The 112,428-nt window shown below is 66.6% G+C and carries 108 protein-coding genes and 1 pseudogene (2 of these 109 only partly in view); 63 read left to right on the forward strand and 46 right to left on the reverse strand.

The annotated features are described in order from the left end of the window. From MJO58_RS06065 to MJO58_RS06090, 6 genes are all read right to left on the reverse strand, one after another. Positions 1–882, reverse strand: the 5' end (the start) of a protein-coding gene (locus MJO58_RS06065; protein WP_090600698.1) for an acetyl-CoA carboxylase biotin carboxylase subunit. The gene continues 921 nt to the left of window position 1, outside the view; only the first 882 of its 1,803 coding nucleotides appear in the window; its start codon is at positions 880–882; its stop codon lies off the left edge, out of view. A gap of 131 nt (positions 883–1,013) precedes the next feature. Then, entirely contained in the window at positions 1,014–1,436 is a 423-nt protein-coding gene (locus MJO58_RS06070) for a SufE family protein (protein ID WP_090600699.1), read from the reverse strand. Then, the gene (locus tag MJO58_RS06075) at positions 1,433–2,362 is read right to left on the reverse strand and encodes a sulfurtransferase (RefSeq protein ID WP_239722289.1); all 930 of its coding nucleotides are present in this window, start codon (positions 2,360–2,362) and stop codon (positions 1,433–1,435) included. Before MJO58_RS06075 ends, MJO58_RS06070 begins: the two co-directional genes overlap by 4 nt. 14 nt (positions 2,363–2,376) lie before the next feature. Then, positions 2,377–3,024 carry a Maf family protein gene (locus MJO58_RS06080; protein ID WP_090600701.1) on the reverse strand — a complete coding sequence of 216 codons (648 nt, stop codon included), beginning with the start codon at positions 3,022–3,024 and terminating at the stop codon, positions 2,377–2,379. Further along, positions 3,021–3,290: an acyl-CoA carboxylase subunit epsilon gene (locus MJO58_RS06085; protein ID WP_239722290.1), complete on the reverse strand. Its 270-nt coding sequence runs from the start codon at positions 3,288–3,290 to the stop codon at positions 3,021–3,023. Before MJO58_RS06085 ends, MJO58_RS06080 begins: the two co-directional genes overlap by 4 nt. Beyond that, positions 3,287–4,927, reverse strand: a complete 1,641-nt coding sequence (locus MJO58_RS06090; protein WP_090600703.1) for an acyl-CoA carboxylase subunit beta — start codon at positions 4,925–4,927, stop codon at positions 3,287–3,289. Before MJO58_RS06090 ends, MJO58_RS06085 begins: the two co-directional genes overlap by 4 nt. A 39-nt stretch (positions 4,928–4,966) precedes the next feature. Here MJO58_RS06090 and MJO58_RS06095 point away from each other — a divergent pair, with 39 nt between their 5' ends. The 3 genes from MJO58_RS06095 to MJO58_RS06105 are packed head-to-tail and all read left to right on the forward strand — an operon-like array spanning position 4,967 to position 7,885. Continuing rightward, a complete protein-coding gene (locus MJO58_RS06095; RefSeq protein WP_239722291.1) occupies positions 4,967–6,523 on the forward strand; it encodes an FAD-binding protein in 1,557 nt (518 codons plus the stop codon). A gap of 26 nt (positions 6,524–6,549) precedes the next feature. Next, positions 6,550–7,356: a biotin--[acetyl-CoA-carboxylase] ligase gene (locus tag MJO58_RS06100; protein WP_239722292.1), complete on the forward strand. Its 807-nt coding sequence runs from the start codon at positions 6,550–6,552 to the stop codon at positions 7,354–7,356. Between the two features lie 10 nt (positions 7,357–7,366). Beyond that, complete coding sequence (locus tag MJO58_RS06105) at positions 7,367–7,885, forward strand: PH domain-containing protein (RefSeq protein ID WP_239722293.1); 519 nt, start codon at positions 7,367–7,369, stop codon at positions 7,883–7,885. On the opposite strand, the gene MJO58_RS06110 is transcribed toward MJO58_RS06105, so the two are convergent. Then, on the reverse strand, positions 7,840–8,499 hold the full coding sequence (locus MJO58_RS06110) for a GtrA family protein (RefSeq protein WP_175364363.1): 660 nt from the start codon (positions 8,497–8,499) through the stop codon (positions 7,840–7,842). The genes MJO58_RS06105 and MJO58_RS06110 overlap by 46 nt on opposite strands. 114 nt (positions 8,500–8,613) lie before the next feature. Here MJO58_RS06110 and MJO58_RS06115 point away from each other — a divergent pair, with 114 nt between their 5' ends. The 6 genes from MJO58_RS06115 (at position 8,614) to MJO58_RS06140 (ending at position 14,865) form a co-directional block, all read left to right on the forward strand. Next, positions 8,614–9,819, forward strand: a complete 1,206-nt coding sequence (locus MJO58_RS06115) for a 5-(carboxyamino)imidazole ribonucleotide synthase (protein ID WP_090600707.1) — start codon at positions 8,614–8,616, stop codon at positions 9,817–9,819. Next, the gene (gene purE / locus MJO58_RS06120) at positions 9,812–10,324 is read left to right on the forward strand and encodes a 5-(carboxyamino)imidazole ribonucleotide mutase (protein WP_239722294.1); all 513 of its coding nucleotides are present in this window, start codon (positions 9,812–9,814) and stop codon (positions 10,322–10,324) included. Before MJO58_RS06115 ends, purE begins: the two co-directional genes overlap by 8 nt. Before the next feature lie 22 nt (positions 10,325–10,346). After that, positions 10,347–11,516, forward strand: a complete 1,170-nt coding sequence (locus tag MJO58_RS06125; protein WP_090600709.1) for an acyl-CoA dehydrogenase — start codon at positions 10,347–10,349, stop codon at positions 11,514–11,516. Between the two features lie 144 nt (positions 11,517–11,660). Further along, the gene (locus MJO58_RS06130; protein WP_090600710.1) at positions 11,661–12,845 is read left to right on the forward strand and encodes a PP2C family protein-serine/threonine phosphatase; all 1,185 of its coding nucleotides are present in this window, start codon (positions 11,661–11,663) and stop codon (positions 12,843–12,845) included. Beyond that, positions 12,842–14,428, forward strand: a complete 1,587-nt coding sequence (locus tag MJO58_RS06135) for a sensor histidine kinase (RefSeq protein ID WP_239722295.1) — start codon at positions 12,842–12,844, stop codon at positions 14,426–14,428. The genes MJO58_RS06130 and MJO58_RS06135 overlap by 4 nt, the downstream gene beginning before the upstream one ends. Further along, positions 14,425–14,865, forward strand: coding sequence for a response regulator (locus MJO58_RS06140; protein WP_090600712.1), 441 nt, complete (start codon positions 14,425–14,427; stop codon positions 14,863–14,865). Before MJO58_RS06135 ends, MJO58_RS06140 begins: the two co-directional genes overlap by 4 nt. On the opposite strand, the gene MJO58_RS06145 is transcribed toward MJO58_RS06140, so the two are convergent. The 3 genes from MJO58_RS06145 to MJO58_RS06155 all read right to left on the reverse strand — a co-directional run bounded on the left by MJO58_RS06145 (position 14,804) and on the right by MJO58_RS06155 (position 19,523). Then, positions 14,804–17,086, reverse strand: a complete 2,283-nt coding sequence (locus tag MJO58_RS06145; RefSeq protein ID WP_239722296.1) for a SulP family inorganic anion transporter — start codon at positions 17,084–17,086, stop codon at positions 14,804–14,806. The genes MJO58_RS06140 and MJO58_RS06145 overlap by 62 nt on opposite strands. 310 nt (positions 17,087–17,396) lie before the next feature. Next, a complete protein-coding gene (locus tag MJO58_RS06150) occupies positions 17,397–18,584 on the reverse strand; it encodes a CaiB/BaiF CoA transferase family protein (RefSeq protein ID WP_239722297.1) in 1,188 nt (395 codons plus the stop codon). 15 nt (positions 18,585–18,599) lie between these two features. Beyond that, positions 18,600–19,523, reverse strand: a complete 924-nt coding sequence (locus tag MJO58_RS06155; protein WP_090600715.1) for a class I SAM-dependent methyltransferase — start codon at positions 19,521–19,523, stop codon at positions 18,600–18,602. Positions 19,524–19,627: 104 nt separating this feature from the next. Here MJO58_RS06155 and MJO58_RS06160 point away from each other — a divergent pair, with 104 nt between their 5' ends. After that, on the forward strand, positions 19,628–21,286 hold the full coding sequence (locus MJO58_RS06160) for an AMP-binding protein (RefSeq protein ID WP_239722298.1): 1,659 nt from the start codon (positions 19,628–19,630) through the stop codon (positions 21,284–21,286). On the opposite strand, the gene MJO58_RS06165 is transcribed toward MJO58_RS06160, so the two are convergent. The 5 genes from MJO58_RS06165 to MJO58_RS06185 form a co-directional block, all read right to left on the reverse strand. Next, positions 21,237–22,379 carry a PPE family protein gene (locus tag MJO58_RS06165; protein ID WP_239722299.1) on the reverse strand — a complete coding sequence of 381 codons (1,143 nt, stop codon included), beginning with the start codon at positions 22,377–22,379 and terminating at the stop codon, positions 21,237–21,239. The genes MJO58_RS06160 and MJO58_RS06165 overlap by 50 nt on opposite strands. A 119-nt stretch (positions 22,380–22,498) precedes the next feature. Continuing rightward, complete coding sequence (ctpC, locus tag MJO58_RS06170; RefSeq protein ID WP_239722300.1) at positions 22,499–24,694, reverse strand: manganese-exporting P-type ATPase CtpC; 2,196 nt, start codon at positions 24,692–24,694, stop codon at positions 22,499–22,501. A gap of 9 nt (positions 24,695–24,703) precedes the next feature. Continuing rightward, a complete protein-coding gene (locus tag MJO58_RS06175; RefSeq protein ID WP_090600719.1) occupies positions 24,704–24,985 on the reverse strand; it encodes a DUF1490 family protein in 282 nt (93 codons plus the stop codon). A gap of 147 nt (positions 24,986–25,132) precedes the next feature. Next, the gene (locus tag MJO58_RS06180; RefSeq protein WP_217493105.1) at positions 25,133–25,852 is read right to left on the reverse strand and encodes a TIGR03089 family protein; all 720 of its coding nucleotides are present in this window, start codon (positions 25,850–25,852) and stop codon (positions 25,133–25,135) included. Next, entirely contained in the window at positions 25,840–27,306 is a 1,467-nt protein-coding gene (locus tag MJO58_RS06185; RefSeq protein WP_434086310.1) for an LCP family protein, read from the reverse strand. Before MJO58_RS06185 ends, MJO58_RS06180 begins: the two co-directional genes overlap by 13 nt. Positions 27,307–27,390: 84 nt before the next feature. Here MJO58_RS06185 and rfbD point away from each other — a divergent pair, with 84 nt between their 5' ends. From rfbD to manB, 3 genes are read left to right on the forward strand one after another with little or no spacing between them, the layout of a single operon-like run. Continuing rightward, a complete protein-coding gene (rfbD, locus tag MJO58_RS06190) occupies positions 27,391–28,308 on the forward strand; it encodes a dTDP-4-dehydrorhamnose reductase (RefSeq protein WP_239722302.1) in 918 nt (305 codons plus the stop codon). Beyond that, positions 28,301–29,197, forward strand: a complete 897-nt coding sequence (locus MJO58_RS06195) for a glycosyltransferase family 2 protein (RefSeq protein WP_090600722.1) — start codon at positions 28,301–28,303, stop codon at positions 29,195–29,197. The genes rfbD and MJO58_RS06195 overlap by 8 nt, the downstream gene beginning before the upstream one ends. Before the next feature lies 1 nt (position 29,198). Beyond that, a complete protein-coding gene (gene manB / locus MJO58_RS06200; RefSeq protein ID WP_090600723.1) occupies positions 29,199–30,278 on the forward strand; it encodes a mannose-1-phosphate guanylyltransferase in 1,080 nt (359 codons plus the stop codon). A gap of 5 nt (positions 30,279–30,283) precedes the next feature. Here manB and MJO58_RS06205 read toward each other — a convergent pair whose 3' ends face one another. Genes MJO58_RS06205 through cofD form a run of 4 tightly spaced genes read right to left on the reverse strand, consistent with a single transcriptional unit; the run spans position 30,284 to position 34,779 of the window. Beyond that, a complete protein-coding gene (locus tag MJO58_RS06205) occupies positions 30,284–30,823 on the reverse strand; it encodes an NUDIX hydrolase (RefSeq protein WP_090608523.1) in 540 nt (179 codons plus the stop codon). Beyond that, positions 30,820–32,409, reverse strand: a complete 1,590-nt coding sequence (locus MJO58_RS06210) for a class I SAM-dependent methyltransferase (protein WP_239722303.1) — start codon at positions 32,407–32,409, stop codon at positions 30,820–30,822. The genes MJO58_RS06205 and MJO58_RS06210 overlap by 4 nt, the downstream gene beginning before the upstream one ends. Before the next feature lie 10 nt (positions 32,410–32,419). Next, positions 32,420–33,781: a coenzyme F420-0:L-glutamate ligase gene (locus tag MJO58_RS06215; protein ID WP_239722304.1), complete on the reverse strand. Its 1,362-nt coding sequence runs from the start codon at positions 33,779–33,781 to the stop codon at positions 32,420–32,422. After that, positions 33,778–34,779 (reverse strand): 2-phospho-L-lactate transferase, encoded by a 1,002-nt coding sequence (gene cofD, locus MJO58_RS06220; RefSeq protein WP_239722305.1) that lies wholly within the window; start codon positions 34,777–34,779, stop codon positions 33,778–33,780. The genes MJO58_RS06215 and cofD overlap by 4 nt, the downstream gene beginning before the upstream one ends. A gap of 291 nt (positions 34,780–35,070) precedes the next feature. On the opposite strand from cofD, the gene MJO58_RS06225 reads away from it, so the two are divergent. After that, a complete protein-coding gene (locus tag MJO58_RS06225) occupies positions 35,071–35,442 on the forward strand; it encodes a WhiB family transcriptional regulator (protein WP_338048756.1) in 372 nt (123 codons plus the stop codon). A 20-nt stretch (positions 35,443–35,462) separates the two neighbouring features. On the opposite strand, the gene MJO58_RS06230 is transcribed toward MJO58_RS06225, so the two are convergent. Next, the gene (locus tag MJO58_RS06230; protein WP_025737691.1) at positions 35,463–35,885 is read right to left on the reverse strand and encodes a metallopeptidase family protein; all 423 of its coding nucleotides are present in this window, start codon (positions 35,883–35,885) and stop codon (positions 35,463–35,465) included. A 173-nt stretch (positions 35,886–36,058) separates the two neighbouring features. On the opposite strand from MJO58_RS06230, the gene MJO58_RS06235 reads away from it, so the two are divergent. The 4 genes from MJO58_RS06235 (at position 36,059) to manA (ending at position 40,350) form a co-directional block, all read left to right on the forward strand. Continuing rightward, positions 36,059–36,541, forward strand: a complete 483-nt coding sequence (locus MJO58_RS06235) for a DUF3499 domain-containing protein (protein WP_217493106.1) — start codon at positions 36,059–36,061, stop codon at positions 36,539–36,541. 67 nt (positions 36,542–36,608) lie between these two features. After that, positions 36,609–38,006 carry a phosphomannomutase/phosphoglucomutase gene (locus tag MJO58_RS06240; protein ID WP_239722306.1) on the forward strand — a complete coding sequence of 466 codons (1,398 nt, stop codon included), beginning with the start codon at positions 36,609–36,611 and terminating at the stop codon, positions 38,004–38,006. Further along, a complete protein-coding gene (locus MJO58_RS06245; protein ID WP_239722307.1) occupies positions 38,003–39,115 on the forward strand; it encodes a TobH protein in 1,113 nt (370 codons plus the stop codon). Before MJO58_RS06240 ends, MJO58_RS06245 begins: the two co-directional genes overlap by 4 nt. An 8-nt stretch (positions 39,116–39,123) precedes the next feature. Further along, complete coding sequence (gene manA / locus MJO58_RS06250) at positions 39,124–40,350, forward strand: mannose-6-phosphate isomerase, class I (RefSeq protein WP_239722308.1); 1,227 nt, start codon at positions 39,124–39,126, stop codon at positions 40,348–40,350. On the opposite strand, the gene MJO58_RS06255 is transcribed toward manA, so the two are convergent. Continuing rightward, complete coding sequence (locus tag MJO58_RS06255) at positions 40,328–41,716, reverse strand: FAD-dependent oxidoreductase (RefSeq protein WP_239723178.1); 1,389 nt, start codon at positions 41,714–41,716, stop codon at positions 40,328–40,330. The two genes, manA and MJO58_RS06255, sit on opposite strands and share 23 nt — an antisense overlap. Positions 41,717–41,811: 95 nt before the next feature. Here MJO58_RS06255 and MJO58_RS06260 point away from each other — a divergent pair, with 95 nt between their 5' ends. From MJO58_RS06260 to mddA, 16 genes and pseudogenes are all read left to right on the forward strand, one after another. Next, on the forward strand, positions 41,812–43,293 hold the full coding sequence (locus MJO58_RS06260; protein WP_239722309.1) for an amino acid permease: 1,482 nt from the start codon (positions 41,812–41,814) through the stop codon (positions 43,291–43,293). Positions 43,294–43,399: 106 nt separating this feature from the next. Next, entirely contained in the window at positions 43,400–44,647 is a 1,248-nt protein-coding gene (locus MJO58_RS06265; protein ID WP_239722310.1) for an alkane 1-monooxygenase, read from the forward strand. Further along, positions 44,644–44,811, forward strand: coding sequence for a rubredoxin (locus MJO58_RS06270; RefSeq protein WP_239722311.1), 168 nt, complete (start codon positions 44,644–44,646; stop codon positions 44,809–44,811). Before MJO58_RS06265 ends, MJO58_RS06270 begins: the two co-directional genes overlap by 4 nt. A gap of 10 nt (positions 44,812–44,821) precedes the next feature. Then, complete coding sequence (locus tag MJO58_RS06275; protein WP_090600735.1) at positions 44,822–45,004, forward strand: rubredoxin; 183 nt, start codon at positions 44,822–44,824, stop codon at positions 45,002–45,004. A 29-nt stretch (positions 45,005–45,033) separates the two neighbouring features. After that, entirely contained in the window at positions 45,034–45,639 is a 606-nt protein-coding gene (alkX, locus tag MJO58_RS06280) for a TetR family transcriptional regulator AlkX (RefSeq protein ID WP_239722312.1), read from the forward strand. 124 nt (positions 45,640–45,763) lie between these two features. Next, positions 45,764–47,221: an adenosylhomocysteinase gene (gene ahcY, locus MJO58_RS06285; RefSeq protein ID WP_090600737.1), complete on the forward strand. Its 1,458-nt coding sequence runs from the start codon at positions 45,764–45,766 to the stop codon at positions 47,219–47,221. 28 nt (positions 47,222–47,249) lie between these two features. Continuing rightward, positions 47,250–47,882: a dTMP kinase gene (locus tag MJO58_RS06290; RefSeq protein ID WP_090600738.1), complete on the forward strand. Its 633-nt coding sequence runs from the start codon at positions 47,250–47,252 to the stop codon at positions 47,880–47,882. A 102-nt stretch (positions 47,883–47,984) separates the two neighbouring features. Beyond that, positions 47,985–48,671 carry a two-component system response regulator MtrA gene (mtrA, locus tag MJO58_RS06295; protein WP_007168097.1) on the forward strand — a complete coding sequence of 229 codons (687 nt, stop codon included), beginning with the start codon at positions 47,985–47,987 and terminating at the stop codon, positions 48,669–48,671. Positions 48,672–48,720: 49 nt separating this feature from the next. Continuing rightward, positions 48,721–50,412 carry an MtrAB system histidine kinase MtrB gene (gene mtrB, locus MJO58_RS06300; RefSeq protein ID WP_239722313.1) on the forward strand — a complete coding sequence of 564 codons (1,692 nt, stop codon included), beginning with the start codon at positions 48,721–48,723 and terminating at the stop codon, positions 50,410–50,412. Continuing rightward, positions 50,412–52,226, forward strand: coding sequence for an MtrAB system accessory lipoprotein LpqB (gene lpqB, locus MJO58_RS06305; RefSeq protein ID WP_239722314.1), 1,815 nt, complete (start codon positions 50,412–50,414; stop codon positions 52,224–52,226). Before mtrB ends, lpqB begins: the two co-directional genes overlap by 1 nt. A gap of 90 nt (positions 52,227–52,316) precedes the next feature. Continuing rightward, positions 52,317–52,949 (forward strand): ComF family protein, encoded by a 633-nt coding sequence (locus MJO58_RS06310; RefSeq protein WP_239722315.1) that lies wholly within the window; start codon positions 52,317–52,319, stop codon positions 52,947–52,949. Positions 52,950–53,296: 347 nt separating this feature from the next. Next, positions 53,297–53,977: a ribosome hibernation-promoting factor, HPF/YfiA family gene (gene hpf, locus MJO58_RS06315; protein WP_434086356.1), complete on the forward strand. Its 681-nt coding sequence runs from the start codon at positions 53,297–53,299 to the stop codon at positions 53,975–53,977. A 79-nt stretch (positions 53,978–54,056) separates the two neighbouring features. Further along, a complete protein-coding gene (secA, locus tag MJO58_RS06320) occupies positions 54,057–56,915 on the forward strand; it encodes a preprotein translocase subunit SecA (protein WP_239722317.1) in 2,859 nt (952 codons plus the stop codon). Between the two features lie 151 nt (positions 56,916–57,066). Next, positions 57,067–57,813 carry a hypothetical protein gene (locus MJO58_RS06325; protein WP_239722318.1) on the forward strand — a complete coding sequence of 249 codons (747 nt, stop codon included), beginning with the start codon at positions 57,067–57,069 and terminating at the stop codon, positions 57,811–57,813. A gap of 31 nt (positions 57,814–57,844) precedes the next feature. Then, positions 57,845–59,428, forward strand: a pseudogene (locus MJO58_RS06330) (HD domain-containing phosphohydrolase). A gap of 47 nt (positions 59,429–59,475) precedes the next feature. Further along, a complete protein-coding gene (gene mddA / locus MJO58_RS06335; protein ID WP_239722319.1) occupies positions 59,476–60,231 on the forward strand; it encodes a methanethiol S-methyltransferase in 756 nt (251 codons plus the stop codon). Here the strand turns inward: mddA and MJO58_RS06340 are convergent. After that, positions 60,228–60,701, reverse strand: coding sequence for an SRPBCC family protein (locus MJO58_RS06340; protein WP_239722320.1), 474 nt, complete (start codon positions 60,699–60,701; stop codon positions 60,228–60,230). The two genes, mddA and MJO58_RS06340, sit on opposite strands and share 4 nt — an antisense overlap. Before the next feature lie 99 nt (positions 60,702–60,800). Continuing rightward, positions 60,801–61,301: an Rv3235 family protein gene (locus MJO58_RS06345; RefSeq protein WP_239722321.1), complete on the reverse strand. Its 501-nt coding sequence runs from the start codon at positions 61,299–61,301 to the stop codon at positions 60,801–60,803. A gap of 239 nt (positions 61,302–61,540) precedes the next feature. On the opposite strand from MJO58_RS06345, the gene MJO58_RS06350 reads away from it, so the two are divergent. From MJO58_RS06350 to MJO58_RS06370, 5 genes are all read left to right on the forward strand, one after another. After that, positions 61,541–62,950, forward strand: coding sequence for a WS/DGAT/MGAT family O-acyltransferase (locus MJO58_RS06350; RefSeq protein WP_239722322.1), 1,410 nt, complete (start codon positions 61,541–61,543; stop codon positions 62,948–62,950). A gap of 44 nt (positions 62,951–62,994) precedes the next feature. Continuing rightward, complete coding sequence (gene ppk2, locus MJO58_RS06355) at positions 62,995–63,858, forward strand: polyphosphate kinase 2 (protein WP_217493107.1); 864 nt, start codon at positions 62,995–62,997, stop codon at positions 63,856–63,858. Positions 63,859–63,860: 2 nt separating this feature from the next. Further along, positions 63,861–64,379 (forward strand): DUF6912 family protein, encoded by a 519-nt coding sequence (locus tag MJO58_RS06360; protein ID WP_239722323.1) that lies wholly within the window; start codon positions 63,861–63,863, stop codon positions 64,377–64,379. Positions 64,380–64,465: 86 nt separating this feature from the next. Beyond that, the gene (locus MJO58_RS06365) at positions 64,466–65,617 is read left to right on the forward strand and encodes a ferredoxin reductase (RefSeq protein WP_239722324.1); all 1,152 of its coding nucleotides are present in this window, start codon (positions 64,466–64,468) and stop codon (positions 65,615–65,617) included. Between the two features lie 85 nt (positions 65,618–65,702). After that, positions 65,703–66,998, forward strand: a complete 1,296-nt coding sequence (locus MJO58_RS06370; RefSeq protein WP_090600753.1) for a fatty acid desaturase family protein — start codon at positions 65,703–65,705, stop codon at positions 66,996–66,998. Here MJO58_RS06370 and MJO58_RS06375 read toward each other — a convergent pair. After that, positions 66,995–67,195 (reverse strand): DUF5134 domain-containing protein, encoded by a 201-nt coding sequence (locus MJO58_RS06375; RefSeq protein ID WP_239722325.1) that lies wholly within the window; start codon positions 67,193–67,195, stop codon positions 66,995–66,997. The two genes, MJO58_RS06370 and MJO58_RS06375, sit on opposite strands and share 4 nt — an antisense overlap. A gap of 336 nt (positions 67,196–67,531) precedes the next feature. On the opposite strand from MJO58_RS06375, the gene MJO58_RS06380 reads away from it, so the two are divergent. The 3 genes from MJO58_RS06380 to MJO58_RS06390 are packed head-to-tail and all read left to right on the forward strand — an operon-like array spanning position 67,532 to position 71,679. Beyond that, positions 67,532–69,082, forward strand: coding sequence for a PPE domain-containing protein (locus MJO58_RS06380; protein ID WP_239722326.1), 1,551 nt, complete (start codon positions 67,532–67,534; stop codon positions 69,080–69,082). 39 nt (positions 69,083–69,121) lie between these two features. Then, positions 69,122–71,104: an EspK C-terminal domain-containing protein gene (locus MJO58_RS06385; protein ID WP_239722327.1), complete on the forward strand. Its 1,983-nt coding sequence runs from the start codon at positions 69,122–69,124 to the stop codon at positions 71,102–71,104. Positions 71,105–71,142: 38 nt separating this feature from the next. Beyond that, entirely contained in the window at positions 71,143–71,679 is a 537-nt protein-coding gene (locus tag MJO58_RS06390; RefSeq protein ID WP_090600756.1) for a hypothetical protein, read from the forward strand. 50 nt (positions 71,680–71,729) lie between these two features. Here MJO58_RS06390 and MJO58_RS06395 read toward each other — a convergent pair whose 3' ends face one another. Further along, complete coding sequence (locus MJO58_RS06395) at positions 71,730–72,485, reverse strand: ANTAR domain-containing protein (RefSeq protein ID WP_239722328.1); 756 nt, start codon at positions 72,483–72,485, stop codon at positions 71,730–71,732. Positions 72,486–72,629: 144 nt separating this feature from the next. On the opposite strand from MJO58_RS06395, the gene MJO58_RS06400 reads away from it, so the two are divergent. After that, complete coding sequence (locus MJO58_RS06400) at positions 72,630–74,777, forward strand: molybdopterin-containing oxidoreductase family protein (RefSeq protein ID WP_434086357.1); 2,148 nt, start codon at positions 72,630–72,632, stop codon at positions 74,775–74,777. Positions 74,778–74,826: 49 nt separating this feature from the next. On the opposite strand, the gene MJO58_RS06405 is transcribed toward MJO58_RS06400, so the two are convergent. Next, on the reverse strand, positions 74,827–75,564 hold the full coding sequence (locus MJO58_RS06405) for a VIT1/CCC1 transporter family protein (protein ID WP_239722330.1): 738 nt from the start codon (positions 75,562–75,564) through the stop codon (positions 74,827–74,829). A gap of 212 nt (positions 75,565–75,776) precedes the next feature. On the opposite strand from MJO58_RS06405, the gene MJO58_RS06410 reads away from it, so the two are divergent. Beyond that, entirely contained in the window at positions 75,777–76,268 is a 492-nt protein-coding gene (locus tag MJO58_RS06410; protein ID WP_239722331.1) for a DUF2231 domain-containing protein, read from the forward strand. Positions 76,269–76,302: 34 nt separating this feature from the next. Here MJO58_RS06410 and MJO58_RS06415 read toward each other — a convergent pair whose 3' ends face one another. Next, positions 76,303–77,427 carry an N-acetylmuramoyl-L-alanine amidase gene (locus MJO58_RS06415; RefSeq protein WP_090600760.1) on the reverse strand — a complete coding sequence of 375 codons (1,125 nt, stop codon included), beginning with the start codon at positions 77,425–77,427 and terminating at the stop codon, positions 76,303–76,305. Positions 77,428–77,632: 205 nt separating this feature from the next. After that, positions 77,633–78,832, reverse strand: coding sequence for a thiolase family protein (locus tag MJO58_RS06420; RefSeq protein WP_239722332.1), 1,200 nt, complete (start codon positions 78,830–78,832; stop codon positions 77,633–77,635). Positions 78,833–78,920: 88 nt separating this feature from the next. On the opposite strand from MJO58_RS06420, the gene MJO58_RS06425 reads away from it, so the two are divergent. Then, entirely contained in the window at positions 78,921–79,394 is a 474-nt protein-coding gene (locus MJO58_RS06425) for a winged helix-turn-helix transcriptional regulator (protein WP_239722333.1), read from the forward strand. On the opposite strand, the gene rsgA is transcribed toward MJO58_RS06425, so the two are convergent. Together rsgA and aroA are read right to left on the reverse strand one after the other, a co-directional pair. Then, positions 79,381–80,373: a ribosome small subunit-dependent GTPase A gene (gene rsgA, locus MJO58_RS06430; protein ID WP_239722334.1), complete on the reverse strand. Its 993-nt coding sequence runs from the start codon at positions 80,371–80,373 to the stop codon at positions 79,381–79,383. The two genes, MJO58_RS06425 and rsgA, sit on opposite strands and share 14 nt — an antisense overlap. Then, a complete protein-coding gene (aroA, locus tag MJO58_RS06435; protein WP_239722335.1) occupies positions 80,370–81,671 on the reverse strand; it encodes a 3-phosphoshikimate 1-carboxyvinyltransferase in 1,302 nt (433 codons plus the stop codon). Before aroA ends, rsgA begins: the two co-directional genes overlap by 4 nt. A 54-nt stretch (positions 81,672–81,725) precedes the next feature. Here aroA and MJO58_RS06440 point away from each other — a divergent pair, with 54 nt between their 5' ends. After that, entirely contained in the window at positions 81,726–82,490 is a 765-nt protein-coding gene (locus tag MJO58_RS06440) for an SOS response-associated peptidase (protein ID WP_239722336.1), read from the forward strand. On the opposite strand, the gene MJO58_RS06445 is transcribed toward MJO58_RS06440, so the two are convergent. Then, positions 82,485–83,855, reverse strand: coding sequence for an HNH endonuclease signature motif containing protein (locus MJO58_RS06445; protein WP_239722337.1), 1,371 nt, complete (start codon positions 83,853–83,855; stop codon positions 82,485–82,487). The genes MJO58_RS06440 and MJO58_RS06445 overlap by 6 nt on opposite strands. Positions 83,856–84,115: 260 nt before the next feature. On the opposite strand from MJO58_RS06445, the gene MJO58_RS06450 reads away from it, so the two are divergent. After that, positions 84,116–84,982 (forward strand): 3-hydroxyacyl-CoA dehydrogenase family protein, encoded by an 867-nt coding sequence (locus MJO58_RS06450; protein WP_239722338.1) that lies wholly within the window; start codon positions 84,116–84,118, stop codon positions 84,980–84,982. Here MJO58_RS06450 and MJO58_RS06455 read toward each other — a convergent pair. The 3 genes from MJO58_RS06455 to MJO58_RS06465 form a co-directional block, all read right to left on the reverse strand. Further along, complete coding sequence (locus MJO58_RS06455) at positions 84,979–85,215, reverse strand: hypothetical protein (RefSeq protein WP_090600764.1); 237 nt, start codon at positions 85,213–85,215, stop codon at positions 84,979–84,981. The genes MJO58_RS06450 and MJO58_RS06455 overlap by 4 nt on opposite strands. A 73-nt stretch (positions 85,216–85,288) precedes the next feature. Continuing rightward, on the reverse strand, positions 85,289–85,906 hold the full coding sequence (locus MJO58_RS06460; RefSeq protein ID WP_239722339.1) for a TetR/AcrR family transcriptional regulator: 618 nt from the start codon (positions 85,904–85,906) through the stop codon (positions 85,289–85,291). A gap of 3 nt (positions 85,907–85,909) precedes the next feature. Then, the gene (locus tag MJO58_RS06465) at positions 85,910–86,680 is read right to left on the reverse strand and encodes an SDR family NAD(P)-dependent oxidoreductase (protein WP_090600766.1); all 771 of its coding nucleotides are present in this window, start codon (positions 86,678–86,680) and stop codon (positions 85,910–85,912) included. 42 nt (positions 86,681–86,722) lie between these two features. Between MJO58_RS06465 and MJO58_RS06470 the strand changes: the two genes are divergently transcribed. The 4 genes from MJO58_RS06470 to MJO58_RS06485 are packed head-to-tail and all read left to right on the forward strand — an operon-like array spanning position 86,723 to position 90,932. Beyond that, entirely contained in the window at positions 86,723–87,976 is a 1,254-nt protein-coding gene (locus MJO58_RS06470) for an alkyl sulfatase dimerization domain-containing protein (protein ID WP_239722340.1), read from the forward strand. Then, the gene (locus tag MJO58_RS06475) at positions 87,973–88,722 is read left to right on the forward strand and encodes an SDR family NAD(P)-dependent oxidoreductase (RefSeq protein ID WP_239722341.1); all 750 of its coding nucleotides are present in this window, start codon (positions 87,973–87,975) and stop codon (positions 88,720–88,722) included. Before MJO58_RS06470 ends, MJO58_RS06475 begins: the two co-directional genes overlap by 4 nt. A 3-nt stretch (positions 88,723–88,725) precedes the next feature. Beyond that, the gene (locus tag MJO58_RS06480) at positions 88,726–89,919 is read left to right on the forward strand and encodes a sulfotransferase family protein (protein WP_239722342.1); all 1,194 of its coding nucleotides are present in this window, start codon (positions 88,726–88,728) and stop codon (positions 89,917–89,919) included. Further along, positions 89,916–90,932 carry a zinc-dependent alcohol dehydrogenase gene (locus MJO58_RS06485; RefSeq protein ID WP_239722343.1) on the forward strand — a complete coding sequence of 339 codons (1,017 nt, stop codon included), beginning with the start codon at positions 89,916–89,918 and terminating at the stop codon, positions 90,930–90,932. Before MJO58_RS06480 ends, MJO58_RS06485 begins: the two co-directional genes overlap by 4 nt. Here MJO58_RS06485 and MJO58_RS06490 read toward each other — a convergent pair. Further along, positions 90,929–92,350, reverse strand: a complete 1,422-nt coding sequence (locus tag MJO58_RS06490) for a phytoene desaturase family protein (RefSeq protein WP_239722344.1) — start codon at positions 92,348–92,350, stop codon at positions 90,929–90,931. The two genes, MJO58_RS06485 and MJO58_RS06490, sit on opposite strands and share 4 nt — an antisense overlap. Then, positions 92,347–94,122, reverse strand: a complete 1,776-nt coding sequence (locus MJO58_RS06495) for a DUF3556 domain-containing protein (protein WP_239722345.1) — start codon at positions 94,120–94,122, stop codon at positions 92,347–92,349. The genes MJO58_RS06490 and MJO58_RS06495 overlap by 4 nt, the downstream gene beginning before the upstream one ends. Before the next feature lie 138 nt (positions 94,123–94,260). On the opposite strand from MJO58_RS06495, the gene MJO58_RS06500 reads away from it, so the two are divergent. After that, a complete protein-coding gene (locus tag MJO58_RS06500) occupies positions 94,261–95,538 on the forward strand; it encodes a PucR family transcriptional regulator (RefSeq protein ID WP_239722346.1) in 1,278 nt (425 codons plus the stop codon). A 15-nt stretch (positions 95,539–95,553) separates the two neighbouring features. Here the strand turns inward: MJO58_RS06500 and MJO58_RS06505 are convergent, their stop codons facing one another. Then, positions 95,554–95,718 (reverse strand): hypothetical protein, encoded by a 165-nt coding sequence (locus MJO58_RS06505; RefSeq protein ID WP_239722347.1) that lies wholly within the window; start codon positions 95,716–95,718, stop codon positions 95,554–95,556. Between the two features lie 342 nt (positions 95,719–96,060). On the opposite strand from MJO58_RS06505, the gene MJO58_RS06510 reads away from it, so the two are divergent. After that, a complete protein-coding gene (locus MJO58_RS06510; RefSeq protein WP_090600774.1) occupies positions 96,061–96,636 on the forward strand; it encodes an HdeD family acid-resistance protein in 576 nt (191 codons plus the stop codon). On the opposite strand, the gene MJO58_RS06515 is transcribed toward MJO58_RS06510, so the two are convergent. Further along, positions 96,633–97,853 (reverse strand): PucR family transcriptional regulator, encoded by a 1,221-nt coding sequence (locus MJO58_RS06515; protein WP_239722348.1) that lies wholly within the window; start codon positions 97,851–97,853, stop codon positions 96,633–96,635. The genes MJO58_RS06510 and MJO58_RS06515 overlap by 4 nt on opposite strands. Positions 97,854–97,993: 140 nt before the next feature. Between MJO58_RS06515 and MJO58_RS06520 the strand changes: the two genes are divergently transcribed. From MJO58_RS06520 to MJO58_RS06535, 4 genes are all read left to right on the forward strand, one after another. After that, positions 97,994–99,514, forward strand: coding sequence for a long-chain-fatty-acid--CoA ligase (locus MJO58_RS06520; RefSeq protein ID WP_239722349.1), 1,521 nt, complete (start codon positions 97,994–97,996; stop codon positions 99,512–99,514). After that, a complete protein-coding gene (locus tag MJO58_RS06525; protein WP_239722350.1) occupies positions 99,507–101,210 on the forward strand; it encodes a PHA/PHB synthase family protein in 1,704 nt (567 codons plus the stop codon). The genes MJO58_RS06520 and MJO58_RS06525 overlap by 8 nt, the downstream gene beginning before the upstream one ends. Next, positions 101,207–102,052 carry a poly(3-hydroxyalkanoate) depolymerase gene (gene phaZ / locus MJO58_RS06530; protein ID WP_090600778.1) on the forward strand — a complete coding sequence of 282 codons (846 nt, stop codon included), beginning with the start codon at positions 101,207–101,209 and terminating at the stop codon, positions 102,050–102,052. The genes MJO58_RS06525 and phaZ overlap by 4 nt, the downstream gene beginning before the upstream one ends. A 186-nt stretch (positions 102,053–102,238) precedes the next feature. Then, positions 102,239–103,123: a cyclopropane mycolic acid synthase family methyltransferase gene (locus tag MJO58_RS06535; RefSeq protein WP_239722352.1), complete on the forward strand. Its 885-nt coding sequence runs from the start codon at positions 102,239–102,241 to the stop codon at positions 103,121–103,123. Here MJO58_RS06535 and MJO58_RS06540 read toward each other — a convergent pair. Continuing rightward, entirely contained in the window at positions 103,120–103,599 is a 480-nt protein-coding gene (locus MJO58_RS06540; RefSeq protein ID WP_090600780.1) for an aminoacyl-tRNA deacylase, read from the reverse strand. The two genes, MJO58_RS06535 and MJO58_RS06540, sit on opposite strands and share 4 nt — an antisense overlap. Before the next feature lie 67 nt (positions 103,600–103,666). Beyond that, on the reverse strand, positions 103,667–104,527 hold the full coding sequence (locus tag MJO58_RS06545) for an SDR family oxidoreductase (RefSeq protein WP_090600781.1): 861 nt from the start codon (positions 104,525–104,527) through the stop codon (positions 103,667–103,669). A gap of 292 nt (positions 104,528–104,819) precedes the next feature. Here MJO58_RS06545 and MJO58_RS06550 point away from each other — a divergent pair, with 292 nt between their 5' ends. Both MJO58_RS06550 and rsrA read left to right on the forward strand, forming a co-directional pair. Continuing rightward, positions 104,820–105,476, forward strand: coding sequence for a sigma-70 family RNA polymerase sigma factor (locus MJO58_RS06550; RefSeq protein ID WP_175364602.1), 657 nt, complete (start codon positions 104,820–104,822; stop codon positions 105,474–105,476). Further along, positions 105,473–105,769, forward strand: coding sequence for a mycothiol system anti-sigma-R factor (rsrA, locus tag MJO58_RS06555; RefSeq protein ID WP_350355908.1), 297 nt, complete (start codon positions 105,473–105,475; stop codon positions 105,767–105,769). Before MJO58_RS06550 ends, rsrA begins: the two co-directional genes overlap by 4 nt. A 31-nt stretch (positions 105,770–105,800) precedes the next feature. Here the strand turns inward: rsrA and MJO58_RS28900 are convergent, their stop codons facing one another. Further along, complete coding sequence (locus MJO58_RS28900) at positions 105,801–105,875, reverse strand: 50S ribosomal protein bL37 (protein ID WP_085976028.1); 75 nt, start codon at positions 105,873–105,875, stop codon at positions 105,801–105,803. A gap of 216 nt (positions 105,876–106,091) precedes the next feature. Between MJO58_RS28900 and MJO58_RS06560 the strand changes: the two genes are divergently transcribed. Further along, positions 106,092–106,307, forward strand: a complete 216-nt coding sequence (locus MJO58_RS06560; protein WP_025735747.1) for a biotin/lipoyl-binding carrier protein — start codon at positions 106,092–106,094, stop codon at positions 106,305–106,307. A gap of 49 nt (positions 106,308–106,356) precedes the next feature. Then, on the forward strand, positions 106,357–107,859 hold the full coding sequence (locus MJO58_RS06565; protein WP_090600784.1) for a sensor histidine kinase: 1,503 nt from the start codon (positions 106,357–106,359) through the stop codon (positions 107,857–107,859). 61 nt (positions 107,860–107,920) lie between these two features. On the opposite strand, the gene whiB1 is transcribed toward MJO58_RS06565, so the two are convergent. Together whiB1 and MJO58_RS06575 are read right to left on the reverse strand one after the other, a co-directional pair. After that, positions 107,921–108,175 (reverse strand): transcriptional regulator WhiB1, encoded by a 255-nt coding sequence (whiB1, locus tag MJO58_RS06570; protein WP_036467351.1) that lies wholly within the window; start codon positions 108,173–108,175, stop codon positions 107,921–107,923. A gap of 283 nt (positions 108,176–108,458) precedes the next feature. Further along, a complete protein-coding gene (locus tag MJO58_RS06575; RefSeq protein ID WP_090600785.1) occupies positions 108,459–109,424 on the reverse strand; it encodes a diacylglycerol/lipid kinase family protein in 966 nt (321 codons plus the stop codon). A gap of 120 nt (positions 109,425–109,544) precedes the next feature. On the opposite strand from MJO58_RS06575, the gene MJO58_RS06580 reads away from it, so the two are divergent. Beyond that, positions 109,545–109,973 (forward strand): hypothetical protein, encoded by a 429-nt coding sequence (locus tag MJO58_RS06580; RefSeq protein ID WP_090608535.1) that lies wholly within the window; start codon positions 109,545–109,547, stop codon positions 109,971–109,973. Here the strand turns inward: MJO58_RS06580 and MJO58_RS06585 are convergent. The 3 genes from MJO58_RS06585 to MJO58_RS06595 are packed head-to-tail and all read right to left on the reverse strand — an operon-like array spanning position 109,925 to position 112,112. After that, positions 109,925–110,407: a GNAT family N-acetyltransferase gene (locus MJO58_RS06585; RefSeq protein WP_239722353.1), complete on the reverse strand. Its 483-nt coding sequence runs from the start codon at positions 110,405–110,407 to the stop codon at positions 109,925–109,927. The genes MJO58_RS06580 and MJO58_RS06585 overlap by 49 nt on opposite strands. Further along, complete coding sequence (locus MJO58_RS06590; RefSeq protein WP_239722354.1) at positions 110,404–111,504, reverse strand: isochorismate synthase; 1,101 nt, start codon at positions 111,502–111,504, stop codon at positions 110,404–110,406. Before MJO58_RS06590 ends, MJO58_RS06585 begins: the two co-directional genes overlap by 4 nt. After that, positions 111,501–112,112 carry an acid phosphatase gene (locus tag MJO58_RS06595; RefSeq protein ID WP_090600788.1) on the reverse strand — a complete coding sequence of 204 codons (612 nt, stop codon included), beginning with the start codon at positions 112,110–112,112 and terminating at the stop codon, positions 111,501–111,503. Before MJO58_RS06595 ends, MJO58_RS06590 begins: the two co-directional genes overlap by 4 nt. Positions 112,113–112,274: 162 nt before the next feature. On the opposite strand from MJO58_RS06595, the gene MJO58_RS06600 reads away from it, so the two are divergent. Further along, on the forward strand, positions 112,275–112,428 hold the beginning of the coding sequence (locus MJO58_RS06600) for a ParA family protein (RefSeq protein ID WP_090600789.1). Its footprint extends 647 nt past the window's final position; only the first 154 of its 801 coding nucleotides appear in the window; it begins with the start codon at positions 112,275–112,277; the stop codon falls past the right edge of the window.

Below are 112,428 nucleotides of genomic sequence, written 5' to 3' on the forward strand. Positions count from 1 at the left end.
AAGGAACGAGATCAGGCCGTCCTGGCCCACCAGGTACTCGACGGTTCCCGCACCGTAGTAGTGCGCCTCTTTGCAGATCCGCTTGGCCGATTCGTGGATCTCCTTGCGCTGCGCGTCGGTGAGGAACGGCGCCGGGGCCTCCTCGACCAGCTTCTGGAAGCGGCGCTGCAGCGAGCAGTCGCGGGTGCCGGCGACGATGACGTTGCCGTGCTGGTCGGCGATCACCTGGGCCTCGACGTGGCGCGGCTTGTCCAGGTAGCGCTCGACGAAGCACTCACCGCGGCCGAACGCCGCGACGGCCTCACGGGTGGCCGACTCGAACAGCTCGGGGATCTCCTCGATGCTGCGGGCCACCTTCATGCCGCGGCCGCCACCACCGAAGGCCGCCTTGATGGCGACCGGCACGCCGTACTCCTGGGCGAAGGCCACCACCTCGTCGGCATCCTTGACCGGGTCGGGGGTGCCGGGCACCAGCGGCGCCTGGGCGCGGGCGGCGATGTGGCGGGCGGTGACCTTGTCGCCGAGATCGCGGATCGACTGCGGGCTGGGCCCGATCCAGATCAGGTTGGCGTCCAGGACCGCCTGGGCGAAATCGGCGTTCTCCGACAGGAAGCCGTAGCCCGGGTGGATGGCGTTGGCGCCGGACTTGGCCGCCGCGTCGAGAATCTTGCCGAAGTCCAGGTAGGACTCGGCGGAAGTCTGACCGCCCAGGGCGAACGCCTCGTCGGCCAGACGCACGTGCGGCGCCTCGGCGTCGGGCTCGGCGTACACCGCCACGCTGGACAGGCCCGCGTCGCGGGCCGCCCGGATCACCCGGACAGCGATTTCGCCGCGGTTGGCGACGAGCACCTTGGAGATCCTTGAGCTGGCGTGACTGGCCACTGCGCCTCCTGTTTTGGCCTATCGGCAGAGATTGTTCTGCGTGCGTCTCTAAGAGAATTTCTTACAACGATTTCGGGGGAAGTCTAAGCGCCGCGCCGTCGGGACGAAGAGGCGGTGTCGGTATTCGGGGGTTACTCGGCGGTATCTCGCAGCCGCCTTTTGATACGGGCCAGCATCGCCGACATGCCCCGCAGCCGCAGCGGGCTGATCAGAGCGGCCAGCCCCAGCTCGCTGTAGAAATCCTCGGGCACCGCCAGGATCTCGGTTGCTGGTTGCTCGTCGAGGCCGGCGGCCAGGATCGAAGCGAATCCACGGGTGGTGGGTGCTTCGGCGGGAGCGCTGAAATACAGCCGCACCCGGTTCGGGTCGTGCGCGTCGACATGCAAGAACAGCGGCGACTGGCACTCGGGAACCGGTTCCATCGCCGCTTCGGCCAAAAAGGGCGGCAGGGCTGGAAGTTCATCGGCATATTCCAGCAAGAGCTTCAGCTTGTCCTGACCCTGCACTGCGGCGAAGTCGGACACCACCTCGGCTAGCGGAGCGGGCAGGGTCATCGGGCCGGTACGGCTCCCGGTGCCTGGCCTGGTGCCTGGCCCGGTGCCTGGCCTGGTTCCGAGCCCGCGACGATCGGCACCCGCACGGTGTTGCCCCACTCGGTCCAGGACCCGTCGTAATTGCGGACGCCGGGCTTGCCCAGCAAGTGGGTGAGTACGAACCAGGTGTGGCTGGACCGCTCGCCGATGCGGCAGTAGACGACCGTCTTGTCGTCGGGTTGCAGGAATCCATACAGCTCTTCGAGCTCTTCGCGGCTGCGGAACCGGCCGCTCTCGTCGACCGCCTTGCCCCACGGGATCGATCGGGCAGTGGGAATGTGGCCGGCACGCAGCGCGCCCTCTTCCGGGTAGTCGGGCATGTGCGTGCGTTTGCCGGTGTATTCGTCGGGTGAGCGCACGTCGATCAGCGGCTGGCTGCCCAGGATGTCGAGCACGTCGTCCTTGTAGGCGCGGATCGGCGCGTCGTTGCGGGCCACGACGGGGTAGCCGGTCGAAGTCTTGGTCGGCACCTCGAGGCTGGTGTCGCGTCGCTCGGACAGCCACAGGTCGCGTCCACCGTTGAGCAACCGCACATCGGGATGGCCGAACAACGTGAAGACCCACAGCGCGTAGGCGGCCCACCAGTTGCTCTTGTCGCCGTAGATCACCACGGTGTCGTCGCGCGAGATGCCCTTGCGGTCCATCAATTCCGCGAATTGCTCACCGGAGATGTAGTCGCGGACCCGCGGGTCGTTGAGGTCGGTGTGCCAGTCGATCTTGACCGCGCCGGGGATGTGCCCGACGTCGTAGAGCAACACGTCTTCGTCGGATTCGACGATCGCCAGGCCGGGCGAGCCCAGGTGGCCGGACAGCCAGTCGGCGGTGACGAGGCGTTCGGGGTGGGCGTAGGCCGACAGCGTGGGGCTTGAATCGGGAGGTAGCGGCACACGGCAAAGCCTACTCAGCGCCGAGGTTCGGCGTTGTCCGCCCACAGTGCCGCGATGGATAGGCCCGCGCGGCGCAGCAGCACCCGGGTCAGCGGCAGTCCGATGCCCACTACGGCCGACGGATCGCCGTCGACGCCGTCGATGAACCAGCCGCCCAGGCCGTCCAGGGTGAAGCCGCCCGCGACCCGCAGTGATTCGCCGTCGGCGAGGTAGGCCTCCAGGTCGTCGGGCTCCGGTGTTCCGAAATGCACTGTGGTGATTGATGTTTGCGCTTCGCAATGGACAATGTTGTTGTCCTGCAGACGGATAACGCAGTGACCGGTATAGAGCTGGCCGGAACGCCCGGCCATCGACTGCCAGAGTTGGCGCGCGGCCTCGACGGATTCCGGCTTGCCGCACAGCCCGCCGTCGAGGTGCAGCATCGAATCACAGCCGATCACAACACAATCGGTCGCGACGGCGGCATCGAGTTCACCGGCCACCTGCTCGGCCTTTGCCTGGGCCAGCGCACAGACCACGTCGCCGGGCGAGGCGTCGGGTCCCAGATTGTCGATCAGGCGATCCTCGTCGACGCCGGAGACGACGACCAGGGGATCGATGCCCGCCTGGCGCAGCACCTTGAGGCGGCCGCTGGAGGCCGACCCGAGTACGACCCGGGTCATCGCTGCATGTGGATGCGTTCCTGCAGGGTGATGCGCTGGTAGTTGCTGATCGCATAGCGCAGCTTGTCGACCGGAAGGCCCCAGCGGGTCTTTTCCGGTTGCTCGGGCGCCGCGCCACCCCCGGCACTGCCCAGCACGGTGATCAGCGCGGCCACCTCCGCGGCGGTGGGATGACCCCGCAGAATCTGGATGTGCGGCGCGTGCGCGGAGTTAGCCGCCCCGGTGGCCTCGTCGCCCGCGGGGGCTGAACCGTTCGTCTCGCTCATAGCGGAATATTCCCGTGCTTCTTCGGCGGTAGGTGGGAGATCTTGCGTTCCAGCAGCCGCAGCGCCGTGGCGATATACCCGCGGGTGTGCGACGGCGGGATCACCGAGTCGACGTAACCGCGCTCGGCGGCGACGTACGGGTTGACCAGGGTGTCCTCGTACTCCTGCTGCAACTGCAGCCGCAGCTCGTCGACGTCGCGGCCCTCGGCGGCGGCCTGCTTGAGCTGCTGGCGGTAGACGAAGCCGACCGCGCCCGAGGCGCCCATCACCGCGATCTGCGCGGTCGGCCAGGCCAGGTTGACGTCGCAGCCCATGTCCTTGGACCCCATCACGCAGTACGCGCCGCCGTAGGCCTTGCGGGTGATGACGGTGATCTTGGGGACGGTGGCCTCGCCGTAGGCGTACAGCAGCTTGGCGCCGCGCCGGATGATGCCGTTGTATTCCTGGCCGGTGCCCGGCAGGAAGCCCGGCACGTCCACCAGCATGATGATCGGGATGTTGAAGCAGTCGCAGGTCCGCACGAACCGCGCCGCCTTCTCGGAGGCGTTGATGTCCAGACAGCCCGCGAACTGAGTGGGCTGGTTGGCGACGATGCCGACCGGCCGGCCGTCGACCCGGCCGAATCCGACGACGATGTTCTGCGCGTAACCGCCCTGAATTTCCAGGAATTCGTCGTCGTCGAGGATGCGGGTGATCACCTCGTGCATGTCGTAGGGCTGGTTGGGCGAGTCCGGGATCAGTGTGTCCAGCTCGAGGTCCTCTTCGGTGAGGTTCTCCTCGATCGGACCCTCCGGGGCCGGCACCGCGTAGCGGGGTGGGTCGGTGAAGTTGTTGGGCGGCAGATACCCCAGCAGGTCGCGGACCCAGTCGAAGGCATCCTGCTCGCCGGAGGCGACGTAGTGCAGCGTGCCCGACTTGGCCATGTGGGTGTGGGCGCCGCCGAGTTCCTCCATCGTGACGTCCTCGCCGGTGACGGTCTTGATGACGTCGGGCCCGGTGATGAACATCTGGCTGGTCTGGTCGACCATCACGACGAAGTCGGTCAGGGCGGGGGAGTACACGTGCCCACCGGCCGCCGCACCCATGATCAGCGAGATCTGCGGGATGACGCCCGACGCCAGGATGTTGTTGCGGAAGATGCGGCTGTACAGGCCCAGCGAGACGACGCCTTCCTGGATCCGCGCGCCGGCGCCGTCGTTGATACCGATCAGCGGGCGGCCGGTCTTGATGGCCAGCTCCTGGACCTTGACGATCTTCTCGCCGTAGACCTCGCCCAAGCTGCCGCCGAACACCGTGGCGTCCTGGCTGAAGATACAGACGTCGCGGCCGTCGATGGTGCCGTAGCCGGTGATCACACCGTCGCCGAGCGGGCGGTTGGCTTCCAGGCCGAAGTTGGTGCTGCGGTGCTTGGCCAGCGCGTCGAGCTCGACGAACGAGTCCTCGTCGAGCAGGGCGAGGATGCGCTCGCGGGCGGTCAGCTTGCCCTTGGCGTGCACCTTCTCGACGGCCTCTTCACCGACGGGGTGCAGCGACTCCTCCCGGCGCTTGTGCAGTTCGGCCAGCTTGCCCGCGGTGGTGTGGATGTCGATGGTGTGCTCGGCAGCGGGTTCTGCAGTGTGGTCGGTAACGCTCGTCATGGGAGTCGAGCTTAGCGGCGGGGATAGGCTGCGCTGACTATGGGCACGGTGCAGTGGAGCAAAGAGTGCGACGTGCTGGTCGCGGGGTCCGGCGGCGGCGGGGTCACGGGTGCCTACACCGCGGCGCGCGAAGGACTCGAGGTGGTGCTGGTCGAGGCGACCGACAAATTCGGTGGCACGACGGCATACTCCGGGGGCGGCGGCGTCTGGTTTCCCTGCAACCCGGTGCTCGTCCGGGCCGGTATGGACGACGACACCATCGAGGACGCCCTCACCTACTACCGGGCCGTGGTCGGCGACCGCACCCCGCGCGACCTCCAGGAGACGTTCGTTCGTGGTGGCGCGCCGCTGATCGAGTACCTGGAAGAAGACCCGAACCTCAAGTTCGTGCCGTTGCCCTGGCCCGACTACTACGGCAAGGCGCCGAAGGCGCGCCTGGACGGGCAGCGCCACATCGCCGCCAAGCCGTTGAAGGTGGCCGCCGCTCCCGAATTGCGCGACGCGATTCGCGGGCCGCTGGACACCGACCGGCTCGGCGCCGAAACCCCGCCCGACTACTACCTCGGCGGCCGCGCGCTGATCGCGCGTTTCCTCAAGGCCATCGAGCAGTACCCCCGCGCGTCGCTGCAACGCGACACCGCGCTGGTCGAGCTGGTGATGTCCGACGGGCGGGTTACGGGAGCGATCGTCGAGACCGCCGGCGAGCGCCGCGCCATCCGCACCCGGCTGGGCGTGCTGCTGGCCGCCGGCGGTTTCGAAGCCAACGAGGAGTTGCGCCGCGAATACGGCGTGCCGGGCGTGGCGCGAGACACCATGGGCGGCCCGGGAAGTCGCGGTCTGGCGCTGCAGGCCGGCATCGCCGCGGGCGCCGACACCGACCTGCTTGACCAGGCGTGGTGGTCACCGGGCATGACCCATCCCGACGGCCGCTCGGCGTTCGCGCTGTGGTTCACCGGCGGCATCTTCGTCAACCAGCACGGCGATCGGTTCGTCAACGAGTCGAGGGCCTACGACCGGGCCGGGCGCGAGATCATCGCGCAGCTGCAAGACGGCTCGATGTCGTTGCCGTACTGGATGATCTACGACGACAAGGAAGGCGAGGTGCCGCCGGTCAAGGCCGCCAACGTGTCCATCGTCGAGACCGAGAAGTACGTCGCCGCCGGGCTGTGGCACACCGCCGACACCCTCGAGGAGCTGGCCGCCAAGATCGGGGTCCCGGGGGATCGGCTGGCCGCAACGGTGGCCCGGTTCAACGGTTTTGCCGCATCCGGCGTCGACGAGGACTTCGGCCGCGGCGACGAGGCCTTCGATCGCGCGTTCTCCGGAGGCGCCTCGCCGCTGGTCGCCATCGACTCACCGCCGTATCACGCCGCGCAGTTCGGGCTGTCCGATCTGGGCACCAAGGGCGGCCTGCGCACCGACACCGCGGCGCGGGTGCTCGACACCTCCGGCAAGCCCATCCCCGGTCTGTACGCGGCGGGCAACACGATGGCCGCGCCCAGCGGGCTGGCCTATCCCGGCGGTGGCAACCCGATCGGGACCAGCATGCTGTTCAGCCACCTGGCGGCACTGGACATGCGAGATCGCCGCCACTGAGCTCCGGCCCTCTAGGCTGGACGTCGATGGATCGCGACTCACTGAGGCCACCACTGGATGCGGCCGCGCTGCGCGCCGAACTCGTCGGGAGCGGATTGGGTTGGCGGCGACTCGATGTCGTCGAGCAGACCGGTTCCACCAACGCCGACCTGCTGGCTCGCGCGGCCGACGGCACCGACATCGCCGGAGCGGTGCTGATCGCCGAACACCAGACCGCCGGTCGCGGACGGCACGGCCGCGGCTGGTCGGCTTCGCCGCGGGCACAGGTCACGATGTCGGTGGCGGTGAGCGTCGTCGACGTTCCGGTCACCGGGTGGGGCTGGCTGCCGCTGGCCACCGGAGTAGCGGTGGTCGACGCCGTGACCCCGCTGCTGGCCGGGGTGGAGGTCGGCCTCAAGTGGCCCAACGACGTGCTGGCCGGGGGTGGCAAGCTGGCCGGCATCCTCGCCGAGGTCGCCCGGCCGGTCGTGGTGATTGGATTGGGGCTCAACGTGACTCAGGCACCCGAGGAGGTCGACGGGCCGGGCGCGACCTCCTTGTTCGACCTGGGCGTGGCCGCCCCCGACCGCGGTCAGCTGGTCCGCGCGGTGCTGCGCGAGCTCGGCGGGCGGATCGTCGCGTGGCAGGCCGCTCGCGGGGCCGACTGGCAGTTAGCCGCCGACTACCGGGCACGCAGCCGGACCATCGGCACCCGGGTGCGCGCACAACTGCCCGGCGGCAAGGAAATCGTCGGGACTGCCAGCGGAATCGACGATCACGGCCGGCTGTGTCTGGAGGCCGGGACCGAGACCGTCGTCGTTTCTGCCGGTGACGTCGTGCATTTGCGGGGCTAGTGTCACCCGCATGAGCTATCCCGATAACGCCCTGGCCGCCGGCGAACAGGTTGTCATTCATCGCCATCCGCACTGGAAGCGATTGATCTGGCCGGTGGTGATCTTCATCCTGGTGACCGGGCTGGCGGCGTTCGGGTCGGGCTACGTCAACTCAACGCACTGGGAGCAGATGGCCAAGAACATCGTCCACGGCGTCATCTGGGGGATCTGGTTGGTGATCGTCGGCTGGCTGACGCTGTGGCCCTTCTTGACTTGGCTCACCACACATTTCGTCGTCACCAATCGCCGGGTGATGTATCGGCACGGATTGCTGACCCGCAACGGGATCGATATCCCGCTGGCGCGGATTAACAGCGTGGAATTCCGGGACAAGATTTGGGAGCGACCGTTTCGCACCGGGACGCTGATTATCGAGTCGGCGTCACAGGATCCGTTGGAGTTCTACAACATTCCGCGGCTGCGCGAGGTACACGCGCTGCTGTATCACGAAGTCTTCGACACCCTGGGTTCCGAGGAGTCACCGAGCTGATTGATCCGGTTACGCCGGTTGCGCCAGGAGCGCAGCAGCGTGACGTTGCCGTCCTCGATCTCGTCCTCGAGCATTTCGGCGATGCCGCCCGCGGTGAGGGCCGATTCCAGCGCCTTGTCGGGGTTGCGCGCGAACTCGTCGGGGAACACCCAGCGCCGGAACGCCCAGAAGCGGAACGCCATCTGCAGCAGGTTGCCGATGATGTAGGCCGAGATGAAGTCCGCGATGTTCTCCACGGTCAGCGACACCATCGGTTCCCGTAGCTGCAGGACGTAGCTGGAAATCCACAGCGGCGCCATGCTCAGCAGCACCCCCACGCCGCTGAACGCGAAGAACAGCAGCGCCTCGTGATGACGCTCGCGGCCGCCTCGGTCGCGGAAGCTCCACTCCCGGTTCAGCACGTAGGACGCGATGACCGCGACGATGCCCGCGATCACCTTCGCCGTCACCGGCTTGGTGTCGAGAATCGTCAGCTTGAGCGTGTAGAAAATTGCCGAGTCGATGATGAAGGTGGTGCCCCCGACGATGGCAAATTTGATGAATTCATGATGGCGCTGTGCATAGGGCTGAAAGGCCTGGGGCAAGCGCGCGATTGTGGCATCGGCAAAGGACACAACACGTGAGTGTACGGACGGACTCGAAAACGGCGCAAAATGGTACCTAACAATTTCGCGTCACAGCCGGTCAACACGCGTTCAACGAAGCAACCAGCGTCCCGTGACACGATAATGGCCGTGCCGAGTACACCCAAACCGTCGGTCGCCATGGTCGGCGGCGGTCAACTAGCCCGGATGACGCACCAGGCCGCGATCGCGCTGGGGCAGAGCCTGCGAGTGCTGGCTCTGTCCGCCGACGACCCCGCCGCCCAGGTCACCCCCGATGTGGTGATCGGTTCGCACACCGATCTGGAAGACCTGCGCCGGGTCGCCGCCGGCGCCGACGTGCTGACTTTCGACCACGAGCACGTCCCGACGGAGCTGCTGGAGAAGCTGGTCGCCGACGGCGTCAACGTGGCACCCCCACCGCGGGCTTTGGTCCACGCCCAGGACAAGCTGGTGATGCGCCACCGGCTGGCGGCCCTGGGTGCCGCGGTGCCGCGCTACGCGGGCATCGCGAACCTCGCGGAGCTGGACGCCTTCGCGCGGCGCATAGATGGTCCGGTGGTCGTGAAGGCCGTCCGTGGCGGTTACGACGGGCGCGGGGTGCGGATGGCGCGCGACCCATTGCACGCCCGCGAAATCGCGGCCAGCTTTCTGGCCGATGGGGTGCCGGTGCTGGCCGAGGAGCAGGTGGACCTGCGGCGCGAACTGTCGGCGCTGGTGGCGCGGTCACCGTTCGGCCAGGGTGCGGCGTGGCCGGTGGTGGAGACCGTGCAGCGGGACGGGATCTGCGTCCAGGTCGTCGCGCCCGCACCGAACCTGCCGGAGCAGGTGGCTGCGGGCGCACAGCAGCTGGCGCTGCGGCTGGCCGCCGAACTCGGCGTGGTGGGGGTGCTCGCGGTGGAGCTGTTCGAGACCGTCGGGGGCGAGCTGCTGGTCAACGAACTCGCGATGCGGCCGCACAATTCCGGGCACTGGACCATGGACGGGGCGCGCACCAGCCAGTTCGAACAGCATGTGCGGGCGGTACTGGACTACCCGCTCGGCGACACCGACGCCGTCGTCCCGGTCACGGTGATGGCGAACGTCCTGGGTGCCGCGCAGCCGCCGGAAATGACCGTCGACGAGCGGTTGCACCACCTGTTCGCGCGGATGCCCGACGCCCGGGTGCACCTCTACGGCAAGCAGGAACGGCCCGGCCGCAAGGTCGGCCACGTCAACTTCCTCGGCACCGACATGGCGCAGCTGGCCGCGCTGCGGAAGCGCGCCGAGCTCGCGGCACACTGGTTGTCACACGGGCAGTGGACGGACGGATGGGATCCGCATCATGAGTGAGCCTCGCGTTGGCGTGATCATGGGCAGCGACAGCGACTGGTCGGTGATGGCCGACGCCGCCGCGGCCCTGGCCGAGTTCGACATCCCGGCCGAGGTCCGGGTGGTCTCGGCGCATCGCACCCCGGGCGTGATGTTCGACTACGCCCGCGGCGCGGCGGACCGGGGCATCGAGGTGATCATCGCGGGCGCCGGGGGCGCCGCCCACCTGCCCGGCATGGTCGCGTCGGCGACGCCGCTGCCGGTGATCGGGGTGCCGGTGCCGCTGGGCCGGCTGGACGGCATGGACTCTTTGCTCTCGATCGTGCAGATGCCCGCCGGCGTCCCGGTGGCCACGGTCTCGATCGCAGGCGCCCGCAATGCGGGGTTGCTGGCGGTCCGGATTCTCGGCTCCTCCGACCCCGCGCTGCGGGCCCGGATCGTGGCGTTCCAGGAGCAGCTGGCCGACAGCGTGCGGGCCAAGGATGAGGCCCTGCAAGAGCTGCAGGGTAAAGTTACCCACGAGTAGCAAGAGGGCTAGGAGTTTCACGATGGCTGGATGGGCCGGACACCCCGACTTCGATCTGTTCCAATTGCCCGAGGAGCACCGGGAGTTACGGGCAGCGATTCGGGCGCTGGCAGAAAAGGAAATCGCTCCGCACGCCGCGGACGTGGATGAGAATGCCCGCTTCCCGCAGGAGGCGCTGGACGCGCTGAACGCCTCGGGCTTCAACGCCGTGCACGTGCCCGAGGAGTACGGCGGCCAGGGCGCGGACTCCGTGGCGGCCTGCATCGTGATCGAAGAGGTCGCCCGGGTCGACGCGTCGGCGTCGCTGATCCCGGCGGTGAACAAGCTCGGCACGATGGGCCTGATCCTGCGCGGCTCGGACGAACTGAAGAAGCAGGTCTTGCCGTCGATCGCCGACGGCACCGCGATGGCGTCCTACGCCCTGAGCGAGCGTGAAGCCGGCAGCGACGCCGCCTCGATGCGCACCCGCGCCAAGGCCGACGGGGACGACTGGATTCTCAACGGCGCGAAGTGCTGGATCACCAACGGCGGCAAGTCAACCTGGTACACCGTGATGGCGGTGACCGATCCCGACAAGGGCGCCAACGGTATCTCGTCGTTCATGGTGCACAAGGACGACGAGGGGTTCACCGTCGGACCGAAGGAGCGCAAGCTCGGCATCAAGGGCTCACCGACCACCGAGCTCTACTTCGAGAACTGCCGCATCCCCGGCGACCGGATCATCGGCGAGCCCGGTACCGGCTTCAAGACGGCGCTGGCCACCTTGGACCACACCCGCCCGACCATCGGCGCTCAGGCCGTCGGTATCGCGCAGGGCGCGGTGGACGCGGCCATCGCATACACCAAGGACCGCAAGCAGTTCGGCGAGTCGATCAGCAGCTTCCAGGGTGTGCAGTTCATGCTGGCCGACATGGCGATGAAGGTGGAGGCCGCTCGGCTGATGGTCTACAGCGCGGCCGCGCGGGCCGAGCGTGGCGAGTCGAATCTGGGCTTCATCTCGGCGGCGTCGAAATGCTTTGCCTCTGACGTCGCGATGGAGGTCACCACCGACGCGGTGCAGCTGTTCGGCGGCGCCGGCTACACCATCGACTTTCCCGTCGAGCGGATGATGCGCGACGCCAAAATCACCCAGATCTATGAGGGCACCAACCAGATTCAGCGCGTGGTCATGTCACGGGCGCTGCTGCGCTGACCGTTTTCCGGGACCCCGTGCCCACAAACTCAGGTTGCCTAATAGGATCGTGCGCTACAACCAAGCTCAGCGTGCGCCGTTCGGAGGGTAGCGGCCACGCGTAGCGCCAAATGAGCAGGGTACGACTGCGGCAAGGGGTGCGAAATGCTGAGCCCAGTCACCCCGGCGGCGCACTGGCAGACCTTGTCGCTGCTCCTGGTCGAAGACGATCGCGCCGACGCGGTGCTGGTCGAAGACCTGATTTCCAGCGCGGTCGACGACATCCGCGTGACCTGGGCGCAGTCGATGGCACACGCCGAGCGTGAGCTGGCATCGGCCCGGCCGGACTGCGTACTGCTGGATCTACATCTGCCCGACGCTAGCGGTATCGAGGCCCTGGACCGCATCGCCAAACGTGACGCGACGGTGCCGATCGTGGTGCTGACCGGTTTGAACGACGAATTCTTCGGCGCCTCCGCGGTCGCGGCCGGGGCACAGGATTATCTGGTCAAGGGCCGGGTGGAACCCGAAATGCTGCGCCGTGCGCTGCTTTACGCGATCGAGCGCAAGCGGGTTGAGATCATCGCCGCGGACCTGCACGCGACTCAGCTCCGAGCCCGCGAGAACGCTTTGCTGGAACGCGGCCTGTTGCCGTCGCCGTTGCTGCTGGACAACCCGGGTGTCGAGATCGTCGCCCGGTACCGGCCGAGTCGGGTAGACGCACTGCTGTGCGGTGACTTCTACGACGTCGTGCAGACACCGGACCGGGTTGTGCACGTCTTGATCGGGGATGTCGCCGGACACGGGCCCGACGAGGCCGCCCTGGGCGCGGCGTTGCGAATCGCTTGGCGCGCCCTCACGTTCGCGGGCGTGCGCGCCGCCGAATCGATGCGCCAGCTGGAGCGCGTGCTGCAGGCCGAACGGGCCGGCAGCGGCATCTTCGCGACGGTGCTGTCCCTAGAGATCGCGCCCGACACCCCGAGCATCACCTGTATCCGGGCCGGGCATCCGGGTATGTTGCGCCAAGGCGCCGCGCCGGTGGAATGGATCGAGCCGCCGGCCGGGCCGGCGCTGGGACTGCGCGCCGACGACTGGCCGCAGTCCGAGCTGGAATTGCCGGTGGGGCAGGGGCTCTTGCTGCTCACCGACGGCCTCTTCGAGGGATATTCCGGAACCGGCAACGAGCGACTGGGGGAGGATGGCTTGCTTGCACTGGCGCGTACTCACGACAACTTGCCCGGTTCGGCTTTCGTCGACGCGCTGATCGACGGTGCCGAGGAGCTCGCCCAGCCGCGCGGTGGTCTCACCGATGACATCGCCGTGGTGCGGGTAGAGCGGACGGCGACATGATCACCAACGCGCACCCGCCGGCGCAGCTGACCGTGCGCGGTTGGCTGTTCCTCGTCTTGTTGAGCATGGGCTTGCTGGTGCTCGCCGGCGCCGCAGCGGGCGCGGCGCTGCTGAATCGCACCGACGAGGTGTCGCGCGGCCTGACCGACCAGATTCAGCCCGCGCGCCGGGCCGCCCTGCAGCTGCAGGCAGCATTGCGCGACCAGGAAACCGGCGTGCGTGGCTATGCGATCGCCGCCGACCGGCAGTTCCTCACGCCTTACTACGACGGGCAACACGCCGAACAGGCGGCGGCCGAGGAAGCCCGGCGGCTGCTCGGTCAGCGCGTGGACCTGATCAACGATTTGGACGCCGTCGAGCGGGCCGCCGCCAATTGGCGGGCCAGCTCTGCCGAGCCGCTGATCGCGAGCGTGGTCCCCACCGCCCCCGACGTGGTCAACAGCAGGATGGCGGATCGGGGCAAAGCCGAATTCGACCATTTGCGTGCACTTTTCGAAACGCAGAATACCGATCTCGCCGCGGCGGCCGCGCAGGCTACTGACGAATTGAACGACATCAGGGCCTGGCGGGACCGCGTGTTGGCCGCGGTGGTGCTGGTTTTTTTCGGCCTGGCAATTACGTTGGGGGTGCTGACCCGCAGTGCTATCACCCTACCGCTGGCGGCGCTGGCCGCGTCATGCCGGCGGATCACCGAGGGTAGCTTTACCGAGACCATCTCAGTCCCGCAGCGGCCCAAGGATATTCGGGACATGGCCATTGACGTCGAGAACATGCGCCAGCGAATCGTTTCGGCACTGGACACCTCGCGGGCGGCCGAGGCGCGATTGGACGAGCAGGCAATCGAATTGAAGCGATCCAATGCCGAACTCGAGCAGTTCGCCTATGTCGCCTCGCACGATCTGCAGGAGCCGCTGCGCAAGGTCGCCTCGTTTTGTCAGTTGCTCGAGAAGCGGTACGGCGATCAGCTCGACGAGCGCGGGATCGAATACATCAACTATGCGGTTGACGGTGCCAAGCGGATGCAGGTGCTGATCAACGATCTGTTGAGCTTCTCCAGAGTCGGCCGGGTCGGTGGCAAGCAAACCGAGGTCGACCTGGACGTGACGCTGGACGCGGCCGTGTCCAACCTCGCCACCGCCATCGAGGAGTCGAACACCGAGATTGTGCGCCCGGCCCAGCCGCTGCCACAGGTCCTCGGAGATCCGACACTGCTGACGATGTTGTGGCAGAACCTGATTGGCAATGCGATCAAGTTCCGTCACGTCGATCGGTCGCCCCGGATCGTCATCGACTGCCAACTGCGCCCGGATACTCACCAATGGCTGCTGACCGTGTCGGACAACGGCATCGGCATCGCCGAGGAGTTCACCGAAAAGGTGTTCGTGATCTTCCAGCGGCTGCACGGCCGCGAGGTATACCCGGGAACGGGTGTGGGCCTGGCACTGGTGAAGAAGATCGTCGAATACCACGACGGCGCAGTCCGGATCGATACGGCCTACACCGACGGAACCCGATTCGAGTTCACGCTCCCCGCTGTCGTGGACGTGCAACGCCCAGCCGCACTGGAAGGAACGCGCCAATGACACCCGCCAGCAGAGCAATCGAGATCCTGCTCGTCGAAGACGACCCGGGAGACGAACTCATTACGCGGGAGGCATTGGAGCACAACAAGTTTCAGAATCGACTGCACGTCGCGCACGACGGTGAAGAAGGGCTCGACTTTCTCTACAAGCGCGGTCGGTTCGAGGGCGCGCCGCGACCGGACCTCATCCTGCTGGATCTGAATCTGCCCAAGTACGACGGCCGCCAGTTGCTGGAGAAGGTGAAGTCCGACGCGGATCTCGCGCGTATCCCGATCGTGGTGCTCACCACTTCCTCGGCGGAGGAAGACATCCTGCGCAGCTACAAGCTGCATGCCAACGCCTATGTCGCAAAGCCGGTCGACCTCGACCAATTCATCAGTGCGGTAAGGCAGATCGATGAGTTCTTCCTGCAGGTTGTTCGTCTGCCGGGCGTGTAGCGGGGGGTTCTTCGCGGCACACGATGCCGCGCGGCGTCACCTCGTACACCCGGGTGGTCGCGATGTCGAAGAAGATGCCGACCACCTGGATATCGCCGACCGTGACCGGGGTCGCCAAGATCGGATGGCGGATCAGTCTTTCCAGCTGAATGGCAACGTTGACGATGCTCAGCTGGTCGATCTCCGAGTACCCGTTGGCCGCGGCGCTGGCGCGTGCCGGATGGTGATCCCGGTAGGCGGCCAGACTGTCGCCGGCGTATTGCAGCCACTGGGCCATCGGGGTCGCGGAGTGACCGGCGTTGTCGTCGAGCAGCACCTTCATCGCTGCGCACGACGAGTGCCCGCAGATGACAACCGAACGCACGCCCAACTGACTGGCCGCGAATTCGATTGCGGCGTCGACCGATCGGTCGTCGGAGTCGGCCGGCACCAGGTTGCCGAAGTTGCGGACGGTATACAGGTCGCCGGGGCCGCTGGCGGTGATGACGTTCGGCAGGATCCGGGAATCGGCGCAGGTGAGGAATAGCGCATACGGGTCCTGGGCGCCGCCGAGCCCCGCGATGTGCTGGTGCAAGACGGCCGAGCCGTTGCGGTGGTACTCATCGACGCGGTCGAGAATGGAGGCTTCGCCATTGTTTTCGTGATTCGCCGACCGCCACGGCACTAGCCCGATCGGGGGGGACGCGAAGTGCCGCTTCGGTGGGCGCGCGTGCGCGTTCTGCAGTTTCGGGCCGGTCGTCTCCACGATCACCACCACTCCGCCGCGCGCTTCGTGCGTGCGTTGCCAATCCTCGATCGTTTCGGATACGGAGTCGTCGATGTAGTCCGCGTTCAGGTTCAGCGTCACCTCGGTGCCCTGCGGCACCGACGCGAGCGCCTTGGTCAGGCGGGGCAGCAGCAGGAAGCTCAGCGTGCCGTCGATATCGATGCGCCACTGCTTGGACTGCTCACCGCCGACCGGCTGCACCGCGACCGGTGCGCGGGTCACCCTGACCAGTAGGAAGCCGATGGCGACGGCGAGCCCGATGAGCACACCTTCGAGCAGGTTCAGGAACACCACCGACAGAATGGTGATGGCGTACACTGCGAAATTGCCTGTGCGCCAAGCTAGTTTGATGTGAGCTAGCTTGATCAGCTGGGCGCCGACCACGATTAGCAGTCCGGCCAGCGCGGCCTTTGGGATGAGTTCCACCAGGTCGGTGAACAGCGAGGCGAACAGCAGGATCCACACGCCGTGCAGCACGGCCGACATCCGGGTGCGGGCGCCCGCGGCCGCGTTGGCCGAACTACGCACGATGACACCGGTAATCGGCAATCCGCCAAGCAATCCGGATACCACGTTCGCGCTGCCCTGCCCGATGATCTCCTTGTCGAAGTTCGTGCGTGGGCCGTTGTGCAGTTTGTCGACACCGACCGCGCACAGCAGCGATTCCACACTGGCGATCAGGGCGATCGTCAGGACACCGATGACGATGTCCTCGGTCTCGTCCAGCCACGGCTTGCCGTTCGGGGTCGCTCCCGAGATATGAGGCAGGTTGAGTGCGTCGAAGAAGTTGCCCGACAGGGAGATTCGATCGGTATCCAGCCCCGCCGCGATCGCCAGCGCGGTGGCAGCGACGATGGCGACCAGTGGGGCGGGGATCATCCGAATTTTGGCGGGCAGCCGCGACCAGACCAACAAGATCGCGATGACCGTTGCGCCGGTGATCACCTCATGCAGTTCGTGATGCAGAATCCCGTTGGGCAACGCCACGAGATTCTGCCAAGCAGAGCTGTGTGACGATCCCCCCATCAGTACGTGAATCTGCTGCAAAATGATCGTGATACCGATGCCCGCCAGCATCGCGTGCACGACCACCGGAGCAATAGCCAGCGCGGCGCGTGCCAGCCGGCTCAGCCCGAACGCGATCTGCAGCGCACCCGCGCCGATCGTCATCAGGCACAACATCGGGAAGCCGAAGTCGTCGATCAGTCCGGCGACCACGACGGTGAGGCCCGCGGCCGGGCCACTGACCTGGACCGACGACCCGCCGAAAGTGCCGGCGACGATGCCGCCCACCACCGCGGCGATCAAGCCGGCGGCGAGCGGGGCCCCGGAGGCGATCGCGATGCCCAGCGAAAGTGGCAGGGCCACAAGGAAGACGACGAGCGATGCGGGAACGTCGTGGCGCAGATTCTTCAGAAGTGACCCGGATCTGGCCGTTTCGACAAGCGCATTCATACGACTCCTCCAACGGTTAGAAGTCGGCAAGCGGCCGGTCCGCTACCCCGAAGCTGACGACTCTTTATGACCGGTAGAACGTCGTGTGTCAATCATGCGCCCACCGGCCCTGGCAACCAAGGCAAGTCAGATAAGCGGACGACAAGACGTCGTGCCGCCTGCGGCTAGTTCGTATGAGGAAGCCTTCCGCGACTGCCCGATCACCGTGCTAAACGCCGACGGATTCATCGACAACTCAAAGAAACCCAGGTGTCCCTGCTTTGACAACGAGTCGTTTCATCGGCGATTCAAAGAAAGCCGGTGCGCGAAATCAGGACTCGGCCAGAAACATGTCGTTGTGCTGGCCCGGCGCGGGTGGGGGATCGGTGGCTGCCGCGTCGAAGCTGGAGTAGCGGGCCGGAGTGCGGATCACCGTGATTTCATCGTCACCATTGCCGACCGTGAGAGCGAGTTCGTTTTCGGCGAACATCGGGGTGCCGACGACCTGCTTCCAGGTGTAGGCCAGGCAGGCCATCAAGCCGCCTTCTTGCAGCAGCTCAACCCATTCGGCGGCGGTCCTGGTGGCCAGCGCCGACTCGAGTTCCTCGGTCAACTCGGGGTAGTTCATCGCGCGGGAGCGCTGGTCGATGAACCGTTCGTCGTCCAACATGTCGGGCCGGCCGATGATCTCGCACAGCTTCGCCCAGTGCTTGGGCACGTACGCGCTGATCACCAGGTACCCGTCCGCGGCCTTGAAGGCATCCGACGGCTGGGTGGCGAAGCCAACGCCCTTGCGTTTCTTGGCAGTTGGCGCCGCTTCCGGCTTCGGCTTGGGCGTCTCGGCAGGCTTGTTCAGGTGAATCGTGAGCTGGCTGGCCTGCATACCGACCGCGACGTCGTACATCGCCACCCGGACCACGTCTGCCACACCGTGCCGCTCGCGGTTGAGCAGCGCGGCCAGCACCGCCTGCGCCAGCACGTGGCCGCTGGCCGCGTCGACGAGCTGGAACGGAATGATCTGTGGTTTGCCGCTCGGCGTGGGCATTCCGGTGGTCATGCCCGACTCCGCGGCGACCATCAGGTCGACGCCCGGCCGGCTGCCCTGCGGGCCGTTGCCGCCATAGGCGGACAAACGTGCGTAGATGAGCTTCGGGTTGCGCGCTTGTAACTCGTTGGGGCCCAGCCCCATACGCTCCATCACCCCGGGCCGGAACCCCTCGAGTACGACATCGGCGGTGTCGACCAGTCGCAAGATCTGTTGTTTGGCTTCGTCGTTGGTCAGGTCCACCGCCACCGACTTCTTGCCCCGGTTGTGCGGCCAGAACAGCGTGGGCAGCGGCGGCCGGCCGGGCAGCACCGCGACGATCTGCCGGGCCGCTTCGCCGTGGGGCGCCTCGACCTTGATCACCTCGGCGCCGAGGTCGGCCATGATCTGTCCAGCCAGCGGCCCGGCGATGTTCTGCGTGAAATCGAGAACCCGGTATCCGTCAAGTGGCTTGGGCGGCTGGCTGTTTGGCATCGTGGGGCCTTCCTCTTACCCGGCCTGGTGCAAGACTGCGGTGCAGTAGTAATTCTTGGCGAACGGCGCGTCGTCACCATCGGGCTGCTGCGGTAATCCGTTGTCGGCCAACAACTGATTCAGTGGGGTGCGCACCGGCTGCCAGCCGCGATCGGCCAGATACGTGGCCGCATCGTTGCGTTCGCCGGGGAAACCCAGATCGCCGAGCACGACGTCGAGCCCGTGGTCCCGCCACCGCTGGCTGGCGCCGTTCAACGCGTTCTGATTGCAGCCGGTGTTCAGAAACACCTCGGCCACCAGCCGGCTGCCGTCGGCGGACAGCGCGGTGATGTTGTCCAGCAAGCGATCCTGGGCGTCGGGCGGCAGGAAGCCGAGGAGGCCTTCTGCGGCCCACGCGGCGGGTTGGCCGGTATCGAATCCGGCCCGCTTCAGCGCCGACGGCCAATCGTGGCGCAGGTCGACCGCGACGGCCCGGACCTCGGCGGTGGGCTTGGCACCGAGCGCTTCGATCGTGGTGGTCTTGAACTCGATGACTTCCGGCTGATCGATCTCGAACACCGTCGTTCCCGGAGCCCAGGCCAGTCGGTATCCGCGCGCGTCCAGACCGGAGGCCAGGATGACGACCTGGCGGATGCCGGCGGCTTCGTCTTGCTGGGCGTCGGCGAAGAACGCATCGATGTAGCGCGTGCGCGCCGCCAGCAGGTCGGTCATCCGCTGCATGCCCCACGGCGCGCCGGGCTCGTCGACGTCGGCCGCGTCGAGCTCGGCGTTGGCCCAGCGGGTGAAGAAGTCGACGCCGACCGCGCGCACCAGCGGCTCGGCGAACCGGTCGTCGATCAGCTCGTCCTTGGTGGCCCGGGCCCGTCCGGCGGCCACCATGGTGGCGGTGGCTCCCACGCTCGTCGCCAGGTCCCAGGTGTCGTCGTCGCTGCGTGCCATGGTTAGACACAATAACTACGAGCGCTCCGGCGGTGACCAAAGACCTCGGGCGCAGTGGCATTGCGCCCTTATCGACGCCCGCCCGCCCGGGCAGCATCCATGTCATGATCAAACGCCTCGGGCTGGAAGCCCGGTCGCTGTGGTGGTACGCGCGATCTGGCGGACTCAGGTTGATTCCGCCGAGTGCGATGGTGCCGATGCTGCGTGCGGTCGAACGCTACGGCCTGCTGGGGGCGGCAACGGCGATCACCGCCGGGCGAGACCCCAAGGGGTTGGCGCTGATCGACGAGCACGGTCCGCTCAGTTTCGGCGACCTGGACAGGCGAACCAACGCATTGGCCAACGAGTGGCGTCGCCTGGGCCTCGGCCCGGGCACTAGCGTGGCCATCCTGGTGGGCAACCACCGCGGCTTTTTGGAAGCGGTCTTTTCCGCCGGCAAATGCGGCGCGAGCATCCTGCTGCTCAACACCGGCTTCGGCAGCGTGCAGCTCGCCGAGATGGTGGCTCGCGAGGGCGCCGACCTGCTGGTGTACGACGAGGAGTACGCCACCGTCGTCGCGGGCGTGCACCCCAGGCTGGGCCGGCTGCGCGCGTGGGCGGAAACGCCCGCGGCCGACACGCTCGAGGGGCTGATCGAACGCGGCGACCCCGCTGCGCCGCCGCGTTCCGGCGGCCGTCCCAAGATCGTCATCTCGACCAGCGGGACGACGGGCGTCCCCAAGGGCGCGGTACGTTCGGAACCCTACTCGCTGATCCCGGTCGGCGGCCTTCTCGGCAAAGTACCCTTCCGGGGCCGCGAGGTCACCGAATGCTGTGTGCCGCTGTTTCATTCGAATGGATTCAGCCAGGCGATGTACGCGACGGTGCTGGGCTCGACGTTGGTGCTGCGCCGCCACTTCGATCCCGAGCGGACCGTGGCGAGCGTGGCCGCACATCGTGCCAGTGCCATGGTCGTCGTTCCCACGATGCTGCGGCGCATCCTCGATCTGGGCCCGGCGGCGCTGGCCGAACACGATCTGTCGTCGCTGCGCATCGTGTTCATCGGCGGCTCCCAGCTGGGCGCCGCGCTGGCCACCCGTGCGCTTGAGGCATTCGGCCCCGTGGTCTACAACATGTACGGCTCGACCGAGGTCGCCTACGCGACCATCGCCACGCCCGCCGATCTGGCCGCCGAGCCGGGCTGCGTCGGTTCGGTGGCGCCCGGGTCGGTCGTCAAGGTCTACACCGACGATGGGCAGGAAGCACCCGTGGGAACGACGGGGCGGATTTTCGTCGGCAACATCCTGGCCTTCGAGGGATACAGCACCGGCGGCCAAAGGGAGTCCATCGAGGGCCTGATATCGACCGGCGACGTCGGTCATTTCGACCGGGCCGGCAGGCTGTTCGTCGACGGGCGCGACGACGAGATGATCGTCTCCGGCGGGGAGAACGTGTACCCGGGCGAGGTCGAGGATGCGCTCGAACACCACCCCGACATTGCGGACGTCGCGGTGATCGGCGTCGACGATGAGGAGTTCGGCCAGCGCCTGCGCGCCTACATCGTGCTGCGGCCGGGCGCGTCGCTGACCGAGCGTGACGTCCAGCAATATATCCGAAACCGGTTGGCGCGCTTCAAAATTCCGCGTGATGTGCTGTTCGTCGACGAGCTGCCCCGCAACGCGGGCGGAAAGGTGCTCAAGCGCATGCTGAACACGCAGCGAGGGCCCGCTTCGTCTAGCCGGCCGAAAGACCCTCGGCCCATTGAATCAGTCCCTCGACGTTGAGCTGCGGTTGAATTCCCGCGGTTCCGGCCAGGCCAGGCGAGGCGGCCAACGGCGCCGCCGCCACCGCGCCGGACGTACCCGAGGCGGCGGCGATGGGGGTGACTGGGGTGACGACGGCTGGCGCCGTAAAGACGGTGCCGGAATTGATGGTGACGACCGAGCCGCCCGCGTCGACGGTGGCCGTCACCAGGGTGCCGGCGATAAGGCCCTGGCCCGGGACGGTGATGGTGCCGGCGCTGTTCGCTGTGAGTTGGACGGTGCCTTGCAGGATCGTGATGGTGGTATTGGCCACAAATGCGTTGGGGCCGGCCGAAAAGACGAAGGTGTTGCCGTTGGGGAGGACATATGTCGCATCAGCGAGGACACGTATGGTTGCACCTTGGGCAACGATGACGGGGTAACCCGCGGTGACGTTGACGGTGACGCCGGGTTGGAGGACCGCCCCACCGGGCGCCACGTTGAGTATGTCGCCCGCCGGAACTTCCACGGACGAGGCAAGCTGCGCCGCCGATTGGGCGGTATCGCCGGCTGCCCGGGCCACCGCATTGGCCTGATCCTCTTGTCCCGTCGGGTCGGTGGTCTGCTGGGGTTCCTCGAAAGGTTCCAGCGCGCTGGCCGTTTCGGCCGCGGCAGCATAGCCGTACATGGCGCTGGCATCCTGGACCCACATCTGCATGTACTCGGCTTCGGTGGCCGCGATCGCCGGGGTGTTCTGGCCAAGCACGTTGGTGGCGACCAGTGCCGTGAGCCGCAGGCGGTTCTCCGCGACCACTGGTGGGGGCACGGTCATCCCGTACGCAGCCTCGTAGGCTGTCGCGGCCGAATAAGCCTGGGCGGCAGCCTTTGCGGCCCGGGTGGCGCTGAGTTGTAGCCACGCGACGTGGCGGCTGGCCGCGGCGGCCATCCGCGCCGACGACGGGCCAATCCACCGCGCAGCTAGCCCCGAGATCTGCGACGAGCAGCCGCTGGCGGCGGACTCCAGCTGGGCGGCTATCGCGTCCCAGCTCGCGGCGGCGGCCAGCATCGGCCCCGCCCCCGGCCCGGTGTACATCAGCCCGGAGTTGACCTCCGGCGGCAGCAATCCGAAGTCCATATCGTGTCCCGTTTAGTTAAGCGCGACGATTTGCTGGGCAGATTAACGCGTGCGTAAATAGATTCGCGTAAACGCTTAGTGAAACCAGGATTAAGTTCGGCAACCAGCGCCGGAAGGCCTTAGTCGAGGCGGTAGCGGATCAGGCGAGAACTGTTGGCCACCACGGCAACCGACGACGCGTTGTGCAGAATCGCGGCCAGCACCGGGGACAGCGCCCCGCCGGCGCCGATGATCAGCCCGGCGGCGTTGACGGCGATCGACATGCCGTAGTTCTCCCGGATCACATCGACCGCGCGGGCGCCCAAATCGCGGACGTCGAGTAGGCGATGCAGATCGTCGTTGGCCAGCGCCACGTCGGCGGTTTCGACGGCGACGTCGGTTCCGGCCAGCCCCATGGCGATCCCGATGTCGGCGGCTGCCAGCGCCGGAGCATCGTTGATACCATCGCCCACCATGCCGACGATGTAGCCCTCGCCCTGCAGCTCGCGCACCACCTCGAGCTTGTCCTCGGGCATCACCTCGGCGCGCCACTCGTCGATGCCCAGCTCGCCGGCGACCACCTCGGCGATGTCCGGGTGGTCGCCGGTGAGCATCACGATGCGGCGAATCCCGTTAGCCCGCAGCTTGTTCAGCACCTCGGCAGCCTCGGGCCGGACTTCGTCACGCAGGCTGATCAGCCCGACCAGGGTGCCGTCCACCGCCAGTAGCAGCGGGGTCTCGGCCTCGCGGCGCAGCTTGTCGACCCACTCCTTGGCCTTCTTGGACACCTTGACCTGCTCGGCCTGCAGCAGCGACGGGCTGCCCAGCAGCAGGGTGCGGCCGTCGGCCCAGGTCCGCATGCCCAGGCCGACCAGCACCTCGCACTCCTCGTGCGGCGGGATGCTGATGTGACGCTCCTCGGTGGAGCGGATGACAGCCTCGGCCAGCGGATGCCGCGAGTGGATCTCGGAGCTGGCCGCATACGCCAGCACCTGCTCTGGCTCCCAATCCTTGTGCATGGCAACGATATTCGTGACTACCGGACGTCCGACGGTGAGGGTCCCGGTCTTGTCGAACACGATCGCGTCGATCCGACCCGCCTGCTCGAGGTGCGATCCGCCCTTGATCAGGATGCCGCGGCGCGCGCCGTTGCCGATCGCCGCGCTGATCGCTGTCGGGGTGGCCAGGCCCACCGCACAGGGGCAGGCGACCAACAGCATGGTCATCGCGCGCCGGACGTCTCCGGTGATCGCCAGCGTGATCGCCGAGACGATGAACGAGGTGGGAACGAACCGGCGCGAGAAGTTTTCGCCGACCGTCTGGATCGGGGCCCGGTCGTGCTGCGCCTCCTCGACGCGACTGATGATGCGCCCGATCGTGGTCTGGTTGCCGACGGCCTGCGCGCGTACCACCACGCGTCCGCGCACCACGACGGACCCGGCGTGCACGTGGGTGCCCACACCGACGCTCACGGGCAGGTTCTCCCCGGTGATCGCGGATTGGTTGACGATGGCCTCGCCGTCGACCACTTCGCCGTCCACCGGGATCGCGACGTGGTCGTGCACCACCACCTCGTCGCCGATCTCGACGCTGTCGATCGGCACCTGGATCTCGGTCCAGGGGCTCGGGCTCCCGGACGGCGCCGCGATCCGGATCCACGCCGTGTCCTGGCTGCCGCGCAGCAGTTCCGAAATGGCCCGCCGGGTCCGCCGCAATGTCAGATCTTGTAGGTACTCACCGATATTCAGCAACCACAGCACGGTCAGCGCGACCACGTTCTCGCGCAGGATCAAGCTCGCGACGGTCGCGGCCGAGACCAGCGCATCGGTGCCGGCCTTACCGGATCGCAGCGAGCGCAGCGCACCGCGCAGGAATGGGTAGCCGGTGAAGATCGTGACGCCGGAGGCGACCACCCGCCCGCTCGGGCCGAGCAGTGGGGGCCGGGCGAAAGCGTAGCGGCGCACGCCGAGTAAGCCCAGGGCCAGACCGCCGATCACCATGCGCAGCACATCGGAATTGCGGACTTCCGAGGAATGTGGCTCCCGTGCCGGAATCAGTTCGGCGGCAACATGTTCGGCGCTGCCGATGGCGGCCATGACGTCGGTGACGGCACAGTGGCGGGGTGAATACCAGACGACTACCGAACCGGTGCGCGGGTAGGCGTGCACGGCGCGGACGCCGGTCTGCTTGGCCACGGCCTCTTCGACCGCGACGGCTCGCCGAGCGCAGCAGCGCACCCACGGGACCGAAACCCGCATGCGGCCGGCTGCATCCGAAAGTACTTCGAGGGAGGGGCCTTTGGCGGTTGCGATGTCTTCAACGAGCGCGAGACTCATGGCGAGCGATCAGTGGTCGTGATCGTGGGTGTCGCCAAGGGAAGGGGTAGGCGCCTCCTCGCCGATGCGCTCGCGGGCCTCGGCCATCACGTCGGCGAGTTTGAGTCGTGCCGACTCCGCGGCCGTCTCGGCTTTGCGGGTGCCGCGCAGTCCGAGTTCGGCGGTCGCCACGGCGGTCTGGTGCAGCGGCGCCTTGGCCACCGCCTTGCGGACCACCTCATAAGCCGTCACGCCGACCAGGCCGGTGAATACCGTTCCCGCCGCCTTCGCCAGTAGCCCGTATGCCGCCATGCCGGTTCCTTCCCGTCGCCGCCTCGTTAATGACAACGATTATCAGATAGTTATCGCGGTGGCGACATAAACAGCGAAGTTGTCGCGCCGTCCACTTCATGCTGGCATGAAATTAACATATATGTATTGCGATATCAACATGTGTTGTCAGAGGATGCGGGTGATCTTCTCGGTCTCGACGCGGCGCTGCAGCGCCGCCGGATCCGGGTTGGCGACCTGCACCAACGAGGCGCCGATGGACATGACGGCCAGCAGGCCGTCGACCAACTCGGTGGGGCCCGGCCACGAGGCGGTGGAAAGCACCCGATCCTTGGCCATCAAACCCCTTGTCGCCGCAGAGCTTTCACAGTCGGCCAGGACTTCTTCGACGGACCGGCCGGCCAGCGCGGGGCCGGGATGGCGTTCGGCGACGATCTGGTCGCCGTGCACCCGCACCGCGGTGGCGTAATCGGTGACGCCGATCGGCAGGTCCGGCGCCGGGCGGCCGAACGGATCCAGCGACAACACTGCGACCTCGCCGCCGGGCTCGACCGCCGCGTCGGCCTCGTCGAGCCGTTCGGTGGTGCACAGTGCCAGGTCGCCCGGCCCGTCGAGAACCGCCTCGGCGCCGATCCACCACACCCCGAACAGCACCGCCGCGGTCTGCCAATGCGCCGGCAGCAAGATCGCCACCCGGCTGTGCGGGCCCGCGCCCAACTCGTCGCGTAATAGGTTGCCGGTCTTGGCCGCCCAGTTGGCCAGGGTCACCGCGGACAACTCGATGCGCTCGCCGGTCGCGTCGTCGTAATAGGTGATGCGCGGACCGACGGGGTCGGCGGCCAGCATCGGATCGAGGATTGCCCCGGATAGCGTGGTCAGTTGATGCACTCCGGCTTGTCGCTGCCGGCCGTCAGGATCGGTGAGGGCGCAGGAACATTCGGATCGGTGGCCGACTGGTTCGTCACTCGTGCCGGTGCTGTCGTACCGCCCGACAGGCCCGAGCCCGGTCCGGTGTAGTCGTTGGCCAGCACCACCCGGACCGATCCCGGCGCCAGCGACGCATCGGGGACCACAGGCAACCCGCCCAGCTCCTTGGAGACTTCCTGGGCGCCCATGTCGTCGGGCTTGTTGGCGCGCACCTGGCTGGATTTGACGTGGCTGCCGTCGTTGTTGCCCGCCGCGCCGGTGGTAAATCCCTTGGAGCTCAACACATCTGACACCGCAGCCGCCAGTCCGTTGATGTCGGTGTCGTTGACGACGGTGGCGGTGGTCTTGGCGGGAGTGTAGGCCAGTTGCTCGGTTTTGCCCTGATCCTGGTCGTGCAACAGGCTGGCGACCCAGTCCTGAACCTGGTGCGGGTCCACCCGGACCACGCTCTGCATGCCGTCGTCGCTCCAGCCGGCCCCGTCGAGCACCGGGATGGTGGCGAAGGCGACGTTACCGCCGGCCAGCTTCTGCAGCTGCTGCACGAAATCCATCACGTCCCAGCCCTGGGAGATCACCACCGAGCGCTGCACGGCGGCCTCCAGCTTCTTCAGCGTGCTGGGGCTCGACAACGTCTGGCCGGAGATCACCCGGTGGGCCAGCGACGCCATCACGACCTGCTGGCGCACCACCCGGTCGAGGTCACCGCGCGGCAGGTCGTGGCGCTGACGCACGAAGCTGAGCGCCTCGGCCCCGTCCAGCTTCTGCGGACCGGCCGGGAAGTCTGCACCTGAAAGCGGTTCGTATACAGCATCTTTGAGACACACGTTGACGCCGCCGAGCGCATCGGTGATCAAAGCGAAGCCCAGCAGCCCGATCTCGGCGTAGTGGTCGACGGTGACACCGGTGAGGTCGGCGACGGTCTTGATCAAGGCCTCGCGGCCGGCCTCGGTTCCCTGAACGGCGGCGTCCTCGGCCGAATCGCCGGCCTTGACCAGGTTGGTCCGCTTGGCTTCCCGGGTTTGGCCGTAGACCCCGTTGATCTTCGTCTTGCCCAGACCGGGCGCTACCACATAGGAGTCGCGCGGAATCGAGATCGCGGTGGCCGACTTCCCGTTGTTCGGTATCCGGACCAGGATGATGGTGTCGGTGTTGGTGGCTTCCTCGTCACCGGCTTTCAGCGTCGCCAGCTCATCGGGAGTCAACGGGTTGCCGTGCGCGTCGGTGCGGCTGTCCAGGCCGACCAGCAGGATGTCGATCGCGCCGTCGTCGCCGCCCTTACCTAGCGACGGCGCCGACATGTGGAAGATGCCGTCTTCGAATGCCCGGACGTTGTTCCACGCCACGCCCGTGCCGAGAACGACGGCGACGGCTAGCACAGTGGCAACAACACGAACCACACGCTGCACAAGCATCACACTAGGTTACTTGCGACACAGTCGCTTCTCGGGTAGCCAGCAGCGGCGTGGCCCGTCCTTTCCGGGACATGCCAGACTCGAACCATGTCGGGCAGGATCGTCGTCACCGGAGCCGGTGGACAGCTGGGCGGTTGTTTGGCGGCCCTCGGCGCTGACCAGGGACGCAACGTGCTGGCACTGACGTCCGCGCAGTGGGACATCACCGACCCGGCCGCCGCCGAGGCGATCGTGACAGGCGGCGATGTCGTCATCAATTGCGCCGCCTACACCGATGTCGACGGCGCCGAGAGCGACGAAGCGCGGGCGTACGCGGTCAATGAGGCCGCGCCGGCGCACATCGCGCGGGCCTGCGCGCGGGCCGGCGCCCGGCTGATCCACGTCTCGACCGACTTCGTTTTCGCCGGTGATTACGCCGATCCCCATCCGTTCGAACCCAGCGACGAGACCACGCCGCGCGGCGTCTACGCATGCAGCAAGCGCGCCGGCGAGGTGGCCGTGCTGGCGGCGCTGCCGGAGCCTTCCCAGTGCACGGTGGTCCGCACCGCCTGGGTCTACACCGGCGGCACCGGCAAGGACTTCGTCGCGGTCATGCGCAGGCTCGCGGCCGGTGAGGGCCCGATCAAGGTCGTCGACGACCAGGTCGGCTCGCCCACCTACGTTGCCGACTTGGCCGCCGCACTGCTCCAGATCGCCGACGACCGCGTGCCCGGGCCGATCCTGCACGCCGCCAACGAGGGCGCCGTCTCGCGATTCGGCTTGGCCCGCGCGGTGTTCGAGGAGTGTGGCGCCGACCCCGACCGGGTGAACCCGGTCAGCACCGCCGATTTTCCCCGTCCCGCGCCCCGCCCGACCTACTCCGCGTTGTCGAGCCGGCAGTCCGCGGCGGCGGGCATGACGCCGCTACGGCCCTGGCGCCCTGCGCTTGTCGCCGCGCTGGCCGCGCGCACCTCGTCAGAGGGGCCGGTCCCGGCGCAACGACCGATAATCTCTACGCGTGACTGACGTCCTGCCGGTCGTGACGGTGACCTATTCGCCGGGCCACCACCTCGAACGTTTTCTGGCTTCGCTGTCGCTGGCCACCGAGCGTCCGGTCAGCGTTCTGATGGCCGACAACGGGTCCACCGATGGCGCCCCGCAGGCGGCGGTCCAGCGCTATCCGAATGTGCGGCTGTTCAGCACCGGAGGCAATCTCGGGTATGGCACCGCGGTCAACCGTGCGATCGAGTACCTGTCCGAGCGCGGGGAGATCGACGACTGGGTGCTGGTGGCCAACCCGGACGTGCAGTGGGGCCCGAACAGCATCGACGCGCTGCTGGAGGCGGCCACCCGCTGGCCGCAGGCCGGCGCGCTGGGCCCGCTGATCCACGATCCCGACGGCTCGGTGTATCCGTCGGCGCGCCACCTGCCCAGCCTGATCCGCGGCGGCATGCACGCGGTGATCGGGCCATTCTGGAAGCGCAACCCCTGGACGGCGGCCTACCGCCAGGAGCGGCTCGAGCCCAGCGAACGTCCGGTGGGCTGGCTCTCGGGATCGTGTCTGCTGCTGCGCCGTTCGGCCTACGGTCAGATCGGCGGGTTCGACGAGCGCTACTTCATGTATATGGAGGACGTCGACCTCGGCGACCGGCTCGGCAAGGCCGGCTGGCTCAACGTCTACGTGCCGTCCGCCGAAGTGCTGCACCATAAGGGCCATTCCACCGGGGACGATCCGGCCAGCCACCTCGCGGCCCATCACCGCAGCACCTATATCTTTCTGGCAGACCGGCATACCGGTTGGTGGCTGGCTCCGCTGCGCTGGGTGTTGCGGGCCTCGTTGGCGCTGCGCTCGGCTCTGATGGTGCGCAGCTCGCGCCGGCAGCGCTCGGAGAAGTCGGCAGAAAGGCGGCACTGAGTTGGCGATTGCCGGAGTGGATGCGGTGATTCTGGTCGGCGGCAAGGGCACTCGCCTGCGGCCGCTGACGTTGTCGGCGCCCAAGCCGATGCTGCCGACGGCCGGGGTGCCGTTTCTCACCCACATGTTGTCGCGCATCGCCGCGGCGGGTGTCGAGCACGTCATCCTGAGCACCTCTTACAAGGCCGGGGTGTTCGAAGCGGAGTTCGGTGACGGGTCAGAGCTGGGTCTGGAGATCGAGTACGTCACCGAAGAGGAGCCGCTGGGCACCGGCGGCGGCATCGCCAACATCGCGGACAAGTTGCGCCACGACACCGCGCTGATCTTCAACGGCGATGTGCTCTCCGGCGCCGACCTCGGCCAGCTGGTGGAATCGCACCGGGCCAACCAGGCCGACGTGACGTTGCACCTGGTGCGGGTGGGTGATCCGCGTGCCTTCGGTTGCGTGCCGACCGACGAGAACGACCGCGTCTTGGCTTTTCTGGAGAAGACCGAGGATCCGCCGACCGATCAGATCAACGCCGGCACCTACGTTTTCGAGCGCGAGATCATCGACCGGATTCCGCGCGGGCGGCCGGTGTCGGTCGAGCGCGAGGTGTTCCCAGCGTTGTTGTCGGACCCTGACGTCAAGGTCTGCGGCTATGTCGACGCCACCTACTGGCGAGACATGGGCACCCCGGACGACTTCGTCCGCGGATCGTCGGACCTGGTGCGCGGCATCGTCACGTCCCCCGCGCTGCACGGTCATCACGGCGAGAAGCTGGTGCACGAAGGCGCGGCGGTGTCGCCCGGTGCGGTGCTGATCGGTGGCACGGTCGTCGGGCGCGGCGCCGAGATCGGTCCGGGCGTGCGGCTGGACGGCGCGGTGATCTTCGACGGCGTCAAGATCGAGGCGGGCAGCGTGGTCGAGCGCTCGATCGTCGGCTTCGGGGCCCGCATCGGTCCGCGGGCGCTGATCCGCGACGGGGTGATCGGCGACGGCGCCGACATCGGTGCGCGCTGCGAGCTGTTGCGCGGCGCCCGGGTCTGGCCCGGCGTGTCGATTCCCGACGGCGGGATCCGCTACTCCAGCGACGTCTGAGCGGGTCACCGTGCCTGAGTCGCGCGCGAAACCAGGTGCGCGAGGGCGTAATCCGTGCCGGGTGGCAGCGCGTCGGCCGGCCACCACCGCAAGTCGTCGGATTCCTCGCTGATCGCGATCTGCGCACCCGGCGGCGCGTGGGCGACGAATTGCAGGTCCAGATGCCGGGTCGGGATACCCAGCGAGCAGGTGACCGGGTGGACGTGAATCGCGGCCAGCTCCGGTGCGATACGCAGGTCGGGCACGCCGGATTCCTCGACGGCTTCGCGCAGCGCCGCGGCCACAATGTCGGCGTCGTCGTCGTCGCAGTGGCCCCCGAGCTGGACCCAGCGGCCTAACCGGGGATGCAGGGTCAGCAGCACCCGGGTGCCGGTGTCGTCGACCACGATCGCCGACGCCGTGACGTGGCCGGCTTCGCACTCGCGGCGGCAGGCGTCGGGACGGCCGTACGCGAAGGCCAGCACCGCGTGCCGCAGCGAGTCCTGCGTCGGGTCGGGTGCCCGCCAGTCGGTGAGCACCGAGATAGCCGAATCGCGGACGCTCACCGGGTGCCGCGCCTGGCCCGGCGGTCGCGCAGCGTGTGCCACGCCGCTCGGCACTGCGCGACGACATCGGGCGACCAGCCGAGGCCGTCGATCAGGACGTGACGATCGACGGCGTCGAGTGCCTTCTCGATTTCGTTGGCCTTCAGCAGCAGATCCACATCCGCGGCCAGTTCGGCGCCGGCCAGCGCCGGGGCGGGAATGGGCAGCTGCTCGGCTTCGGTCGGCTCCAGTTCCAAGATGCCTCCACCGTAACTACGTCCCATGATCTCGGCGAAAGCGAACGTCGCGCTGTTGTGGAACACCGCCGCGAACGCCGTTGGGTCCGCCCGGCTTCCGGGGGAGCCCACCAGCCGCACCCGGTGCACGGTGTCGGTGCTGGTCGCCGCGGCGGCGTTGACGGTCAGCCGCGGGGCCAGGTGAATCTGGCGCAGCAGGAACAGATCGGGGACCCACAGCGACGGGGTTCGCCACCACGGCGCACGGATCGAGCACTTATAGCCGAGGTGAACCCCGGCGGCCTCACCGGCGTCGATGTGCACGGTCAGCGCCGGATCGGCGGGCTCCGCCGGGGCGTCGAGCAGCCAGGTCCGCTGGCCGGCCGCGATATCGCTTGCCCGGCAATCGGTGTCGTAGACCAGACCGCACAGCTGGCTGCTGCGCGAGACGAGCGGGACGCAGTGCGGTTGCAGGCCCAGCTCGCGGGCCTGTGCGTCGGTGAAGGTGAAGAAGCTGTTGCGGCCGGTGACGATGCCGACGTCGACGTCGGCGATGGCCCCGAGCCGCGTCATCGTGTCGGACTGGTTGAGCGTGCGCAGCAGCCCGATCGCGGCGGGGTCCAAGAAATACTTGGTCCACTTCTCCTTCTCGTGCAGCAGCGCGGGCGCGGCTTCGCCGTCGAGGTCCGCGTGCGCGAGCGCGTCGGCATCGGCCAGCTGGATCGTGCGAATTCGCGCGGGCCCCGCACCGGCCACCCCGCAGAACAACACCACTTCCTGCAGAATGCCGTCGAAAACCAGGCGTGCAAATGTGACCAGAGTGATTTCGCGGTAACGCGCGAGCAGAAATTCGCGCAATTGTGCGGCATAGCTGACTTGCAGCAATTCGGCGGGCAATACCAAACCCACCCGCCCGCCGTCGCGCACCATTACCGTGCTCGCGACGACGAAAGGGACCCAGGCATTGGTCAGCCTGCTGGGGCGCAGCCCCTCCCGCCGCATCAGCTCCAGCGCTGGCTCTCGTTGCTCGGGCGCCCAGTTGCCGAATCGGACGTAGGGCGGATTGCCCGCCACCCCGTCCCAGCCGGTCGCCTCGAATTCGGCGACCCAGCCGAACAGATTCGCGGTGTCGACCGGAGCGAATCGTCGTGCCTTGAGCGCCTCTTGTGGCACGAGTTCCACGCCCCGCACTTGCGAACTGAGCGCGGCCAGTTCGCGCAGGATCCGGCCGTCGCCGCACGCGGGTTCGAGGATCCGGGGTCCGGCCTCGCGCACCCAGCGGGCCAGAAACCGCGCCACCGACGCCGGCGTGTAATAGCCGCCGCGAACCTTGTCGGCCGACGCGGCCGCCTTGCCCGCGAACGTCTTCACCCGGTCAGTATCACTTGCGGATCAGCAGATCTCCGGGATTCACGGGTTCGCGCAACCCTTCGGGCCGTGCTTCTTCGGCGGCGTAGCCGATCGCGATGCCGCCCAACGGCTCCCAATCGGCGGGCAGCTCCAGCTCGGCGCGGACCAGGTCGGCGGCAAAGATCGTCGAGCCGATCCAGCAGCTGCCCACCCCCCGAACGGCCAGCGCGACCAGCAGTGCCTGCACGGCCGCGCCGACCGCGACGGTGAACATGGTGTGCTCGGCGTCGGTGCGCTCAGCATCGGGATAGGTGTGGGCGCCCTCGGGCACCAGCATCGGGACGATGACCTCGGGTGCCTCGTAGAGGATCTGGCCGCGCGCCACTCGCCGATCGATCGCGTCGTCCGGCTTTCCGTCACCGGCCAGGTCGGTGCGCCACTTGTCCTTCATCCGGTCGAGCAGCCGGGTCCGAGTGGCAGTGCTGCGCAGCCAGACGAACCGCACCGGGCGGGTGTGGTGCGGGGCCGGCGCGGTCAGCGCCTCGGCGACGGCCGCCTCGATCAGCTCCGGTGGCACCGGCTCGGCGCTGAACCGGCGCACCGACCGGCGCAGCAGCTGAGCTTCGCGGCGGCCCCTCTCGATGGCTTCGGCCGTGCCGAGCCAGAACAGATCTTCGGGGCCGGGCCGCAGCAGCTGCCGCGCCGTGGTGCCGTCGTCGACGACCGTCAGCCCGCGCACGACGGCCACCGGCATCGCGGTCAGCTTGCCCTTGACCAGATCGGCCGCGGCGGCCACTTCGTCGGCCACCGCGATCTCGGTAACCACCAATTCGTTGCCGTGCTCGTCGACCGCGCCCGAATAGCCGTGCAGCACAGCCAGTCCCGCCGCGCCGATCGCGGCGTCGATCTGACCGTTGCGCCAGGCCCGGCCCATCGTGTCGGTGATCACCACCGCGACGTCGACGCCGAGCTTCTCGCGCAGCGCGGAGCGCAGGGCCGCGGCGCTGCCGTCGGGGTCCAGCGGCAGCAGCGCGAGTTCGCTTCGGCCGACGTTGGATCCGTCGACGCCGGCGGCGGCCTGCACCAGGCCAAGGTGGTTCTCGGTGATCAGCGTGCGGCCCTTGCGGGCCAGCACCCGCACCGCCTCGCCGTCGACCAGTTTGCGGCGGAGCTCGTCGCGCTCCTCGGGGTCCTCGGGCGCGGCCACCAGGCGGCCCTCGCACTTGGACACCACCTTGCTGGTGACCACCACGACATCGCTGTCGCGCAGCCACGGGGCGGCCGCGGCGACTGCCGCGCCGAGATCGTCGCCGGGGCGGAACTCGGGAAGCCCGGTGACGGGCAGGATCTCGATCGTCGCGGCGCTGCCGTGCTCCTTCGGGGTATCGGTCATGGCGCCACGCCCGCAATACCCAGTCCGGCCCGCACCATTTCGGCCGTCGCCTTCGGATCGCTCATCAATAGCGGCACCGCCCGTACCGCAACGCCGTCGATTTCGGCTTCGAATGTTTCCAAGTCGCCCTCGTGCACCAGCCAGCAATCCAATATTCCGGTGCCGGTGCGCGCCCCGTAATATCTGCCGACCGCTTCGGCGGTGGACGCGACCCCGATCACCTCGAGGCAGGCATCAGCCATGCCGCGCAACGGTTTTCCACCGACGATCGGGGAGTAGCCGACGATCGGCGCAGCAGTCGCCCGCAGGGCGCCGCGAATACCCGGCACGGCCAGGATCGCGCCGACGCTCACCACGGGGTTGGACGGTGCCAGCATGACGATGTCGGCGTTGCCGATGGCGTCGACCGCATCGGTTGTGGCACTGGCCGATTCGGCGCCGACGAACGCGAAGCTGTGGGTTGGCACGTTGGCCCGGTAGCGCACCCACCACTCCTGGAAGTGGATCGCGCGCCGACTGTCGTCGGCCGGATCGGTAATCACCACATGCGTTTCGCAACGGTCGTCGCTGGCGGGCACCAACTGTGCGCCGGGTTGCCAGCGGTCGCACAACGCCGTGGTGATCTGCGAGAGCGGATAGCCGGCGTTGAGCATCTGGGTGCGCACCAGGTGCGTCCCCAAATCGCGGTCGCCGAGTTGAAACCAGTCCGGCTGCATGCCGTAGCGCGCCAATTCCTCTTTGGCGTGCCAGGTTTCGTCGCGATGGCCCCACCCGCGCTCCGGGTCTACGCCTCCACCTAAGGTATACATGCAGGTGTCCAGATCCGGACAAACCCGAACCCCGTGGATCCAGGCATCGTCGCCAATGTTGACGACGGCGGTCAGCTCGTGGTCGGAAGTTTCTCCCCCGGTTGCGAACTGACCCAGCCCGAGTAATTGTTGAACACCCAGCAGGAACCGGGCGCCGCCGACCCCACCGACCAGAACGGTGACCTTCACACCGGACGACAGTACCGGCCGGGCACTTTGGCGAGCGTTTGTGATGGACACGCCGAAGGGCCGAAATAACAGAAACGCCGGAAATTGATCACGAGATGGTATGGAAATACGCCGAAACGCTTGACCCGGCAGATTAACCCGTGTCTAATCACATCAGTGTCATTTCCCGGTTGGCCGGCCGGTTCCGGTGTCGCAGACCGAGATTCGATCACTTGTTCGAATTGTCTGTTACATCAGAACAGCGGGACACAACCACTCTCTCAAAGACCAAGCTGAGGAGGCGTACGACGCATGTCTTACGAGCACCTACGGGGCGTCATGCCAAGCACTGAGCGCGCCATGATCAGCTCCGCGCCGGCGCCGATTGCACGGCCCCACTTGACCGTGGTCCCTGATGCGCCAATCGCATTCGAGCCCGAGCCGTTGCCGGAACCCGAACTCACTCCGGACCAATGGCAGGACCGCGCGCTGTGCGCGCAGACCGACCCGGAGGCCTTCTTCCCGGAGAAGGGTGGGTCGACTCGCGAAGCCAAGAAGATCTGCCTGGGTTGCGAGGTACGGCATGAGTGCCTGGAGTATGCGCTGGCACATGACGAGCGCTTCGGCATCTGGGGTGGCCTCTCCGAGCGTGAGCGCCGCCGCCTTAAGCGCGGCATTATCTGACCGCTGAACCCACTTTGGGGTTATTCGTCGTCGATCGTCGGGTCGATGACCGTCGGTTCGACGTCGAGGTAGATGGCCACCTGAGCCACCAGAATCTCGTGCAGTAATTCGCCAAGTTCGACGGTGTCTTTGGCGCGTCGTTCGATGGGCTTGCGGAACAAGACAATTCGCGCCCGCGTCGAGTTTCCTCGGACGTCTACCCCGGCGGGGATCAAGCGGGCCAGCGCGATCGGTCCATCGGCGACGACCTCGGGCGGCCACTGCACGCTGTCGGGATCCTTGGCGGCGATGCGTGGAATTTCGTCGACCGCCACGTCGAGTTCCGACACTCGTGATTGCCAGCGCCGCTCGATGGGTTCGTAGGCCTCGAGCACCGCCATGTCGAATCGCTCGGCCCGGCTGCGCCACCCGGGCACCGTCGGCGGCAGCAAAGGACCGCGCATATCACGCCCGCGCCGAGTGGCCCGGTGCCCAGGCGTTCGGCCCGACGGCCGTCCGTTGCGCGGGAAACTGCGCGAATCACCCACGCGCCGATGGTAACGGTTGGACATCGTGGCCCGAACGGATGCGCGTGTCCGGCGCTTCGGCGGCGTTTGTCCACGATAGCCTTTCCGACGTGAACGTTCCCCGTCGCTGCTGCCGGCCAGGGTGCCCGCACTACGCCGTGGCGACCTTGACGTTCGTCTACTCGGACTCGACGGCAGTGGTAGGCCCGCTCGCGACCGCACGCGAACCGCATTCGTGGGACTTGTGCGTCGGTCACGCCGGCCGCATCACGGCCCCCCGCGGATGGGAGCTGGTACGCCACGCCGGGCCCCTGAATTCGGAGCCTACGAATCCCGATGAAGACGACCTGGTCGCGCTTGCCGACGCCGTGCGCGAAGGCGGTGCGGGCGAGGCGTCCTTGCCGCACGTGGGCGGCACCGGCATGCCGTTGAACGGCTTCCCCGCGCGAGCGGCAAATGTCGCCGCCGACCCGCATCTGCACCACACCGGAGCCCAGGCCACCGCGCCCAGCAGCCATCTGCTCGCGCCGCCGGAAAAACGGTCCGGTCGCCGCCGCGGGCATCTGCGGGTGTTGCCCGATCCGTCCGACTAGGGCACCGCTCGGGCCGATAGGCTGACGCCAAGAGGCAAATCAATCCATGGCGTCAAGGAGGCCCCGCATGTCTCGGCCCGCCGCGACTGTCCACCGTGTCATCAAGGCTTATGACATTCGTGGGCTGGTCGGCGAAGAGATCGACGAGTCGCTGGTCGCCGATGTCGGGGCAGCGTTCGCCGCGTTGATGCGCGACGAAGGCGCGCAACGCGTGGCGATCGGACACGACATGCGCGATAGCTCGCCGTCGCTCGCCGCTGCCTTTGCGGCCGGGGTGACCAACCAGGGCCTGGACGTAGTGCGGATCGGGTTGGCGTCGACCGACCAGCTGTATTTCGCCTCGGGGTCACTCGACTGCCCCGGCGCGATGTTCACCGCCAGCCATAACCCCGCCGCCTACAACGGCATCAAACTCTGCCGGGCCGGCGCGAAACCGGTCGGTGCGGACACCGGGCTGAAAGTGATCACCGAACACGTGATCGCCGGAGTCGCGGGCTACGACGGGAAGCCGGGGACCATCACCGATCGCGATGTGCTCTGCGACTATGGCGAGTTCCTGCGGTCGCTGGTGACGACAACCGGATTACGGCCGCTGCGGGTGGCGGTCGACGCCGGCAACGGCATGGCCGGTCACACCGCACCGGCGGTGTTCGGCCCGATCGACTCGATCACGTTGTTGCCGTTGTACTTCGAGCTCGACGGGTCGTTTCCGAATCACGAGGCCAATCCGCTCGACGCGGCCAACCTGCTGGATTTGCAGTGCTACGTCCGCGAGACCGGCGCCGACATCGGATTGGCCTTCGACGGCGACGCCGACCGGTGCTTCGTGGTCGACGAACGCGGGATGCCGGTTTCTCCTTCGACGGTGACGAGCCTGGTGGCCGCGCGCGAGATCGGCCGGGAAATCGGCGCCACCGTCATCCACAATCTGATCACGTCGCGGGCGGTGCCCGAACTGGTCGCCGAGCGCGGCGGCACACCGTTGCGCTCGCGTGTCGGACACTCCTATATCAAGGCGCTGATGGCCGAAACCGGTGCGATCTTCGGCGGCGAGCATTCCGCGCACTATTACTTCCGTGACTTCTGGGGTGCCGACTCGGGGATGCTGGCCGCGCTGCATGTCCTGGCCGCCCTCGGTGAGCAGGACCGGCCGCTGTCCGAGCTGACCGCGGACTACCAGCGCTACGAGTCGTCCGGTGAGATCAATTTCAAGGTGGCCGACGCCGCTCAGTGCGTCGACGCCGTGCTGAAGTCGTTCGGCAGCCGGATCCACTCCATCGACCACGTGGACGGGGTGACGGTGGACTTGGGCGACGGCAGCTGGTTCAACCTGCGCACCTCCAACACCGAACCATTGCTGCGGCTGAATGCCGAGGGCCGCACCACCGAGGACGTCGACGCGATGGTCGCCGAGATCAGCGCCGAAATCGCCGGCCAGGTGCAGCGCAGTGAGGGTGTGCCGTGAACGCCACCCGGGCGATCGATCTCGAGGACACCGACGGCCTGATCGCCGCCGACCGGCAGGGCCTGTTGCGGTCCGCCTCGTCGGCCGGCGCGCAGGTGCGCGCCATTGCCGCCGCGGTCGAGGAAGGTGAGCTGGATTCGCTGCGCACCGGCGACCGCCCACGCAGCGTGATCTGGGTAGCCGGGCGGGGCACCGCCGAGACGGCCGGAGCGATGCTGGCCGCGACGCAGGGCGGCGCGGCGTCCGCGCCGATCGCGATCGTCGGCGAGGCCCCGCCGTGGATCGGCCCACTCGACGTGCTGATCGTCGCCGGCGACGACCCCGGCGACCCGGCCCTCGTCGGGGCCGCCGCGACCGGGGTGCGCCGCGGTGCGCGGGTCGCCATCGTCGCTCCGTACGAAGGTCCGCTACGCGACTCCACCGCCGGCCGCGCCGCGGCGCTGGTGCCGCGGCTGTGGTTTCCCGACGAGTTCGGCCTGTGTCGGTACCTGGCCGCCGGCTTGGCGACGCTGCAAACGGTGGATCCCCGGCTGGACATCGACCTGCCGGCGCTCGCCGACGAGCTGGACGCCGAAGCGTTGCGCAACAGCGCGAGCCGTGACCTGTTCACCAACCCGGCCAAGACAATCGCCGCGCGCTTGTCCCACCACCCGGTGGCACTGGCAGGTGACTGCGCCGGGACGCTGGCGCTGGCCCGGCATGGCAGTTCGCAGCTGCTGCGGATCGCGCATCAGGTGGTCGCCGCCACCGGGCTGGCCGATGCGGTGGTGGCACTGCGCGAGCCCGTCCATTTCGGTGACGACCCGACGCCGGTGGACGCGCTCTTTCACGACGAACAAATCGACGGGCCGCTGCCCGAGCGGATGCGGGTGCTGGCGTTCACGCTGGCCGGCGACCGGACAGTGGTGGCCGCTCGGGTGGCCGGGCTGGACGAGGTATACCTCATCGCGGCGCACGACGTGCCCGAAGCGCCCGGCGGAGTGGGCGGCTCCGGTGGCCTGGTCGGGGCGGTGGCCCCGGGAGGCGCGACCCGCCCCGAACACCAACTGGCAGTATTGGCGGTTCGGCTGGAGATGGCCGCCGTTTACTTACGACTGGTGCGGGGATAGATAGACAAGTGGAACTGCTTCGCGGTGCGGTACGGACGTACGCATGGGGCTCGCGTACGGCCATCGCCGAATTCACCGGGCGTCCAGTGCCCGCGGCTCACCCCGAGGCCGAACTCTGGTTCGGCGCGCACCCGGGCGATCCGGCCTTCCTGGAAACCGAGCAGGGTGAACTCTCCTTGCTGGAGGCGGTGACCGCCGATCCGGAGGGCCAGCTCGGCTCGGCCTCGCGCGAACGGTTCGGTGACGTGCTGCCGTTCCTGGTCAAGGTGCTCGCCGCCGACGAGCCACTGTCGCTGCAGGCGCATCCGAGTGCCGAACAAGCGATCGAGGGCTACCTGCGCGAGGAGAAGTTGGGCATTCCGGTGACGTCGCCGGTGCGCAACTACCGCGACACGTCGCACAAGCCCGAACTGCTGGTGGCTCTGCACTCGTTCGAGGCACTCGCCGGATTCCGTCAGGCTGCGGTCACCATCGAGTTGCTGCGGGCGCTGGCCGTCACCGACCTCGACCCCTACATCGAATTGCTGAACGACCAGTCCGACGCCGACGGTCTGCGTGCGCTGTTCACCACCTGGATCACCGCGCCGCAGCCGGACATCGATGTGTTGGTGTCCGCGGTGATCGACGGCGCTATCCAGTACGTCAGTTCCGGTGCAACGGCATTCGCGGCCGAGGCCAAGGCGGTGCTCGAACTCGGCGAACGCTACCCCGGGGACGCCGGAGTGCTGGCGTCGTTGTTGCTCAACCGGATCAGCCTGGCCCCGGGCGAGGCGCTCTTCATCCCGGCCGGCAACCTGCACACCTATCTGCGCGGGTTCGCGATCGAGGTAATGGCGAACTCCGACAACGTATTACGCGGTGGGTTGACGCCCAAGCACGTCGACGTACCCGAGTTGCTGCGGGTGCTGGACTTCGCACCCACCGCCGAGGCGCAGCTGCGGCCGCACGTGCACCGCGAGGGCCTGGGGCTTATCTACGACACCCCGGCCGACGAGTTCGCGGTGGCGCTGCTGACCCTCGAGGGCGAACACCTCGGCCACGAGGTCGACGCGTCACCAACCCATGACGGTCCGCAGATCCTGTTGTGTGCCGAGGGTGCCGCGGTCGTGCACGGCAAATCCGGGTCGCTGGCGCTGGACCGCGGGATGGCGGCCTGGGTTGCGGCCGACGACGGACCGGTGGGGCTGGTCGCGCACCAGCCGGCGAAGTTGTTCAGGGCGACCGTAGGTTTGTGACGGCCCGCCCCTTGGCGGCCTGACGCGACTCGCGGCGCTCGCGCAGCCACAGCCGCAGGTTGTGCGCGATGGTCCGGCCGACGATCCGCGGCGGCGGAACCATATAGAGACTGTCGAGCAGCGAGAAGCGGCGCAAAAACCATTCGGCGAGAACGGGTTCGGTCTCGGCCGCGCCGAGGAATTGGTCGAACAGCGCTCCCGACGGCCGCCACCACCAGGGGATCGGAGCACTGGTGCCGGCGTGGTGAAAAGCGACGTCGCCGATCGCGTTCATCGTCCACACCGGATAGGTCGTCTTGGCGGTCGCCCGGTTGAGCTCGCCGGCCAGGTCTTCGTCCGCGGATCGCAGTGCCCGCCGCAGATGACCGGCCTGCAGCGACGTCATCGTCATGCCCTGTCCGAAGGTGGGATTGAAGCTGGCCACGGCGTCGCCCAACGGAATGATGCCGGCCGGGAAGCGGTCCAGCTTGTCATAGCGGCGCCATTTACTGGCCGGAAAGGCGTGAAACGCCGGTGCGCCAACGGGTCTGGCGTGGGTCAGCGCCTCGGTGAAGTGCGCCGGGAGCAGCTCGATGGCCAGCGCGACCATGTCCGGGAACGTCGTCGGCGGCTTCGTGCCGGCCACCCCGAAGGTGGTCAACACCCAGGTGCCGTCCTCGTAGCACAGCATGCCCATCCCCAACGACTGGTCGTGGGAGGCGCCGGCCACCACGACCTTCTCCGCGATCAATCCGTCGGGAATGCGGAACTGGTGGCTGGCGTAGTTGATGCCGATGTCCAGGGTCTCCTCGATGGGCCGCTGGTATCCCCACTGCGTCAACCACACCGGCAGCCGGGTGCCCCGACCCGCCGCGTCGACCACCAGATCCGCCTGCACGAATTCCGGCTCACCGCCGACCTCGTCCTTGGGGTCCAGCACCACACCGGTCACCCGCTGCCGCGCCGAGTCGAACCGCGGTTCGGCGACGGACCGGCGCAGGATCGCGACGTTGTCGATGTCGCGGACGCGGCGGCGCAACTGCCACTCGAGGTGCGGCCGGCTGGGCACGTATGCGGTGAATTCGTCGCGCAGCGTGTGGCCCGTCCCGAGGACGTGGCCCGCCGCGCCCAGATGGATGCAGTCCGGACGGTTTTCCAGCATCGGCACACCGGCGGCCACCATGTCGTTGAGCAGACCCGGGAACAAGGCGTCGAATTCGCTGGCCCCGCGCGCCATCAGCAGATGCAGATGCCGGTCCTGGGGAATCGTCGCGCGATTTGCCGGGGTGCTCGGCAGTTCATCGCGCTCATAGACGCTGACCTGGGAATACCAGTCAGCAAGCACCCGGGCGGCGCACAAACCCGCGATGCTCGCGCCTATCACTATTGCGTGGTCTCGGGTGGGTGCGCAGTCCGGCATCCGGGGGGAGTACCCACTACTGTGCGGTCCAATGACTTCAGACGGTAACGAGAGGGAGGCATATGTCCAACCGGTGGCGTACTAAGTCAGTCGAACAGTCCATCGAGGACACCGACGAGCCGGACACTCGCCTCCGCAAGGTCCTCACCTGGTGGGACCTGATGGTCTTCGGCGTCGCCGTGGTGATCGGCGCCGGCATCTTCACGGTCACCGCATCGACGGCCGGGGATATCACCGGCCCCGCGATTTGGGTCTCGTTTCTGATCGCCGCCGTCACCTGCGCGCTGGCGGCGCTGTGCTATGCCGAATTCGCCTCGACGCTGCCCGTCGCGGGCAGCGCATACACCTTCTCCTATGCCACCTTTGGTGAGTTCTTAGCATGGATCATTGGCTGGAACCTGTTGCTGGAGTTGGCAATTGGCGCCGCCGTGGTGTCCAAGGGCTGGTCCAGTTATCTCGGCACCGTGTTCGGATTCGGCGGCGGCACCGTCACCTTGGGGTCACTCGACATCGACTGGGGCGCGCTGCTGATCGTCGCCGTGGTGGCGACCCTGGTCGCGTCGGGCACCAAGGTGTCGTCCAGGGTTTCGGCGGTGATCACCGCCGTCAAGGTGTCGGTGGTCATCTTCGTCGTGCTGGTGGGCGTCTTCTACATCAAAGGCTCCAACTATTCGCCGTTCATCCCCAAGCCGGAAGCCGGTTACGAGGCGAGCGGCATCAATCAGTCGGTGCTGTCGCTGCTCACCGGGGCGCACAGCAGCCACTACGGCTGGTACGGCGTGCTGGCCGGCGCTTCGATCGTGTTCTTCGCATTCATCGGGTTCGACATCGTCGCGACGATGGCCGAGGAGACCAAGCACCCGCAGCGCGACGTGCCGCGCGGGATTCTGGCGTCGCTGGCCGTGGTGACCGTTCTCTATGTCGCCGTCTCCGTCGTGTTGTCCGGCATGGTTTCCTACACCCAGCTCAAGACCGTCCCCGGCGGCAAGCCAGCAAACCTGGCCACCGCATTCACCGCGAACGGGATCCAGTGGGCGAGCAAGATCATCGCCATCGGGGCACTGGCCGGGTTGACCACCGTCGTGATGGTGCTGGTGCTGGGACAGTGCCGGGTCCTGTTCGCGATGGCGCGCGACGGCTTGTTGCCGCGGTCGCTGGCCAAGACCGGCTCGCGCGGGACGCCGGTCCGGATCACCGTGCTGGTCGCGCTGGTGATCGCCGCGACCGCCTCGGTCTTCCCGATCAGCAAGCTCGAGGAGATGGTCAACGTCGGGACGCTATTCGCGTTCGTCCTGGTCTCCGCCGGGGTCGTCGTCCTGCGCCGCACCCGCCCGGACCTGGAGCGCGGGTTCCGCGCGCCGTGGGTGCCGGTGCTCCCGATCGCCGCGATTTGCGCGTGTACCTGGCTGATGGTCAACCTCACCGCCCTGACCTGGGTCCGGTTCGGCGTGTGGCTGGCGGTGGGGACCGCGATCTATCTCGGCTACGGATATCGCCACTCCATGCAGGGCCACAGGCAGGCCAATCAGCAGGTCGCTCAGTAGGTCGAGTCACTTGCTTTACAAAACGACATCTTTTGTCTAGACAGAGGACGCAAATGGCGGTATTGTCCAACCTCAACGTGGTGTGACTCACAAGGAGGTTTGGCATATGACCACTCAGATCCAGGCGGCCGAAGAACTCGGTGCGACCCAGTGGCGCGACAGGAAGCGCTACCTGTGGCTGATGGGCCTGATCCCACCGACGGCGTTGTTCGTGATGCTGCCGATCGTCTGGGGACTGAACCAGTTCGGCTGGCACGGCGCCGCCCAGGTGCCGATGTGGATCGGGCCGATCCTGCTCTACATCCTGCTGCCGATCCTGGACCTGCGGTTCGGGCCGGACGGGCAGAACCCGCCTGACGAGGTGATGGAGCAGCTGGAGAACGACAAGTACTACCGCTACTGCACCTACATCTACATCCCGTTCCAGTACCTCAGCGTCGTGCTGGGCGCCTACCTGTTCACCGCGTCGGACCTGCACTGGCTGGGCTTCGAAACGGGGCCCCACGGCGGCCTGGGCTGGGTCGGCAAGATCGGCGTCGCGCTGTCGGTCGGTGTGCTCGGCGGCGTCGGCATCAACACCGCGCACGAGATGGGGCATAAGAAGGACTCGCTGGAGCGCTGGCTGTCCAAGATCACGCTGGCGCAGACCGCCTACGGCCACTTCTACATCGAGCACAACCGCGGTCACCACGTGCGCGTCTCCACGCCGGAGGACCCGGCGTCGGCCCGCTTCGGCGAGACCTTCTGGGAGTTCTTGCCCCGCAGCGTGTTCGGCTCCCTGCGCTCATCGGTGCAGCTCGAGGCGCAGCGGATCCGCAGGCTCGGCCGCAGCCCCTGGGACCCCAGGACGTATGCGTCCAACGACGTGCTCAACGCGTGGGCCATGTCGGTGGTGCTGTTCGGCGCGCTGATCGCGTTCTTCGGCGTCGGGGTGATCCCGTTCATCGTCATTCAGGCGGTGTTCGGCTTCTCACTGCTGGAAACCGTCAACTATCTCGAGCACTACGGCCTGCTGCGGCAGCGCACCGCCAACGGCCGCTACGAGCGTTGCGCGCCGGTGCACAGCTGGAACTCCGACCACATCGTCACCAACCTGTTCCTCTACCACCTGCAGCGGCACAGCGATCACCACGCCAACCCGACCCGGCGGTATCAGACGTTGCGCAGCATGGAAGGCGCGCCCAACCTGCCGAGCGGATACGCGTCGATGATCGCGCTGACGTACTTCCCCCCGGTGTGGCGCAAAGTGATGGACCATCGGGTGCTGGCGCACTACGACGGTGACATCACCAAGGTCAACGTCCACCCGCGGATGCGTGACAAGGTGCTGGCGAAATATGGGGTGCCGGCATGACCGCGTACCGCTGCCCAGGCTGCGACTACATCTACGACGAAACGAAAGGGGCTCCGCGGGAGGGCTTTCGGCCGGGCACGCCGTTCGCCGACATCCCCGACGACTGGTGCTGCCCCGATTGTGCGGTGCTCGAGAAGGCCGACTTCGAAAAGGCAATCGGATAGGAGTGAACCGGTGACCGACTACAAGCTTTTCATCTGCGTGCAGTGCGGATTCGAGTACGACGAGGCCAAGGGCTGGCCGGAAGACGGCATCGCCCCCGGCACCCGGTGGGACGAGATTCCGGAGGACTGGAGCTGCCCGGACTGCGGTGCGGCCAAATCCGACTTCGAGATGGTGGAGGTGGCGCGGGGGTGAGCGCTTTACAAGCGGCTATTGTCGCGCCTGTGAAGCGGATTCCCTACGCCGAGGCGTCGCGCGATCTGCTGCGCAACTCGGTGTTGGACGCGATGCGCGACTTGCTGCTGACCCGAGACTGGTCCGCGATCACGCTGTCCGACGTGGCCCGCGCCGCCGGGATCAGCCGCCAGACCATCTATAACGAGTTCGGTTCGCGGCAAGGTCTGGCGCAGGGATACGCCCTGCGCCTGGCCGACCGCCTGGTCGATGCCGTCCATGCCGCGATCGACGCCAACGTCGGTCATATCTACGAAGCGTTCCTGCAGGGCTTCCGATCGTTCTTCGCCGAGTCGGCGGCCGACCCGCTGGTGATCTCCCTGCTGACCGGAGTCGCCAAGCCGGATCTGCTGCAGATCATCACCACCGACAGCGGGCCCATCATCACCCGGGCATCGGACCGGCTGACCTTGGCATTCATCCACAGCTGGGTGGCCACCAGCGACGAGGACGCCGGGGTGCTGGCGCGCGCCATCGTGCGGCTGGCGCTGAGTTACGTGTCGATGCCGCCGGAGGCCGATCACGACGTCGCGCAGGATCTCGCGCGGTTGATGACGCCCTTTGCCGAGCGTCACGGCGTCATCAACGTCCCCTGACCTGCGGGGGCCGTCGGCCCAAAAACGTCAACGACTACAGTGGCGCAAGAGCGTACCGAAGCTAACGAATGGCCCGTCCGCTCATACTTGAGCCCCCTGAGCCGCAGAAGGATACCGACACGCCATGACTCTGACGCCCGACGTTGTAAACGGCATCGACTTCAAGATCGCCGACCTGTCGCTCGCAGAATTCGGCCGCAAAGAGCTTGACCTGGCCGAATACGAGATGCCCGGCCTGATGTCGTTGCGTCGCGAGTACGCCGAGGTGCAACCGTTGAAGGGCGCCCGGATCTCCGGCTCGCTGCACATGACCGTGCAGACCGCGGTGCTGATCGAGACCCTGACCTCGCTGGGCGCCGAGGTCCGCTGGGCCTCCTGCAACATCTTCTCCACCCAAGACCACGCCGCGGCGGCCGTCGTCGTCGGACCGCACGGCACCCCGGAGGAGCCCAAGGGCGTACCGGTGTTCGCGTGGAAGGGCGAGTCGCTCGAGGAGTACTGGTGGTGCGCCGAGCAGATGCTCACCTGGCCCGGCGAGCCGGCCAACATGATCCTGGACGACGGCGGCGACGCCACCATGATGGTGCTGCGCGGCGCACAGTACGAGAAGGCCGGTGTGGTGCCGCCCGCCGAGGACGACGACTCCGCGGAGTGGAAGGTTTTCCTGGGCGTGCTGCGCAGCCGCTTCGAGTCGGACAAGACCAAGTGGACCAAGATCGCGGAGTCGGTCAAGGGCGTCACCGAGGAGACCACCACCGGCGTGCTGCGCCTCTACCAGTTCGCCGCGGCCGGCGACCTGGCCTTCCCGGCGATCAACGTCAACGACTCGGTCACCAAGTCCAAGTTCGACAACAAGTACGGCACCCGGCACTCGCTGCTCGACGGCATCAACCGCGGCACCGACGCGCTGATCGGCGGCAAGAACGTGCTGATCTGCGGCTTCGGCGACGTGGGTAAGGGCTGCGCCGAGGCCGCCAAGGGCCAGGGCGCGCGGGTGTCCGTCACCGAGATCGACCCGATCAATGCCCTGCAGGCGTTGATGGAGGGCTTCGACGTGGTGACCGTCGAGGACGCCATCGCCGACGCCGACATCGTCGTCACCGCGACCGGTAACAAGGACATCATCTCGCTGGACCACATGAAGGCGATGAAGGACCACGCCATCCTGGGCAACATCGGCCACTTCGACAACGAGATCGACATGGCCGCCCTGGAGCGCTCTGGCGCGACCAAGCTCAACATCAAGCCGCAGGTCGATCTGTGGACGTTCGGGGAGTCCGGCAAGGCCATCATCGTGCTCTCCGAGGGCCGGCTGCTGAACCTGGGTAACGCCACCGGCCACCCGTCGTTCGTGATGAGCAACAGCTTCGCCAACCAGACGATCGCGCAGATCGAGCTGTGGACGAAGAACGACGAGTACGACAACGAGGTCTACCGGTTGCCCAAGCACCTCGACGAGAAGGTGGCTCGCATCCACGTCGAGGCGCTCGGCGGTCAGCTGACCAAGCTGACCAAGGACCAAGCCGAGTACCTGGGCGTCGACGTCGAGGGCCCGTTCAAGCCGGACCACTACCGCTACTGAGCTGTTGCGGGGCCGATAGGCTCGCGCCGTGCTGATCGCGATCGAGGGCGTCGACGGCTCCGGCAAGCGGACGCTGACCGACGGCTTGCGCCAGGCCTTCGAAGCCGCCGGCAAGACGGTGGCCACGATGGCCTTCCCCCGGTACGGGCAGTCGGTGATCGCCGACATCGCGGCGGAGGCGCTGCACGGCGAGCACGGTGACCTCGCGACCTCGGTCTACGCGATGGCGATGCTGTTCGCGCTGGACCGGGCCGCGGCGGTCGACGACATCGAGGAGCTGCGTGGCGGCAACGACGTGCTGATTCTCGATCGCTACGTCGCCTCCAACGCGGCCTACAGCGCCGCGCGCCTGCACGAGGACGCCTCCGGAGACGCTGCATCCTGGGTCTACGCGTTGGAGTTCCAGCGGCTCGGGCTGCCCACGCCGGATTGTCAGGTGCTGCTCGGGGTGTCCGCCGAGCTCGCCGGGGAGCGGGCCCGGCGCCGGGCGGAGTCCGATCCCGGCCGCCCCCGCGACAGCTACGAGCGCGACGACGGGCTTCAGCAGCGCACCCGTGCGGTGTACGCCGGGCTGGCCGACGCGGGCTGGGGCGGACGATGGCTGGTGGTCGACGCCGACGTCGATCCGGCGCGGCTGGCGGCCGATCTGACCGTGGAATGAGCCCGGTATAGGCCCCGAATAGCACAAATTTGTCACGAATTGCCCCTATAGAAGACGAAACGCCCGTGTGGTGCCCGAGTTTTGTCCCGATCTGGTGACACCATGGACTCCATGAGGCAAAGGATCTTGGTCGTCGACGACGACGCTTCGCTCGCGGAGATGCTGACCATCGTTCTTCGTGGGGAGGGCTTCGACACTGCGGTCATCGGTGATGGCACGCAGGCTCTGACCGCGGTGCGCGAGCTGCGGCCCGACCTGGTGCTGCTTGACCTGATGTTGCCCGGTATGAACGGCATCGACGTGTGCCGGGTGTTGCGCGCCGATTCCGGCGTTCCGATCGTGATGCTGACCGCCAAGACCGACACCGTGGATGTGGTGCTCGGCCTGGAGTCCGGCGCCGACGACTACATCATGAAGCCGTTCAAGCCCAAGGAGCTGGTGGCCCGGGTGCGGGCGCGGCTGCGGCGCAACGACGACGAGCCGGCCGAGATGCTCTCCATCGCCGACGTCGAGATCGACGTGCCGGCGCACAAGGTCACCCGCAACGGCGAGCAGATCTCGCTGACCCCGCTGGAGTTCGACCTGCTGGTCGCGCTGGCACGCAAACCGCGCCAGGTGTTTACTCGTGATGTACTGCTCGAACAGGTGTGGGGCTACCGGCACCCAGCGGACACCCGCTTGGTGAATGTGCACGTCCAGCGCCTGCGGGCCAAGGTCGAGAAAGACCCCGAGAACCCGACTGTGGTGTTGACCGTTCGAGGAGTGGGTTACAAGGCCGGACCTCCGTGATCCGCGGCGGCGCCGGTGTAAGACATCACGATGCTGAGGAGCGCCGCCATTGATCTGGGGCTCGCGGCGACGTATTCACGGTCACCGCTGGGGACGCACCGGTCCCATGACTCGGGGCATGAGTGCGTTGAGTCGAGCCGTCGGCATTGCCTGGCGCCGCTCGCTGCAGCTGCGAGTCGTGGCGTTGACTCTTGGGCTGTCGTTGGCGGTGATCCTGGCGCTCGGCTTCGTGCTGACCAGCCAGGTCACCAACCGCGTTCTTGACGTCAAGGTCAAGGCGGGTATCGAACAGATCGAGCGGGCGCGCGGCACCGTCGGCGGGATCGTCAACGGTGAGGAGACCCGCTCGCTGGACAGCAGCTTGCAGCTGGCCCGCAACACGTTGACCTCGAAAACCGATCCGGCGTCTGGTCCCGGCCTTGCCGGGGCGTTCGACGTGGTGCTGATGGTGCCCGGTGACGGCCCGCGCGCCGCGACCGCCGCCGGACCGGTCGACCAGGTGCCCGCCTCGTTGCGTGGCTTCGTCAAGGCGGGGCAGGCGGCCTACCAGTACGCCACGGTGCACACCGAAGGCTTTTCGGGACCGGCGCTGATCGTCGGCACCCCGGCGTCGTCGCAGGTGGCCAACCTCGAGCTGTACCTGATCTTCCCGCTGGCCAGTGAGCAAGCCACGATCAGGCTGGTGCGCGGCACGATGATCACCGGTGGCGCGGTGCTGCTGGTACTGCTGGCCGGAATCGCGCTGCTGGTATCGCGGCAGGTGGTGGTGCCGGTGCGGTCGGCGTCGCGGATCGCCGAACGGTTCGCCGAGGGGCATCTGTCCGAACGCATGCCGGTACGCGGTGAAGACGACATGGCGCGGCTGGCGGTGTCGTTCAACGATATGGCCGAGAGTTTGTCGCGGCAGATCACTCAGCTCGAGGAGTTCGGCAACCTGCAGCGCCGGTTCACCTCCGATGTCAGCCACGAACTTCGTACGCCGCTGACCACGGTTCGAATGGCCGCCGACTTGATCTACGATCACAGCTCCGAGCTGGACCCCACCCTGCAGCGCTCCACGGAGCTGATGGTCAACGAGCTCGATCGCTTCGAGTCGCTGCTCAACGACCTGCTGGAAATTTCCCGGCACGACGCCGGTGTGGCCGAATTGTCCGTGGAGGCAGTCGATTTGCGCACCACGGTGCGCAGCGCGCTGGGCAATGTCGGCCACCTTTCCGAGGATGCCGGCGTCGAGTTGCTGGTGGACATGCCGTCCGAAGAGGTGATCGCCGAAGTCGATCCGCGGCGGGTGGAGCGGATCCTGCGCAATCTGATCGCCAACGCCATCGACCATGCCGAGCACAAACCGGTGCGCATCCGGATGGGCGTCGACGAAGACACCGTCGCCGTCACCGTCCGCGACTACGGGGTGGGGCTGCGGCCCGGCGAGGAGAAGCTGGTGTTCAGCCGGTTCTGGCGCTCGGACCCGTCGCGGGTGCGGCGCTCCGGTGGAACCGGGCTGGGTCTTGCGATCAGCGTCGAGGACGCGCGCCTGCACCAGGGCCGGCTGGAGGCGTGGGGTGAGCCCGGTCAGGGCGCCTGCTTCCGGCTGACGCTTCCGCTGGTCCGCGGCCACAAGGTCACCACCAGCCCGTTGCCGATGAAGCCGATCCCACAGCCGGCGCCGCCGGCCGGGGAGCCCGGGCAATCGGCCGGCAAAGAGCGTTCGCGCCAACATGAGCACGCCGAAAGGGGCGCGTGATGCGGCGGGAGCTGGATTGCCCGGCTCCTCAGCGGGCCGTTTCGGCCCGCATCGTCGTCGGGCGGAAGCTCCTCGTCGCGCTGCTGGCGGTGCTGCTCGCCGGCTGCGCGGGGATTCCCAGTACCTCGGCGCCACAGGCCATCGGCACCGTCGAGCGGCCCGCACCGTCGAATCTGCCCAAGCCGACCCCCGGCATGGATCCCGACGTCTTGCTGCGCGAATTCCTCAAGGCCACAGCCGATCCGGCGAACCGGCATCTAGCGGCGCGGCAGTTCCTCACCCAGTCGGCATCCAATGCCTGGGACGACGCCGGTAGCGCACTGCTCATCGACCACGTGGTGTTCGTCGAAACCCGTGGTGCAGAACGTGTTTCGGCGACGATGCGGGCCGACATCCTGGGCTCGCTGTCCGACGTCGGGGTGTTCGAAACGGCCGAGGGTGTGCTGCCCGACCCCGGGCCGATCGAGCTGGTCAAGACGTCCGGTGGCTGGCGAATCGACAAGCTGCCCAACGGTGTTTTCCTGGACTGGCAACAGTTTCAATCCACCTACAAGCGCAATACGCTCTACTTCGCCGACCCGACCGGTAAGACGGTGGTGCCCGATCCGCGCTATGTCGCGGTCTCCGATCACGATCAGCTGCCCACCGAACTCATCTCCAAGCTGCTGGCGGGGCCCCGGCCCGAGATGGCGCACACGGTTCGCAACCTGCTCGCCCCGCCGCTGCGCCTGCGCGGGCCGGTGACCCGGGCCGACGGCGGCAAGAACGGGATCGGGCGAGGCTACGGCGGCGCGCGCATCGATTTGCAGAAGCTGTCCACCACCGATCCGCACAGTAGGCAATTGCTTGCCGCACAGATCATTTGGACGCTGGCCAGAGCCGACATCAGAGGTCCGTATGTGATCTATGCCGACGGCGCACCGCTGGACGACAGGTTCGCCGAAGGGTGGACGACCTCCGACGTCGCCGCCACCGACCCGGGTGCGGCCGACGGTGCCGGAGCGGGGTTGCACGCGCTGATCAACGGATCGCTGGTCGGCCTGGACGGGCAGCGGACCACCACGGTGAACGGCGCATTCGGCCGGATGGGCGATCAGACGCTCGCGGCGCTATCCCGCAGCGGCCGGCAGGTGGCGTCCGTGGTCACGCTGCACCGCGGCGCCCCGGACATGGCCGAGTCGCTGTGGATCGGTGATCTCGGTGGTGAGGCGGTGCAATCCGCCGACGGACACAGCCTGACGCGCCCCAGCTGGGCGCTGGACGACGCGGTCTGGGTGGTGGTGGACGGCAATAACGTGCTGCGGGCCATCCAGGAGCCGGCATCCGGGCAACCCGCTCGCCTGCCGGTGGATTCCGGGGCGGTGGCGAGCAAGTTTCCGGGCCCGATCAGCGACCTGCAATTGTCTCGCGACGGCACGCGGGCCGCGATGGTGATCGGCGGCATGGTCGTTCTCGCCGGTGTGGAGCAGACGCAGGCCGGGCAATATGCGCTGACCTATCCCCGGCGGTTGGGTTTCGGGCTGGGCAATTCGGTGGTGTCCCTGTACTGGCGCACCGGCGACGACATGGTGGTGACCCGCAACGACCTCGCCCATCCGGTCTCGTACGTGAACCTCGACGGGGTGAACTCCGACGCCCCCGCACACGGTCTGCAGATTCCGTTGACCGCGATCGCGGCCAACCCGTCGACCGTCTACGTCGCGGCACCGCAAGGCGTGCTGCAGTATTCGGCGTCCGCGCCGGAAAGCCAGCAGACCTGGTCGGACGTGCCGGGTTTGATGACCGGTGGCGCCGCTCCGGTGCTGCCGGGGTAACGCTAGACCTTCGTCGCGATCTGCAAGGCGACGTCGCCGCGGCTCAGGCCGACGGCCGTTGATGTCACCCCCGCCGGAGACACTGGGGCCGTGCTCGACTTGATCCTGCCGCTGGAGTGCGGCGGCTGCCGGACGGCGTCGACTCGCTGGTGCGACGCGTGCGCCATGGAGCTTCTCGTCAAGCCCGACGAGCCGCACCTGGCCAGTCCGCGCATCGACCCGCAGGTACCCGTGTTCGCACTCGGGCGGTACGCCGGCGCCCGTCGTCAGGCGATTCTGGCGCTGAAAGAGCAGGGCCGCCGCGATCTCGTCGCGCCGCTGGCCCGCGCGCTGGCCGTGGGTGTTCACCGGCTGCTCGCCTGGGGCATCGTCGATACCCCGTTGACCGTCGTGCCCGCGCCCACCCGGCGCGCGGCGGCACGCCGGCGCGGCGGCGACCCGGTCGCCCGTCTGGCGCAAGCCGCCGTGGGCCGGCATCCGGACGTCACCGTCGCCGCGGCGTTGCGCATGAACGCGCTGACCCGCGACTCGGTGGGTCTCGGCACCGCCGAGCGCGAGCGCAACGTCGCCGGCCGGGTGCTGCTGAATGGGCGGTTGCCGCGCACCGAGGTGCTGCTCGTCGACGACATCGTCACCACCGGCGCGACCGCGGGTGAGTCGGTCCGGGTCCTGTCGGCGGCCGGAGTGCGGGTGGCGGCGGTGCTGGCGATCGCGGTCGCCTGAATCGGCGAATCTCGGGCTAAACCAGTGAAATTGCCAAGAAGACGTGAAGAACTCGCTACGGGTTCGTCAAATCGGTGGCACGGCGAGGCGAACACGAGCTAACGTCGAGGACAACCTTCAACAACTCTTCGGGACCTACTGGTTCCGACTCACTGGTCGTGATTTCCCAGGTTGAGACGGCACGTGCGGAGGGGGTGAGTATTCGACACCTTGCGACGGCGGGCTGCCTGCGGCGGTGATTTCCGCAAACCGTTTCCACCCCGTCGAAGCTTCTTGTAGAAAGCCGGCACGCAGGGCGCGTGCGACGTGAAAAGAGAAATGAGTTGTCACGTATGTCAAGGCTCACCGTGGATTCCACTCAGCTCCTGGACGAACCACCGGCAAGGATCGATGCGCAGGAACCGACCACCACCGCCGAGGTTGTGTTCAAGGGTCGCAACGTCGAGATTCCCGATCACTTCCGCGTTTACGTCTCGCAGAAACTCGCCCGCTTGGAACGGTTCGACAAGACCATCTACCTTTTCGATGTCGAGCTCAAGCACGAACGCAACCGTCGCCAACGTAAGTCCTGTCAGCGCGTGGAGATCACCGCGCGGGGCCGTGGGCCGGTAGTCCGTGGCGAGGCGTGCGCCGACAGCTTCTATTCCGCGCTGGAGTCCGCGGTAGTCCGGCTGGAAAGCCGGCTGCGCCGCGGCAAGGACCGCCGCAAGGTGCACTACGGCGAAAAGACCCCGGTTTCGCTGGCCGAGGCCACCGCGGTGGCCCCGCCGGAGAGGGCTTTCCGCAACAACCACGCGCCCGCCGAGCCGCATCAACACGACGCCGGCGACGACGACCGAGACCATCAGCCGGGTCGGGTGGTGCGTACCAAGGAACACCAGGCCACGCCGATGTCGGTCGACGACGCGCTCTACGAGATGGAGCTCGTCGGACACGACTTCTTCTTGTTCTACGACAAGCAGACCGAGCGGCCATCCGTCGTCTATCGCCGTCACGCCTATGACTACGGACTGATCAGGCTCTCCTGAGGATCAGCGGCCATCAGCTGGTCGTCCCCTACGATGGGAGTCGCCTTACTAAAGACTCCTACCCACAGGGGACCTAGCTGTGCTGTCGAAGCTGCTGCGCCTTGGTGAAGGTCGCATGGTCAAGCGCCTCAAGCGCGTGGCCGACTATGTCAACACGTTGTCCGACGACGTCGAGAAACTCACCGATGCGGAGCTGAGGGCCAAGACTGACGAGTTCCGTAACCGGCTCAATGACGGCGAAACCCTCGATGACCTGCTGCCCGAGGCCTTCGCGGTGGCCCGCGAGGCCGCCTGGCGGGTGCTGGATCAGCGGCCGTTCGACGTGCAGGTGATGGGCGCCGCCGCGCTGCACCTGGGCAACGTCGCCGAGATGAAAACCGGTGAAGGCAAGACGCTGACCTGTGTGTTGCCGGCCTACCTCAACGCGCTGGCCGGCAACGGCGTGCACATCGTCACCGTCAACGACTACCTGGCCAAACGCGACAGCGAGTGGATGGGCCGGGTGCACCGCTTCCTCGGCCTGCAGGTCGGGGTGATCCTGGCGAACATGACCCCCGACGAGCGCCGGGTGGCTTACAGCGCCGACATCACCTACGGCACCAACAACGAGTTCGGCTTCGACTACCTGCGCGACAACATGGCGCACTCGGTCGACGACATGGTGCAGCGCGGACACACCTTCGCGATCGTCGACGAGGTCGACTCGATCCTGATCGACGAGGCCCGCACGCCGCTGATCATCTCCGGGCCCGCCGACGGCGCCTCGAACTGGTACCTCGAGTTCGCCCGGTTGGCCCCGCTGATGGAAAAGGACACCCACTACGAGGTGGACCTGCGCAAACGCACCGTCGGTGTGCATGAACTCGGGGTTGAGTTCGTCGAGGATCAGCTGGGCATCGACAACCTCTACGAGGCCGCGAACTCGCCGTTGGTCAGCTACCTGAACAACGCGCTGAAGGCCAAGGAGCTGTTCAACCGCGACAAGGACTACATCGTCCGGGACGGCGAGGTTCTGATCGTCGACGAGTTCACCGGTCGGGTGCTGATCGGCCGCCGCTACAACGAAGGCATGCACCAGGCCATCGAGGCCAAGGAGCACGTCGAGATCAAGGCCGAGAACCAGACGCTGGCCACGATCACGCTGCAGAACTACTTCCGGCTCTACGACAAGCTGGCCGGCATGACCGGTACCGCCCAGACCGAGGCGGCCGAGCTGCACGAGATCTACAAGCTCGGTGTGGTCCCGATCCCGACCAACAAACCGATGATCCGCACCGACCAGTCCGACCTGATCTACAAGACCGAAGAGGCCAAGTACATCGCGGTCGTCGACGACGTCTCCGAGCGCTATGAGAAGGGCCAGCCGGTCCTGATCGGTACCACCAGCGTCGAGCGCTCGGAGTACCTGTCGCGGCAGTTCGCCAAGCGTCGCATCCCGCACAACGTGCTCAACGCGAAGTTCCACGAGCAGGAGGCCGGCATCATCGCGGTGGCCGGGCGCCGTGGCGGCATCACCGTGGCCACCAACATGGCCGGTCGCGGTACCGACATCGTGCTGGGCGGCAACGTCGACTTCCTCACCGACCAGCGGTTGCGCGAGCGGGGTCTCGACCCGCTCGAGACACCCGACGAGTACGAAGCGGCCTGGCACGAGGAACTGCCCAAGGTCAAGGAAGAAGCCAATGCCGAGGCCAAAGAGGTGATCGAGGCCGGCGGGCTGTACGTGCTGGGCACCGAACGCCACGAGTCGCGCCGTATCGACAACCAGCTGCGCGGCCGCTCCGGCCGGCAGGGCGACCCGGGTGAATCACGCTTCTACCTGTCACTGGGTGACGAGTTGATGCGCCGGTTCAATGGCGCCGCGCTCGAGGCGATGCTCAACCGGCTGAATCTGCCCGACGATGTGCCGATCGAAGCCAAGATGGTCACCCGTGCCATCAAGAGCGCCCAAACCCAGGTCGAGCAGCAGAACTTCGAGGTCCGCAAAAACGTCCTTAAGTACGACGAGGTGATGAACCAGCAGCGCAAGGTGATCTACGCCGAGCGCAAACGCATTCTCGAGGGCGAGAACCTGCAGGAGCAGGCGCTCGATATGGTCCGTGACGTCATCACCGCCTATGTCGACGGCGCGACAACCGAAGGCTATGCCGAGGATTGGGACCTCGACGCGTTGTGGTCGGCGCTCAAGACGCTGTACCCGGTCGGGATCGAGCACGAGTCGCTCACGCGTCGGGACGCGGACTCCGAGCACGACGACCTCACCCGCGAGGAGCTGCTCGAGGCGCTCGTCAAAGACGCCGAACGGGCTTACGCCACAAGGGAATCCGAGCTCGAGGAGATCGCCGGCGAAGGCGCGATGCGACAGCTGGAACGCAACGTGTTGCTCAATGTCATCGACCGCAAGTGGCGCGAGCACCTCTACGAGATGGACTACCTCAAGGAGGGCATCGGGCTGCGCGCGATGGCGCAGCGCGACCCGCTGGTCGAGTACCAGCGCGAGGGCTACGACATGTTCATGGCCATGCTGGACGCCATGAAAGAGGAGTCGGTCGGCTTCTTGTTCAACGTCAGCGTGGAGGCGGTTCCGGCTCCGCAGGTCGCGCCGGTGGAAACGCCGGAAGGGCTAGCGGAGTTCGCTACCGCCGCCGCGGCCGGAGAACAGCAGCAGGGCGAATCCGCCGCCGCGCCTGCCGCGGTGCGCGAACAGGCTCCAAGCACCTTGCGCGCTAAGGGTATTGACAATTTTGACAGTGAGCCGCCCGCCCTTTCGTATTCCGGTCCGGCCGAAGACGGTTCGGCCGAAGTCCAGCGCAACGGCGGCGGAGCGCAGAAGACTCCGGCCGGCGTGCCCGCCGGGGCCAGCAGGCGCGAGCGCCGCGCGGCCGCCCGCCAGCAGGGCCGGGGCGCCAAGCCGCCGAAGTCGGTCAAGAAGCGCTAGCCGCGCGACTCACCGAGCGCTCAACGCCGAGTGTGAAGTTGGTTTCACACTCGGCGCCCAACGTGAAACTAACTTCACGTTCGCGGCGCTAACCGTGAGTTGAGGCATAAGCCTCATGCGTGGGTCCGGTGGTGCCGCGCAGCATCGATGCATGAATACGTTGCACACTCCCGCCGACGCCGCCGCGGCCGTTCTGCACAACGCCACGCTGCCCCCCGGTGACGACGAAAGATTCGCCGGTTTCGGGGTTTTGGGGCTTCCCTTCGCCAGCGGGCATTACCTCGCACTGCGCTGCATACCCACGTCGTCGTTCGCGCCGGGCTACCGGTCGGTATGGCATCGCGATGCCGCCGGCGTATGGACGTTTTACGCGACCAGCCCTGGCGAGCTCAGTTGCTCCCGCTTCTTCAGCTCGGCCACGCCGAACGACGCGGTGCGGTGCGAAATCGACGTCGCCTGGGTGACGCCGTGGTCGCTGTATATCCGGATTCCCGGCTTGCTCGAATGGCATCTCGATCTCGGGACCAGCCCGTCGACCCGGCTGATGAGCGCGATCGCGCCGCGATTGCCCGGATGGGCGTGGACCAACCAATGGGCGCTCGGCGTTCTCGGGTGGGTCGCCCGACCGCTGCTGGGCGCCGGGCGGGTGCGGCTGTCCGGCAAGGCGCCGAACGGCCAACGATTCATGATCGCCCCCAAGCGATTCTGGGCCGTCAGCGATTCGCGCGCGGTGTGGCGCGGCGAAGACCTCGGCGCGGTGACCCCGTTGCCGCGGCAGGCCCGCCTGGCCGACTTCTGGGGCCCGCAGCGCGGCCTGTTCGTGACCGGGGGCGGTCGGCTCGAGGCGTTCGACCCGGGCCGTCACCGCGCCGTGCAGCGCACTGTCTCGATTTGCTGACTTGCCCGCGACCGAAGGAGACAATGGGCCGATGCCGTCGCACACAGCCGAGCCGGCGCCGGCGGGCGAGGCGCCCAGCCGGGCCGAATTGCTCGCGGCGCTATCCGTGGCGATCGACCTCGGATTGGGACAGCCCGCCGAGCACATGCTGCGCGCGGCGATGATCGCGACCCGGCTCGCGGATCGGCTGGGACTCACCGACGCGCAACGCGATTGCGTTTACTACACGACACTTGTGATGTGGATCGGATGTCACGCCGACTCCCATGAATACGCGCGGTGGTTCGGCGATGACATTGCGGTACGCCATGACTCGTATCTGGTCGACTGGTCGGGCCTGCCGTATTGGCGATTCCTGCTGGGCAACATCGGTCGCGGTCAGCCGTTGGCACAGCGGCTGACCATCATGGCAACCCTGTTCGCCAATGCGCGTGGTCAATTGTCCCGACTCATCCACTCGCACTGCACCTCCGCGGCGCTGCTGGCGGATTGCATCGGCCTGGGCCCCGACGTCCAGGCGTCGCTTGCGTTCACTTTCGAGCGCTACGACGGCGGCGGCCTGCCCGCCGGTGCACACGGCGACGAGATTCCGATCCAGATGCGGGTTGCCCAACTCGCCGACATGGTCGAGGTGCACCACCGCACCTACGGTGTCGAGGGCGCCGTGGCGATGGCTCGCAGCCGCCGCGGTGGCCAGTTCGACCCGAAGGTCGTCGACACGTTCATCCGCCATGCCGACGCGATCCTGGCCGGACCGGGCCCCGGCGATGCGTGGGCCGCGGCGGTGCGCGAGGCGCCCGATCGTCACCAACGGCTCGACGACAACGGGCTGGACGCACTGCTTGTCGCGTTCGGCGACTTTGTCGACCTCAAATGCCCCTTCACCCTTGGACATTCGCGTGCGGTGGCCCGGCTCGCCGGTGATGCGGCACTGGCGGCCGGCGTCGACGCCGCCTCGGCGGCCCTGACGTGACGTGCGGGCCACGTTCACGACCTGGGCCGCATCGGCGTGTCGAATCAAATCTGGTCCAAGCCAGGGTCGTTGACCGCGGGCGAATTCGAGCGGGTGCGACTGCATCCCTATCTGACCGCCCGGATCCTCAACCAGGTTCGTGGTCTTGGGCGGCTGGCCGAAGTCGCCGGCAACCACCATGAATGCCTGAACGGATCGGGATATCCACGCGGACTTGCCGGTACCGCGCTGAGCCTGCCCGACCGTATCCTCGGGGCTGCGGTCAGTTACCAATCCGCTTGTGAGCCAAGGCCTTACCGCAATGAGCTATCGTCCGACGCGGCGATTCGGCGGTTGCACGAGCGGGTGAGCGCCGGTGAGCTCGACTCCGTCGCGGTCGAAGCGGTGTTGCATGCGGCGGGCCAGCCCGCCCAACGGCCCAAGCCACGTCCGGACGGTCTGACCCCGCGCGAGATCGAGGTGCTCTGCCTGGTCGCGCGCGGCGCGTCGAACAAGGAAATCGCGGCGACGCTGGTGATCAGCGAGAAGACCGCCCGCAACCATGTGGAGCGAACGTACGCCAAGATCGGCGTCTCAAATCGCATCGGCGCCAGCATGTATGCCCTGCAACAGGGGTTGTCGTCACCAGCTGCAGAAAATTGAGGCACTCGCCCCATTCCGTTGCGCGGGATTCGGCGGACAATCAACGCATGAGTCGATATTTGACAATCTGTTACGGCGCAGTGGCTTATCTGCTGTTCCTGGTGTCGTTCGTGTACGCGATCGGATTCGTCGGCAACATCGTGGTGCCCCGCAGCGTCGACCATGCGCTCTCGGCCCCGGTCGGCCCGGCGGTGCTGATTGACGCACTCCTGCTTGGTGTTTTCGCAATTCAGCACAGCGTCATGGCGCGTCCCGCGTTCAAGAGATGGTGGACCCGATTTGTGCCCACGTCGATCGAACGCAGTACCTACGTGATCCTGGCGAGTGCCGCGCTATTGCTGCTCTACTGGCAGTGGCGCACGCTGCCCGACCTCGTGTGGGACGTGCGTCTGCCGGCGGCACGCGTGGTTGTGTGGGCGTTGTTCTGGCTCGGCTGGGCGACGGTGTTCTTCTCGTCCTTCATGGTCAGCCACTTCGACCTGTTCGGCCTGCGGCAGGTGTACCTGGCCTGGCGCGGAAAGCCCTACCGCGAATTGGACTTTCGTGTTCGCTACCTGTACAGGTTGGTGCGTCACCCGCTGATGCTGGGCTTTTTGATCGCATTCTGGGCGACGCCCACGATGACGGTCGGGCACCTGCTGTTCAGCGTCGCCACAACGGGTTACATCCTGATCGCGTTGCGGCTGGAAGAACACGACCTGGTCGCGTCACTGGGCGAGCAGTACCGTGCCTACCGCCGCGAGGTGCCGGCGCTGGTGCCCGGGACCCGGCGGCACCCGCACGCGCCGGCCGGCCAGCACTAGCCCTCGACAAGCGTCGCGATGCGGTCCAGGGTGGCGCGCATGCCGTCGGCGGTTTTTTGCGGCATCGAGCCGCGGGTGATCATCGCCTTCTGCCTGTCCTGCGACACGTCCCAGGTTTCGCGGACCAGGGTGCCAGCGGTGCCGTCCGGGGTCGGAGCCAGCTCGTAGCGCCAGATACGGCCACCCACCCGGCCGCCCATCGCGGTGGTCTTCCACGCGATGCGCCGGTCCGGTTCGTACTCGATGACGGTGTTGGTGGTGCGGTAGGGGAGGAACAGCGTCTCCTTGCGCCCCCGCATCGCCATCCCGAATGTCGAACCCTTGGTCAGGGGAACCGAGTCCTGCGTGCAGCGATTCACCGACTCCGAACCGTCGAAGCTGGCATGTTTGCCGGCGTCGGCCAGTAGCGCGAAGATCCTGTTCGGCGGTGCTTTGATGACCCGCTCGACGCTGACCGTGTCTGAATCCATTCGGCAACACTAGCGCCGCCCGGCGGCTATGAACTCGGTCTGGATGGCGGCAAACTGTGCGCGCCCAGCCCGGAGGAGCCGGATCGCCGGCCTAGCCAATCAACCGATGTGCAGGGCCACCACCTGCCACCGGATTCCGGTGCTGGTGGGGAGCTTCTCCACCCGAGCGGCGATGGCGTGGATGCGGTCGCCGCGGCTGTAGGAGCCGAACACCTCGGCAGCGGTCTCCGGATCCCGGTGCCCGACCGGCTGCAGCCGCATCCGGCGCAGCACCGCGGCGCCCGGGCGCCCGCCGCGCGACTGGCTGACCGACAGCACGGAGTCGACGAGGCCGCGCACCAGCAGCGGCTGGAGCTGGGTGACCGGCCGCCGGTGATCGATGACCTCCAGCACCCGGCGCAGCGCGGCGTCGGCGAAGGCCGCCGCCTGACGCATTGCCTCGGACCAGACCGCCGCGATCGGCTCGGGCTCCCTGACCGGCCGCCCGCTGTAGGGCCGGCGCGGCCCACCCCCGCTTCGGCGGGCGACGGCCGGCTGCCGGCATCCGGCGACGTTGCGCGGTACCGCCCGTGGCGGCGGTTCGTACTCGACGACCGGCATGACGGCGAAATCGGCACGGTGAGAGGGATTTACGGAGCTGATGGTCAACGCGCACTCTCCAAGTCATCGGTGAACGAGCGGCCTGCAGGAGAGTGACAGACAATTGGTCTTTCAATTGCCGGTCATCATCGCACAATTCGGCATCGCGCGTACCCGCGCCGTGTGGTGCCCTAGCGGACGATTACGGTGAGCGGGAACATCGGGAAACCGAAGGATTGAACTAGGAGGCCAGGGCCGCAATGGTGACCCGGTTGTCCACATCGGACGCATCCTTCTATCGGCTCGAAAACACCGCCACCCCGATGTACGTCGGATCGCTGTCCATCCTGCAGCGCCCGCGCGCCGGATTGAGTTACGAGACGCTGCTCGCCGCCGTCGAACAGCGGTTGCCGCAAATACCTCGCTATCGGCAGAAGGTACGCGAAGTGGGGGTCGGCCTGGCCCGGCCGGTGTGGATCGACGACGCCGATTTCGACATCACCTACCATGTGCGGCGCTCGTCGCTGCCGTCGCCGGGCAGCGACGAGCAGCTGCACGAGCTCGTCGCCCGGCTGGCCGCACGGCCGCTGGACAAGACGCGGCCGCTGTGGGAGATGTACCTGGTTGAAGGCCTGGCCAACAATCGGGTCGCGCTCTACACCAAGTCGCATCAGGCACTGATCAACGGGATGAGCGCGCTGGAGATCGGCCATGTGATCGCCGATCGAACCCGGCAGCCGGCGCCGTTCCCCGAGGACATCTGGATCCCGGAACGCGAACCCGGCTCGACGCGGCTGCTGCTCGGCGCGCTCACCGACTGGGTGGTGGGCCCGGGCACGCAGTTGCAGGCCGTCGGCTCCGCGATGGCGGGGGCGGCGACGAACTATGGCGAACTGCTCAACGTGGGTCGTCGGGTCTTCGACTTCGCGCGCACGGTCGCGCGCGGCACCGCGCCCAGCAGCCCGCTCAACGCCACCGTCTCGCGGCATCGGCGGTTCACCGTCGCGCGCGGAAGCCTCGAGGACTACCGGACGGTGCGCGCGCGCTACGACTGCGACATCAACGATGTGGTGCTGGCCGTGGTGACCGGCGCGCTGGGCAACTGGCTGATGTCACGCGGAATGGCCGTGTCGTCGAGCGCGACCATTCGGGCGATGGCACCGCTATCGGTCTATGCCGAGGACCAACACGACTCGACGGGTCCCGGCCAGATGATCAGTCAGGTCTCCCCGTTCCTGGTCGACCTGCCGGTGGGTGAGGGCAACGCGGTGGTGCGGCTATCGCAGATCGCGCACGCGACCGAATCCAATCCGTCGGCCGCCCGGTTGGTCGACGCCCGGACCATCGTCACACTGTCGGGTTTCGCGCCACCGACCCTGCACGCCATGGGCATCCGGGTGGCCACCAGCTTCTCGGCGCGCTTGTTCAACTTGTTGATCACCAATGCGCCCGGAGCCCAGTCGCAGATGTATGTCGCCGGCACCAAACTGCTGGAGACCTACGCGGTGCCACCGCTGCTGCATAATCAGGCGTTGGCGATCGGTGTGACGTCCTACAACGGGACGCTGTATTTCGGAATTAACGCCGATCGCGAGGCGATGAGCGATGTCGACCTGCTCCCGGCGTTGTTGAAGCAATCACTCGAGGAACTACTCGAAGCTTCCCGCTAGAAGGTAGCGGTGAAAATTGGTGTGTGGAGATACCATTCGTTGATGTGAGCACTTCGAATGACGGCGCAACGGCAAAGGCGAAGAAAAAGAAGTCGCCGGCGCGCAACGCTGCCAGGATCTCCGATGCCGTCTATGAAGCCGAATTGTTCAGGCTACAAGCAGAATTCGTGAAGCTACAGGAGTGGGTACGGCATTCCGGCGCGCGAATCGTGGTGCTCTTTGAGGGCCGCGACGCCGCGGGCAAGGGTGGCGCCATCAAACGGATCACCGAATACCTCAGTCCCCGTACCGCCAATATCGCCGCCTTGCCGGTGCCGACGGATCGAGAGCGCGGCCAGTGGTACTACCAGCGGTATATCGCGCATCTGCCGTCGAAGGGCGAAATCGTGCTCTTCGACCGATCGTGGTACAACCGCGCCGGCATTGAGAAAGTGATGGGATTCTGCACGCCGCAAGAACATGCGCTGTTTTTGCGGCAGACTCCGATTTTCGAGCAGATGCTGATCGACGACGGGATTCTGCTGCGCAAGTACTGGTTTTCGGTTTCCGAGGCCGAACAGTTGCGCCGTTTCAAGGCACGCCGCAACGATCCCGTCCGGCGCTGGAAACTGTCCACGACGGACTTGGAATCGGTGTACCGCTGGGAGGACTATTCGCGCGCCAAAGACGAGATGATGGTACACACCGATACGCCGGTAAGTCCTTGGTACGTAGTGGAATCCGATATCAAGAAGCATGCGCGGCTGAACATGATGCACCACCTGTTGTCCAGCATCGCCTACCACGATGTCGACGTGCCGAAGGTCGATTTGCCCGAACGTCCGGTCGTCAGCGGCAACTACCAGCGTCCGCCGCGCGAGCTGTCGACGTATGTCGACGACTACGCGTCGACCTTGATCGAGGCCTAGGGATGGGTGCGATCCAGGTCTACGTTCCGGCCACCCTGGCGATGCTGCAACAGCTCGTCGCCGAGGACTCGCTGCGGCCGGTCAACGGCACCGCTTTCGCGGTGACGCCGACACTGCGCGAGGCCTATGCGGAAGGCGACGAGGACGAGCTCGCCGACGTGGCGTTGCGTGAGGCGGCGCTGGCTTCGCTGCGCCTGCTGGCGGCCCAGGAGGCCGGGCAACCGGATCAGGCGGCGCGGCCACGGCGCGCGGTGCTGGCGGCCGAGGTCGATGACCTCACCTTCCGTCCCGATCTCGACGACGCCGTGGTCAGAATCGCCGGGCCGGTCTCGATGGCCCAGGTGGTCGCGGCCTACGTCGACAACGCCGGCGCCGAAGCGGCGGTCGCGAAGGCGATTGAGGCCATCGATGCCGCTGACCTGGGGGATGAGGACGCCGACCTGATCGTCGGCGACGCCCAGGACCACGATTTGGCCTGGTATGCCGCCCAGGAATTGCCGTTCCTGCTCGACCTGTTGTGACGGCCACGACACGTCGGCACTGTGACGCAATCCGGGACCGTGGACCTGGAAAAGATAACGTAACTTACGGTACCGTAGCTTTCATTATGGGTAGGAAATTTCAATCGGTCACCGCGAATGTGGTCGACACCAAGCGCCCCACGGTGGCGGGGGCGGAGCGGCATCCCGGCTGGCATGCGCTGCGCCAGCTCGCTGCGCGCATCACAACCCCGCTGTTGCCCGACGACTATCTGCATCTGGCCAACCCGCTGTGGTCGGCGCGGGAATTGCGGGGCCGCATCGTGCAGGTTCGCCGCGAGACCGAGGATTCCGCGACCCTGGTCATCAAGCCGGGCTGGGGTTTCAGCTTCGACTTCGAGCCCGGCCAGTACATCGGGATCGGACTGCGGATGGACGGCCGCTGGCGCTGGCGGTCGTATTCGCTGACGTCGAGCCCGGTGGCGCGGTCGGGGTCCGGCCCCGAGCGCACCGTGACGATCAGCGTCAAGGCGATGCCGGAAGGCTTCCTGTCCAGCCACCTGGTGGCCGGCGTCGAGCCGGGAACCATCGTGCGGCTGGCCGCTCCCCAGGGCAACTTCGTCCTTCCCGACCCGGCTCCGCCGTCGATTCTGTTCCTCACTGCGGGATCGGGGATCACGCCGGTGATGTCCATGTTGCGAACGCTGGTGCGCCGCAAGCAAATCGGTGATATTCAGCACGTCCATTCGGCGCCGACCGAATCGGACGTGATGTTCGGCAGCGAGTTGACCGCGCTCGCGTCGGTGCACCCCGGGTACCGGTTGCAGGTACGCGAGACCCGGGCGCAGGGGCGGCTCGACCTCGCCCGGCTCGACGACCAGGTGCCGGATTGGCGCGAACGTCAAACCTGGGCCTGCGGACCAGAGGGCATGCTGACCCAGGCCGAGAAGATCTGGGCGGCCGCGGGCATCAGCGACCGGTTGCACCTGGAGCGGTTCGCGGTGGCCAAGGCGGCACCGGCCGGGGAGGGCGGAACGGTGACCTTCGGCCGAACCGGTCGCACGGTGGCCGCCGACGCCGCGACCTCGCTGATGGATGCGGGGGAGGGCGCCGGAATCCAGATGCCGTTCGGGTGCCGGATGGGTATCTGCCAGTCCTGCGTGGTACCCCTGCTGGAAGGTCACGTCCGTGACCTGCGGACCGGGCAAGAACACGAGCCCGGGAGCCGGGTGCAGACCTGCGTGTCGGCCGCGTCCGGCGATTGTGTGCTCGACATTTAAGTATTACTCATAGGTAACCTACGGAGTCGTAGCTTACGATAGCGTAGGTACTAACCACAGAATCGAACGCCGGGAGGTGAGAACGATGGCGATCACAGACGTCGAAGTATTCGCGCATCTGTCGGACGCTGATATCGAGGCCCTGGCCGTTGAGCTGGATGCTATCCGCCGGGACGTAGAGGACTCACGCGGCGAGCGGGATGCCCGCTACATTCGTCGCACCATCGCAGCGCAGCGTGCGCTGGAAGTGTCCGCCCGACTGATGCTGGCCGCGAGCTCGCGGCGCTCGGCATGGTGGGCCGGCACTGTGACCCTGGGCGTGGCCAAGATCATCGAGAACATGGAGATCGGCCACAACGTCATGCACGGCCAGTGGGACTGGATGAACGACCCGGAGATCCACTCGTCCTCGTGGGAGTGGGACATGAGCGGGTCGTCCAAGCACTGGCGTTACACCCACAACTTCGTGCACCACAAGTACACGAACATTCTCGGGATGGACGACGATGTCGGCTACGGCATGCTGCGCGTCACCCGCGACCAGCGCTGGAAGAAGTTCAATCTGTTCAACCTGGTGTGGAACACGTTGCTGGCACTCGGTTTTGAGTGGGGCGTCGGCCTGCAGCACGTCGAGATCGGCAAGATCGTCAAGAAGCGGATGGATCAGGACGACGCGCGGGAGCGCACGGAAGAGTTCTTCGCCAAGGCCGGCCGTCAGCTGCTCAAGGACTACGTCGCGTTCCCGGCGCTGACCTCGCTGTCACCCGGCGCGACGTACACGTCCACGTTGAAGGCCAATGCCGTCGCCAACGTGATCCGCAACGTGTGGGCCAACGCGGTGATCTTCTGTGGCCACTTCCCTGATGGCGCAGAGAAATTCACCAAGACCGACATGATCGGCGAAACGAAGGGCCAGTGGTACTTGCGCCAGATGCTGGGAAGTGCCAACTTCGATGCCGGGCCGACACTGCGGTTCATGAGCGGCAACCTGTGCCACCAGATCGAACACCACCTGTACCCCGACCTGCCGAGCAACCGGCTGCACGAGATCTCGGTGCGAGTGCGCGCATTGTGCGACAAGTACGACTTGCCTTACACCACAGGCTCATTCCTGGTGCAATACGGCAAGACGTGGCGCACGTTGGCCAAGCTGTCCTTGCCTAACAAGTACTTGCTGGACAACGCCGACGACGCGCCGGAAACTCGCAGCGAGCGGATGTTCGCCGAACTGGGTGCCGACTTCGCCGGTACCGATCCGGAGACCGGCCGGCGGCGCGGCCTCAGGACCGCCATCGCCACCGTTCGGGGTTGGCGCCGCAACAAGCGCGCCATGAAGAAAATGGAGCAGATGCTCAAGGACGCCGACGATCTGGCGGCTTAGGCGCTGCACCTGAGTTGGGTGAAGAACATCGCCGCGGTGCCGGCGGCAGCGCACGCTTGATAGAGCGGTTCCAAGCGCGCGGACTGCCGCCGGGCGGCGCAACGGCTTGACCAATACAGCGCCGCAACCGCGAACCCGAGAGCCACGATCCAGTTCACCGCGGTGATCCACCCGAACCCGGCTGGCGCCCTGGACATCTCATGATCCACCGCAGCGCGAAGTCGCCGATCAACTGGCGGCCGCGCCTTCTGACCTGCGCCGAACGGTACCCCCGTAGGGTACTACGGTTAAGCAAGGTGGCCGCCGGCGGTGGGGGCGCCGCGCACATCGACTCGAATATTGGTGCGGGTAGGTGCCCCAAGCTCAGGTTAGGCTAACTGCGGGTGACGCGGAGGTGTCGTCGAAGGGGTGCTGAGATGTCCCCGAACCCACGTTGCCGGTTCGCCAGTTGCCGGTGGCGATCTGTGATGAAATCTCAGCGACGTTGGTCGTCCGCTTTGCCATGCCCTGTGGCCGCTAGGAGATGATTCACCATGACGCTGACGGTGATCCCCGACAAACTAAAGCAGCGAGCCGACGTGCTGGAGGTCCCGCTCCGACGCCCGCCCGCCGACAACCCCCAACCGGCCTGCACCCTCGACTTCGTCAGAAATGCGGTCGCCGATCTTGCGTACGGCGCTGACCAAATGCGAGACAAGATTTCGCGTGCAGAAACGGAGTGGAAAAGTCTGGCCGAGTCGCTGCGCAACGCGGCCTTCGCCTACGAAGTGATCGACGAGGGGAGCGCGGCGGCCCTCGGGAATGAAACGTCCGCGCCGCAGGCGGTCATGGTTGGGGCCGCAAATGAGGATTTCGGCCCGGCGACGCTTGGCGCAGGATCGGTTCTCGCCGCCCCTGTCCCGATCCCAACCGAGTTCCGAGAGGTAGAAGTTACGGCGCGGCAACTCGAGGAAAGCGATCAGGGCGCATCGCTGGCTCGCTTCGCGGATGCGTGGGAGCAGTACAAGTCGGTGTTACGCGATGCCACAAAGCGATTCGTACCGATCGAGGGATGGAGCAGCGACGACATCACCGGCGCGTGTCAGAAGGTCCAGGCCAATTTCAACGCGTACGCAACGTGGTTGAACGCGATGGCGACACTGTGCCAGCAGCTGGCTGACCAGGCGCGAGCAGTTGTGGATGCGCACAAAAAGGCTCGCCAGGACCATGTCTACGCGGGCAATTGGCGGGCTGACGGGCGCATCAAATATGACCACCAGACATTCGTGGACCTGGAGAAATTCATCTTGTCACCCGCGGGCGAGAACTTCACCAGAAAATATCCGAATTGGTGGCCTACGTTTTACACGGGGGTGTCGAAGGAATCGTTGGAGGCAATTGCCCCGTACCGAGCAAGTCTGAAGAGCGTGGCACCGGTCAACCCGGATGCGCCGCCCCCGGCCCAAAACGTCGACAAGCCGAAACCCCCGAAACCATTCGTGCCCACCCCCGACCAATACTGGGAGTGGGAATGGGCCGCGGAATTGGAGGAGAGAAAAAAGCATAATTTGAAACCCGCGACGAAGCCGAAGGACGTTTTAAGGCCACCGCCGAAACCGGATCCGGCGAATGACCCCAACATCACGCCCGGGGGTGGGGGCAGCGGCGGACTTTCGGGTCTGCCCTCGATGCCGATGATGCCGATGATGCCTTCGGCACCCCAGCCCGACCCGGCGATCGCTGACGCCTTGAAAGACCTGAAAGGCCAAGGGGGGCCCAAGCTTCCGCACGGTGGTGGGGTCAAACCGGCATCGTTCGGCGGGGCCGGTGGGCCAGGGACGCCATTGCAGTCCTGGGGAGAGGACAGTGCGACGCCCAAGGCCGGCGCCGCGGGGCCCGCGGGCCCGGGTCGCGGAGTCCCAGGAGTCGGCGGGACGCCCGGCGCCATGGGCGGTGGCATGGGAGGCGCTCCCGCCGCCGGCGGGGACAAGGGCGGTAAAGGCAAGCGGGTGGAAGGCGATGAGGAAGCGCTGTATACCGAGGAACGGTCGTGGACTGAGGGTGTCATCGGTTTGCGCGCTGCCAACGATGTGCCCAAGCAGTAGGCGGCAGTCTTGGAACGAGGAGTAAACGAGGAGTGATCGATGGGCTTGGCGCCGCCGACGGGTGAGTATGCCGCGGAGATGCTTGCCCCGAACGCGTGGCCGGAGTCCGACGAGGACATCAACTTTGACCGCGCCGAGCAATACATGCGGGTGTTGCGGCAGGTCAGCGATGTAGCGGATAACTGCCGGCATCAGCAGCTCGAGATCTTCGACAGCGATGTCTGGTCGGGAAGTGCCTCCGGGGCAGCCGATCGCGAAGTAGGAACACTCGTTGAAGCGTTGACGACGCTGCAGAACGGCCTTGCCACCGTGATCACCTGGCACAGGAATATCGCCAGATCGATCATTCAAGCAAAGTCAGACATCTACGACAACGTGGACGTCGCCGAGCGCAAGATCGACGCTCTGGCAAACGAATTCAGGCTGACCGACACCGAGCGGACCGAAGCGATCCGTGCGGTGGTCACCAACACGCACGAGGCAAACGCTGCCGTGGTGACCGCGACTGCCGAGCAGATCCTGGCAAGTAAGGCCTGGACGCCGCCCGACACCGCACTTCAGGACTTGTTGGACCAGAAGGCGCCGCCCGTGCGGCCCGGCGACGGCGAGCCGTCAAATACCGATCCAACGCTGCCGGGACCGGTCGCCCCGCTGCCGCGAGGACCGGCAATTCCGCAGCCGCCAGGACCGGCAATTTCGCAGCCGTCGCGGCCCGGTCTTGGCGTGCCGACGATTCCGGGCTCGTCGCCGGCCTCGCCCGCGACACCCGCTGCCGCAACGCCCGGTCACGCGACCCCGGACAGCGGACGGTCACCGACTCCGCCGCCCGTCCGTAGCCCGGCGGCATCGGAGCGCGATGGCAGTGACGACGGTCCGGGGCTCCCGGACGCTGCGCCGTATGGAGTTGGGCCGCAAGATGATTCGCCGCGGGTAGCACCCGCCAGTGCGAGTGTAATGCCGGCGATGCCGATGGCCCCGGGTGCGGCGGGCGGCGGTGCTGCCAGCGGGTCCGCTTCGGGCGCCGGGCCGGGTGGTGGGGTGCCGGGATTGGGCGGTCCGGCCGGTCGAATGCCTGCAGGCCAGTCCGCCGGGGTCCGACCGGCCGCTGCGACCCATCGTCCGGCGCCGCGCGCCGATAGCGTTGCGCACCGTGAGTCGATCGATGCGAGTCAGGTGGCGGAAGTCAATGTGATTGCGGCGATTCCGGTTTCACCGGCTCGGCTTGAACGCGACGCGATCGCCGAGGCCGCAACCGCCGATGCCGCGCGCCGACGGGGGGCCGATCCGCTGCAGTTGGCGCGGCGCATCGCGGCGGCGTTGAACGCCCCCGTCGGCGACAAAGTGCCGGACCTCGGGTTCTTCTGGGTAACCGGCGTGACCACCGACGGCGCAATCGTGGTGGCCAACAGCTACGGGCTGGCCTATATCCCGGACGGCGTGCAACTGCCTGAGCCGGTATTCATGGCCACAGCCGAGGACACGATTCCGGCCGCCGAGCGGGCAACCTGGGCCACTTACCCGGTGGTGGCCGTGCAAGGCTGGGTGGCTCATCGCCATGCGGAGTTGCGCGCGGTAATCGGCACTGCGGAACAGTTCGCCGGTTCCGACCCGGGGGTGGCCCAGCTGGTGCTCGACCCCGATGACATCCCCGACAGCGGGGAAATGATTGGCCGCTCCCGGTTAGAGGTGGTGAATCCCGAAGCGGCCGAGCGGTTGGCGCAGACGCCTGACGGGCAGTTGCTCGCATTGCTGCCGCCGGCGCCGGTGGAGGCCAACCTGCCCGCAAATGAGCGCATCAGACTGTGGCTGCAAGTGATGAAACCCATGGCTACCGGCGACCCCCTTCGTCAGACGCCACACCTGCAGGCCTTCCACACCTACGTCAGTCATGCCCAGTGCGCCGTCGTCAACGATGCTTACGCCGCCGCCGACCCGGTAGCGCAGCGCTGCGCCGTCGCCGACTGGTTCTACTGGAAACACCTCGCCGAACTACTCGACGCTGCGTTGTCCATCAGTTCTTAGTGCCGGCTCGGTGGCCGCCTGGGTCTACTCTCGGAAATATGCTTGCAGCGTTTGGATTCGAGACCCTGGGCGTAGTCGTCGGAGATATGTTCTTCGTCGACCCGACCCCGAACGAAGGTCAGGAAACCCCGGAACGGGGAGTCAGATTGGAACTGCGTGTCGTCGATCGGGCCGAGCCGCAGGGATCGATATACGCGGGCATCCCGATCGCCTTCAACCGTCCGGTCTGGCGGGTCGATCTGTTCGGGTCCACCGAGAGCCCGCCGGGGACGTTGGACCGGGCCCATCACCATCCCAAGTTCAAGGGCTGGGAACCCGGGCGCCGGCACTTCGTCCCGGAGCTGTCAGCCGACCCGGTGTCGTGGTTGGCCGAGCAGCTGGCCGATCCGGCCGCCGTGCTGGCGCGGGCGGGCGTCGAACCCGACGAGGTCCCCGAGGCCGATAAGGCCGGACTTGCCGCGGCCGCGCCGGAGATTGTCGCGGCGGTGAAGCGGATGCTGGACGGCGTGCGAGACGGGGAATTGGCCCCCGCGCCCGCCGAGCCGGTTGCCGCCGCACGCACCGGCTGGCTCTGATTTCGCCCGGCGGGGGCTTGTGCCAAAGAGGTTGCCGGGCAACGGCATTGCTATTGCGTGGGATGGTCCATTTCGACGAGCTTGTGAGCGATGTCCACCAGTCGGATGTTCGCCTCTTGCGACAGCCTCGCCAATAGGTCGAACGCCGCTGCCGCGTCGACATTGAACCGCTCCATCAGCATGCCCTTGGCCTGGCCGATGATGTCGCGGGTTTCGACTGCCCGCTGCAGCTGCTCGATCTCGCCTGTCATGGCCCGCGCCCGGCTCTGGTCCTCGCGGGCCTTGGTGGCCAGCGCCGCGAGCACGTGCATGTGCTCGGCCGCGACGAGTGACTCACCGCCCGCGACGTCCCGCGATAGCGCGGACAAGGCTTCGTCGAGTGAGGTGATTTCGGCTACCTGGTGCAGCACCCCGAATTGCTCGTTGCCATCGTCGACCGCGACGTTCTGGCATGTCCACACCTTCGGCAGAAAGACGTCCGGCTCCTGTGGGTCGGTGATGTCGTACCGCACGATTGGCATGCTGTCGGTTGCCCGCCGTCGCATCGCTGATTCCACGGACACGGCAAGCTGCTCCGTGCCGCGGGCCTGCGCGTCGTCAGGGTTGTCCGGAAACACGTCAGACACGAGCTCGCCCAGCAGTTCGCCGCGCGGTCGCAAGGAGAGGACTTCATAGGTCGCATTGACGCCGCGGATACGCAGGTCGCGGTCCAGCAACATCAAGGCCGTGTTGGACGCTTCGAGTGCCAGCGACGCTGACACGGCATCGAAACGATGCTGGTCCAGAACTCGCCGGTGCACGTACATTGCTTTGCGATACCCGATCTGGTCTTGATCGAATCCGCGGATGATTCGTGAGCCGAACTGTAATTCTTACAGTATGGTGTGACGGTGGCCCCGGTGACCGAGCAGAAGCCGACCTTTTGTCGTATCTGCGAGCCGCTGTGCGGCATGATCGCGACGGTTGAGGATGGCCGCCTGGTGGCGCTTCGTCCCGACAAGGATCACCCACTTTCGTCCGGGTTCGCCTGTCAGAAAGGCATCGCGTTCGCCGAGGTGCACAACGATCCCGACCGCGTCACCACGCCACTGCGCCGCACTCAGGACGGCTTCGAACCGACGACTTGGGACGCGGCGCTGACCGACATCGCCTCGCGGTTGACGGCACTCCTTCGCACTCACGGATCCGGCGCGGTCGGCTGGTACATGGGCAACCCGGGCGCCTTCAGCTATGCACACGTATTTGCCGCGCTGATGTTCATCAAGGGACTCGGCCGTCGCGGCCACTATTTCACGTCGTCGTCTCAGGACACAAACAGCAGGTTGATCGCGAGCCAGTTGCTTTATGGTGCACCGACTTCGGTGCCCATTCCCGATCTGACCCGCACCGAGCTGCTGGTGCTGATGGGCGCCAATCCCGTTGTGTCACACGGCAGTTTTCTGACCGCGCCCCGGATCAAGGACCGCATGCACGATATCGTCAAGCGTGGCGGACGCATTGTGGTCGTCGACCCGCGCCGTACCGAGACCGCCGCAGCGTTCGAATGGCTGGGCATCGTCCCGGATACCGACGCGTTCCTCTTGCTGTCGCTGTTGCAAGTGATATTCGCCAACAACCTTGTCGACCACGCCGCCGTGAGCCGGCAAGCCGACGGAATCGATTGGCTGCGCAAGCTATCCGAGCCGTTCACCCCGGAGGCCACGGCTGTCCATACGGGCATCGACCCTCGCGCCGTACGGGGGCTCGCGCACGACCTGGTTCGCACGCAACGCGCGGCGATCTACGGCCGGCTGGGCACCTGTATCGGGCGATCCGGAACCCTCACCACCTACCTCATCGACGCGGTCAATCTCGTCGCGGGGAACCTCGACACGCCGGGCGGCTCCGTATTCAGTTCGATGGAGACCCTGGGGCAGCGGTGGCAGAACACGATGATGGGCTTTGCGCTGCGACGTTCCTACCGCCGCAACCGATCCCGCATCGGCGGGATGGCCAATGCCATTGGCTCCGAACCAGCCGCGCTGATGGCGAAGGAAATCACCACCCCGGGCGATCGTCAGCTCAAGGCCCTGTTCGTATCGGCCGGCAACCCGGTTCTATCGGTGCCCAATGGCAACGAACTCGAAGCCGCGTTCGAAGCGCTGGAGTTATCCGTGGCACTCGACTTCTACGTCACCGAGACCACCGCCCACTGCGACTACATCCTGCCGACCACGACGATGTACGAACGCGATGACTTTCCGTACACCTTCCAAGCGTTCCAAGCCACGCCGTTTCGTCAGGCCACCGAGGCTGTCGTTGTGCCGGCGGGAGAAGCGCGGCCGGAATGGGACATTGTCGACGACCTCACCCGGCGCCTGGCGCGCTCCGTGCCGGCCTTTGCGATTCTCGGGATTGTTCGAAAAGTATTGGGAGTATTCGGAATCGCGCTTTCGCCGCGAATAATGATGGATGCCCTCATCCGGATGTCGCAGGGCGGTGACCGGTTCGGCCTACGTCGTGGCGGGCTGACGCTGAGGCGGCTTGTGCAGCAGTATCCGCACGGAGTCGTTGTAGCACAACATGTTCGGACCGGCGTATTACCCAACGCCATCGCCTACCTGTCGCGGCGCATCAAGCTGGCGCATACCGGCATCGCCGACGAAGTCGAGAAACTCGCGAACCGGCGCCAGCCCGACGGTTACCCCCTGAAGATGATCGGTATGCGCGAGCCGCGTTCGGAGAACTCCTGGATGCACAACTCGCCGTTACTGATGCGCGGCGACCGGACGCACCGCGCCCTCGTCCACGTCGACGACGCCGAGAGGCTGGCAATCGCCGACGACGACCTGGTTCGGATCTCGTCCCCATACGGTGCGATCACCCTCCCGATCTGCACCACCAAGGACCTTGTCGCCGGGGTGATCGCGGTGCCGCACGGCTGGGGCCACAAGGGAACCGGGACCTGGAAATTGGCCAATCGGGCGCGTGGCGAGAACGTCAACCAGTTAACGTCAAGTGAGCCTGAGGACGTCGAGTACCTGTCCGGAATGGCGTGGCTGACGGGCGTGCCGGTCCGAATCGAGGCGGTGGACGCGCGCAGCTCAGCCGCTGGGTAACGTGAATCACGTCGCCGGCGATCGACTCTGTGTCGCTGAGGTGGCGGTACTACTGGACGGCGGTGCCGAAGAGATGACCGACGCCGTAGGTGAACGCCAGGCCCGCCGCCCCTCCGAGCACGACGCGCGACACTGCGCGCCATACGCTGCCACCGCCGATCCGGGCGCTGAGCGCACCGGTGAGCGCCAAGGCCGCGAGCACGGCGACAAATGTCACCGGCACTCGAATGGCTGTGGGCGGCAATAGGATTGATATCAACGGTAGCAGCGCTCCGACGATGAACGACGCTGCCGACGCCGCGGCGGCCTGCCAGGGGTTGGCTAGCTCCTGGGGATTGATGTTGAGCTCGGCGTGCGCATGGGCGGTCAGGGCATCGTGCGCGGTTAGCTCTTTGGCTACTTGCGCTGCGGTTTCAGCTGACAGGCCTCGGTCCTGGTAGATGGCGGTGAGCTCGGCCAATTCGGCCTCGGGTATGTGCCGTAGCTCATGTCGCTCGGTTGCTAGTTGCGCCTTCTCGCTGTCCCGTTGGCTCGAGACCGAGACGAATTCACCCAGGGCCATCGAAGCCGCCCCGCCGACCAACGCCGCGAGTCCGGCGGTGAAGATCGGACCGCGCTGTGTGGTCGCCCCGGCCACACCGACCAGCAGACTGGCCACCGAGACGATGCCGTCGTTGGCGCCTAACACGGCTGCCCGAAGGCTGTTCAGTCGGCCTGAACTGTGGCCGGCATGCGGTTCCGCCGCATGCGTTTGTTCGTCGTTCTGAAGTGGCTGATCGGCACCCATGTCTCCTAGCCAAGCGCATTTTCACCCTGTCGCGCCAGCAAGCGCAGCCTCATCAAACTTTGTCGAGGTGCCCACAATTAGCTTTGCCTTTGCCGCGGTGAACGACGTTATGATCACGCTCGCCCGACCTCACTTGGGCGTCCGTTCTAGCCAGCCGCCGGACAAGCCATGACGTTGGCGCCCGAGGTATTTCACCTTCGCAAAGGACCTTCATGACGGTCATTCAGGGCTTGCCCGCCCATGTACTGCTGGTGCATTTCCTCGTGGTGCTTGCGCCGCTGACGGCTCTGTTGGAGATCGTGTGCGCCCTGTGGCCTGCGGGCCGGCGGGGACATCTAGTCTGGTTGACCGCCGTACTCGCCGTCGTGACAGCGGTGCTGACACCGGTCACGGCCGACGCCGGTGGGTGGCTGTACGACCTGCGGCGTGATCCCAGCCCGATTCTGCGCAAACACGCCGAATTGGGCGACACCATGATCTATTTTGCCGTTGCGCTATTGATCGTTGCCGTAGTGCTTTTGGTGCTCGGGTTGGCCGAACGCCGATCCGGCTCGCGTCACGTCGGCGTCAGCGCTACCGTCGCGGTTGTCGCGCTGGCCGTTGGTGTCGCGGCGATGGTTCAGATCTACCGAATCGGCGACGCGGGCGCGGATTCGGTGTGGGGCAACGAGATAGCGCACCTGAAACAGGCCAACAGCAAATAGAGGCGATCTCCGCGCCGCCGGGACTAGCAGCCCACTAGACGACGGGATTGCGTGCTGCCGAGAACCGTTCAAGCTGCACGGGCGGTCCGTCCGCGGGCGGCGGTGGTACCACGGTTGGTACCCCGTCTATCACGGTCACGACGGTTGAGGTTTGCCGGTCGAAGTTGAGGGTGCCGTGCTGGAAGTTTTGCACGATCCACTCCGGTTCCTGAATCTCGGTGCTGGTCGGCAGGCCCAACTGGCCGCGCTCGTAGCGCAGCGTGGCCCAGGCCTCGTAGATCCTGCCAGTGAGCGGCTGCGCGCCGGTGGCCGGTGACCAATAGATCGCGCCATTGGCGAAGACGACGTAGCGGATCAAATCGCCACTGGACGCTTCGGGTGACGTGGGTGCGCCGAGCTTACTTGTCATGCCGCCCATCGCCTGCCAGCGGTCGTAGATCGCTCCGCCGTGCAGCGACTCCCGGAAATCCTGCGCCCCGGGCGCGTGCTTGTACCGGGCGGCGATGTCGCGGATCCGGTCCATGAATGCGTACCCGGCGTTGCCAGGACAGGCGGTGTCGCCGACGTCGCGATGGGCGAAGATACTCGGCAGGGTGGGGGTGGCACCCTGCGGGAAGCGCGTGTTGGTGCCGCCGGCGGAGGTCAGCACGACGGTGCCGTTGGGGTTCACCGTGTCCATCGCGAGCCGCCATCCCAGCAGCTGACCGGCCGCCCGCAATTGCTCGGGCGTAGGGGGCGCCTGGCTGAAATCGCCGATCATGCACACCGCCCAGGTGTTGGTGTTGAATCCGCCGGTGTGGACGCCTTCGACCGGTTCGGTGATGCCGCCGAACCTGCCCTCGAAAACCTGGCCGTACTTATCGACCAGTGCGTTGTAGCCGATGTCGCCCCAGCCTTGTGTCAACGTGTGGCACTCGTAGATCGAGCGCACGATGGCCGCCGAGTCTGCCGGCGCGTAGCCGTTGCCGGTCGCAGAGTGGTGGACGATCCCAGCCCTAATTCCGTTGCCACAACGCGGTCTTCCACGCCGAATCGACTCGTTGGCGCCCCACCCGGCGCGGCTGATGATGTTGACCGGCTGGCCCGGTGCCATCGCCAATGCCGATAAGTTGGGGTCTGCGGGTGCACGCGGTGCGCCAACGAGAACGTCCGCAGCCATTCCCAAGCCGACGATAACCGGCGCGGCCGCAGCGTATTTCAGCAGATCACGCCGGGAAGCCGGTGGCTGCGGCCGGCCTCTGCAGCGATGTTGCACCGCGACACCGTAACTGTCGGCGGGTCGAACAAAGATTCGCCGCGCCGTCGCCAAAATGAGGTAATCTTTCGCCCATTTCCAATTGCGGACCCGCCGGCATCGCCGCGGTCTACCCCAGCCGTTCGATGATGGTGGCGTTGGCCATGCCGCCGCCCTCGCACATCGTCTGCAGCCCATACCTTCCGCCGCGCTGTTCGAGCGCGTTGACCATCGTGGTCATGATGCGGGCACCGCTGGCGCCCAACGGGTGTCCGATCGCAATGGCGCCGCCATTGACGTTGGTCCTGGCCAGGTCGGCACCGGTGTCGTGAGCCCAGGCCAGCACCACGGGCGCGAAGGCCTCGTTGACCTCGAACAGGTCGATGTCGGCCAGCGTCAGGCCGGACCGCTGGAGCACTTTTTCGGTCGCCGGGATGACGCCGGTCAGCATGTAGAGCGGGTCGTCGCCCACCACGGTGGTGGTGTGGATGCGTGCCAGCGGCCGCAGGCCCAGCTTCTTGGCGACCTCGCTGGTGGTGATCAGCACCGCGGCGCTGCCGTCCGAGAGCGGTGAGGAGTTACCCGGCGTGATCTCCCAATTGATCTGCGGGAAGCGCTGTTCCATCTTCTCGCTGTAGAACGCGGGCTTCAGCGTCGCCAGCGTCTCCACCGTGGTGGCGGGACGAATGATCTCGTCGGTGTGCAGCCCGGCGATCGGGATCAGCTCGTTCTCGAACAGCCCGTCCTTGGTGGCGCGGGCGGCCTTGTCGTGGCTGCCGGCAGAGAACTCGTCGAGCTGGGTGCGCGAGAAGCCCCATTTCGCGGCGATCAGCTCGGCGCTAATGCCCTGTGGCACCAGTCCTTCGGGATAGCGCGCTGCCATACCCTCGCCGAACGGGTCGCTGCCGGGCAATACCTGGGTGCCCATCGGCACGCGGCTCATGGACTCCACGCCCGCCGCGATCACCAGGTCGTAGGCGCCCGCGATAACGCCCTGGGCGGCGAAGCTGATGGCCTGCTGGCTGCTGCCGCACTGCCGGTCGATCGTGACTCCGGGAACCGACTCGGGGAAGCCCGCGCCCAGCAGCGCGTTGCGCGCTATGTTGACCGCCTGATCGCCAACCTGCGTGACGGCCCCGGCGATGACGTCGTCAACCTGCGCCGGATCCACACCGGTGCGGGCCACCAGTTCGCGCAGGCTGTGCGCCAACAGGTCGACGGGCAGCACGTCGTGCAGTGCGCCGCTGGCCTTGCCCTTGCCGATCGGGGTGCGCACCGCGCCGACGATGACGGCGTCGCGGCCCTGAGAACCGGTCGAGAATGCGGTCATGACTCCTCCTCGAGTCCTGAGTATGGCTTGATATACCCAGCAAAACGCCTAGGTATACTAAAATCAACCCAGACGGGAGGTGATCTACATGACATTTCTGCAGGGCGCCCTGGCGGATCGGGAGAAGTGGTCGGCGGTCGGTCAGTGCGCGATCGAAAAGACGATGGCGGTGGTCGGCACCAAGTCCGCGATGCTGATCATGCGCGAGGCGTACTACGGCACCACTCGGTTCGATGATTTCGCCCACCGCGTCGGTATTACCAAGGCGGCCACCTCGGCACGCCTGTCCGAGCTGGTGGAGCTGGGGCTATTGGCGCGTCAGCCTTATCAGGAGCCGGGCCAGCGCAGTCGCGAGGAATACGTGCTGACCGAGGCCGGCATCGATTTCATGCCGGTGGTCTGGGCACTGTTCGAGTGGGGACGACACCACCTGCCGGGCCGCCACCGCCTGCGGCTCACGCATCTAGGCTGTGGCGCCGAAGCCGGCGTCGAAATTCGATGCGCTGAGGGCCATCTGGTGCCGCCCGACGAGCTCGGCATGCGGCTGGCTAAGTCTCCTTGAGCGCTGCGAGCAACCGGCGGGCCGCCTCGACTCGGCGAACCGCGGGACCAGATAGCGTGTCCAGCGCGCATTCCGGGTCCGCCGGGGGTCCCATGTGGCCGCATCCTCGTGGGCAATCCTGCACGGTCTCAGCCAGATCGGAGAAGGCCAACAACACATCGTCGGGTTGGATGTGCGCCAGTCCGAATGAGCGAATGCCCGGGGTATCGATCACCCACCCCGAACCCGCCCGCGTCGGATCCAGGGGGAGCGCGACCGACTGCGTTGAGGTATGCCGGCCGCGGCCGATATCCGTGACCTCGCCCACCGCCCGATCAGCTTCTGGCACAATGCGGTTCACCAATGTGGACTTGCCCACTCCGGAATGCCCCAGCAGCACTGTGATCTTATCGGCGAGCAGGTCCACCACCGCCAGCAGCGGATCGTCGCGGCCCGCGGCGACCACCGTTAAGTCCAGATCCGCGAACTGTTTTGCGAACGGCTCGGGCGGGGCGAGGTCGGTCTTGGTGAGGCACAGGATCGGCGTCAAACCACCGGCATAAGCGGCGATCAACGCGCGGTCGACCAGCCCCGTGCGCGGCGGCGGATCGGCCAGCGCCACCACGATCAGCAGTTGATCGGCGTTGGCGACCACGACCCGCTCGGTGGGATCGGTGTCATCGGCGGTGCGCCGCAACACCGTTCGCCGCGGACCGCGACGCACGATGCGAGCCAGCGTGTCCGGCCGACCCGACAGGTCGCCCACCACGTCGACGTCGTCGCCGACCACGATCGGGGTGCGGCCCAGCTCGCGGGCCCGCATGGCGGTGACCCGGCGATCGGGCCGCCCACCCAGCACGCATCCCCAGCGGCCGCGGTCGACGCTGACCACCATCGCGGCCTCGGCATCGGCGTGCTCGGGACGGGTTTTGGTCCGGGGTCGTGAACCCCGGCCGGATCGGACCTTGACATCGGACTCGTCGTAGTCGCCCGGCCTCAAACGCTGGACTCCCCGTCGGCCAGCATCCGCGCCCACAGCTGGGCGAATTCCGGCAATGTCTTGGTGGTGGCGCCGATGTCGTCGATCTGGACTCCAGGTACTCGCAGCCCGACGATCGCGCCGGCCATCGCCATCCGGTGATCGGCGTACACCCGCCAGATGCCGGAATGCAGTGGCGTCGAGGTGATCACCAGGCCATCGGCGGTCTCCTGGCAGTTGCCCCCCAGCCGGTTGATCTCTGCGCTCAGCGCGGCGAGGCGGTCGGTCTCGTGGCCCCGTAAATGGGCGACACCGGAAAGCCGTGACACCGACCCAGGGGTTGCCAACGCCGCCAGCGCCGCGACCGACGGCGTCAGCTCACCGACCGCGCGCAGGTCGACATCAAAGCCTTGGTAGCCGTCCGGCGAGCCTTGCACTTCGAGATATGAATCAGACTGGGTGACAACCGCATTCAGCTTTCCCAGCACGTCGAGAATGTCGTCGGCGGGTTGCACGCTGGTCGACGGCCAGCCGGTGATGCGCACGGTGCCGCCGGTGACCACCGCTGCCGACAGGAACGGAACGGCGTTGGTGAGGTCCGGCTCGACTTCCCAGTGCCGGGCCGCGACGGTGCCGGGGCGCACGTGCCAGCGGTTGGGAACCGCGTCGTCGACGTCGACCCCGCCTTGCCGCAGCATGACGGTGGTCATCGCGATGTGCGGCGCCGAGGGGAGCGACGCACCGATGTGCTGCACTGTCAGGCCGTTGCTGAACGACGCACCGCACAGCAACAGGCCGGAGACGAACTGTGACGACGCCGACGCGTCGATTGCGACGGTGCCGCCGGCGACCGATCCGCTGCCCAGCACCCGGAACGGCAGTCCGGTTCCCTCGATCGGGACGCCCAGGTCGCGCAACGCATCCAGCAGCGGCGCGATCGGACGGATCCGGGCTTGTTCGTCGCCGTCGAATTCCACCGCGGCGTTCGCCAGCGCCGCCAGCGGCGGCACGAAGCGCAACACGGTGCCGGCCAGACCGCAGTCGACGCGGGCGCCGGGGCCGGGGTCGAGCCGGCCGCTGACCCTCAGCTCGGAACCGTCCCCGTCCACGCGCAGCCCCAGCGTGGCGAGTGCGCCGATCATCAGGTCGGTATCGCGGCTGCGCAGCGCGCCGCTGATGGTCGAAGCGCTCTGCCCTTGTGCGCTCGCTAGTCCCGCGAGCACCAGCGCCCGGTTGGTCTGCGATTTCGAGCCCGGTACCGTCACGGTCGCGTGCACCGGCGTCGGCGCGACAGGGGCCGTCCAGGCGTCGGTGCTCACGGCTTCATCCTGCCGTGTCCGCGGGTGTCGTGGGTACGGGGCACCATGGAAGTCATGTGTGGACGGTTTGCGGTCACGACGGATCCGGCCCTGCTGGCCGAGAAGATCAAGGCGATCGACGAAGCTACCGGTACCTCGGAGCGCGCGTCGGAGCCCAACTACAACGTGGCCCCCACGACCACGGTCGCGACGGTGGTCTCCCGCCACAGCGAGCCGGACGACGAGCCGACTCGCCGGGTGCGGCTGATGCGCTGGGGACTGGTTCCGCCGTGGGTCAAGGCCGGTCCCGACGGTGGGCCCGATTCCAAGGGTCCGCTGCTGATCAATGCCCGGGCCGACAAGGTGGCCACGTCGCCGGCCTTCCGCGGTTCGGCCAAGAGCAAGCGTTGCCTGGTGCCGATGGACGGCTGGTACGAATGGCGACCCAACCCGGACAACGCCGCGGGCAAGAAGACCGCCAAGACGCCGTTCTTCATGCACCGCGACGACGGTGAGCCGCTTTTCATGGCCGGCCTGTGGTCGGTCTGGAAACCAGACAAGGCGGCGGACCCGCTGCTGAGCTGCACGATCATCACCACCGACGCCGTCGGTGAGCTGGCCGCGGTGCACGATCGGATGCCCTTGATCCTGGCTGAGCGCGACTGGGATGCCTGGTTGAATCCCGACGCCCCACTGGACCCCGAGCTGCTGACCCACGCCCCGGATGTGCGGGGCATCGAACTGCGCGAGGTGTCGAGACTGGTCAACAGCATTCGTAACAACGGACCCCAGCTGCTCGAGCCCGCCGAGCCGGAGGCCGAACAGATCACCCTGCTATAGCGAGTCATCCCCTTCGAGAAGCAGCTTCTCGGGGTGGTGGTAGGTGTTGGTGCGGGGTTGGCCGCGATCAAGGTGCGGGGGCGGGATCCATTCGGTATCGCCGTTCGCGCGTTTTCTGGTCGTCCAGCCTGTCGGTCGCAGCATTCGGTGGTGGGGGCCGCAAGCGAAAGTGAGGTCGTCGACGTCGGTGGTGTGGCACTGGGCATAGTCGGTGACATGGTGAACTTCGCAGTAGAAGCCGGGCAGGTTGCATCCGGGCGCTGAACAGCCGCGGTCCTTGGCGTACAACACGATGCGTTGTCCGGGTGAGGCCAGCCGTTTGGTGTGGTAGAGCGCGACAGCTTTGCCTTTGTCGAAGATGGCGAGGTAGTGGTGGGCGTGGCGGGCCAGGCGGATCACGTCGGAGATCGGTAGCCGGGTGCCCCCGCCGGTGATCCCGTGGCCGGCCGCGGCGTCCAACTCGGCCAGGGTGGTGGACACGATGATCGCGGCCGGCAAGCCATTGTGCTGGCCCAGCTCGCCGGAGGCCAGGACGGCGCGCAGGGCGGCGTTGAGGCCGTCGTGATTGCGTTGCCCGGGCGAGCGGGGGTCGTGCTCGATGGCGTCCTGGGTGGGGGTGCCGTCGACACAGGGGGTGTGGTCGTCGGGGTTGCACATGCCGGGGGCGGCCAGTTTGGCCAGCACCGCTTCCAGGGTGGCGCGGGCTTCCGGTGTCAGCCAGCCGTGCAGCGCCGACATGCCGTCGGCTTGTTGGTGGCCCAGGGTCAGTCCGCGCCGCCGGGCGCGGTCGTCGTCGGAAAAGTTGCCGTCGGGGTTGAGCAGGTCGGTGAGGTGCTCGGCGAACCCGGTCAACTGGTCAGGCCGGTAGTGGGTGGCCAGCCGGGTCAGGTCGGCTTCGGCGCGGGTGCGGGTCTCGACATCGACCCACCCGGGCAGCTGGTGGTAGAAGCGGCGGATCACCGCCACATGCTCGACCCCGAGCTGCCCGGCGCGCTGGGCTTTGGCGGTGGCGGCCAGCACCGGTTTTAAGGGTTCACCGGTCAGGGCGCGGCGCTCACCGAGATCGGCCGCCTGGCGCACCCGCCTGCCGGCTTCGGCGCGGCTGATCAACGTCCAGTCCGCGATCGCGTGCGGGAGTTTGCCGCCCAACTCCGCCGGGGTGGCTTCCTGCTGGAGTTGGTTGATCAGCCGATGCTCGCCGGCCGATAGGCGCCGTCGTATCTTCTCGTAGCGGCTCAGCAGCACCAGCCGCTCGCGGGTGCACAGCATCTCGGTATCCAGGCCCAGGACGCCGTCCAGGGCGGTGTCGAGCGCGTCGAAGGCCGCCGTGACGACGTCCCCATCGATCACCACCGCTGCACTCATACCCTGAAACTAAACCCACCCACCGACAAAAAACGGCGCGGTGTGACTCCAGAAACCACAGTGGCGCAAGAGAATTCACCAGTGCGCACACACGGCGATTGTCGCTCGGAGGCAGGCAAAACGACACATCATCCGGACAGCGCAGGGCGACCCGCCACACGGCCGCAAGGGATTGCACTGCCACTGAAACACAAGTTTCCGCCGATCTTTGTCGCTCGGCGACGAATCCCGGCGCGCAGCCGCGGACTTAACATACATTGGTGACTGGTTCGTACACCTACTCCTTCGAAGACATCCAACATCGCCCCGTCGCGGTGATCGGCGCGGGTACTTTGGGCCGCCGCATCGCCTTGATGTTCGCCACTCGCGGCGGAACAGTGCGAATCTACGCGCGGCGCAAGGAACAACGAGACGAGGCTACCCAGTACGTGGCCCAGGTCCTACCGAAGGTATTGGCCGACAGGAGATTAGGCGAAGCGGGCGTCGTGACCGCCACCGGATCGCTCGACGAGGCATTGGACGACGCGTGGCTGGCCGTCGAGTCGGTGCCGGAGAAGCTCGACATCAAGATCCCGTTGTGGGGCGAGATCGACGGGGCGGCGCCGGCGGGCACCATCTTCGGGACCAACTCATCGTCCTACCCGTCGCGGCTGATGGCCGAAAACATCAGTGACAAAACACGTTTGTGCAACATGCACTTCTACATGCCACCGGACATCAACGCGATCGAGGTGATGTCGAACGGCCAGACCGACCGCGGTCTGCTCGACACGTTGCTGACCGTGCTACCCGAATTCGGCATGCATCCCTTCGAAGTGCGTAAGGAGAGCACGGGTTTCATCTTCAATCGCATCTGGGCGGCCATCAAGCGCGAGTCTCTCGCCGTGGTCGCCGAGGGCGTGGCCCGCCCGGAGGATATCGACGGCATGTTCAAGCTCGCCCTGGGCGTGTCGGTCGGCCCGTTTCAGATGATGGACCTGGTCGGCCTCGACGTCGTGCTAGACATCGAAAACCACTATGCCGCCGAGCTTCCGCACCTGCCGAAGAGCGTGCGCGATCTGCTGCAGTCCTACATCGACGCCGGCAAGCTCGGTATCAAGACCGGCGAGGGCTTCTACCGCTACTAGTTGCTGAGCACCAGCTTCCAGTTGCCGTTGACGTTGCGGTCCGGCACGCACCAGAAGTTGTTCCAGTTGCCCGGAGTCGTCGCCTTCACGCCCGGGCCGGCGTCCTGACAGGCCTGCCGCGTCGGGTAGTTGCCCTCGGTCTGGATCGTGTCGGCGTTGCTGACGCCCAGTCCGGCCGTCATCAACCCCGCAAAAGCCAGCACACCGGCGGCAAACAGTCGCTTCATGTTCATCCAATCCTTCGTGGAACGTCGGCGCTAACGTTAAGCCTTGCCAGGCGGCTGCATACGGGTTTTCGCGCGATGCCTAGGCCCGCTGCAGCGAGACCGCGGTGGCAACGGCCTCCAACAGCCGGGCGAGTTGCTCGGCCTTACTGATCGTGCGGTCGCCGCCGGCGAGCCGGGTGAACACGCCCGCGATGAACGTGGTGACCGCCGTCGTCTGCGCGTCGAGCAGTTCGGGATCATCGGTGCCCGGCTGCAGGTGGGCGATCGCCTCGCGAGTCATCGCGTTCATCCGGGCGACGAACGCCTGGGACGTTTCGGCGAGGCCGGGATCGCGCACCGCTCCCATCAGCAATTCATGCCGCGCCCGGTTCAGCATCAGCCCGGGCCCGTCGGCCTGCATCACGGTCAACTCCGCCAGGTGCGCGAACGGCGAGAGCGGGTCGAGCGGCTCGTCGATCACCGACTGCAGGTTGGCGACGTCGATCTCGGCGACCCGTTTGCCGACGCCTCGCAACAGGGCGGCGCGGGTTCGGTAGTAATACGACGTGGTGCCCTCCGGCACTCCCGCGCAGCGATCGACCTGCCCGTGCGTCAGCCCGCGCGATCCCTGTTCGGCCAGCACCCGGATCGCGGCGTCACACAGTTCGCGACGGCGCTCGTCGCCGTTGCGTTGCCGTGCCCGGGTGCTGGCTGCCATAGGTCACCGAAGGACGGTGCCGCCGTCGATGTTGACGACCTGACCGTTGATCCATTCGCCTTCTTCGGACAACAGGAAGGCGACCAGTGCGGCGATGTCCTCCGGATCGCCGACGCGGGTTCCGCGAATGCGCTTCAGCGCTGCGGCCTGCAGGTCCGGCCATTGCGGAACCGAGCGGATGGCCTCGGTCGCGGTGAACCCCGGCGCCACCGCGTTGCAGCGGATGCCGTCCTTGCCCCATCTGGAGGCGACGTGGCGGGTCAGGGCGCCGATGCCGGCCTTCGCGGTGGCGTAGGCGGGTCGGGCGGGCTCGCCCTGGAACGCCGCCGCCGAGGACATGTTGACGATCGCGCCGCCCCCGCTGGCGAGCATGCGGGGGATGGCATATTTCATCGCGGCCACATAGCCGCGCAGGTTGACGGTCATCACCCGATCCCAGACGTCGAAGTCGATGTCGACGACATCGGTGTCATCGCGGATCGTGCTCATGTCCGCGCCGACGTTGAACAGCAGGTCCACTCCGCCGTAAGTCGTTGCGGCCGAATCGATCAGATTGGACACCGACGCAGGATCGGCGAGATCGAACCCGATGTGGGTTGCCGTGCCGCCGGCGGCGCAGATGCGGGCCGCGGTCTGCGCCGCGGCGTCGGCCACGACGTCGCCGACGACGACGCGGCAGCCTTCCGCCCCGAGCCGGGCGGCCGTCGCGGCACCGATGCCGGTGGCGCCGCCGACCACAACCGCAACTCGTTCGGCCATGCCGCGCAATCCCATGAGTATTGACTTTACCTCTAGAACTGTAGAGGATCGCAAGTCATGGCCGGAATTCACCGGGAGCGGCCCGGGGCCGCCGATCTCGCGGCGGCGACCGACACCCCCGCGACGCGGCTCGGCAGCGACATCTGGATGTCGCCCGGCGTCTCCAACTCCTACGCGATCGCAACCGACGACGGACGGGTCATCGTCAACGCCGGCCTGGTCTTCGAGGGCCCGTTGCACCGCAAGGCGTTTGCGGACGTGCCCGGCCCGACGCGGGCCATCGTCGTCACCCAGGGTCACGCCGACCATTGGGGCGGGGTGCACACGCTGCGCGACGACGGCACCTCCAAAACCCAAGTGATCATGCACCGCAACTACCGGTATTGGCGTGACGACAACACGTTGCTGATGGGCTATCGCACGCCCAAGACGTCGTTCGCCTTCCAGAAGTTCTCCGACGCCGTGCTCGAGCACTTCAAGACCATCGACCCGACGACGATCGACTTCTCCTTCCCCGAGCCCACCACGACGTTCGATCGCCGCCATGGATTCAGGCTCGGCGGAAGGGCTTTCGAGCTGACCTGGACACCGGGTGGAGAGACCACGGATGCGCTGGTGGTATGGCTGGCCGAAGATCGAATCCTGTTCACCGGCAACCTGTTTGGACCGCTGTTCGGCCACGTGCCGAATCTGATGACAATTCGCGGCGACCGATACCGCGACCCGATCCTCTACATCGAGTCGCTGAACACCGTGCTGGAGTATGGGCCGCGGCGACTGATCACCGGCCACTTCGACCCGATCGACGGCGCCGATCGCATCACCGAGGAAGTCACCGCGATGCGCGACGGAATGCAGGCGGTGCACGATCGCACCGCCGAACTGATGAATGCCGGGGCCGATATTCACACGGCGATGCGCGAGGTCGCGGTGCCCGGGCACCTCGACATCGGCGAGGGCTACGGCAAGACCGCCTGGAACGTACGCGCCATCTGGGAGATGTACACCGGGTGGTTCCGGCATCGCTCCACCACCGAGCTCTACGGCGTGGCACCGGATTCCATTGCGGCCGATGTGGTTAACGCCGCTGGCACCGATGCGTTGGTGGAGGCGGCCCGCACTCACGTCGACAATGGGCGGCCGCTGCAGGCGATACACCTGACCGACCTCATACTCAGCGCCCAACCCGCACACCCGGCGGCGCGCGCGGTCGCGGCCGACGCCCACGAGGCGCTGCTCGCCGGTACCGAAAACTTCTGGGAAAAGGCTTGGCTCACCAAATCCATCAACGAATTGAGGACCGACTCATGAACTCGATCAGGTTCGACTTCACCGGCACCAATGTGCTGGTGACCGGCGGGACCAGCGGCATCGGCAATGCGATCGCCGCCGAGTTCGCCAAGGCGGGCGCCGCCGTCACGGTGACCGGCACCCGCGGGTCCACCGCGGACTATCCCGAGATCGACCTCAGCGCATTCAGCTACCGCCAATGCCAGATCCAGGATCCCGACGCCGTCGACGCGCTGGCGGACTCGCTGGGTGAACTCGACGTCCTGATCAACAACGCCGGCGGCCCGTATCCGGCCGGCGACGAGTACGATCCGGACGGCTATGTCGCGTCGGTGACACAGAACATGCTGGGCCCCATGCGGTTAACGATGCGCTGCCACGAGCGCCTGAAGGCAAGTAAAGCGGCCGGCGGTGCCAGCGTCGTCAGCGTGGTCTCGATGTCCGCCTTCCGTTCGGCGGTCTTCGTGCCAGGCTATGCCTCCGCGAAGATGGGTCTGCTCGCGTTGACGATGAATCTGTCGCGTCGCTGGGCGAACGACGGTATCCGTGTCAACGCCATCGCGCCCGGCCTGATCGACACCCGAATGACGCAGCCTGCCATGGGAATTCCCGAAGTGATGGACGTGGAGATCGGCTTCCACACGCCGTTGGGCAGACCCGGAACCCCCCAGGACTGCGCCGGTGCGGCGCTGTTCCTGTGTACCGATGCCGCCTCGTACATCACCGGCAGTACGATCGCCGTCGACGGCGGATACCTGACGGTCTAGAACATGAGCGATCACAAATATCATGACAACGTCGCCACCCCCGACGACGTCTTCAAGCTGGCGTCACAGCGCACCGGCCTCACCGAAATCGATTCCGACTCTTGGCGAGACGGATTGCAGCTGATTCTCGACGACCTCAACAACTCGCCGGCGTTCACCCCGTACGGGCGCGAACGCATCTTGAAGGACTCGACCGAGGCCCTGGGCCGGCGGCTGCAGGTCCACGCCTACATCCAGCAGCATCCGGAGGTGCTCGACGCGCCGATCGAGCGGCCGTTGATCGTGCTCGGTATGCCACGCACGGGCACCACCGTGATCAGTTACCTGCTGGACCAGGACCCGGGCCGCCGCTCGCTGTTGCACTGGCAGTGCGTGGACCCGATACCACCGGCGCCGACCGAAGGTTTGCGCACCGATCAACGGTGCCTGGCCCTGCTGGAGGAGCAGCGCAAGATCCTGGAGATGGTGGCGCAGGCGAAAGTGCCGCTGCCGCACTGGGAAGATGCCGACGGTCCGACCGAGGACATGTTCATTCACAACCAGGACTTCAAGGGCCTGTCCTGGGACTCGTTCCTGTCGAGCACGCGCTACGCCGAATGGTTGTTCGACGAGACCGATATGACGAGCACCTACGAATACCAGAAGCGGTATCTGCAGGTGCTGCAGTCCACCGCGCCCGGCGCCTGGAGCCTGAAGATGCCGTCGCACTCGGTGCACATCGAGGTGCTCTTGAAGGTCTTTCCGGACGCCCGGCTGGTGTGGGCGCATCGCGACCCGTACCAGGCCACCGGGTCGTTGGCCAACCTATGGAAGTTGCCCAAAGGGATGACGCATCATCCCGAGGCTGTCGATCTGGAGGCCATGGGGCGTAACGCAATGTGGCAGATGCGCTATCACGTCAACCGGCCGTTGCGGGCGCGCGAGCGCATCGGCGATGAGCGCTTCTTCGACATGTACTACCACGAGATGATGCGCGACCCAATGGACGTGATGCGACGCCTTTACGAGTGGGCCGGTGATCCGCTGACCGCGGAAGTCGAAGAGCGGATGAACAATTGGCTCACCGCACACCCGCAGGATCAGTACGGGCTCAATAACTACAGCCTCGACCAATTCGGCCTGACCGTCGAACAGCTCAAGCCGGTCTTCGCCGATTACCTGGACACCTTCGACATCGAACTCGAGGCAACACCATGAAAATCTCCGTGGTTACCGGGCCGGGAAAAGCAGAGGTGCTCGAGGCCGACCGTCCGCAGCCCGGCCCGAACGACGTGCTGGTCCGGATGCGAGCCTGCGGCATCTGCGGTTCCGACGCGTTTTACATCACGATCGGGGGTATCCCGCCGCGCCAGGGGCAGACGCCGCTCGGACACGAGCCGGCGGGCGAAGTCGTCGAGGTCGGCGATCGGGTGTCCGGAATCGTTGTCGGCGATCACGTTGTGATCAATCCAATGGCCGCACCGGACAACATCATTGGCAACGGAGGATCGGCCGGCGCGCTCGCGGATTTCCTGCTCATCGAAAACGCGGTCCGCGGAAAAAGTCTCGAGGTCATTCCGAGTCACATCCCGTGGGAGGTGGCCGCGCTCAATGAGCCGATGGCCGTCGCCCGGCACGGCGCCAACCAATGCAAACCCAAGCCGACCGACAAGGTCGTCGTGTTCGGTGCCGGGCCGGTCGGGCTGGGTGCCACGCTGGCCTTCAAATCCCTTGGCGTAAGCCATGTGGTGGTCGTGGACCTGATCCCGGCCCGGCTGAAGAAGGCGTTGCAGATCGGCGCCGACGCCGTGATCAACTCCGCCGAGGAGCGCGTCGTGCAGCGCCTGATCGACTTGCACGGCGCGGGCGAGTCTGGAATTCCTGGGTTAACCGGGCGCGCAGGCACCGATATCTACCTCGACGCCGCGGGGGCGTCCGCGGTGATCGATACCGCTCTGTCCGCCGCCAAAAAGGGTGCGACGCTGGGAATCGTTGGCGTCCACAAGGAGCCGGTGCCCGTCGAGTTCGTCAACATCATGAGCAACGAGATCACCATTGTCGGATCCATGGGATACCCCGATGAGATCTTCGAGGTGACCAAGGACATCGTCGCAAACTGGGAGAAGTACGCGGCGATCGTCAGCCACACCATCCCGTTCGGCAGCGTCGGTGAGGCGCTCGACCTCGCCAGCACGCCCGGCGCGGCCGACAAGGTCGTGGTGACCTTTTAGCCCCGTCCGGTCAGGTAGTCCAGGGCGAGTTTCGCCGCGTTGGCGCCACACATGCCGTGCGCGCCGGGCCCCGGTGGGGTCGCCGCCGAGCAGATGTACATGCCAGGAATACCAATGGTGTAGGGCGACAGCGTGATTCGTGGGCCGAAGGTGAGCTGGCGAATGTCCTTCGAGCCGGTCATGATGTCGCCGCCGGCGTAATTGGCGTTGTAGGTGGCCATCTGTGTCGTGGTGCGAACGGTGTGCCCGACGATGCGCTCGGAGAAGCCGGGTGCGAATCGCTCGATCTGGGCGATGATCGCCTCGGTGGCGTCACCGGTGTAGCCGTCGGGGACGTGCGCATAGCTCCACACCGGATGCGTATTGCCCACTGACCGTTGCGGATCGGCCAGATATTGCTGACCTATCAGCACGAACGGCCGCTCGGGCATCCGCCCGGCGTGGATGTCGCGCTCCGCCGCGGCCAGCTCCGCGTAGGTGCCGGCCAGATGCACCGTGCCGGCCCGGTGTGCGTCCGGGTTGGTCCAGGGCACGCCGCCCTCGACGGCGAAGTCGACCTTGAAAGCGCCGGGGCCGCGCCGGAACCTGGTGAAGGCGGCCGAAATTCGGCGGGGGAGACGGTCGCCCAGAATGTCGGCGACCGCGCTGGGGGCGAGGTCGAACAACGTGACGTCGGCCGGCGGCAGCTGCGACGTCTTCTGCACCCGGACACCGGTTTCGACCTTGGCGCCCAAGTCGCTCAGCAGCGCGATCATCGCGTCGGCGATCGACTGGGATCCGCCCGCTGCGACCGCCCAGCCGTGCCGGTGCCCCGCCGTGATGATGCCCATCCCGATGGCCGACGTCATCGGGTAGTGCAGCGGCCGGAAGGCATGGGCCGCAACGCCACCGAACAAGGCCCGGGCTTGCTCGGTGCGGAAAACCCGCGCGAACGTCGACGCGGGAAGCACCGTGGGCGCACCGAACCGCGCCAGCAGCAACGGATGATGCGGGATCCGCAACAGCGGCCCCATGATGTCGTCGCTCAACTCGTCGAATCGCGAGGCGGGGTAACCGAACGCGAGGCGCCAGCGCGTCCCGTCACGTCCCAAACCCGCCGCCGTCTGCTCCACCGAGCGGTACAGCACACCGGCGCTGCCGTCGTCGAGCGGATGGACGCAATCTACCTCCGGCCAGCGCCACGACAATCCGTACCGCTGCAGGTTGAAGCCGCTCAGGAACTGCGAGCCGACGGCCATCGGGTGAATAGCCGAACAATGGTCGTGCAGCAGGCCAGGAATGATGGCCTCGCTGCTGCGGGTGCCGCCGCCCACCTCGTCGGCAGCTTCCAGCACCGTGACCTGCACGCCCTGGGCGGCCAGGCGGATGGCGGCGGCGAGCCCGTTGGGCCCACTGCCCACCACTACCGCGGTACTCATGCCAGCACTCCGTGCTTGCCGTCGCGAAGCGCCCAGGTCACATCAGTCGGGATGGGGCCGTTGGGGAGCCAGGGCTGTTCGGACACCGCATCGGCCACCTTCCAGGTCCCGCGTTCGATCACGCCGAGCGCCGCGTCAATCAACTGATACCGCTGGACGCCGCTACCGAAGGCTTCCGACTCGACCCAGGCGATGACGCACTCGCCCGGCTCGAATGCCGCTTCGGTCTGCACGGCTGCGATCAAGTCTTCATTGTGCAGGTGACCGTCGCCGAAGTTGAACCCGATCAGCGAATTGCACACAAACTCACCTTCTCGCACCGTGCGGGTGTCGATGTCGGGCAGGTGGGTGATCAGCAGCGAGAACAAGCCGCGCCCTTGGCTGTGCATGCTTCGCCACGCCGTGGTCTTCTGCAAGGTGATCTCCGCCCACCGCGGCTCGTAACCGGCCGCGACGAATTGGTCGAACTGATTGGATGCCGAGCGGGTGACATTGTTCAGCTTCTGCTCCGCACCCGGCGCGAACGTCCACAGCGCCGAGGCCCAGTTGCCCGCGTACTGGCGCATCGACGGCAAGAACGACACCTTGTCCGGCCGCAGATTGCCCAGCACCGGGTAGAACAGCAGCGCGCCGGCGACGATGAACGCTAGCCAACCCGGCGTCATGTTCCACGGGGCGTAGTGGTTGCCGTTGGGGAAGCCGAGGAACAGGAAGATCGTCGTATAGGCGAAAACCACGTTCCACTCCAGCGGCACCGCCAGCGGGAAGGTGGAAATGATGAACAGGTGAAAGCCCACCATCAACAGCACCGCGGCGAGCGTCAGCCACTTGTTGGTGGAGAACAACAGCACCAGCGGAGCCAGGATTTCGACGCTGGTGCCATTGACGTGTGCCATGAAGTCGGCCAGTCGCGACGGCCGCATGTCGCGGGGGAATTCGCGATAGTGGGCCCGCTTCGCCCATTTAGGCGCGAATATCGTGTTGCTCACCATCGGCGGGATGACGTTGGAGAAGTGCTTACCGAACTTCGAGAAGCCGGCGCCGATCCAGACCACCACGATGACCATTTTCAGCGCGATGATCATGTTGACGAACGGCAGCGCCGCAAAGATGACCAGGGCCGGCAAGTACTGCTCGCCGCGGGCGGCCAGGAAAATGGTCTTGTCCCGCAGGCCGATCAGCACCAGTAGCGCGATCGGCGCGAGCAATAGGGCCGGGCTTACCAAACCGGATGTGTTGTCCGGCAATGCCTTTGAGAGCGAATCGCTGTGTACGCCCGGCGACAGCAGCGGCACGGCCAGGCTTGCCAGCAGCGCCAGATAGACCACGACGTCGACCCGGTTGCGCCGGTCGCCGCCGGTGAACGGCACCCACTTCCAGGGACGCAGCCGGATCGTTCCCGGCCGGGCCCAGAACAGGATGCCTCCGGTCATCGGCTTGACCTTGCCGGCCAACGGACCCCACGAACCCGCCACGCCAATGGCTTCGAGGAGCACCGTCCACAGAATGACCTTTTGATAGACGATGGGCTGATTCCACCATTCGGTGACATGCCAGAAGGCGGGCAGACCTGACGTCGCCGTCGCGACGGTGATACCGCCAATAGCGAAGAACGCGACCAGCTTCACGACATAGATGGTGTGGATCATCTTGGGTGAGCCGAAGCCGTGTTCGGCCCAATCGGTGACGAGGATCCGCATTCGTTCCATCAACGGCTTCGCCAGGAAGGTATCCGGTTCAACGTCGGGGAGATACGGCTTCGTGAACCCCATCGGAGTTGCTCCTTTGCTGGCGGGTTTCGGTGTGGCCACAACGTAGGAAATCGGGCGGTTCGCCACGCAGTTGGCGGCCGACGAATTTGCGAACGGGAATTGTCGCCGGAAGACAACCCGAGGTCTACCGTCAAAGGGATGGCGAAAGCGCAGATCGGCATCGACGTTGAGGTCAGCCGGCACGTCGCCGAGACCGCCGACCGATTGCACCGTCGGCTGGCCGAACTGGCCGCGGTGATGCACCGCTCCCTGGTAGGTCAGATTCCGGAATTGCCCGGCGATGAGCGGTTAACCGAGCTTCTCGGGGCCAGCGTCGAGGGAAATGTGGACGCGATTCTGCGTGCATTGCGCTACGACATCGCCGTCGAGCGGGTCGAGGCGCCCACCGCAGCTCTGGAGTACGCCCGGCGATTGGCACAACACGGCGTGCCCGTCAACGCGCTCGTTCGCGCGTATCGGCTCGGTCAGCGGCTGATGAATGAGTTGGTCTTCACGGAAGTGCGCGCGCTCGATATCTCCGAACAGATGAGGTACGCGGTCATTGAGGCGATCAGCGCCACGCTGTTCGAGTACATCGACTGGATTTCGCAACAGGTCGTCGCTTGCTATGAAGACGAACGTGAACGTTGGCTGGAGAACCAGAACAGCCTCCGCGTCCTGCGGGTGCGGGAAATCCTCGCCGCGACCAAGGCCATCGACGTGGATGCGACCTCCACGTCGATCCGCTATCCGCTGCGCTGGCACCACCTCGGCCTCGTGCTGTGGTACCCGGACACGAGCACGGAAGGCCGCGAACTCGCTGGGTTGCAACGGTTTCTGCGCGAACTGGGCGAAGCCGCCGGCGCGGCCGCAGGCTCGCTGTTCGTCGCCGCCGATCAAACCTGCGGATGGGGTTGGCTGCCCTACCGTGCGATGCTGCCCGACGCCGCGGCGAAGGTTCGCCAATTCGCGCTGACGCGACCGGATTTCCCGAGTGTGGCGATCGGGACACTGTCGCACGGCATCGAGGGCTTCCGTCGATCACACCGAGAAGCGCAAAACGCCCGCCGCGTTGCGATGGTCGGCAAGCGGGAGCCGACGGTGATTGCGGCCACTGACCCGGGTTTGTCCATCGCGGCGCTGCTCAGCGGTGACGTTGCGGACACCCGTGCATGGGTGCTCGATGTGCTTGGGGACCTGGCGGGAGACGACGAGAACGACGCGCGGCTGCGCGAGACGTTGCGCGTCTTTCTGGGCTCGGGCTGCAGTTACAAGACGGCGGCCGAGGTGCTCAACCTGCACTTCAACACGGTGAAGTATCGCGTCGGCCGTGCCGTCACCCGGCGCGGCCGCGAGATCAGTGACGATCGACTCGACGTTGAACTCGCGTTACTGGTCTGCCATTGGTACGGCATCGCCGTTTTGCAGCCGAGATGAGCGGGTTGGCGCAGCTCAGGCACCCAGACGCGCGGAGGTAGCGCGGCGCCCGACGTCGGCCGCGACGCGGTCCCGGGTGCTGATTTGCGGCTGGGGCGTCAGCGCGTGGACGGCGGTGATGATTGCGGGCAGGAGCACGGGAGACAAGACCAACAGGAGGATGAGGACGGGCAGCAACATGGGGTCACCTGATTTCTCCGCTTCGCGAACGAGCTGGAATGGGTTGTGGTACTGAACGATTCGAGCCGGTCGTGATCGGCTGGCTGCTGAGGGGTGCGGCGCTGGGTTCGTTGTGAAACCTATTGGCGCCGCCGTGCGCCGGCGATGTCGCGCGGCGACCAACTTGCGCGAAGCCGTTGTCTGCGGGCGACAAATCGTTGGCGCCGAGTCGCCGTTACCGCGTGGGCGGCGCACCGTACCTCAGCCGGTGCGGTCCATCATTGTTCGCTATACCCGTGTGCGATGCGCAATTGTGTCGCCGCGGACATTTTCTTTTCATCGAATGTGGCTAATGATATTGAGATGGCTATTCGCGACGACACCGTTTTCGAAGGTCCTTTGCAAGCACTTGCCCGCAGCGCCTGGCAAGTTCTGCTCCTCACCGGCATCCTGGCGGTTGCGCTGGGTGTCATTGTCCTGGCCTGGCCAGGGCAGACGCTATTTGTGGCAGGTGTCCTGTTCGGCATCTACCTGGTGGTTTCCGGAGTCGGCTACGTGTTTGCCGCCTTCGGTTCACACGCCGGCGCCGCGATGAGAGTGTTGACGTTCATCACCGGCATCGTGTCGCTGATTCTGGGATTCTTTTGCTTCCGCGAAGAATTCGAGGCAGTGACGCTTTTGGCAATCTGGATCGGCATCAGCTGGCTGTTCCGGGGGATGACGCTGCTAGCCGCGGCGTTGTCTTTGGACCACATGCCGGGCCGTGGCTGGCAGGCGCTGTCGGGGTTGGTCATCGTGGTCGGTGGTGCCGTACTGATCGTCTCGCCGCTGCACTCGATCGCTGTGCTGACCCTGGTCGCCGGCTGCTGGCTGATCGCCATCGGCATCGTCGACGTGATCAGCGCGTTCCAGGTTCGCAGCCGGACCAAGGCCGCCTAGGGCAGTCGCGCTTCGACCTCCAGAGCCAGACACAGTTCGGCGATGTCTCGGGGCCGAGACAGGGATCGGCCGGTCAACTCCTCGACACGGTGCAGCCGATGCCGCACCGTGTTGGGGTGGCAATAGATCTTGGCGGCGGTGTCGTTGGCGGAACCACCGACCTCCACCCAGGCGCGGAACGTGCTGAGCAGCACGGCGCGTTCCTCGTCGGGCAATTCGTCGAGCCGGCGCAGCACCATTGACTTGATCCGTTGCATGACCTCGGGGGCACTGACCGCCGCGACGGCAAGCGGGGTGTCGTCGAAGACGGCAACGAGCGTGTCGTCCGAAGGCTTTCCGGCAACCGCCATCCGGGCCAACCGCAGCGCGTCGCTGGTCTCGGCGAGTTCGTGAAACGGCGGACTGATGCCGACTCGGGCGGTTGCGGCGTGGCCGAGTACCTCGACCAAAGTGCCGAGGGATTCCGGCGACGGTCCGCTCAGATGAACAATGCCGACCTGTAGGTCAGGCAGCAGACGCCAGGCAGATCGGATGTCGCGGGCGGACAGCTTGTTCTCGATCGCCGGCAGTCCCAGTTTGCCGATCGCGGGCAACTCTGCCGCCACGACGGCGTAGGGTCCCGAAGTGGGCAGCCGCAGCAAATCGGCTGCCTCCCAAAGGCTTTGCCGTTCGGTGATGCGGCGCGACAGCAGCGCTTCCACGAGTGCCGACCGTTCTTCCTCGCGCTCAAGAATCTGCGCCGTCAGCTGCTGACGATAGGCGTTGCTCATCGCCTCGGTGAAGATTTCCTGGGCGAGGAACACTCGTGCCGTGGCGTCCAGGATGGAGTCGGTGGGTATCGCCGCGGCGCGCGCGGTGGCGAGCGTCTGCTCCCACATGAAGCGGAATCCGATTCGGTACGCGGTCATCACGGCCGGCAGCGGAACACCGGCAACCGCGCGTTCTGTTCCGGTGCGCTCGGCGGGCGCGACATCGGCGTCGCCCTCGCGGTTGAGCGAGTCGAAGATGAACGTCAGATTGGCCACGCAACTTTCGACGACTTGATCTTTTGCGACGACGTTTCCGTCGCGGTAGGCGTCAATCTGGCGGCAGAGCAGCTCCGCCATCTCTTTGCCCATTCGCGGGGCACGGGCCAGCATCAGTCTGCCGAGCTCGACAACATATGGATCGGCCGCGCCACCTCGGCGGACGCCGTGAGTTTCCGGTGCGGCGCTCATATCGAAACCCTATTCCGGGCACTGCCCGATGTGAACGGTCACACCGAATCCGTCCCGCTGTTGTTTTCGGCGACATTGTCCTGCGCAGCTGCCGGAATGACGATGGAAACAGCGATACAGGTATCTCCGAAAGGCACCCGATGACCTCCCTCAGCGCCAGTCTCGTTGCAACGAAGGATCGCCACCCCCAACGCGTGGCGCTGCGCTGCGACGGCCTGCAATTCAGCTTCGCGGAGCTCGACGACGCGGCTGCGCGGGTAGCGACGCTGCTGGGGCAGGCCGGCGTCGAGCCGGGCGATCGGGTGGGGATCATGCTGCCCAACACCCCGGCCTTCGCGATCGCGTTTTACGGCATCATCTATCGCGGCGCGGTCGCGGTCCCGATGAACCCTTTGCTCAAGGCCCGCGAGGTGGCGTACTACCTGTCCAACAGCGGCGCTAAGGCACTGTTCGCGACGCCGGCGTTCGCCGACCAGGCCACCGCCGGTGCCGCGGAGGTTCGGGCGCGGTGCTGGGTGGTCGATGACGCCGCGCTCACCGATTTGATTGCCGGGTTGACACCCCAGAGCTCACCGGTCGATCGCGCCGACGACGAAGTCGCAGTCATCCTGCACACCTCGGGTACCACCGGAAAACCCAAGGGCGCCATGCTCACCCACGGCAATTTGGCCCGCAACGCCGACGTAGCAGTCCGCACCCTGGTCGAGATCGAGCCCGACGATGTCATCATGGGCTGCCTGCCGCTATTCCACGTCTTCGGCCTGACCTGCGGGCTCAACGTGGCCGTCCTCACGGGCGCGACGTTGACACTCATCCCTCGATTCGAACCTCGCAAGGCCCTCGAAGTAATTGAGCGAGAAGGCGTTACGGTCTTCGAAGGCGTGCCGACGATGTACTCGGCGCTGCTGAGCGTGTCCGAAGAGGCCGCCCCCGAAGCAACACGGAGTCTGCGGACCTGCGTCTCAGGCGGTGCGGCTCTTCCGGTCCAAGTACTCACCGACTTCGAAAACGCGTTTGGTTGCGCCGTTCTCGAGGGATACGGCCTATCCGAAAGTTCTCCGGTCGCCGCCTTCAATCATCCGCACCGGCCGCGCAAGGCCGGCTCGATCGGCACGCCGATCGAGGGCGTGGAAATGCGGGTCGTCGACCTGGACGGGGTGCAGGTTCCGCAAGGGCAACGGGGTGAGATCCAGATCCGGGGCCACAATGTGATGAAGGGTTACTGGAATCTTCCCGACGCCACCGAGGCCACGATCACACCTGACGGCTGGCTGCGCACCGGTGACGTCGGCCGCATCGACGAGGACGGCTATTTCTACGTCGTCGACCGGACCAAAGACTTGATCATTCGCGGCGGTTACAACGTGTACCCGCGCGAGATCGAGGAGGTGCTCTACGAGCACCCGGCGGTGGCCGAAGCCGCCGTCATCGGCATCGCGCACGACTCCCTCGGCGAGGAAGTCGGTGCCGCAATCGCCCTCAAGACGGGCGCGGTGGTCACGGCCGACGAACTGCGCGACTACGTCAAAGCCCGGGTAGCGGCATACAAATATCCGCGTCTGGTCTGGCTGGTCGAGGCTCTGCCCAAGGGGCCCACCGGCAAGCTGCTGAAGCGCGAAATCACCATCCCGACAAGCGAAAGCACCCCTAACCATGGCTGAAACCCCGAATCCGTCGAACGTCAGGGCCGACGAGCTGGCCGCCCCGCTCGATCTGCTACTCACCAGCGCCACCAAGCCATTCGCCGGCCGGATGATGCCGAACGCCACCTGGGCCCGCTTCGGAGCCGGCCTCGCCCAGCATCCCGGTGCCGTCGCCGACCGGGTCGGCAGGCTGACGCGCGAGCTCGGCAGCATCGCCACGGGTAAGTCGCACCGTGCTCCAGCGCGTGCCGATAAGCGCTTCAGCGATCCTGCGTGGCAACAGAATCCGTTTCTGCACCGAATCATGCAGGCCTATCTGGCCGGTGCCGAGGCCGCCGAAGGGTTGCTCAACGATGCCGGGCTTGACTGGCGCGACAACGAGAAGATGCGCTTTGTGATGGACAACCTGGTGGAAGGGCTGGCGCCGACCAACAACCCGCTGATCAGCCCGCTGGGCTGGAAAGCGCTGATCGACACGGGCGGTCTGAGTGCGGTGCGAGGCGCGAAATCCTTTGCCCGAGACATGCTTTCGAAGCCTCGGGTGCCGGCGATGGTCGAGCCGGACGCCTTCGCGGTGGGCGAGACCGTCGCCGTCACCAAAGGGGCTGTCGTGCTGCGAACCTCGATGTTCGAACTGATCCAATACGTCCCCCAGACACCGAAGGTGCGCGCCATACCGTTGCTCATGGTGCCGCCGGTGATCAACAAGTACTACATCATGGACATCGCGCCGGGCCGCAGCATGATCGAATACTTCGTCCAGCAAGGGCAGCAGGTGTTCGTCATCTCCTGGCGCAATCCGCAAGCACGCCATCGTGATTGGGGCTTCGACGCCTACGGCGCGGCGATCATCGAGGCGATGGACGCGGCGCGGAAAATCACCGGAACGGACAACACTCATCTGCTGGCCACCTGCTCGGGCGGCATCCTCGCGGCGATGACCGCGGCCCACCTCGGTGAGATCGGCGAGCAGGACCGGGTCGCGGGCCTGACTTTGGCGGTCACCGTGCTGGACGAGACCCGGGCCGGCTTCGCATCCGCGTCGATGAGCGATCGCGCGGCGCAGGCGGCGATCCGGGTTTCCCGACACAAGGGCTACCTCGACGGACGCGACATGGCGGAGATGTTCGCCTGGCTGCGGCCCACCGACCTGGTGTGGCGGTATGTGGTGAACAACTATGTGCAGGGCCGCAAGCCGGCACCCTTCGACGTGTTGTTCTGGAATGCCGACACCACCCGGATGGCCGCCGCCCTGCACCGCGACATGGTGCTGATGGGCCTGGGCAACGCGTTGGTCACCCCCGGGGCGGTCAGCATGCTGGGCAGCCCGGTCGACCTGGCCAATGTCACCTCCGACGCCTATGTCATCGGCGGTGTGGCCGATCACATTTCCCCGTGGCAGGCCACCTATCGCAGCGCGCGTCTGCTGGGCAGCAAGGACAACCGCTACGTGCTGTCCACCAGCGGCCACATCGCCGCACTGGTGAATCCGCCGGGCAATCCGAAGGCGTCGTACCGGACCGGTCCGGTCGATGTGGAGGCCCCCGAGCAATGGCTGGATACGGCGGAGGAGTCGGCTGATTCCTGGTGGCCGGACTATGTGGCCTGGCTGGCCGAGCGCAGCGGTCCGGAGGTCGACGCTCCGAAAACGCTTGGTGGGGAAGACCTGCCACCGCTCGGCCCGGCCCCGGGCAGTTATGTGATGGAGAAATGAGAGCCACGCGCAGGCTGACACCGGTGAGCACCATTGGCGAACACCGATACGTCACCGCCGGCGGTCAACGGATCCGAGTGAACGTGCGGCCCGGAACCGGCGTGCCGCTCGTGCTGTGCAATGGCATCGGGGCCAGCCTGGAAGTGCTCGATCCGCTGGTGGAGCGCTTGACTCCGGATGCGACGGTGGTCAGATTCGACGTGCCCGGCACCGGGGGATCTCCCACATCCGTTGCCCCGTATGGTTTTCCCTACCTGGCCTGGGTGCTTGGGCGGGTGCTGACCAAGCTGGGAATCGGCGTGGTGGACGTGCTCGGCCTGTCCTGGGGCGGCGCGCTTGCCCAGCAGTTCGCCTTCCAGAATCCGCGCCGTTGCCGGCGGCTGGTGCTGGTGGCGACGGGTACCGGACTGCTGATGGTGCCCGCCCACCCGCGTGTTCTGGCGAAAATGATTACACCGCATAGGTTCTCGGACCCGGACTATGCCGCATCCATTGCCGGTGAGCTCTACGGCGGCACCGTCCGCGCGCACGGTGACGACGTCGCGCAACTGTTCGTGCGGCAATTGCACGCGGGTTCCAAAGTCGGGTACCTGCACCAGCTGCTCGCCGGCTCGGTCTGGACCAGCCTGTTCGCGCTGCCGGCGGTACGGCAGCAGACATTGGTCGTCGCGGGCACCGATGACCCGATCATCCCGGTGGTCAACGCCCGCATCATGCATGCATTGCTGCCGCATTCGCGGCTGCATCTGCATTCCGGTGGGCATATCGACCTGGTGCACAATGCAGTCGAACTTGCGCCCGTCATCGAGCGCTTCCTGAACGAGCCAAGTGAAACGCTATGAAGTGCAACGGTATCGACGCTCGGTGCACGCCTCGGTCCCGTGCGCGATTCTCATTCGAGGTCGTTTCCGGCATGCGCGCATGACGGCCCATCACAGGGTGCGGCTAGACTGGAACGCCGGACCGTCGATCAAACTTCGATCGCATGCCGCGATGCCCAGTTAAACCCCGATCTCAAAGGTTGTGCCTTGTCTTCAAAGAAAAGCGAAACTCCGGGCTTGAAGCCGCATTTCGAGGACGTGCAGGCGCACTACGACCTGTCTGACGAGTTCTTCGCGCTTTTCCTGGACCCGACGCGCACATACAGCTGCGCCTATTTCGAGCGTGACGACATGTCGCTCGAAGAGGCGCAGTACGCCAAGGTCGACCTGTCGCTGGGCAAGCTCGGGCTGCGACCCGGCATGACGCTGCTCGACATCGGCTGTGGCTGGGGCACCACGATCGTCCGCGCCCTCGAGAATTACGACGTCAACGTCGTCGGCCTGACACTGAGCCGCAATCAACAGGCGCACGTCCACCAGCGCCTCGACAAGCATCCATCCGGGCGAACCAAGCGGGTGCTGCTGCAGGGCTGGGAACAGTTTGACGAAAAGGTGGACCGCATCGTGTCAATCGGTGCATTCGAGCACTTCGGACGCGACCGGTACGACGACTTCTTCAAGATGGCTCACGAGGCACTGCCGGCCGATGGAGTGATGCTGCTGCACACCATTATCAAGCCCAGTGACCAGGAATTCGCCGAACGCGGACTGCCGCTCACCATGACGAAGATCCGCTTCATGAAATTCATCATGGACGAGATCTTCCCAGGCGGAGACCTGCCCAACGCCAAGTCGGTCGAGGAGCACGCCAAGCGCGCCGGCTTCAGCCTTGAGCTCTACCAGCCGTTGCGGCTGCACTACGCGCGCACCCTCGACAACTGGGCGGCGGCGCTTGAGGCGAGGCGCGACGAGGCCATCGAGATTCAGTCGCAAGAGGTCTACGACCGGTACATGAAGTACCTGACCGGTTGCGCGGATCTGTTCCGCGAGGGCTACACCGATGTCGCGCAGTTCACCCTCACCAAGGGCTAGACCTGAATGTCGGCGGTGATCGCGCCGGTGACGCTGATCAGATCCTGCGGGGCGAGGGCGACGTCCCAGCCGCGGCGCCCGGCGCTGCAGAACACCCGCTCCCAGGCCAGCGCGCTGGAATCCACGACCGTCGGCAGCGCCTTGCGCTGACCGAACGGCGAGACCGCGCCGACGATGTACCCGGTGGTCCGCTCGGCGACCGCGGGTTCGGCCATCGCGGCCTTGGCCGCGCCCACCGCCGCGGCGGCCGCCTTCAACGACAGCCGGGCGGACGCCTGCACGACCGCGACGGCCAGCCCGTTGGGCACGGCGATCACCAGCGTCTTGTAGATCTGCCCGGGCGCAATGCCGGCCCCGCTCAGCGCGCTTACGGCTTCCGCTCCGAACGAGTGTTCGCGTGGATCGTGGCCGAACTTCACCACCTCGTGCGGCACACCGGCCTTGGTCAGCGCCGCCAACGCCGGCGTCGCGGGCACGTTAGGGCCCCTTAGGTCCGATGGTCGTGACCCACTGCACCCGGCTGCGCCGCGCTTGCGATCACTCCTACGGCCCCGTGTACCCCGGCGGGTTGACGCCGTCCACCCAGAAGTCGACGCCGAGTGTGCCGCCCGGCACGCAGTTGTAGACCGACAGGTCGGTGACGCCGTTTTCCAGTAGCACGTCCTCGCACAGCAGCATGTTGCCGGTGTACTCCTTGGACGGCTTGTTGAGGATGATGTAGGCGGCGTCCGAGTAGACCTCGGGCTTGCGGGCCCGGCCCATCGCCTCGTCGCCGCCGAGCAGGTTCTGCACCGCGGCGGTGGCCACCAATGTGCGCGGCCACAACGTGTTGGACGCGATGCCCTCTTCGCGCATCTCCTGCGCGATTCCCAGCGCGCACAGCGTCATGCCGAACTTGGCCATCATGTACGCCGTCGGCTTGAGCCACTCCGCGCCGAGCAGCACCGGCGGCGACAGCGTCAGGACGTGCGGGTTCTCCCGGCCTTTCATGTGCGGCAGGCACGCCTGCGACACCGCGTACGTGCCACGCACCTGGATGCCGTTCATCAGGTCGAACCGCTTCATCGGGACCTCGGCGATGGACCCCAGGTTGATCGCCGACGCGTTGTTCACGCAGATGTCGATGCCGCCGAACTGCTCCACGGTCTTGGCTACCGCGGATTCGACGGAATCCGGGTCACGGACGTCCCCGACGATCGGCAGCGCCTGCCCGCCGGCCTCCTCGAGTTCCTTGGCGGCGGTGTACACCGTTCCCGGCAGCTTCGGGTGCGGCTCGGCGGTCTTGGCGATCAGCGCGATATTGGCGCCGTCCTGTGCTGCGCGCTTGGCGATTGCCAGGCCGATTCCGCGGCTGGCGCCGGAGATGAACATGGTCTTGCCTTGCAAAGACGTGGCGTGGGACATGGCGTCACACTAACTCCCGGTCCCAACCGGTCGGTTGGGGGGACCTCGGCACCGGAAATAGCACGTCGGCTCGTGCTGTTGATTCTTTCGGTCTCTAAAACGCATGTGAGCGGCCCGGGCAAAGATTGTCGGTGGCAGCCTCTAGATTGGGAGGGAGGATCTGGTGTCAACGGCGACGAGCCTGTTAGGCAGTTCGATGGGCGAGGAGCAGTTGGTTCGCTTGTTTGCGAGTCCGGTGTCGCTCGGGGTGGTTCGCGGCGACGCTGCAACGGAAGGGACCGTGTTAATCGAGATGGCCGACTTAGACGATGGCCCAGACACAGTGACCGGTTCCGACCCTGTCGAGCCTGTTGAAGAAACCGATGAGGAGCTGACCGCGCGCTTCGAGCGGGACGCGATTCCCCTGTTGGACCAGCTCTACGGCGGCGCGCTGCGCATGACGCGCAATCCCGCAGACGCCGAGGACCTGCTGCAGGAAACGATGGTCAAGGCCTACGCCGGATTTCGGTCGTTCCGGGCCGGCACCAACCTCAAGGCGTGGCTGTACCGGATTCTGACCAACACCTACATCAACAGCTATCGCAAGAAGCAGCGCCAGCCCGCGGAGTATCCGACCGAGGAGATCACCGACTGGCAGCTCGCGTCCAACGCCGAACACTCCTCAACCGGGTTGCGGTCGGCCGAGGTAGAGGCCCTGGAGGCGCTGCCGGACACCGAGATCAAAGCCGCGCTGCAGGCGCTGCCGGAAGAGTTCCGGATGGCCGTCTATTACGCCGATGTCGAGGGCTTCCCGTACAAGGAGATCGCCGAGATCATGGACACCCCGATCGGGACGGTAATGTCTCGGCTGCATCGGGGCAGACGTCAGCTGCGATCGCTGCTGGAAGACGTGGCCAAGGAGCGCGGCTTCATCCGGGGTCAGCAGACGCACGAGGAGGTGACGTCATGAGCGAACTTTCGCCCGATGGCGCCTCGTCAGGCTCGGATCCACGCACAAAGGCCGAATGCGCTGAATTGATCGCCGAGGTATGGACGCTGCTCGACGGCGAATGCACGGCGGAGACGCGGAAAAAACTCAAGCAACATCTCGACGAATGCCCGCCATGCCTGCGGCTGTTCGGGATTGAAGAGCAATTCAAGGCGCTGATCGCGAGCAAATGCAGCGGCGACAAGGCCCCCGAGGGCCTGCGCGAGCGGCTGCGGCTAGAGATCCGCCGCACCACGATCATCCGGGAGTCGTAGCAGCGGCCCGCTCCAGCGTGACTACCAGGGGTTACGCGTTGGGACGCCTGCCGTGGTTGGCCTTGCTGTGCTTGCGGTCACGCTTCTTGCGGCCACGTTTGGCCATGGGGAGAACCTCCGTCGCTCGTTCATGATTTTCGGGCGCTCGGCGCCCGTCAGGTTGCCGTCAATTCTCTCACGGCGCAGCGTGTGCTTTTTCACCCCACCGCGGGCCGGCCCGCGCGCCGGTATGCCTAATGATGTTGTGGTTCGATATACATGAGCTTGAGATGGAAGCCCAGACCAGCCAGCATGCGCAATGGCCGAAACGAGTGGGGTGAAGATGGCCGAGGATGTTCGAGCCGAGATCGTGGCCAGCGTGCTCGAAGTCGTTGTCAACGAGGGCGACCAAATCGGCAAGGGCGACGTGGTGGTGCTGCTGGAGTCCATGAAGATGGAGATTCCGGTCTTGGCCGAGGTCGACGGCACGATCAGCAAGGTGAGTGTGGCCGTCGGCGATGTGATCCAGGCGGGCGACCTGATCGCCGTGATCAGCTAGCCGTCCGGCGCTTCGCACCTACCGCCGTGGGACGACGCGGGAGTATTTGATGTCCACGCTCGGTGATCTTCTGGCCGAACACACGATGCTGCCCGGCAACGCCGTGGACCACCTGCATGCCGTGGTCGGGGAGTGGCAGCTGCTGGCCGACCTGTCGTTCGCTGACTATCTGATGTGGGTTCGCCGCGACGACGGCGTGCTGGTGTGCGTGGCGCAATGCCGGCCGAACACCGCGCCCACGGTTCTGCAGACCGACTCGGTGGGCAGCGTCGTGGCCGCCGATCGTCTACGGCTGGTCGCCGAGACCTTCGCGTCGGGCATCGCGCAGCTGGAAACCGGAGCAAGCCAACAAGATTCGTGGCCACTTCCCGGGCCGCACGTCGCGGCGTCGCCGGTGCGCTACGCAGATCAGGTGGTCGCGGTGCTCACCCAGCACCAAACCGCGCCGACCGCCAATCAGAACTCCGGGCACCTGGAGACCGCCTACCGCGAATGTGCCGCCGATCTGGTCCACATGCTGGCCGACGGCACCTTCCCGGACGTGCGCGACGTTGCCATGTCACGATCCACGCCACGCGTCGGCGACGGATTCATCCGCCTCGACGTCGACGGCGTCGTCGCCTACGCCAGCCCCAACGCCCTGTCGGCATATCACCGCATGGGACTGACGAGCGAGCTGGAGGGCCACAACCTCATCCGGATCACGCGGCCGCTGATCTCGGATTCGTTCGAAGCTCAAGAGATGGCCGAGCACGTGCAGGACCTGCTGGCCGGCGGCAAGAGCATGCGCATGGAGGTCGACGCCGGCGGGGCTACAGTGCTGTTGCGGACGTTGCCGCTGGTGGTGCACGGCGCCGGCGCGGGCGCCGCGGTGTTGATCCGCGACGTCACCGAGGTGAAGCGCCGCGACCGGGCCCTGATCTCCAAGGACGCCACGATCCGCGAGATCCACCATCGGGTGAAGAACAACCTGCAGACGGTGGCGGCGCTGCTGCGCCTGCAGGCCCGCCGGACCGCCAACGCCGAAGGCCGCGAGGCGCTGATCGAATCGGTGCGCCGGGTGTCATCGATCGCATTGGTTCACGACGCGTTGTCGATGTCCGTCGACGAGCAGGTCAACCTCGACGAGGTCATCGACCGGATCCTGCCGATCATGAACGACGTCGCGTCGGTGGACCGCCCGATCCGGATCAACCGCGTCGGTGATCTGGGTGTGCTCGACTCCGACCGCGCCACGGCGCTGATCATGGTGATCACCGAGCTGGTGCAAAACGCGATCGAGCACGCGTTTGACCCGGCTGCCCCGGAGGGGTCGGTGACTATTCGTGCCGAGCGCTCGGCGCGCTGGCTCGATGTGGTGGTGCACGACGACGGGCGGGGACTGCCCGACGGTTTCAGCCTCGAGAAATCCGACAGCCTGGGCCTGCAGATCGTGCGCACCCTGGTGGCTGCCGAGCTCGACGGCACCCTGGGGATGCGTCAGGCGCCCCGCGGCGGTACCGATGTGGTGCTGCGGGTGCCGATCGGCCGGCGGTCCAGGCTGCTGTTGTAGGCACCCACGCAACAGCGCGGCCCCGACAATTCGTCGGGGCCGCGCTGTCTAGAGACTGGGGTCAGACTCCGCTGCGGGCCTTCGTCCGGGCGTTGCGGCGCTTGAGCGCGCGCCGCTCGTCTTCGCTCATTCCGCCCCACACGCCGGAGTCCTGACCAGTGTTCAGCGCCCATCCGAGGCACTCCGTGGTCACCGAACACCGATTGCAGACCAGTTTCGCGTCAGCGATCTGCGCGAGCGCCGGGCCACTGTTTCCTACTGGGAAGAACAGCTCCGGGTCCTCGTCGCGACACACCGCCTTGTGGCGCCAATCCATAAGTAGTTACTCCTCACTATGTGCGCAGCATCGCGCACTGGCGTTATTCTTCGGCTCTTAACGCTTGCATGAGTAGGGGTCTGTTCGGTACCCCCACCATCTCTGCATGCAACCTTTCGATCGTTTCACAGGCACAACAGAAGTCAATAGCGTGAGTTAGGCCGTGGGCTATCTCACTTTGGTAAAGGCTTAGTCAAGCCCTCACTCCGTTGTACTACACTCGCCGATTACCCTGCCGAGGATATTCGGAGGCTGTCGCCGTTTGGCCCGATATTTCCGCAGCTCAGGACGGTTTGCTTTGCGGCGGCGCTGCCACTGGAAGCGCATCGCGCACCGCCCGGAACGTCATGGATTCGCGCATCCCGAGGTACTCCCCGTCGTACTGACTGGCGACCGGCTCGCCGCCGCAAGTGATTCGCAGGCAAGCTGTGTCGTCGTCTCGGACAAGTTGTTTGGCTTCCGGGTTCGGGTTCTTCGCGAGAATCTGGCGCAGTAATCGAAGCGTGGGAATGACCTTCAAACTCGTGACCGCGAACACGCCGAGGCCCGACTCGAAGCTGCAACCCGGGTTGGTCACCATCGGCCGGCTGTTGCTGTAGGTCCACGGCGTCGTGTTGGACACCCAGGCGAATTGCACGCCCGAGACGGGATCGCGGCCGGGTAGCTCCAGCGTCATGTCCGGCGCGCGGCGGCTATAGCGGATCGTTGCGGGCACCGCGACCCGCCAATACCGCAACGGCGTGACCTTGACACCCTTGTTGCGTTGGGCTTCCACCGCGGCGACCACCTCGGCGTCGACGCCCATTCCCGCGTTGATCACCGCGTACTGCTCACCGCAGTCGATCAGGCTGATGCGCCGCCAGGTCTGGTGGCGGCGGTAGTCGTCGATCAGTTGGATCAGCTGGTTGGTGGCGGCGACCGGGTCCCGGGAGATTCCCAGCGACCTGGCCAGCACATTCGCCGAGCCGCCCGGTACCACGGCGACCGCGGGGACGTGTTCCGGCCGCGGCGCGCCGGGACGGCCCAGGATGCCGTTGACAACCCCGCTCACCGAGCCGTCTCCGCCATGCACGACGACCAGGTCGACCCCGCTCTCGGCGGCCGCGTGACCGAGCTCGGTCCCGTGACCGCGGTGGTCGGTGTGCTCGACGGTGAGCTCGAGGCGGCTCTTGAGCGCATGCGCCAGCAGATCGCGGCCGGCGGGCGTGGTGGACGTGGCTGCGGGGTTCACGATCAGAACGGCTCGCATGAGGCACGAGCTTATGCGGGGCGGTTAAGGCCTTGCTGTGGGGGAAAGCGGCGGCTCGACGGTAGGGGGGTGCCGCGTGGTTACGCTGACGCTGTGAACCGCGGCCGCCGCACCCGGGAGATACCACCGCCCCCGTCCGCCGTTCGCGGCGCCGGATTCGTCGTCGCGGCGCAGGGGCTGGCCGCACTGGCGATGGCCGTGGTCCTGGTGGTGCGGGCGATCGCCGGAGCCGACCAGCGGGTGGTCAACGGTTTGGGCACCGCGCTCTGGTTCCTGGTGATCGGCGGCGTGGTGCTGGCCGCCGGCCGCGCGCTGGTCGTCGGCCGGCGCTGGGGGCGCGGACTCGCGGTGTTCACCCAGCTGCTCCTGCTGCCGGTGGCCTGGTACCTCGCGGTCGGCTCGCATCGGGCGGCCTTCGGCATACCGCTGGCCGTGCTGGCGCTGACGGTGTTGGTCTTGCTTTTCAGCCCAGCGGCGCTGCGCTGGGTCGCGGGTGGCGATCAGCGCGGTCCGGCCAGCCCGGACAACGACGCCCCGGACAGCCGGTAGGTGGTCCACTCTCGTTGCGGCTGGCCGCCGATCTCGTCGTACAGCGTGATCGCGTCGGCGTTCCAGTTCAGCACCGCCCACGACAACCGGGTGTAGCCGTTGTCGACACACTCGGCCGCCAGGGTCGCCAGCAGTTTGCGGGCCAGGCCGCGGCGGCGAAACTTGGTTCGCACGAACAGATCTTCGAGGTAGATGCCCCCGACGCCGTCCCACGTGGAGAAGTTGAGGAACCACAGCGCCATCGCGGCGATCTCCCCGTCGACTTCGGCGACATGTCCGTACACGATCGGCGAAGGGGCGAAAAGTGCTGCGGAAATTAGCTTTTCGGTGACGGTGCATTCTTCGGTGGCGCGTTCGAATTCGGCCAGCGCGTGGATCATGTCGGCTATGTCGGCGGCGTCTTCGGGTTTGGCGCGACGGATGTTTTCGCTCATTGCTCAACTCCTAGCGCGTTGAGAATCGTGGCGAATTTCGTTGTGGTTTCGTCAACTTCGGCATCAGGATCCGACTCCGCGACAATGCCGCCGCCGGCGCGCGCCAGGGCGGTGCGGCGATCCGCAGACAGCTGCGCACAGCGGATGGACACCACCCAATAACCGTCGCCGTTGGAGTCGCACCAGCCCACCGCGCCGGCGTAGAAGCCGCGGTCGCCTTCGATTTCGGCAATCAGCTCGGATGCGGCCTTGGCCGGCACGCCTCCGACTGCCGGGGTGGGGTGCAGGGCCAGTGCTAAATCGATTGCGGTGGTTGACTTATCGCGCAGCTTGCCGCTGATCGGTGTGCACAGATGCCATACCGCGGCGGTGCGGCTCAGCTGCGGCTCGGGGGCGATGGACAGCTCGTCGCACAGCGGTTCCAGCGCTGCCCGCATGGTGTCGATGACCAGCTGATGCTCGTGGCGGTCCTTGGCGGATGCGGCCAGCGCGGCGCCGTTGGCGGCGTCGCGCTGCGGGTCCGCGGCGCGTGGGGCCGAACCGGCGAACGGCTGGCAGGTCAGCTGGTCGCCGGAGCGCGCGACCAGAAGTTCCGGGCTCGCGCCCACCAGGGCCACGCCCGCGTTGTCCGCGCCGGCGGCGGTCAGGTCGGCCAGATAACAGTAGGCCGCCGGATCGTTGGCGGCCAGGCGGCGCAGAACGACACGGGCATCCAGCGCGCCATCGGCGGCCAGCTGCAACGCCCGGGCCAGCACCACCTTGCTCAGCGAGGTGTTCGGCGCGGTCAGCTCATCGCGGGCGCGGCTGATGCGGGCGCGGTATTCGGCCGGCGGCGGGATGGCCGCGGCGATGCGCACGTTTGGCAGTGGTTCCGTCGGCCAGTCGGGTGGTCCGTCGCTGTGCCGCACCGTGTCCGGCACCAGCAATGCGGCGGGTCGTTCCAAGTCAAAAGGCAATGCGCCCAACACAATTGGGGCCGATCCCGATATCAGCGCGGCTTGGGCGGCGCCCACGTCGTGGTAGCGCGCCCGCACCCCCTCGCCAACCAGGGTGCCGCGCGGGCCGCACAGCGCGAACGGCGGTTCCGTGGTGCTCAACCGGGTGCGATTGCCTGCGGAAGGCCGGTTAGTCCGAGCGCGGCGAGCTGTCGCAGACCATGCTCGAACCCGCACACGGCGATCGAGCCGGCCAGCATCCAGAAGCGGCTGCCCTCGACGAGCGGCAGCTCGACCCAGCGGGTAATGACCGAGCGGGAGAAATGGCTGTGGCCCACGAACACCACGTCGCGCGAAGCCATGTGCTCCAACGCCAGCGCAACGGCCCGATCGGCTCGGGCGCTGACTTGCGCCACGCTCTCGCCGCCGGGGCAACCGTGGGTCCACACCAGCCAATCGGGGACCGATTCCCGGATCTGCGGGGTCGTCAACCCCTCGTAGGAACCGTAATCCCATTCGGCGAGCAGTTGCGATACCTCGTCGACGGCGAGACCGGCGAGTTTGGCTGTGGTCAGCGCGCGTATCCGGGGACTACTGATCACCAGTGGGTCAGTCAGTTTCAGCTCACGCAGGACGTGCCCGGCAAGCTCGGCCTGCAGCCGGCCGGTATCGGTGAGCTCTATGTCGGTGCGGCCGGTGTGCTGGCCGGATTTCGACCATTCGGTTTCGCCATGGCGGAGCAATACAAGTCGGTGGTTGTGCAAGCCCATGTTCGATGATTCTGCCCCACGACTTACCGTCCCGAAGTGGCAAGGTCCTGAGCTCCCGGCCCCGAACGTGCCAGGATGGCAGGTGTGAGCGCGCCGACGACGACGAGGGGAAACGAGCGATGAGGTGGGGGTACCGCCCGCGTGCGGGGGAGAGCGGCGCTGATGAGTGAGACGAGGGTGTTGGCGGTCGCGAACCAGAAGGGCGGAGTCGCCAAGACGACGACGGTTGCCTCGCTGGGTGCGGCGATGGTGGAAAAGGGGAAGCGGGTACTGCTCGTCGATCTGGATCCGCAGGGTTGTCTGACGTTCTCGCTCG

This window comes from Mycobacterium lentiflavum (genome assembly GCF_022374895.2).
Classification (GTDB): Bacteria; Actinomycetota; Actinomycetes; order Mycobacteriales; family Mycobacteriaceae; genus Mycobacterium; species Mycobacterium lentiflavum.

Excerpts from the sequence above, each read along its gene's own strand:
- MJO58_RS06260 (WP_239722309.1), top strand. The coding sequence starts at position 41,812 with ATGTCCAACCGGTGGCGTACTAAGTCAGTCGAACAGTCCATCGAGGAC.
- mddA (WP_239722319.1), top strand. The coding sequence starts at position 59,476 with ATGAGTCGATATTTGACAATCTGTTACGGCGCAGTGGCTTATCTGCTG.
- MJO58_RS06240 (WP_239722306.1), top strand. The coding sequence starts at position 36,609 with ATGTCTCGGCCCGCCGCGACTGTCCACCGTGTCATCAAGGCTTATGAC.
- MJO58_RS06485 (WP_239722343.1), top strand. The coding sequence starts at position 89,916 with ATGAAAATCTCCGTGGTTACCGGGCCGGGAAAAGCAGAGGTGCTCGAG.
- MJO58_RS06380 (WP_239722326.1), top strand. The coding sequence starts at position 67,532 with ATGACGCTGACGGTGATCCCCGACAAACTAAAGCAGCGAGCCGACGTG.
- phaZ (WP_090600778.1), top strand. The coding sequence starts at position 101,207 with ATGAGAGCCACGCGCAGGCTGACACCGGTGAGCACCATTGGCGAACAC.
- MJO58_RS06515 (WP_239722348.1), bottom strand. The coding sequence starts at position 97,853 with ATGAGCGCCGCACCGGAAACTCACGGCGTCCGCCGAGGTGGCGCGGCC.
- MJO58_RS06095 (WP_239722291.1), top strand. The coding sequence starts at position 4,967 with ATGGGCACGGTGCAGTGGAGCAAAGAGTGCGACGTGCTGGTCGCGGGG.
- MJO58_RS06455 (WP_090600764.1), bottom strand. The coding sequence starts at position 85,215 with ATGAACATGAAGCGACTGTTTGCCGCCGGTGTGCTGGCTTTTGCGGGG.
- MJO58_RS06225 (WP_338048756.1), top strand. The coding sequence starts at position 35,071 with ATGTCTTACGAGCACCTACGGGGCGTCATGCCAAGCACTGAGCGCGCC.
- MJO58_RS06520 (WP_239722349.1), top strand. The coding sequence starts at position 97,994 with ATGACCTCCCTCAGCGCCAGTCTCGTTGCAACGAAGGATCGCCACCCC.
- MJO58_RS06585 (WP_239722353.1), bottom strand. The coding sequence starts at position 110,407 with ATGAGCGAAAACATCCGTCGCGCCAAACCCGAAGACGCCGCCGACATA.
- ctpC (WP_239722300.1), bottom strand. The coding sequence starts at position 24,694 with ATGAGTCTCGCGCTCGTTGAAGACATCGCAACCGCCAAAGGCCCCTCC.
- MJO58_RS06565 (WP_090600784.1), top strand. The coding sequence starts at position 106,357 with ATGTCCACGCTCGGTGATCTTCTGGCCGAACACACGATGCTGCCCGGC.
- MJO58_RS06420 (WP_239722332.1), bottom strand. The coding sequence starts at position 78,832 with ATGACCGCATTCTCGACCGGTTCTCAGGGCCGCGACGCCGTCATCGTC.
- MJO58_RS06360 (WP_239722323.1), top strand. The coding sequence starts at position 63,861 with ATGGGTGCGATCCAGGTCTACGTTCCGGCCACCCTGGCGATGCTGCAA.
- MJO58_RS06325 (WP_239722318.1), top strand. The coding sequence starts at position 57,067 with ATGAATACGTTGCACACTCCCGCCGACGCCGCCGCGGCCGTTCTGCAC.
- whiB1 (WP_036467351.1), bottom strand. The coding sequence starts at position 108,175 with ATGGATTGGCGCCACAAGGCGGTGTGTCGCGACGAGGACCCGGAGCTG.
- MJO58_RS06070 (WP_090600699.1), bottom strand. The coding sequence starts at position 1,436 with ATGACCCTGCCCGCTCCGCTAGCCGAGGTGGTGTCCGACTTCGCCGCA.
- MJO58_RS06090 (WP_090600703.1), bottom strand. The coding sequence starts at position 4,927 with ATGACGAGCGTTACCGACCACACTGCAGAACCCGCTGCCGAGCACACC.
- MJO58_RS06415 (WP_090600760.1), bottom strand. The coding sequence starts at position 77,427 with ATGGCTGCGGACGTTCTCGTTGGCGCACCGCGTGCACCCGCAGACCCC.
- MJO58_RS06510 (WP_090600774.1), top strand. The coding sequence starts at position 96,061 with ATGGCTATTCGCGACGACACCGTTTTCGAAGGTCCTTTGCAAGCACTT.
- MJO58_RS06165 (WP_239722299.1), bottom strand. The coding sequence starts at position 22,379 with ATGGACTTCGGATTGCTGCCGCCGGAGGTCAACTCCGGGCTGATGTAC.
- MJO58_RS06215 (WP_239722304.1), bottom strand. The coding sequence starts at position 33,781 with ATGACCGATACCCCGAAGGAGCACGGCAGCGCCGCGACGATCGAGATC.
- MJO58_RS06400 (WP_434086357.1), top strand. The coding sequence starts at position 72,630 with ATGATCGCGACGGTTGAGGATGGCCGCCTGGTGGCGCTTCGTCCCGAC.
- MJO58_RS06105 (WP_239722293.1), top strand. The coding sequence starts at position 7,367 with ATGAGCTATCCCGATAACGCCCTGGCCGCCGGCGAACAGGTTGTCATT.
- MJO58_RS06595 (WP_090600788.1), bottom strand. The coding sequence starts at position 112,112 with ATGGGCTTGCACAACCACCGACTTGTATTGCTCCGCCATGGCGAAACC.
- MJO58_RS06385 (WP_239722327.1), top strand. The coding sequence starts at position 69,122 with ATGGGCTTGGCGCCGCCGACGGGTGAGTATGCCGCGGAGATGCTTGCC.
- MJO58_RS06085 (WP_239722290.1), bottom strand. The coding sequence starts at position 3,290 with ATGAGCGAGACGAACGGTTCAGCCCCCGCGGGCGACGAGGCCACCGGG.
- MJO58_RS06125 (WP_090600709.1), top strand. The coding sequence starts at position 10,347 with ATGGCTGGATGGGCCGGACACCCCGACTTCGATCTGTTCCAATTGCCC.
- MJO58_RS06345 (WP_239722321.1), bottom strand. The coding sequence starts at position 61,301 with ATGCCGGTCGTCGAGTACGAACCGCCGCCACGGGCGGTACCGCGCAAC.
- MJO58_RS06390 (WP_090600756.1), top strand. The coding sequence starts at position 71,143 with ATGCTTGCAGCGTTTGGATTCGAGACCCTGGGCGTAGTCGTCGGAGAT.
- MJO58_RS06350 (WP_239722322.1), top strand. The coding sequence starts at position 61,541 with ATGGTGACCCGGTTGTCCACATCGGACGCATCCTTCTATCGGCTCGAA.
- MJO58_RS06475 (WP_239722341.1), top strand. The coding sequence starts at position 87,973 with ATGAACTCGATCAGGTTCGACTTCACCGGCACCAATGTGCTGGTGACC.
- MJO58_RS06445 (WP_239722337.1), bottom strand. The coding sequence starts at position 83,855 with ATGAGTGCAGCGGTGGTGATCGATGGGGACGTCGTCACGGCGGCCTTC.
- MJO58_RS06130 (WP_090600710.1), top strand. The coding sequence starts at position 11,661 with ATGCTGAGCCCAGTCACCCCGGCGGCGCACTGGCAGACCTTGTCGCTG.
- rfbD (WP_239722302.1), top strand. The coding sequence starts at position 27,391 with ATGTCGGGCAGGATCGTCGTCACCGGAGCCGGTGGACAGCTGGGCGGT.
- lpqB (WP_239722314.1), top strand. The coding sequence starts at position 50,412 with ATGCGGCGGGAGCTGGATTGCCCGGCTCCTCAGCGGGCCGTTTCGGCC.
- MJO58_RS06480 (WP_239722342.1), top strand. The coding sequence starts at position 88,726 with ATGAGCGATCACAAATATCATGACAACGTCGCCACCCCCGACGACGTC.
- MJO58_RS06425 (WP_239722333.1), top strand. The coding sequence starts at position 78,921 with ATGACATTTCTGCAGGGCGCCCTGGCGGATCGGGAGAAGTGGTCGGCG.
- MJO58_RS06370 (WP_090600753.1), top strand. The coding sequence starts at position 65,703 with ATGGCGATCACAGACGTCGAAGTATTCGCGCATCTGTCGGACGCTGAT.
- MJO58_RS06440 (WP_239722336.1), top strand. The coding sequence starts at position 81,726 with ATGTGTGGACGGTTTGCGGTCACGACGGATCCGGCCCTGCTGGCCGAG.
- MJO58_RS06495 (WP_239722345.1), bottom strand. The coding sequence starts at position 94,122 with ATGGGGTTCACGAAGCCGTATCTCCCCGACGTTGAACCGGATACCTTC.
- mtrA (WP_007168097.1), top strand. The coding sequence starts at position 47,985 with ATGGACTCCATGAGGCAAAGGATCTTGGTCGTCGACGACGACGCTTCG.
- MJO58_RS06145 (WP_239722296.1), bottom strand. The coding sequence starts at position 17,086 with ATGAATGCGCTTGTCGAAACGGCCAGATCCGGGTCACTTCTGAAGAAT.
- MJO58_RS06115 (WP_090600707.1), top strand. The coding sequence starts at position 8,614 with ATGGCCGTGCCGAGTACACCCAAACCGTCGGTCGCCATGGTCGGCGGC.
- MJO58_RS06155 (WP_090600715.1), bottom strand. The coding sequence starts at position 19,523 with ATGGCACGCAGCGACGACGACACCTGGGACCTGGCGACGAGCGTGGGA.
- MJO58_RS06365 (WP_239722324.1), top strand. The coding sequence starts at position 64,466 with ATGGGTAGGAAATTTCAATCGGTCACCGCGAATGTGGTCGACACCAAG.
- MJO58_RS06135 (WP_239722295.1), top strand. The coding sequence starts at position 12,842 with ATGATCACCAACGCGCACCCGCCGGCGCAGCTGACCGTGCGCGGTTGG.
- MJO58_RS06465 (WP_090600766.1), bottom strand. The coding sequence starts at position 86,680 with ATGGGATTGCGCGGCATGGCCGAACGAGTTGCGGTTGTGGTCGGCGGC.
- MJO58_RS06080 (WP_090600701.1), bottom strand. The coding sequence starts at position 3,024 with ATGACCCGGGTCGTACTCGGGTCGGCCTCCAGCGGCCGCCTCAAGGTG.
- MJO58_RS06375 (WP_239722325.1), bottom strand. The coding sequence starts at position 67,195 with ATGTCCAGGGCGCCAGCCGGGTTCGGGTGGATCACCGCGGTGAACTGG.
- MJO58_RS06460 (WP_239722339.1), bottom strand. The coding sequence starts at position 85,906 with ATGGCAGCCAGCACCCGGGCACGGCAACGCAACGGCGACGAGCGCCGT.
- MJO58_RS06575 (WP_090600785.1), bottom strand. The coding sequence starts at position 109,424 with ATGCGAGCCGTTCTGATCGTGAACCCCGCAGCCACGTCCACCACGCCC.
- MJO58_RS06160 (WP_239722298.1), top strand. The coding sequence starts at position 19,628 with ATGATCAAACGCCTCGGGCTGGAAGCCCGGTCGCTGTGGTGGTACGCG.
- MJO58_RS06100 (WP_239722292.1), top strand. The coding sequence starts at position 6,550 with ATGGATCGCGACTCACTGAGGCCACCACTGGATGCGGCCGCGCTGCGC.
- MJO58_RS06150 (WP_239722297.1), bottom strand. The coding sequence starts at position 18,584 with ATGCCAAACAGCCAGCCGCCCAAGCCACTTGACGGATACCGGGTTCTC.
- MJO58_RS06490 (WP_239722344.1), bottom strand. The coding sequence starts at position 92,350 with ATGAGTACCGCGGTAGTGGTGGGCAGTGGGCCCAACGGGCTCGCCGCC.
- MJO58_RS06340 (WP_239722320.1), bottom strand. The coding sequence starts at position 60,701 with ATGGATTCAGACACGGTCAGCGTCGAGCGGGTCATCAAAGCACCGCCG.
- ahcY (WP_090600737.1), top strand. The coding sequence starts at position 45,764 with ATGACTCTGACGCCCGACGTTGTAAACGGCATCGACTTCAAGATCGCC.
- MJO58_RS06505 (WP_239722347.1), bottom strand. The coding sequence starts at position 95,718 with ATGTTGCTGCCCGTCCTCATCCTCCTGTTGGTCTTGTCTCCCGTGCTC.
- MJO58_RS06405 (WP_239722330.1), bottom strand. The coding sequence starts at position 75,564 with ATGGGTGCCGATCAGCCACTTCAGAACGACGAACAAACGCATGCGGCG.
- MJO58_RS06230 (WP_025737691.1), bottom strand. The coding sequence starts at position 35,885 with ATGCGCGGTCCTTTGCTGCCGCCGACGGTGCCCGGGTGGCGCAGCCGG.
- MJO58_RS06525 (WP_239722350.1), top strand. The coding sequence starts at position 99,507 with ATGGCTGAAACCCCGAATCCGTCGAACGTCAGGGCCGACGAGCTGGCC.
- MJO58_RS06550 (WP_175364602.1), top strand. The coding sequence starts at position 104,820 with ATGGCCGACTTAGACGATGGCCCAGACACAGTGACCGGTTCCGACCCT.
- rsrA (WP_350355908.1), top strand. The coding sequence starts at position 105,473 with ATGAGCGAACTTTCGCCCGATGGCGCCTCGTCAGGCTCGGATCCACGC.
- MJO58_RS06265 (WP_239722310.1), top strand. The coding sequence starts at position 43,400 with ATGACCACTCAGATCCAGGCGGCCGAAGAACTCGGTGCGACCCAGTGG.
- purE (WP_239722294.1), top strand. The coding sequence starts at position 9,812 with ATGAGTGAGCCTCGCGTTGGCGTGATCATGGGCAGCGACAGCGACTGG.
- MJO58_RS06560 (WP_025735747.1), top strand. The coding sequence starts at position 106,092 with ATGGCCGAGGATGTTCGAGCCGAGATCGTGGCCAGCGTGCTCGAAGTC.
- MJO58_RS06545 (WP_090600781.1), bottom strand. The coding sequence starts at position 104,527 with ATGTCCCACGCCACGTCTTTGCAAGGCAAGACCATGTTCATCTCCGGC.
- MJO58_RS06395 (WP_239722328.1), bottom strand. The coding sequence starts at position 72,485 with ATGTACGTGCACCGGCGAGTTCTGGACCAGCATCGTTTCGATGCCGTG.
- MJO58_RS06470 (WP_239722340.1), top strand. The coding sequence starts at position 86,723 with ATGGCCGGAATTCACCGGGAGCGGCCCGGGGCCGCCGATCTCGCGGCG.
- MJO58_RS06500 (WP_239722346.1), top strand. The coding sequence starts at position 94,261 with ATGGCGAAAGCGCAGATCGGCATCGACGTTGAGGTCAGCCGGCACGTC.
- MJO58_RS06140 (WP_090600712.1), top strand. The coding sequence starts at position 14,425 with ATGACACCCGCCAGCAGAGCAATCGAGATCCTGCTCGTCGAAGACGAC.
- MJO58_RS06270 (WP_239722311.1), top strand. The coding sequence starts at position 44,644 with ATGACCGCGTACCGCTGCCCAGGCTGCGACTACATCTACGACGAAACG.
- MJO58_RS06175 (WP_090600719.1), bottom strand. The coding sequence starts at position 24,985 with ATGGCGGCATACGGGCTACTGGCGAAGGCGGCGGGAACGGTATTCACC.
- MJO58_RS06410 (WP_239722331.1), top strand. The coding sequence starts at position 75,777 with ATGACGGTCATTCAGGGCTTGCCCGCCCATGTACTGCTGGTGCATTTC.